The sequence below is a fragment of the Paenibacillus mesophilus genome (assembly GCF_005938385.1).
GTDB lineage: Bacteria > Bacillota > Bacilli > Paenibacillales > NBRC-103111 > Paenibacillus_AB > Paenibacillus_AB mesophilus.
Genome location: NZ_VCRA01000017.1, coordinates 1 through 115,343 on the forward strand (window position 1 = coordinate 1; position 115,343 = coordinate 115,343).

Annotated in this window: 112 protein-coding genes, 3 tRNA genes, 1 pseudogene and 1 other annotated feature (1 of these 117 running past the window's edge); of the genes and pseudogenes, 18 read left to right on the forward strand and 98 right to left on the reverse strand. The window is 54.5% G+C overall.

Annotation, left to right across the window (positions count from 1 at the left end; all coding sequences use genetic code 11):
* Positions 1 to 186 precede the first annotated feature (186 nt).
* On the reverse strand, positions 187 to 1,941 hold the full coding sequence (locus tag FE783_RS25050) for a sensor histidine kinase (RefSeq protein WP_138882127.1): 1,755 nt from the start codon (positions 1,939 to 1,941) through the stop codon (positions 187 to 189).
* Entirely contained in the window at positions 1,938 to 2,618 is a 681-nt protein-coding gene (locus tag FE783_RS25055; protein ID WP_138882128.1) for a response regulator transcription factor, read from the reverse strand. Before FE783_RS25055 ends, FE783_RS25050 begins: the two co-directional genes overlap by 4 nt.
* Positions 2,619 to 2,809: 191 nt before the next feature.
* Between FE783_RS25055 and FE783_RS25060 the strand changes: the two genes are divergently transcribed.
* From FE783_RS25060 to FE783_RS25070, 3 genes are all read left to right on the forward strand, one after another.
* The gene (locus FE783_RS25060) at positions 2,810 to 3,847 is read left to right on the forward strand and encodes an AI-2E family transporter (protein ID WP_138882129.1); all 1,038 of its coding nucleotides are present in this window, start codon (positions 2,810 to 2,812) and stop codon (positions 3,845 to 3,847) included.
* Between the two features lie 54 nt (positions 3,848 to 3,901).
* On the forward strand, positions 3,902 to 4,399 hold the full coding sequence (locus FE783_RS25065; protein WP_138882130.1) for a DedA family protein: 498 nt from the start codon (positions 3,902 to 3,904) through the stop codon (positions 4,397 to 4,399).
* Between the two features lie 317 nt (positions 4,400 to 4,716).
* Complete coding sequence (locus FE783_RS25070; protein ID WP_138882131.1) at positions 4,717 to 4,914, forward strand: hypothetical protein; 198 nt, start codon at positions 4,717 to 4,719, stop codon at positions 4,912 to 4,914.
* 55 nt (positions 4,915 to 4,969) lie between these two features.
* Here the strand turns inward: FE783_RS25070 and FE783_RS25075 are convergent, their stop codons facing one another.
* Together FE783_RS25075 and FE783_RS25080 are read right to left on the reverse strand one after the other, a co-directional pair.
* The gene (locus FE783_RS25075; protein WP_138882132.1) at positions 4,970 to 5,365 is read right to left on the reverse strand and encodes a hypothetical protein; all 396 of its coding nucleotides are present in this window, start codon (positions 5,363 to 5,365) and stop codon (positions 4,970 to 4,972) included.
* A gap of 60 nt (positions 5,366 to 5,425) precedes the next feature.
* Complete coding sequence (locus FE783_RS25080) at positions 5,426 to 5,674, reverse strand: YolD-like family protein (protein WP_138882133.1); 249 nt, start codon at positions 5,672 to 5,674, stop codon at positions 5,426 to 5,428.
* Positions 5,675 to 5,840: 166 nt separating this feature from the next.
* Between FE783_RS25080 and FE783_RS25085 the strand changes: the two genes are divergently transcribed.
* Positions 5,841 to 6,023 (forward strand): hypothetical protein, encoded by a 183-nt coding sequence (locus FE783_RS25085; RefSeq protein ID WP_138882134.1) that lies wholly within the window; start codon positions 5,841 to 5,843, stop codon positions 6,021 to 6,023.
* 212 nt (positions 6,024 to 6,235) lie between these two features.
* Entirely contained in the window at positions 6,236 to 7,147 is a 912-nt protein-coding gene (locus tag FE783_RS25090) for an S-layer homology domain-containing protein (protein WP_138882135.1), read from the forward strand.
* 66 nt (positions 7,148 to 7,213) lie between these two features.
* Here FE783_RS25090 and FE783_RS25095 read toward each other — a convergent pair whose 3' ends face one another.
* The 6 genes and pseudogenes from FE783_RS25095 to FE783_RS25115 form a co-directional block, all read right to left on the reverse strand.
* Positions 7,214 to 8,005, reverse strand: coding sequence for an anti-sigma factor (locus FE783_RS25095; protein WP_158302019.1), 792 nt, complete (start codon positions 8,003 to 8,005; stop codon positions 7,214 to 7,216).
* Positions 8,002 to 8,571: an RNA polymerase sigma factor gene (locus tag FE783_RS25100; RefSeq protein WP_138882137.1), complete on the reverse strand. Its 570-nt coding sequence runs from the start codon at positions 8,569 to 8,571 to the stop codon at positions 8,002 to 8,004. Before FE783_RS25100 ends, FE783_RS25095 begins: the two co-directional genes overlap by 4 nt.
* A 258-nt stretch (positions 8,572 to 8,829) precedes the next feature.
* A complete protein-coding gene (locus tag FE783_RS25105) occupies positions 8,830 to 9,288 on the reverse strand; it encodes a GNAT family N-acetyltransferase (RefSeq protein ID WP_138882138.1) in 459 nt (152 codons plus the stop codon).
* 40 nt (positions 9,289 to 9,328) lie between these two features.
* Positions 9,329 to 9,522 (reverse strand): annotated as a pseudogene (locus FE783_RS38420) (GNAT family N-acetyltransferase); the annotation flags it as partial.
* Positions 9,523 to 9,539: 17 nt separating this feature from the next.
* A complete protein-coding gene (locus FE783_RS39030) occupies positions 9,540 to 10,088 on the reverse strand; it encodes an aminoglycoside phosphotransferase family protein (protein WP_420799767.1) in 549 nt (182 codons plus the stop codon).
* Positions 9,982 to 10,536 carry a GNAT family N-acetyltransferase gene (locus tag FE783_RS25115; protein WP_138882140.1) on the reverse strand — a complete coding sequence of 185 codons (555 nt, stop codon included), beginning with the start codon at positions 10,534 to 10,536 and terminating at the stop codon, positions 9,982 to 9,984. The genes FE783_RS39030 and FE783_RS25115 overlap by 107 nt, the downstream gene beginning before the upstream one ends.
* A 393-nt stretch (positions 10,537 to 10,929) precedes the next feature.
* On the opposite strand from FE783_RS25115, the gene FE783_RS25120 reads away from it, so the two are divergent.
* The gene (locus FE783_RS25120) at positions 10,930 to 11,265 is read left to right on the forward strand and encodes an antibiotic biosynthesis monooxygenase family protein (RefSeq protein WP_138882141.1); all 336 of its coding nucleotides are present in this window, start codon (positions 10,930 to 10,932) and stop codon (positions 11,263 to 11,265) included.
* A 432-nt stretch (positions 11,266 to 11,697) separates the two neighbouring features.
* Here the strand turns inward: FE783_RS25120 and FE783_RS25125 are convergent.
* The 10 genes from FE783_RS25125 to FE783_RS25170 all read right to left on the reverse strand — a co-directional run bounded on the left by FE783_RS25125 (position 11,698) and on the right by FE783_RS25170 (position 20,476).
* Positions 11,698 to 11,780, reverse strand: a tRNA-Leu gene (locus FE783_RS25125).
* Between the two features lie 40 nt (positions 11,781 to 11,820).
* A tRNA-Ile gene (locus tag FE783_RS25130) sits at positions 11,821 to 11,897 on the reverse strand.
* Between the two features lie 18 nt (positions 11,898 to 11,915).
* A tRNA-Met gene (locus FE783_RS25135) sits at positions 11,916 to 11,989 on the reverse strand.
* Between the two features lie 103 nt (positions 11,990 to 12,092).
* Positions 12,093 to 12,290 carry a hypothetical protein gene (locus FE783_RS38050; protein ID WP_138882142.1) on the reverse strand — a complete coding sequence of 66 codons (198 nt, stop codon included), beginning with the start codon at positions 12,288 to 12,290 and terminating at the stop codon, positions 12,093 to 12,095.
* A gap of 182 nt (positions 12,291 to 12,472) precedes the next feature.
* Positions 12,473 to 13,027, reverse strand: a complete 555-nt coding sequence (locus FE783_RS25145) for a phosphatidylglycerophosphatase A family protein (protein ID WP_138882143.1) — start codon at positions 13,025 to 13,027, stop codon at positions 12,473 to 12,475.
* A 142-nt stretch (positions 13,028 to 13,169) separates the two neighbouring features.
* Positions 13,170 to 14,696, reverse strand: coding sequence for an ABC transporter substrate-binding protein (locus FE783_RS25150; RefSeq protein ID WP_138882144.1), 1,527 nt, complete (start codon positions 14,694 to 14,696; stop codon positions 13,170 to 13,172).
* Positions 14,693 to 15,586, reverse strand: a complete 894-nt coding sequence (locus FE783_RS25155; protein ID WP_138882145.1) for an ABC transporter ATP-binding protein — start codon at positions 15,584 to 15,586, stop codon at positions 14,693 to 14,695. The genes FE783_RS25150 and FE783_RS25155 overlap by 4 nt, the downstream gene beginning before the upstream one ends.
* Before the next feature lie 3 nt (positions 15,587 to 15,589).
* A complete protein-coding gene (locus FE783_RS25160) occupies positions 15,590 to 18,526 on the reverse strand; it encodes an ABC transporter permease (protein ID WP_138882146.1) in 2,937 nt (978 codons plus the stop codon).
* A gap of 5 nt (positions 18,527 to 18,531) precedes the next feature.
* Positions 18,532 to 19,644 carry an efflux RND transporter periplasmic adaptor subunit gene (locus FE783_RS25165; protein ID WP_138882147.1) on the reverse strand — a complete coding sequence of 371 codons (1,113 nt, stop codon included), beginning with the start codon at positions 19,642 to 19,644 and terminating at the stop codon, positions 18,532 to 18,534.
* Entirely contained in the window at positions 19,604 to 20,476 is an 873-nt protein-coding gene (locus FE783_RS25170) for an ABC transporter ATP-binding protein (protein WP_238403251.1), read from the reverse strand. The genes FE783_RS25165 and FE783_RS25170 overlap by 41 nt, the downstream gene beginning before the upstream one ends.
* Before the next feature lie 225 nt (positions 20,477 to 20,701).
* Here FE783_RS25170 and FE783_RS25175 point away from each other — a divergent pair, with 225 nt between their 5' ends.
* Together FE783_RS25175 and FE783_RS37690 are read left to right on the forward strand one after the other, a co-directional pair.
* On the forward strand, positions 20,702 to 22,156 hold the full coding sequence (locus tag FE783_RS25175; RefSeq protein WP_158302020.1) for a stalk domain-containing protein: 1,455 nt from the start codon (positions 20,702 to 20,704) through the stop codon (positions 22,154 to 22,156).
* A gap of 149 nt (positions 22,157 to 22,305) precedes the next feature.
* Positions 22,306 to 22,482 carry a hypothetical protein gene (locus FE783_RS37690; protein ID WP_158302021.1) on the forward strand — a complete coding sequence of 59 codons (177 nt, stop codon included), beginning with the start codon at positions 22,306 to 22,308 and terminating at the stop codon, positions 22,480 to 22,482.
* A gap of 365 nt (positions 22,483 to 22,847) precedes the next feature.
* Here FE783_RS37690 and FE783_RS25180 read toward each other — a convergent pair whose 3' ends face one another.
* Together FE783_RS25180 and FE783_RS25185 are read right to left on the reverse strand one after the other, a co-directional pair.
* A complete protein-coding gene (locus tag FE783_RS25180) occupies positions 22,848 to 23,684 on the reverse strand; it encodes an amidohydrolase family protein (RefSeq protein ID WP_138882149.1) in 837 nt (278 codons plus the stop codon).
* Complete coding sequence (locus FE783_RS25185) at positions 23,681 to 25,549, reverse strand: ADP-ribosylglycohydrolase family protein (RefSeq protein WP_138882150.1); 1,869 nt, start codon at positions 25,547 to 25,549, stop codon at positions 23,681 to 23,683. Before FE783_RS25185 ends, FE783_RS25180 begins: the two co-directional genes overlap by 4 nt.
* 133 nt (positions 25,550 to 25,682) lie before the next feature.
* On the opposite strand from FE783_RS25185, the gene FE783_RS25190 reads away from it, so the two are divergent.
* Entirely contained in the window at positions 25,683 to 26,594 is a 912-nt protein-coding gene (locus FE783_RS25190; protein ID WP_138882151.1) for an AraC family transcriptional regulator, read from the forward strand.
* An 11-nt stretch (positions 26,595 to 26,605) separates the two neighbouring features.
* On the opposite strand, the gene FE783_RS25195 is transcribed toward FE783_RS25190, so the two are convergent.
* Entirely contained in the window at positions 26,606 to 27,178 is a 573-nt protein-coding gene (locus FE783_RS25195; RefSeq protein WP_138882152.1) for a helix-turn-helix domain-containing protein, read from the reverse strand.
* The gene (locus FE783_RS25200; RefSeq protein WP_138882153.1) at positions 27,175 to 27,666 is read right to left on the reverse strand and encodes a response regulator; all 492 of its coding nucleotides are present in this window, start codon (positions 27,664 to 27,666) and stop codon (positions 27,175 to 27,177) included. Before FE783_RS25200 ends, FE783_RS25195 begins: the two co-directional genes overlap by 4 nt.
* 221 nt (positions 27,667 to 27,887) lie before the next feature.
* Here FE783_RS25200 and FE783_RS25205 point away from each other — a divergent pair, with 221 nt between their 5' ends.
* Complete coding sequence (locus FE783_RS25205; RefSeq protein ID WP_138882154.1) at positions 27,888 to 30,077, forward strand: family 78 glycoside hydrolase catalytic domain; 2,190 nt, start codon at positions 27,888 to 27,890, stop codon at positions 30,075 to 30,077.
* Positions 30,078 to 30,127: 50 nt separating this feature from the next.
* Here the strand turns inward: FE783_RS25205 and FE783_RS25210 are convergent, their stop codons facing one another.
* The 27 genes from FE783_RS25210 to pyrR form a co-directional block, all read right to left on the reverse strand.
* Positions 30,128 to 30,490, reverse strand: coding sequence for a VOC family protein (locus tag FE783_RS25210; protein ID WP_138882155.1), 363 nt, complete (start codon positions 30,488 to 30,490; stop codon positions 30,128 to 30,130).
* Between the two features lie 13 nt (positions 30,491 to 30,503).
* The gene (locus FE783_RS25215) at positions 30,504 to 31,256 is read right to left on the reverse strand and encodes an RNA polymerase sigma factor (protein ID WP_138882156.1); all 753 of its coding nucleotides are present in this window, start codon (positions 31,254 to 31,256) and stop codon (positions 30,504 to 30,506) included.
* 6 nt (positions 31,257 to 31,262) lie between these two features.
* On the reverse strand, positions 31,263 to 31,685 hold the full coding sequence (locus FE783_RS25220; protein ID WP_138882157.1) for a VOC family protein: 423 nt from the start codon (positions 31,683 to 31,685) through the stop codon (positions 31,263 to 31,265).
* A gap of 135 nt (positions 31,686 to 31,820) precedes the next feature.
* The gene (locus FE783_RS37695) at positions 31,821 to 31,973 is read right to left on the reverse strand and encodes a hypothetical protein (RefSeq protein ID WP_158302022.1); all 153 of its coding nucleotides are present in this window, start codon (positions 31,971 to 31,973) and stop codon (positions 31,821 to 31,823) included.
* Positions 31,954 to 32,973: an RNA polymerase sigma factor gene (locus FE783_RS25225; protein ID WP_138882158.1), complete on the reverse strand. Its 1,020-nt coding sequence runs from the start codon at positions 32,971 to 32,973 to the stop codon at positions 31,954 to 31,956. Before FE783_RS25225 ends, FE783_RS37695 begins: the two co-directional genes overlap by 20 nt.
* A 208-nt stretch (positions 32,974 to 33,181) precedes the next feature.
* Positions 33,182 to 34,792, reverse strand: a complete 1,611-nt coding sequence (locus FE783_RS25230; RefSeq protein ID WP_158302023.1) for an AraC family transcriptional regulator — start codon at positions 34,790 to 34,792, stop codon at positions 33,182 to 33,184.
* A 122-nt stretch (positions 34,793 to 34,914) separates the two neighbouring features.
* Positions 34,915 to 35,910, reverse strand: coding sequence for an ABC transporter substrate-binding protein (locus tag FE783_RS25235; RefSeq protein ID WP_238403257.1), 996 nt, complete (start codon positions 35,908 to 35,910; stop codon positions 34,915 to 34,917).
* A gap of 175 nt (positions 35,911 to 36,085) precedes the next feature.
* Positions 36,086 to 38,422 carry an OmpL47-type beta-barrel domain-containing protein gene (locus FE783_RS25240; protein ID WP_138882161.1) on the reverse strand — a complete coding sequence of 779 codons (2,337 nt, stop codon included), beginning with the start codon at positions 38,420 to 38,422 and terminating at the stop codon, positions 36,086 to 36,088.
* Between the two features lie 157 nt (positions 38,423 to 38,579).
* A complete protein-coding gene (locus FE783_RS25245) occupies positions 38,580 to 39,269 on the reverse strand; it encodes a hypothetical protein (protein WP_138882162.1) in 690 nt (229 codons plus the stop codon).
* A complete protein-coding gene (locus tag FE783_RS25250) occupies positions 39,266 to 40,162 on the reverse strand; it encodes an ABC transporter ATP-binding protein (RefSeq protein WP_138882163.1) in 897 nt (298 codons plus the stop codon). Before FE783_RS25250 ends, FE783_RS25245 begins: the two co-directional genes overlap by 4 nt.
* Positions 40,159 to 40,530, reverse strand: a complete 372-nt coding sequence (locus FE783_RS25255; protein ID WP_138882164.1) for a GntR family transcriptional regulator — start codon at positions 40,528 to 40,530, stop codon at positions 40,159 to 40,161. The genes FE783_RS25250 and FE783_RS25255 overlap by 4 nt, the downstream gene beginning before the upstream one ends.
* 188 nt (positions 40,531 to 40,718) lie before the next feature.
* Complete coding sequence (locus tag FE783_RS38725) at positions 40,719 to 40,841, reverse strand: hypothetical protein (protein ID WP_274381460.1); 123 nt, start codon at positions 40,839 to 40,841, stop codon at positions 40,719 to 40,721.
* A gap of 27 nt (positions 40,842 to 40,868) precedes the next feature.
* Positions 40,869 to 41,522: an ABC-2 transporter permease gene (locus FE783_RS25260; protein WP_138882165.1), complete on the reverse strand. Its 654-nt coding sequence runs from the start codon at positions 41,520 to 41,522 to the stop codon at positions 40,869 to 40,871.
* Positions 41,503 to 42,378, reverse strand: coding sequence for an ABC transporter ATP-binding protein (locus tag FE783_RS25265; RefSeq protein ID WP_338015902.1), 876 nt, complete (start codon positions 42,376 to 42,378; stop codon positions 41,503 to 41,505). The genes FE783_RS25260 and FE783_RS25265 overlap by 20 nt, the downstream gene beginning before the upstream one ends.
* On the reverse strand, positions 42,375 to 42,755 hold the full coding sequence (locus tag FE783_RS25270) for a GntR family transcriptional regulator (RefSeq protein WP_138882166.1): 381 nt from the start codon (positions 42,753 to 42,755) through the stop codon (positions 42,375 to 42,377). Before FE783_RS25270 ends, FE783_RS25265 begins: the two co-directional genes overlap by 4 nt.
* 174 nt (positions 42,756 to 42,929) lie before the next feature.
* Complete coding sequence (locus tag FE783_RS25275; protein WP_138882167.1) at positions 42,930 to 43,715, reverse strand: arylamine N-acetyltransferase family protein; 786 nt, start codon at positions 43,713 to 43,715, stop codon at positions 42,930 to 42,932.
* A gap of 246 nt (positions 43,716 to 43,961) precedes the next feature.
* Complete coding sequence (locus tag FE783_RS25280; RefSeq protein WP_238403252.1) at positions 43,962 to 44,867, reverse strand: sugar phosphate isomerase/epimerase family protein; 906 nt, start codon at positions 44,865 to 44,867, stop codon at positions 43,962 to 43,964.
* Entirely contained in the window at positions 44,864 to 45,928 is a 1,065-nt protein-coding gene (locus FE783_RS25285; protein WP_138882168.1) for a zinc-binding dehydrogenase, read from the reverse strand. Before FE783_RS25285 ends, FE783_RS25280 begins: the two co-directional genes overlap by 4 nt.
* On the reverse strand, positions 45,925 to 46,620 hold the full coding sequence (locus FE783_RS25290) for an orotidine 5'-phosphate decarboxylase / HUMPS family protein (protein ID WP_138882169.1): 696 nt from the start codon (positions 46,618 to 46,620) through the stop codon (positions 45,925 to 45,927). The genes FE783_RS25285 and FE783_RS25290 overlap by 4 nt, the downstream gene beginning before the upstream one ends.
* A 40-nt stretch (positions 46,621 to 46,660) precedes the next feature.
* Positions 46,661 to 47,512, reverse strand: a complete 852-nt coding sequence (locus tag FE783_RS25295; RefSeq protein WP_238403253.1) for a sugar phosphate isomerase/epimerase family protein — start codon at positions 47,510 to 47,512, stop codon at positions 46,661 to 46,663.
* Positions 47,513 to 48,088: 576 nt separating this feature from the next.
* Complete coding sequence (gene pyrE, locus FE783_RS25300; RefSeq protein ID WP_138882171.1) at positions 48,089 to 48,727, reverse strand: orotate phosphoribosyltransferase; 639 nt, start codon at positions 48,725 to 48,727, stop codon at positions 48,089 to 48,091.
* 15 nt (positions 48,728 to 48,742) lie between these two features.
* Positions 48,743 to 49,474, reverse strand: coding sequence for an orotidine-5'-phosphate decarboxylase (pyrF, locus tag FE783_RS25305; RefSeq protein WP_138882172.1), 732 nt, complete (start codon positions 49,472 to 49,474; stop codon positions 48,743 to 48,745).
* 108 nt (positions 49,475 to 49,582) lie between these two features.
* Positions 49,583 to 52,804 carry a carbamoyl-phosphate synthase large subunit gene (gene carB, locus FE783_RS25310; RefSeq protein WP_138882173.1) on the reverse strand — a complete coding sequence of 1,074 codons (3,222 nt, stop codon included), beginning with the start codon at positions 52,802 to 52,804 and terminating at the stop codon, positions 49,583 to 49,585.
* Entirely contained in the window at positions 52,791 to 53,960 is a 1,170-nt protein-coding gene (locus FE783_RS25315) for a carbamoyl phosphate synthase small subunit (RefSeq protein ID WP_138882174.1), read from the reverse strand. Before FE783_RS25315 ends, carB begins: the two co-directional genes overlap by 14 nt.
* Before the next feature lie 90 nt (positions 53,961 to 54,050).
* Positions 54,051 to 55,340, reverse strand: coding sequence for a dihydroorotase (locus FE783_RS25320; RefSeq protein WP_138882175.1), 1,290 nt, complete (start codon positions 55,338 to 55,340; stop codon positions 54,051 to 54,053).
* Positions 55,341 to 55,371: 31 nt separating this feature from the next.
* Entirely contained in the window at positions 55,372 to 56,280 is a 909-nt protein-coding gene (locus FE783_RS25325) for an aspartate carbamoyltransferase catalytic subunit (protein ID WP_138882176.1), read from the reverse strand.
* A gap of 5 nt (positions 56,281 to 56,285) precedes the next feature.
* On the reverse strand, positions 56,286 to 56,828 hold the full coding sequence (gene pyrR / locus FE783_RS25330; RefSeq protein ID WP_138882177.1) for a bifunctional pyr operon transcriptional regulator/uracil phosphoribosyltransferase PyrR: 543 nt from the start codon (positions 56,826 to 56,828) through the stop codon (positions 56,286 to 56,288).
* Positions 56,829 to 57,789: 961 nt separating this feature from the next.
* Between pyrR and dapD the strand changes: the two genes are divergently transcribed.
* The 3 genes from dapD to FE783_RS25345 all read left to right on the forward strand — a co-directional run bounded on the left by dapD (position 57,790) and on the right by FE783_RS25345 (position 60,514).
* Positions 57,790 to 58,500 carry a 2,3,4,5-tetrahydropyridine-2,6-dicarboxylate N-acetyltransferase gene (gene dapD, locus FE783_RS25335; RefSeq protein ID WP_138882178.1) on the forward strand — a complete coding sequence of 237 codons (711 nt, stop codon included), beginning with the start codon at positions 57,790 to 57,792 and terminating at the stop codon, positions 58,498 to 58,500.
* A 95-nt stretch (positions 58,501 to 58,595) separates the two neighbouring features.
* Positions 58,596 to 59,753, forward strand: a complete 1,158-nt coding sequence (locus tag FE783_RS25340; RefSeq protein WP_138882179.1) for an N-acetyldiaminopimelate deacetylase — start codon at positions 58,596 to 58,598, stop codon at positions 59,751 to 59,753.
* Positions 59,750 to 60,514 (forward strand): WecB/TagA/CpsF family glycosyltransferase, encoded by a 765-nt coding sequence (locus tag FE783_RS25345; protein ID WP_138882180.1) that lies wholly within the window; start codon positions 59,750 to 59,752, stop codon positions 60,512 to 60,514. The genes FE783_RS25340 and FE783_RS25345 overlap by 4 nt, the downstream gene beginning before the upstream one ends.
* A 58-nt stretch (positions 60,515 to 60,572) precedes the next feature.
* Here the strand turns inward: FE783_RS25345 and FE783_RS25350 are convergent, their stop codons facing one another.
* The 5 genes from FE783_RS25350 to lspA form a co-directional block, all read right to left on the reverse strand.
* Entirely contained in the window at positions 60,573 to 61,364 is a 792-nt protein-coding gene (locus FE783_RS25350) for a peptidylprolyl isomerase (RefSeq protein ID WP_138882181.1), read from the reverse strand.
* Between the two features lie 154 nt (positions 61,365 to 61,518).
* Positions 61,519 to 62,295: an SIMPL domain-containing protein gene (locus FE783_RS25355; protein WP_138882182.1), complete on the reverse strand. Its 777-nt coding sequence runs from the start codon at positions 62,293 to 62,295 to the stop codon at positions 61,519 to 61,521.
* 95 nt (positions 62,296 to 62,390) lie between these two features.
* On the reverse strand, positions 62,391 to 63,548 hold the full coding sequence (locus tag FE783_RS25360) for an aminotransferase A (protein WP_138882183.1): 1,158 nt from the start codon (positions 63,546 to 63,548) through the stop codon (positions 62,391 to 62,393).
* Positions 63,549 to 63,566: 18 nt separating this feature from the next.
* Positions 63,567 to 64,529 (reverse strand): RluA family pseudouridine synthase, encoded by a 963-nt coding sequence (locus tag FE783_RS25365; protein ID WP_138882184.1) that lies wholly within the window; start codon positions 64,527 to 64,529, stop codon positions 63,567 to 63,569.
* Positions 64,510 to 65,025 carry a signal peptidase II gene (gene lspA, locus FE783_RS25370; protein ID WP_138882185.1) on the reverse strand — a complete coding sequence of 172 codons (516 nt, stop codon included), beginning with the start codon at positions 65,023 to 65,025 and terminating at the stop codon, positions 64,510 to 64,512. Before lspA ends, FE783_RS25365 begins: the two co-directional genes overlap by 20 nt.
* Positions 65,026 to 65,228: 203 nt before the next feature.
* On the opposite strand from lspA, the gene FE783_RS25375 reads away from it, so the two are divergent.
* A complete protein-coding gene (locus tag FE783_RS25375; protein WP_138882186.1) occupies positions 65,229 to 65,960 on the forward strand; it encodes a TraR/DksA C4-type zinc finger protein in 732 nt (243 codons plus the stop codon).
* A 26-nt stretch (positions 65,961 to 65,986) separates the two neighbouring features.
* On the opposite strand, the gene FE783_RS25380 is transcribed toward FE783_RS25375, so the two are convergent.
* The 28 genes from FE783_RS25380 to mraZ form a co-directional block, all read right to left on the reverse strand.
* The gene (locus FE783_RS25380) at positions 65,987 to 66,271 is read right to left on the reverse strand and encodes a DUF5665 domain-containing protein (RefSeq protein ID WP_420799768.1); all 285 of its coding nucleotides are present in this window, start codon (positions 66,269 to 66,271) and stop codon (positions 65,987 to 65,989) included.
* A 123-nt stretch (positions 66,272 to 66,394) separates the two neighbouring features.
* A complete protein-coding gene (ileS, locus tag FE783_RS25385) occupies positions 66,395 to 69,145 on the reverse strand; it encodes an isoleucine--tRNA ligase (RefSeq protein WP_138882188.1) in 2,751 nt (916 codons plus the stop codon).
* A gap of 115 nt (positions 69,146 to 69,260) precedes the next feature.
* Positions 69,261 to 69,520 (reverse strand) — a binding site (T-box leader).
* A gap of 102 nt (positions 69,521 to 69,622) precedes the next feature.
* Positions 69,623 to 70,117 carry a DivIVA domain-containing protein gene (locus FE783_RS25390; RefSeq protein WP_138882189.1) on the reverse strand — a complete coding sequence of 165 codons (495 nt, stop codon included), beginning with the start codon at positions 70,115 to 70,117 and terminating at the stop codon, positions 69,623 to 69,625.
* Between the two features lie 92 nt (positions 70,118 to 70,209).
* The gene (locus FE783_RS25395) at positions 70,210 to 70,992 is read right to left on the reverse strand and encodes a YlmH family RNA-binding protein (protein WP_138882190.1); all 783 of its coding nucleotides are present in this window, start codon (positions 70,990 to 70,992) and stop codon (positions 70,210 to 70,212) included.
* Positions 70,993 to 70,998: 6 nt separating this feature from the next.
* Positions 70,999 to 71,292, reverse strand: coding sequence for a YggT family protein (locus tag FE783_RS25400; protein ID WP_238403254.1), 294 nt, complete (start codon positions 71,290 to 71,292; stop codon positions 70,999 to 71,001).
* A gap of 17 nt (positions 71,293 to 71,309) precedes the next feature.
* A complete protein-coding gene (locus FE783_RS25405; protein ID WP_138882191.1) occupies positions 71,310 to 71,750 on the reverse strand; it encodes a cell division protein SepF in 441 nt (146 codons plus the stop codon).
* A gap of 93 nt (positions 71,751 to 71,843) precedes the next feature.
* Complete coding sequence (locus FE783_RS25410) at positions 71,844 to 72,530, reverse strand: YggS family pyridoxal phosphate-dependent enzyme (RefSeq protein WP_138882192.1); 687 nt, start codon at positions 72,528 to 72,530, stop codon at positions 71,844 to 71,846.
* A gap of 99 nt (positions 72,531 to 72,629) precedes the next feature.
* Positions 72,630 to 73,481 carry a peptidoglycan editing factor PgeF gene (pgeF, locus tag FE783_RS25415; RefSeq protein ID WP_138882193.1) on the reverse strand — a complete coding sequence of 284 codons (852 nt, stop codon included), beginning with the start codon at positions 73,479 to 73,481 and terminating at the stop codon, positions 72,630 to 72,632.
* Positions 73,482 to 73,587: 106 nt separating this feature from the next.
* Positions 73,588 to 73,884, reverse strand: a complete 297-nt coding sequence (locus FE783_RS25420) for a YlmC/YmxH family sporulation protein (RefSeq protein WP_138882194.1) — start codon at positions 73,882 to 73,884, stop codon at positions 73,588 to 73,590.
* 232 nt (positions 73,885 to 74,116) lie between these two features.
* A complete protein-coding gene (gene sigG / locus FE783_RS25425; RefSeq protein ID WP_138882195.1) occupies positions 74,117 to 74,899 on the reverse strand; it encodes an RNA polymerase sporulation sigma factor SigG in 783 nt (260 codons plus the stop codon).
* Between the two features lie 172 nt (positions 74,900 to 75,071).
* Positions 75,072 to 75,794, reverse strand: a complete 723-nt coding sequence (gene sigE, locus FE783_RS25430; RefSeq protein WP_138882196.1) for an RNA polymerase sporulation sigma factor SigE — start codon at positions 75,792 to 75,794, stop codon at positions 75,072 to 75,074.
* Positions 75,795 to 75,972: 178 nt separating this feature from the next.
* On the reverse strand, positions 75,973 to 76,896 hold the full coding sequence (spoIIGA, locus tag FE783_RS25435) for a sigma-E processing peptidase SpoIIGA (protein WP_138882197.1): 924 nt from the start codon (positions 76,894 to 76,896) through the stop codon (positions 75,973 to 75,975).
* 348 nt (positions 76,897 to 77,244) lie between these two features.
* On the reverse strand, positions 77,245 to 78,363 hold the full coding sequence (gene ftsZ, locus FE783_RS25440; RefSeq protein WP_138882198.1) for a cell division protein FtsZ: 1,119 nt from the start codon (positions 78,361 to 78,363) through the stop codon (positions 77,245 to 77,247).
* A gap of 85 nt (positions 78,364 to 78,448) precedes the next feature.
* Positions 78,449 to 79,693, reverse strand: coding sequence for a cell division protein FtsA (gene ftsA, locus FE783_RS25445; protein ID WP_138882199.1), 1,245 nt, complete (start codon positions 79,691 to 79,693; stop codon positions 78,449 to 78,451).
* Positions 79,694 to 79,990: 297 nt separating this feature from the next.
* A complete protein-coding gene (locus tag FE783_RS25450) occupies positions 79,991 to 80,836 on the reverse strand; it encodes a cell division protein FtsQ/DivIB (protein ID WP_158302025.1) in 846 nt (281 codons plus the stop codon).
* Between the two features lie 94 nt (positions 80,837 to 80,930).
* Positions 80,931 to 82,208: a UDP-N-acetylglucosamine 1-carboxyvinyltransferase gene (murA, locus tag FE783_RS25455; protein ID WP_138882201.1), complete on the reverse strand. Its 1,278-nt coding sequence runs from the start codon at positions 82,206 to 82,208 to the stop codon at positions 80,931 to 80,933.
* A 139-nt stretch (positions 82,209 to 82,347) separates the two neighbouring features.
* Positions 82,348 to 83,253, reverse strand: a complete 906-nt coding sequence (gene murB, locus FE783_RS25460; protein WP_138882202.1) for a UDP-N-acetylmuramate dehydrogenase — start codon at positions 83,251 to 83,253, stop codon at positions 82,348 to 82,350.
* Between the two features lie 247 nt (positions 83,254 to 83,500).
* A complete protein-coding gene (locus tag FE783_RS25465; protein ID WP_138882203.1) occupies positions 83,501 to 84,571 on the reverse strand; it encodes an undecaprenyldiphospho-muramoylpentapeptide beta-N-acetylglucosaminyltransferase in 1,071 nt (356 codons plus the stop codon).
* 5 nt (positions 84,572 to 84,576) lie between these two features.
* Entirely contained in the window at positions 84,577 to 85,674 is a 1,098-nt protein-coding gene (spoVE, locus tag FE783_RS25470) for a stage V sporulation protein E (protein WP_138882204.1), read from the reverse strand.
* A 384-nt stretch (positions 85,675 to 86,058) separates the two neighbouring features.
* The gene (gene murD, locus FE783_RS25475; RefSeq protein ID WP_138882205.1) at positions 86,059 to 87,483 is read right to left on the reverse strand and encodes a UDP-N-acetylmuramoyl-L-alanine--D-glutamate ligase; all 1,425 of its coding nucleotides are present in this window, start codon (positions 87,481 to 87,483) and stop codon (positions 86,059 to 86,061) included.
* Positions 87,484 to 87,501: 18 nt separating this feature from the next.
* Complete coding sequence (mraY, locus tag FE783_RS25480) at positions 87,502 to 88,458, reverse strand: phospho-N-acetylmuramoyl-pentapeptide-transferase (RefSeq protein ID WP_138882206.1); 957 nt, start codon at positions 88,456 to 88,458, stop codon at positions 87,502 to 87,504.
* 22 nt (positions 88,459 to 88,480) lie between these two features.
* A complete protein-coding gene (locus tag FE783_RS25485) occupies positions 88,481 to 89,872 on the reverse strand; it encodes a UDP-N-acetylmuramoyl-tripeptide--D-alanyl-D-alanine ligase (RefSeq protein ID WP_138882207.1) in 1,392 nt (463 codons plus the stop codon).
* On the reverse strand, positions 89,869 to 91,356 hold the full coding sequence (locus tag FE783_RS25490; RefSeq protein WP_138882208.1) for a UDP-N-acetylmuramoyl-L-alanyl-D-glutamate--2,6-diaminopimelate ligase: 1,488 nt from the start codon (positions 91,354 to 91,356) through the stop codon (positions 89,869 to 89,871). Before FE783_RS25490 ends, FE783_RS25485 begins: the two co-directional genes overlap by 4 nt.
* A gap of 74 nt (positions 91,357 to 91,430) precedes the next feature.
* Entirely contained in the window at positions 91,431 to 93,359 is a 1,929-nt protein-coding gene (locus FE783_RS25495; RefSeq protein ID WP_138882209.1) for a stage V sporulation protein D, read from the reverse strand.
* A gap of 233 nt (positions 93,360 to 93,592) precedes the next feature.
* Entirely contained in the window at positions 93,593 to 95,866 is a 2,274-nt protein-coding gene (locus FE783_RS25500; RefSeq protein WP_138882210.1) for a penicillin-binding transpeptidase domain-containing protein, read from the reverse strand.
* An 18-nt stretch (positions 95,867 to 95,884) separates the two neighbouring features.
* Positions 95,885 to 96,295: a cell division protein FtsL gene (gene ftsL / locus FE783_RS25505; RefSeq protein ID WP_138882211.1), complete on the reverse strand. Its 411-nt coding sequence runs from the start codon at positions 96,293 to 96,295 to the stop codon at positions 95,885 to 95,887.
* A gap of 45 nt (positions 96,296 to 96,340) precedes the next feature.
* Positions 96,341 to 97,300 carry a 16S rRNA (cytosine(1402)-N(4))-methyltransferase RsmH gene (gene rsmH, locus FE783_RS25510; RefSeq protein WP_138882212.1) on the reverse strand — a complete coding sequence of 320 codons (960 nt, stop codon included), beginning with the start codon at positions 97,298 to 97,300 and terminating at the stop codon, positions 96,341 to 96,343.
* A 32-nt stretch (positions 97,301 to 97,332) separates the two neighbouring features.
* A complete protein-coding gene (gene mraZ / locus FE783_RS25515; protein WP_138882213.1) occupies positions 97,333 to 97,770 on the reverse strand; it encodes a division/cell wall cluster transcriptional repressor MraZ in 438 nt (145 codons plus the stop codon).
* A 271-nt stretch (positions 97,771 to 98,041) separates the two neighbouring features.
* Between mraZ and FE783_RS25520 the strand changes: the two genes are divergently transcribed.
* Together FE783_RS25520 and FE783_RS25525 are read left to right on the forward strand one after the other, a co-directional pair.
* Positions 98,042 to 99,997, forward strand: coding sequence for an alpha-amylase family protein (locus FE783_RS25520; protein WP_138882214.1), 1,956 nt, complete (start codon positions 98,042 to 98,044; stop codon positions 99,995 to 99,997).
* Between the two features lie 40 nt (positions 99,998 to 100,037).
* Positions 100,038 to 100,736, forward strand: coding sequence for a GntR family transcriptional regulator (locus tag FE783_RS25525; RefSeq protein WP_138882215.1), 699 nt, complete (start codon positions 100,038 to 100,040; stop codon positions 100,734 to 100,736).
* A 180-nt stretch (positions 100,737 to 100,916) separates the two neighbouring features.
* Here the strand turns inward: FE783_RS25525 and FE783_RS25530 are convergent, their stop codons facing one another.
* Positions 100,917 to 101,984, reverse strand: coding sequence for a DUF4349 domain-containing protein (locus FE783_RS25530; protein ID WP_138882216.1), 1,068 nt, complete (start codon positions 101,982 to 101,984; stop codon positions 100,917 to 100,919).
* Between the two features lie 235 nt (positions 101,985 to 102,219).
* Between FE783_RS25530 and FE783_RS25535 the strand changes: the two genes are divergently transcribed.
* Together FE783_RS25535 and FE783_RS25540 are read left to right on the forward strand one after the other, a co-directional pair.
* Positions 102,220 to 102,438 (forward strand): hypothetical protein, encoded by a 219-nt coding sequence (locus FE783_RS25535; protein ID WP_138882217.1) that lies wholly within the window; start codon positions 102,220 to 102,222, stop codon positions 102,436 to 102,438.
* A gap of 18 nt (positions 102,439 to 102,456) precedes the next feature.
* Positions 102,457 to 102,786, forward strand: coding sequence for a hypothetical protein (locus tag FE783_RS25540; RefSeq protein WP_138882218.1), 330 nt, complete (start codon positions 102,457 to 102,459; stop codon positions 102,784 to 102,786).
* Positions 102,787 to 102,847: 61 nt separating this feature from the next.
* On the opposite strand, the gene FE783_RS25545 is transcribed toward FE783_RS25540, so the two are convergent.
* From FE783_RS25545 to FE783_RS25605, 13 genes are all read right to left on the reverse strand, one after another.
* Positions 102,848 to 103,945 carry a sialidase family protein gene (locus FE783_RS25545; RefSeq protein WP_138882219.1) on the reverse strand — a complete coding sequence of 366 codons (1,098 nt, stop codon included), beginning with the start codon at positions 103,943 to 103,945 and terminating at the stop codon, positions 102,848 to 102,850.
* Between the two features lie 221 nt (positions 103,946 to 104,166).
* The gene (locus FE783_RS25550) at positions 104,167 to 105,435 is read right to left on the reverse strand and encodes an adenosylhomocysteinase (protein WP_138882250.1); all 1,269 of its coding nucleotides are present in this window, start codon (positions 105,433 to 105,435) and stop codon (positions 104,167 to 104,169) included.
* A 29-nt stretch (positions 105,436 to 105,464) separates the two neighbouring features.
* Positions 105,465 to 107,096 (reverse strand): bacillithiol biosynthesis cysteine-adding enzyme BshC, encoded by a 1,632-nt coding sequence (gene bshC / locus FE783_RS25555; protein ID WP_138882220.1) that lies wholly within the window; start codon positions 107,094 to 107,096, stop codon positions 105,465 to 105,467.
* Between the two features lie 143 nt (positions 107,097 to 107,239).
* On the reverse strand, positions 107,240 to 107,632 hold the full coding sequence (locus FE783_RS25560) for a DMT family transporter (RefSeq protein ID WP_138882221.1): 393 nt from the start codon (positions 107,630 to 107,632) through the stop codon (positions 107,240 to 107,242).
* Positions 107,629 to 107,850, reverse strand: coding sequence for a hypothetical protein (locus FE783_RS25565; protein WP_138882222.1), 222 nt, complete (start codon positions 107,848 to 107,850; stop codon positions 107,629 to 107,631). The genes FE783_RS25560 and FE783_RS25565 overlap by 4 nt, the downstream gene beginning before the upstream one ends.
* 72 nt (positions 107,851 to 107,922) lie before the next feature.
* Positions 107,923 to 108,879: an ABC transporter ATP-binding protein gene (locus FE783_RS25570; RefSeq protein WP_138882223.1), complete on the reverse strand. Its 957-nt coding sequence runs from the start codon at positions 108,877 to 108,879 to the stop codon at positions 107,923 to 107,925.
* Positions 108,876 to 109,868 carry an ABC transporter ATP-binding protein gene (locus FE783_RS25575; RefSeq protein WP_138882224.1) on the reverse strand — a complete coding sequence of 331 codons (993 nt, stop codon included), beginning with the start codon at positions 109,866 to 109,868 and terminating at the stop codon, positions 108,876 to 108,878. Before FE783_RS25575 ends, FE783_RS25570 begins: the two co-directional genes overlap by 4 nt.
* Before the next feature lie 51 nt (positions 109,869 to 109,919).
* Entirely contained in the window at positions 109,920 to 110,840 is a 921-nt protein-coding gene (locus FE783_RS25580) for an ABC transporter permease (RefSeq protein WP_238403258.1), read from the reverse strand.
* A gap of 23 nt (positions 110,841 to 110,863) precedes the next feature.
* On the reverse strand, positions 110,864 to 111,799 hold the full coding sequence (locus tag FE783_RS25585) for an ABC transporter permease (RefSeq protein ID WP_138882226.1): 936 nt from the start codon (positions 111,797 to 111,799) through the stop codon (positions 110,864 to 110,866).
* 188 nt (positions 111,800 to 111,987) lie between these two features.
* The gene (locus FE783_RS25590) at positions 111,988 to 113,646 is read right to left on the reverse strand and encodes a peptide ABC transporter substrate-binding protein (protein ID WP_338015903.1); all 1,659 of its coding nucleotides are present in this window, start codon (positions 113,644 to 113,646) and stop codon (positions 111,988 to 111,990) included.
* Between the two features lie 262 nt (positions 113,647 to 113,908).
* On the reverse strand, positions 113,909 to 114,166 hold the full coding sequence (locus FE783_RS25595; protein WP_202916257.1) for a late competence development ComFB family protein: 258 nt from the start codon (positions 114,164 to 114,166) through the stop codon (positions 113,909 to 113,911).
* 30 nt (positions 114,167 to 114,196) lie between these two features.
* Positions 114,197 to 114,592, reverse strand: a complete 396-nt coding sequence (locus FE783_RS25600; RefSeq protein WP_238403255.1) for a DUF3397 domain-containing protein — start codon at positions 114,590 to 114,592, stop codon at positions 114,197 to 114,199.
* Positions 114,593 to 114,637: 45 nt separating this feature from the next.
* Positions 114,638 to 115,343, reverse strand: the 3' portion of a protein-coding gene (locus FE783_RS25605) for a ketopantoate reductase family protein (RefSeq protein WP_138882227.1). It continues 275 nt past the right edge of the window; 706 of the gene's 981 nt are visible here — the last part of the coding sequence; its start codon lies off the right edge, out of view; it ends in the stop codon at positions 114,638 to 114,640.

Sequence of the window (115,343 nt, forward strand, 5' to 3'; positions counted from 1 at the left end):
GTAACCTCCTCGTTTTTCAAGGGGCTTCGCCACACATACCAACTGTTTGTCAAGTTCTATTTTTTATTTTCGTGCAAAAAAAGAGCGGGCTATCTTTTCGATAACCTGCTCTTGTTCTTAATTTTGGCTCTTCGCCTTAACTTAATGACATTGGACATCCGTCCCGCCTTTTTGCCATATTCCGACTTACAAGACAAAGTAAAACGACACCCCGCGCCCGGTGTTCATTACCCCGTACCGGCTTTCATGCAGCTCCAGAATAAGCTTGACGATGGCGAGCCCGAGCCCTGTCCCCCCTGTCTTGCGGTTGCGGGATCGTTCCGTGCGATAAAACCGTTCCCATATATGATCGATCTGGTCGTCCGGTATAGGCTCCCCATCGTTCTCGATCGCAACGCGCACCCTGTCGTGCTCGCTATCGATCCGGACCGTGATCTCGCTGCCGGGAACGGCATGCCGGATCGCGTTCATCATAATATTGAACAGCACTTGCTCGATTTTGACCGGATCTGCGATAACCGATTGCTCATTGGCCGTGACGGTGACGACCTTCAACTGTTTCACGTTCAAATGATGCGACAGCTTGTCGACGATATCCTCCATCAGCTCGCTGACGGAAAACGTGGTTTTTTTCAGCTTGATCGACTTGGATTCCAGCTTCGTCAGCTCGAGCAAATCTTTGACCAGCTCTTCCATTTTTTCGGTCTCGTCCAAAATGACTTCCATATAGCGTTCTCGCTTGCTTTCGCCCACGCCGTCCTTCAGCCCTTCGGCAAAGCCTCTGACGATGCTAAGCGGCGTCTTCAGCTCGTGGGACACGTTGGATACGAACTCTTTCTGCATATGCTCGATTTGCCGCTTATTTTCCATGTCTTCCCGCAGCTGATCGTTGGCTTGCTGCAGCTCCTTCAAGGTGAGATCGAGCGACTCGGACAAGCTGTTCAAGCTGTCGGACAAGCTGCCGATCTCATCGTTGCGGCGCATCGGCGATTTTGCCGAGAAGTCCAGCTTCGCCATGCGCAAGGCGACGCTGTTCAGCGACAAAATAGGCTTCGACACGATTCTCGAGAACACGAGCGACAGCAATAAGATCAGGGCGAACCCGCCGATCCCGATATATACGTAGAATAGCTGCAGCGCATCGTAAGCTTCGCTGATTTGCTGAAGCGACGCGAAGGCGAATACGAGCTCGGTAAGACGCCCGTCTCTGATTACAGGCTGGATGGCGATGTAGCTGCGTACGCCGCTCCACGAATCCGCCCACTCTTCCTTCACCATATTTCCTTTTTGCAGCTCGGCGGCAAGCTCTTCCTTAAGCGGGAACCATTCCTCGAGCGCGAGCGAAAGCATCCCTTGCCGCATGTTCCACTGCTTCAGTCCGGGGAGCAGCAGCTCGGTAATTTCTCCGCTTAACCGCGTTTTTGGAAAAGGAGTCTCAAGTCCTTCCGGACCGCGAATTTCTTTCACGCCGGCTTTCTTGATCATGACAGGGTACAGCCAGTCACGGAGCGTCTCGTCCTCGAAAAAGCCTTCGACTTCGACCCGGTCCCCCCGCTTCAGCTTGGCCGCCTGCAATTCGCGCCCTTTGGCGGACCCAAACGGCGACAACGATATTTTGACCTCGTGCCCGTCCTCCTCGCGGATTACGATGCGAAACGGATTATCGTGCAATACTTTCCCTTGCGGCGTCAGTATCGCCAATTGCGACTTGTTCCGGTTTATGAACAGCGCGATTTCGCGGGATATGCGGGTATCGTCGCCCTTCATCTGCTCGTACTGCTCCCCGAACGATTTCAGTTTTTTCTCCAGCGCACTCAGCTTATGATGCTCGTAGAACCGTTCGAAGAATAGCAGCTGGCCTAGGAGGACGATCGCATACAGCGCCAGAAAAAAAGTCGCCGTAATCGCGAACAGCTTTACGATAATGCCGCGCCTCTTCATCGGTCTTCCTCGAATTTATAGCCGGCGCGGATGACCGTGCGAATATGGCGGGCTTCGTCACCGAGCTTGCCGCGCAATTTTTTGATATGCGTATCGACAACCCTCAAATCTCCGAAGTAATCGAAGCCCCACACGTGATCCAGTATCGTTTCCCTCGACAGCACGATACCGTCATTTCGGTGCAAGTAGAGCAGCAGCTCATATTCCTTCGGCGACAGGTCAATCCCGTTACCGTCTATGTCCACCCGGCGAGCGCGCTTGTTAATGACGACCCGTCCGAATCGGACATAGTGATCGTCTTTGCCGATCGTGCCCTCGACCCGTTTGATAAGCGTCTTCGCCCGGGCGATCAGCAGTCTCGGGCTGAACGGCTTCGTGACGTAATCGTCGGCGCCGAGCTCGAACCCCATCAGCTTGTCATCGTCCTCGGACTTGGCCGTCAGCAAGATGATCGGTACGTCGGATTTCGCGCGTATGCGCGTGCAGACGGTCCAGCCGTCCAGTTCCGGCAGAAGAATATCCAGTATGACGAGATCGGGCTTCATCGTTTCCAGCATATCCAGCGCCTGCTTGCCGTTCTCCGCTTCGTATACGTTCCACTGCTCCCGCTCGCAGTAGTCCGCCACAATTTCGCGGATCCGGCTCTCGTCTTCAATGAGCAGGATGTTTCGCTTCATTTCTCTGCACCCCGATTCCCGGTATTTCTACTCGTTGATCGAGCGTCGAAGCTCCAGCTCCAGTATAACCGATGTTTGTGTTTTTTGTATGTCCTGAGCGGAAATCGGGTCTAAAGAACACATGAAATACACACCTTTCTGCTAAAATGAGGGCACTCCAATGACGCGTCCCCGGTAGAAAGGATGTTTCCATGAACTTCATCATCACCTTCCTGCAAAAAAAAGATGTGCGGCGCTTCGCCATACTCGGCCTGTTTTGCCTGCTGCTCGTGCTGCTTCGCAGTATGCTCAACGTCATTTTATTGACCTTCCTGCTCACCTTCCTGATGGACAAACTGTGTTTCCATACATCCCGATTAATGAACAAGATCGTCCCGGTAAATTCCAAGGTGATTTTATCGTTGCAATATTTCATCCTTACGGCTCTGCTGATCGCAGGGGGCTTCAAGCTCTTTCCGGCGATGATTAACCAGACCGGCCAGCTGATCGATCTCGTCAAGCGTGTCAACACCCTGCCGCAGGAGAACGAATTGGCGGGTTATCTCGTTTCGTTTCTGAACTCGATCGATATTCAAGGTACGGTAAAGCACGGACTCGAATTTGTAATGAAGGTAAGCAACTGGGGCTTTCATTTGTTTCTCGCCTTGCTGCTGAGCTTCTTCCTGTTGCTCGGCAAAGAAAACGTAGTCCGTTTTACGAGGCAGTTCCGCACGAGCAAACTGGCCTGGCTGTTTAACGAGGTGGAATTTTTCGGCCGAAAGTTCATTCTCACCTTCGGCAAAGTGATCGAAACCCAGCTGCTCATCGCTTTTATCAATTGTGTTGCAACGACGCTGGCGTTATGGCTCATGGGCTTTCCGAACTTGTTCGTATTGGCGCTGCTTATTTTCGTGCTCGGGCTTGTACCGGTCGCGGGCGTGTTCCTGTCCCTTATTCCGCTATGCGCAATCGCCTACAGCATCGGCGGCATCCTGTATATCGTCTATCTGCTCGTCATCATTACGGTCGTTCACGCCGTGGAAGCCTATGTGCTCAACCCGCGTTTGATGGCGTCCAAGACGAAATTGCCGATGTTCTACACATTCGTCGTACTGCTGTTCTCGGAGCACTTCTTCGGCGTCTGGGGGCTGATCGTCGGAATTCCGACCTTCGTCTTCCTGCTCGACATTCTGGACGTTCAAGCGATCGGAAAACCGATTGCCCGTCAAGCGGAGCCGTCGGACAAGTAGCGTTTGAACCTGCAAAACGGATCCGGTTGAAAGCATACATGTTGGAGTGAAGTCATGAGTTTTGTCCAAGAAATGATTGCCCAATACGGATATACCGCGCTGTATGTTTTGCTGGCCCTTGGCATCGTAGGCATACCGATTCCGGATGAGCTGCTGATGACGTTCGTCGGCTACTTGACGTCCTTGGACCTGCTCGATTACCCGATTGCCTTGACGGTCAGCTTTATGGGGGCTATGACCGGAATGACGTGCAGCTACTGGGCGGGAAGGCACTTCGGCAAGCCGCTGCTGTGGAAATACGGCAAATGGGTCAAGCTGACGCCAAAGCGTCTCGGCAAAGCCGAGAAATGGTTTAACCGTTACGGACTATGGACCGTAAGCTTCGGTTATTTCATCCCGGGCATTCGGCATTTGATTTGCTACTTGTCCGGCGTCAGCGGAATGAACCAACGCAAATATTTATTATACGCCGGATTCGGCGCTCTTTTCTGGTGCTTGTGCTTTATTACGCTCGGTTATTTCGTAGGCTCGCAATTCGATTTCTCCGACTGAAGCGCTTAACGACCTGCGGCAACGAAAAAAGCCACTCTCACGAGTGACTCCACAGCCAAGCAAGCAAGGCCCAAACCGGTGCTACGAGCATGACTGCAAACAGTAAACCTCTAACGGCCGAGCCGTTCCGTTCCATATCGCATCACCTCTGTATCCGGGTGATACCAGTATATGCGCACCGCCGATCGAACATGATAAGCAATTCCCCTCGCGGGCAAGCCTAATATTGGGCATAAGCAAGCATCACGAGCGCCCAGACGGCATATGCTGTTGGTACTTACAGGTAGGATTGAACCATGTAGCGCAGGAGGTTGACAATGCTGAGACTACTGTATGAATACATCTACGTAAACATGTGGCTGCTCATGTTTCTTGCATTCATGTGGGCAAACGACGGTTATATCTCGTTTCTCGAAAGCTGTCTGCTTATTGTCGTCTCGATCACCGGAATTGTCATCACGGCCAAAAAGCAGCTGCGCCACCCCGAGCACCGCAGGTTCCGGGACTTGCATTGACGTTCGTCGCATGAACGGACAAAAACCCCGGATCTCCGGGGCTTTTTCGTTATGATCAAGTACGGAGCAAATATACAAGCAGCCCGTACACCATTTCCAGTTCCTTCTGGGTAATCCCCATTGCTTCCGCCTGTTCCTTGTAGGTGGCGTTCGGCATATCCGAAAGAATAGCCGCTAGCTTCGTTACCGCACCGTACGAAGTGCGTTCCAAGTCGGAATGTATCATTTTATACGAATTCGAACCGATCTTCTCGACCAGCCCGAGTCCGATCAGCTTGTCGATCCTTCCTTTGGCTGCATCGACGGAAGTATGTAATACTGTCGCCATTTCTTTCACGGATAAAGTACTGATCCCATCCTGATTTTGTTTGGCCCTCAGCAAAAAAATCAAGTCTTGGGCTTGCTCCGCAAATTGATTCAACTTTCCCGATATGTTTTCCGTTGCGATCATCCGACTCACTCTGCTCCACTATATTTTTGCTTTAAGCATACCATATCGGGGTATCTTCGTTCAATCGAGCACCAATTCGATGCCTGCGACGTCCGGGAAGTCGACCCAACAATATTCTTCGGCGTTCTCGATCTTGATTCGCTTCCGTTCCTTGTCCAGCTTCGTTATCCGGCCTTGGATCGTCTGGTGCTCCGAATCGCCCCGCACCGTAACGATGGCCACCTTCTCCGTAAACATGGCGACGGCCAATGAACGTATATTTTCTTCATACTGCCGGTCGGCCGTACTATCGATTGCGAATTTATTCATAAGAACAACCCTCCAAATAAGAACGTTTGTTCTTATATTATACGTAACACCTGCCGGATACGTCAACTCCGGATAAAGCACAAAAAACATTCCCCCCGGATTTGAATAGTACCGGGCCATTCCGGTGAATCTAGTCATTAGCGACTAAACGGAATGGGGAGTTCACATGACCACACGAGACGAGTATACGTACACCGACTTTCACGATAATCCGTCCCTCATCAGCGAAATCGTACGCCTGGAAGAACGATTGCAGCGGGAAACCGGACAGGACGTAACTTTAATCGCTTATTCGCCGGCCGACGCTTCCCCCGGCACTGGAACGTGCAGAGCCGGATTGAACGACTGATTCATGAGTAAAACGCCAGTCTGCCGGACATTCAGCGTCCGATAGCGCTGGCGTTTGTGCTTTTGCGCCATGCATATCACCTCAGATCGTAGTATGCACTTCGACCGCCGCAAAAAAATGACGGAGACATGCAACTTTTTCCTAGCCGGCATCGTTTGTAAGGTTGGAACGATCGATCGCATTCCTAATCCCAATGAGGCGGGTGATACTTAATGAAGAAACGTTTAACAATAGCGACAGCGGCCCTATTGGCGCTGCTCCTGATGCTCGGAGGAACGGTATATGCTTTCTCCGACACGCAAGGCGATCCTAACGAGGCGCAAATCGCCGCTCTGCAGAGAGAGGGCGTCGTGAATGGGGTAACGGAACAACTTTTCGCACCGAAAGGCAAAGTGACGATGGCTCAGGCAGTAGTCATGCTTGTCAAGGCATTCGATTTGAATATCGCGCATATCCAATTCATTAAAGAGCCCAAGGCCAGCGACATCTTTACGAAAATACCCGACGACGCGTGGTATGCTCAGGCTTTCCTCTATGCTTCTTTAAACGGAGTACCGATTCCGAAAGATGCGGATCCGATGCAAAACTTGACCAAAGAGCAGTACGCCGATCTGTTATTCCACGCTTTAACGGCTAAAGGCGATTACGCTTTCGTCAAAATGTACGTCGTCATGAAGGACGAGAAGGACGTAACTAAAGCGTATATGAACAGCATTCAGCATTTGCTGCTCGGCAAAATGACCGAGCTCGATAACGGATATTTTTATCCGAAGAATGAAATCACCCGCAGCGAAGCGGCCCGAATGCTGCATGCGGCCATCCAATTTTCCAAGGAGCATACTCCTTTGCCGAAGCAGCCTCCGATACAAGCGGATATTAAGCTGAACGTGACGAAAGTTAACGAAGAAGTGAACAAAGTGACGCTTGTCTGGGGCGAGAAGCCGAACCCAGGGTACCGGATCACCGTAACGGCCATCGAATTTAGAGAAGACGGCAACGCCGTGATCTCTTATGCCTTGCATGAGCCGGAGCCCGGCAAGTTTTACCCTCAGGTCATTACCGAAGCGAAGGTGGATACGTTCGTCGCCTCTTCTTATACGCCGGTGCTGAATAATCCGAAATGACTCGCATGCACAAGAAAAAGGACTCCCGGTTTCATGCCGGAGGTCCTTTTTTTCGCATTCGCTTCGTTAATTGCCCAACACTTTTTTGCCCCGGGGTTGATTGCCCCGCGAATCCGGCTCAAGCGTGATCCCGATCGTATCGAATTCCGCATCTCTCCGCGGCAAATCGTAGACGAGCACCCCGTTGCCTTTCGGATCGACCCAGAACGTCCCCGCGTTTTGTCGTTTGCCTTCATGGATCAGCCATACTTGATACGCTTCGTCGTTGCTCGTTGCGGCTAGACCGCTTGTATTCAGCACTAGCTTCTTCTTGTTGCCTTGACAGACGACCCAGCCGGTTCCCTGCGCATCCGCTCCCGAGCTTTCGGATGCGTTCAGCACATACGTCTGCTCGACGTAAAGCGGCTGCTCGATCGCATTGACAACGAACGAATCGTCGCTGTGCGCCGAATAAAACCATATGCAAGCAGCCAGGAGGATAGCCGCAACCGCAGCACCTAGTGCATATTTACGCCGAGGGCGGGGCGAGGCGGACGGCGCGGAGACAGTCTCCGGCACCCGAAGCGGGGACGGTTCGTCTTGCTCGGCGGTTGATGCTCGTTGGACGTGACTATTAATCTTCTCTACCCCGAAGATGGATTGCATCACTTCTTCCTTCAACCCTGCAGGAGGGTCCGAGCTGTCCGCAGCGCCGGGCAAGCTGTTCCACACTTCCAACATCTCTTTCCATTGTCTGGAGCAGGAAGGACAATCGGGCAGATGGCGCTCAAACGCCTTGCGCTCGGCTGCGGTAGCCTCGCCAATCAAGCAATCGATCAAATATTCGCAAGGAAGTCCGTTTCTCGTCTCCATCGTCATGTCTCCTCCTCCTGCAAGGTCAAATGCTTGCGCAACACTTTCAAACATTGATGAAGCCGGCTCTTGATCGTACCGAGCGGCTCGTTATTCATTTGCGCTATTTCGCTTAATGTGTAGCCTTCCCAGTATACCCGTTCGATCAGCTTGATCTGGTTGTCGGATAACAAACGGTATGCGTCGCGTATTTGCTCGCGCATCCCTATCCGGTTGAGGTTCGCCTCCGGCGTATTCAAACTGTCGTCCGGTATTTTCACCCATTGGTCCGGTTCGATCGCTATAGTCGCCTCATGCTTGCGCTGATTGCGGGTGTAATCGATACTCATGTTGCGAGTCACGGTGATGAGCCAGTTCACGAATTGCCCTTTATCCGGATTGTATCCTTTCTCCGTCGTCCATAAACGCATGAAAACAAGCTGTACGATTTCTCTCGCGGCTTGTTCGCTTCGAACCGACTTCAGGGCAAACGAATAGACCAGCTTCACATAACGGTCATACAACTGCTCGAAAGCATCGCGATCCCGTCCGCGAATGAGCCGCATCAGTTCTCCATCCGTTGCTTTATGCATGTTTTCCGGCACTCCCCGGCCGTTCTCATAACGACCTTACCCTAGTAAACGTAACCGTTCCAAAAACAGTTCAATCTTATCATGCTATATCCCGAGTTTTTTGGCAAGAAAAAAGCCCCGGGGCGGGGATGAGGGCGAATCGAAAGTACGCTAAGCAAGAACCTCCTCAGAAGCTGCCCGACTCTCATCGGGTAGTCTGAAGAGGTTTTCGTTCACTGTACTGCCGAGGAACGGACTCGAACCGGTACGGGGTTCAATTCAATCCAATGCAAGCTCCATTGGTTCGGTACAATGCTTGTAGTCGTTATTTGAATAAAAGGGAACGGCTTCTTCACTCGGCCAAACGATTATGAACTCAAGTTTCTTGTCCCTTCCCCATTGCCTGATTTGTTTCAATAGCTGGCTGCCTATCCCCCTCGAGCGAAACTCGGGAACCGTGTAAACGTTAGTCATGTAGGCAAATGGATTAGTGATACGTCCTGGCCGCGGCACCTTATTGATCAGGTCAATGTAGATATGGGCTACGATTCGGGAATCCACCTCAGCTACCCAAATGAACCATTTTCCACCGTCAATAACATCCTTAAGAAATAACTTGCACTCTTCATAGAAATCTTCATAGGACGCGACGATGCCTGGTGCATGCTCGTAAGTAAAATCCCAGCGCATTCGGATCAGTTGATCGATGTCCGTCTCGGTTGCCAATCGAATATTCATCGCTGTCCCCCTTGGTTCAAGTACTAACATTTAGACATAATCAATGCTTTTCGACGATTCGGGCTATAAACTCATCCTTGGTCATGCCAAATTGAATCTCATCATAGTACTTCCCATTCGTATAGATCATGTTACGGAGTTGACCTTTCCGCCAAAGCCTAACGCCCGATGCAGTCGGATCGATCGTTCATTGTAGCTATATACGTGCGTATTCACCTTCTGGTAACCCACTTCTCCTAATGCATGCACGGCTAAATAAACAAAGACAGCCTCTTGGGAATCAAGCTATCCTGAAGCAGGAAATCGTGTATGCGGCTATCTGTATCAACATTCTTCGGAACATTCGCTATACGGTTGAGCAAAAGCCACCTCAAGCACGCTATAGATTCAAAACGAGCCATATCATCTCCGGAAGTCGGAATCTCGAGTAAATATGTACGGATAAATTGCTGATACACTACCTCTTCGTTGTATATTCGAATCAGGAAACTGGCCCAAGAAAAATCATATCTGCGATCCCCAAGCTGCACATTCGTCCAATCTATGATCGTGTATTGAGTTGGACCAACGAGGACATTTCCCAGATTGTAATCGCCATGGATGATCGTGTTGCAATTCATGTTTACTGCTTTCAATTGGACAAACAACGCTTCTTCTATATCGGGATGCTCGTCGATGCGGGGAAAGAAGGTGTCAGACCCTTTTACTCGTGAGTGCGAGTTCTGCGTATTCGTCCTCCAGTATGGAATACTGAAAGGAATCGTGCCACTTTCCTTTGTGCCGCATATGTCCGCGCAAATGTCCCTCGTACTTCATGCCGATCTTCTCCATCACTTTGGCAGAGCCGATATTTTCAGGACGGCATGTCGCATAAATGCGGTGCAGTCCAAGATTTTCGAATCCGAACTGAAGCAGCGCTTTGGCTGATTCGGAAGCATATCCCCGCCCCCATCTATATGGATGAAAACAATAACCGATCTCGCCCTGTAAAGGTTCTGAAAGATGAATCCCGCAGACACCAATCAGTTGACCCTCTTCTTTTAACTCGACCGCAAACTCATAATCAAGTCGTGGCTGTCTGCGTTGCATTTCAATAGCACGATCAATAAACGACGCCGTCTCTTCTTCCGTATTCGGCCCCCAGATCATGTATTTGGCTACCTCGGTATTCGAAGCATAATCATGAACGGCAAGCGTGTCTTCAACCGTAAATTCTCTAATGATCAACTGCCTCGTTTCGAGTTGCATGATAACACGCTCCGCTCCAATAGACTGATAAATTTTCTAGTTTCCCTCTACCTTAAACCCATAAATAATCGGTAACTACTCCACCGCCATACCGTCACGAACTCCATCTGCTGGATTATATAGTCAAATTAAATTACATTATATTTCCAATTGAAGGATTCCACAATGGAAAGTTTGCCTATACTCATTACAAAGAGAATTACATGACCGTCAGAACATACATTATTTGGCTTGGTTCCGTTATTTAGAAAGCAAGGAATTTGGGAACACAACGTCGAATAAGAAAAAAAGTAGATGACAACCATCAATCTTCTACAAACGTCCTTTTCTTCCTAAGTTTATAGTGAGAAAGGCTTAAAACGACTTTGCAATCATTATAAACGGAGGAATTATATGAGCGGTATTGCCCGAACACCACAGCCACCTTATTATGCGGTAATATTTACTTCTGAACGAACAGAAGGAGATAATGGTTATGCTGAAATGGCGGATGAAATGGTGAAGCTTGCATCAATCCAACCTGGATTTTTGAGTGTGGAAAGCGTCCGAGAAGGTTTAGGCATCACTGTGTCGTATTGGGATTCTCTTGAATCTATCCAAAAATGGAAACAAAACGAGAGACATCTAATGGCACAACGTAAAGGAATGTCAGATTGGTATCTCCAATATAAAACGAGGGTTTGCAAGGTCGAGCGTGACTACGGATATGAAGCAACAAGTACGAATTGAATTTTTATTTAGCCTTAACAAAAAAAATGCCCCATTAAGGGACCCGCTTCTTATCAGGCACTAAACGATTGATCGGAGATGCTAACTCATGCTGATCTTTCCCGTCATCACTGGTTCAAGCCACATATCGTTTTGTCATAGTTAAATCGGTATGACGAGCATCTTTTGCAGTTCACCAACTCGGCTATTATCAAGACGAGCCTGTTATTGCATGTTGTTACTGCTTAATAATATCTTGCCCCAAATGATCGAGTACACTCGGCTCAATTTCATCGAACGACTCCTGACCGCTGGATAGCCTTTGTCCAGATGATCATCCCACGTACATGCAACTATTTCTTCACTTTGGCTATCTTTACGAACAAAATAAAACCTCCCCAGACACTGCCCGACTCTCATCGGGTAATCTGAAGAGGTTTTCGTTCGCTGTACTGCCGAGGACCGGACTCGAACCGGTACGGGGTCGCCCCCGCAGGATTTTAAGTCCTGTGCGTCTGCCATTCCGCCACCCCGGCGTAGCTTGTACAATCTATCAATCTAGTTAAAGATTGAATATGGTGGGCCCTGAGGGACTCGAACCCCCGACCAATCGGTTATGAGCCGACCGCTCTAACCAACTGAGCTAAGGGCCCTTCTTTGTGAAGATACAATTGCGGGGGCAGGATTTGAACCTGCGGCCTTCGGGTTATGAGCCCGACGAGCTACCGGGCTGCTCCACCCCGCGTCGTTGGAAAAAGCCGTCCTTCTTGAACAGCGACAAAAATAAATATACACCATAACCGAATAGTATGTCAACAAAAAAATATTGTATAATCAGCTCAAGCAGGTTATAGTTGATACCTCACTCCGAAGCGGCCTTTTTTGGAGCGGTACACTTCGACGGACTGCGGACATTCGTAACCGTAAATCCACCAATCCTCCTCCATCCGTTTAGCCAGACAGCCCGCTTGGAATTTGCTTTCGTACAATTTGACCCAATATACCCATCTCATGATGTGCGATCGTTCCTTTCCCTTATTGTTCATCTTCTAATAGCATATCCCATCTCCCCGTTTTTTTTACGGACTTCCGCCCAAAATGATATAAAAAAAACGTTCAGAAACTCGCACTTCGCTTTAACGCCTAGGCAAAGTTAAATTTTCTGAATCGTTAAAAAAATCCCCGGACGGCTCCGGGGATTGATGAAGGAGCGCATGTACCGCTCCGATTAGCCTGCGTTTTCCTCCGGCAGTGCGGAGGCTCTCCCCGCTTGCTCGGACCGTTCTTCGTCATCGCGCAGCCGATGTGCGATCCGGCTCGCCGCGGATGCGGCAATGCTCGCGACCAAATCGTCCAGAAATGTATGGACGCCTTTGCCGGCTTTCGTATCGAGTCGTTTGATGATGCCGATCTTATGCTTGTCCAGATGGCCGAACGTCGTAACCGCGATGCTTCCGTAACCGAAGACGGAACCGAGCGCCAGCGTCTCGTCGCAGCCGAACAAGCCTTCGTCCGCCTCTACGATCGATTGCAGCGGCTCGGAGAGCATCTTCTTCTCCGCGAGCTGGTCCAGCTCGATCCCGACGAGGATGGCATGCTGCAGCTCTCGTTTCTCCAGCACCGCTTTTACGCTGTCCAGACACATCTCGAGCTTCAAACCGGTATTGTAGGGAGATTGCATCTCATAAACGATTAGAGCGATATCCTCCAGTTGCACGCCGCGTTCGGCAAGCTTGCGCAGTGCGGCTTCTTTGACCTCTTTACTATGAACCCGATTAGGCATCGTAATCTCCCCTTTCCTGTCATGTACATCCCATTATAGCACGTAATCGCTTACCCGAACGCAGGAATTCGTCCATGCAGATATGCGTCTATAGGTGAAAAACCGGACCGCATGGAAGCGATCCGGTTTACTTGCGTTGCAGTTAACCTGCAGGCATCATCATTGGTTTGCCACCGCCAGGCATTACGTTGATCGGGGCGTTCGGATTTTCTTTCAATTGTTTCAGCGCGGCGTCCCCGGCTGTTTGCCATTCCTTCAGCGCCTCGCGCACCGTAGTCGTGCCTTCGATCGCTTTCTTGAAATATTGCATGCCCATCGAGTTGACTTGCCCGATGTTCTGATATTGACGGTACAGCTTGCTCATTTCATTCTCCGCCGGAATCGGCTTCAGCGAATAAAATGCTTTGACATTGTACTGCAAGCCTTCGCGCGGTTGAATATATTTCGCACGCGATACGAGCTGGTTGACGCTCTTCGACTTCAGTCTCGCCCAATCTTCGCCGTTAATGAACTTGATGAATTTCCAAGCGTCAGTAGGATTTTGCGCTTTGGCGTTAATGCCCATCAAGCCGTTCAGGAATACGTTGCCGCCTACATCTTTCGCTTGAGGATGCGTCGGAACCGTAACGATATCCCAATCGATCGGGGTGTAGCCTTTAATGTTTTGTGCGCTTTTATTGGCGCGAATGAGTTCGTTGATCGAATATTGCTGTCCGATCGTCATCGCCAGCTTGCCGCTCATGAACGTGTTGTTCTGGAACGGGTTATACGCGCCGTCCATCGAGGAAGCCCGTCTTACCGCATCCATCTTGCTGTAGTCGACCGGTTCCGGGAATATTTTTTCTTTGCTCAGCTGGATCATCGTCGTCCATACTTTCTCCCAGCCGTCGGAATCGACCGTCATTTTCTCCGCATTGTCGCTGAACATGCGCAGTTGCAGCGGCGCCGAATAAGTCCCCATCTCGTAGAACAGATTTTCCTTCGAACCGTAGCTGTATTGATTGAAGGAGAAGCCGTACACCCGGTTCTCGCCTTCGCCCTTCGAAACGCGGCGCGCCAGATCGAACATTTCATCCCAGGTCATGCCGTCCTTCGGATACGGTACACCCGCATCGTCGAACGGTTTCTTGTTGTACAGCAGCACCTGAGACGAGAACGTCGGAGCGAGCGCGAACAATTTGCCGTCGCCCACCGACTTGATCCCGTCCAGTACGGCCGGCACGATGTCCGTCATATCGAATTTATCTTTCGTAATATCCGTGTCCAGCTGCTTGAGCATATTATTCGAGATCAAGTCGGGCAGCTGATCGAAGTTCATCAAGATCACATCGGGCGGATTCGCGCTGTTGATGAGCTCCTTCATCTTCTCGTTCGGGTCTTCCCGCTTCTCTCCTTCGGGCCTTCCACCGTACCGGTATTGATCCGGGTTCATCGCGGATACGATCTCGATTTTAATGTTCGGATTGTTGTATTCGAAAATTTCCGTGAACTGCTGGCGGAAATACTCGTCTTCCTCGCCGTAATACTGCGTCGCGATGCGGAGCACCCGCTCCGTCTTGTCGTCCGCGCTTCCCGCCTTGTTGCACGCTGCCAAGATCGGCACGGTCAATGTAGCTACCATCGTAATGCTGGCTGCCGTTTTGAGCCATTTCGGTTTCGATTGTTTCATTCGGTCGTTCCCCCCAATTGATTCGGCGATTTGATCGTAATCGTCTTGCCGTCGAACTCCATCGATGCCTTGTTCGTAATGTTCAGCGCCTGCAAAAACTCCTTCGGAATTTGCAGCCGTCCCGCCCGGTCCAACACGACGTATTCCTCATGGCCTTCCTTGATGCTTTGGCGGGCTTCGGCTTCGTCTGCTCCGTCCCCGCCCAAGTTCGGATTCCGCTTCACGAACTCGGTGCTGGTCAATCCGTCCCGTATGGCCACTACCCTGTCGACCTTGCTGGCAAGCGTCAGGTCATGCGTGACGATGACGATCGTTACCCCGAGCTCCTTCGTCAGCCGACGGAAGATGTTCATGATCATATCCGACGTCTGCGTATCGACGGAGCCGGTCGGTTCGTCGGCCAGCAGCAGCGATGGCCTGTTGGATAACGATATGGCGATGGCGACGCGCTGCTGCTCCCCGCCGGACAGCTGGTACAGCTTATTGTTCAGGCGATCCTTCAATCCGACCCACTCCAGCAGCTGCTTGGCGTAGGCGCGGTCAATTTTTCCGTTCAGCATCATCGGCATTTCCACGTTTTCCAGCGCGGTCAAGTAAGGAAGCAGGTTGCGCGCGTTATTTTGCCAAATGAAGCCGACCGTCTTGCGTTTGTACTCGACCAGCTGGTCGTCGGTAATTTTCAGCAAATCCCATTCCCCGACGCGCACCTGGCCCGCGGAAGGACGGTCGAGGCCGCCCAAAATATTGAGCAGCGTCGACTTCCCGCTTCCGCTGTTGCCGATAATCGCCATCATCTCGCCGGCTTCGACCGATATGTTCAGTCCTTGGAGCGCGACGACTTCGATTTCGTCGGTTTTGTAAATTTTGACGAGCCCTTCGCAATAAATCATCGGTTACCGCTCCTCCCCCAGCTTGACCGCTTGATGCACTCTCAGCCGGCGGATATGCAGCAAGAGCAGTGTAGCTCCCGTCACCATCATGAAGGCGACGACGCCGTAAAGCTGATACATGTCCTTCGATTCGAATACGACCCTAAACGGCGGCACCTGCATCTTCGCGTTTTCCGCCGTTTGCAGAAACGGCAGGAACAGCACGCTGGTGAGCTTCCCGATAGCAAAACCGAGAGCAATGGATAAGCCTGCGGTGAACGCTTGCTCGAGCAGCAGCATCCCCGTCAACTGCTTACGCGACAGCCCCATCGCCCGAAGCACCCCGAACTGGACGACCCTGCTGGACAAATTGAAAAACCAGTAAAGTACATAACCGATCAGGGATACGAGCACCGAAACGAGGAACCCGAGGCTCAAAATGCCGAATACGCCGCCGCGTGACGGGTGTTTGCTCTGCGTAATCAGTTCGTTTCGTACATCTTTGTAGCTGACGAGCTGAATCCCTTTCGCCTGCATCGATTCGATAATCGGCGCGAGCTTGGCGCCGGGTTTCATTTTGAGCCAGACTTCGTATGGAGTTATAGGCGCCTGGTCGAATATGTAATCCAGATTGGCGATGAAAAACGGCGATTGGTCTGGGAATTGCGACGGCCAGTAAGGGACGATGCCAACCACGACAAATTCGACCATCTGCTGCTGGATCGCGATCGAGATCAAGTCGCCTGCTTTCAGCTGATGCTTCTTCGCGAACGACTCCGGTATGATGACCGCTTGCTCGTATGCGCCGAGTAGGTTCAAATATTGCCTTGGGTTTGCAGGAAACAAGTCGTTGCGGAACCAAGCCACTTCGGCGTAATCGACATTGTCTATGCCCATGACCGTACCTTGGCCGAGCGATTTGCCGGACACGACGATATTGCCTTTCGTCTGCAAAACTCTTGCGGCATGCTCTACGCCTTCCATCGTCCGGTACATCTCGAACGGCGGCTCCACGTACAGCACTTTCGAATTTTGCTCGCCTCCGCCGGAGCCTCCTTGACCGCCTTGGCCTCCTTGACCCCCTTGACCCCCTTGACCCCCTTGTCCTCCTTGACCTCCCTGGCCTCCGCCTTGACTTCCGCCTCCTTGACCTTGGCCTTGCCCCTGTCCTCCGCCGCTTTGCGAAGGGGCAGGCGATTCCGAGTACCCTTCCCATACCGTTTGCAGGATGACATCGGTGCCATATTGGTACAACGTACGTTCGGTCGAGTTGAGGTCGATCGTCCGTGCTGCGGATGAGTTGTATACACCCAGTCCGAGCGTCAGAATGAGCAGCAGCATGAGCGGATAATACGCTTTGGACGATCGGGACAGCTGCGTCAGCGTCAGGTAGATCGGCACGGGCAAAAAGGTTTTGCCGAGCCAGTTGGCAAGCCGCAGCAGCCAAGGGAACAGCCTCAGGAAAAACAGCCCGAGTGCGAAGATGGACAGCGCGGGAACGAAGAACAACAGCGGATGCACCTGCAGCTGGTCGTTCGTCAGTCCGGTTCTCGCCGATAAAATCTGATAGTTCTGAAACGAATAATAGCCGTAGCCCGCCAATGCGACGAGCGCGATATCGAGAAACCACCTCTGCCATATCGGCTTCCGGTCCGAACGTGCCAGCTGCTGCTTGTAGCTGACGATAGACGACCTTGCGAACGAGACGGCAGGCACGACGCTGGCCAGAATGGCAAGCGCAACGGCCGCGGCGCCGTACAACAGCGCCTCTTTCGTCACCCCGACGGGTACCGATTTCCGGTCCACGAAGGCCAGGAATCCATTGGACGAGCCGATGCCTTTGGCCATCATCCAGCCGAGCATAGGCCCGATCACGAGCGCGATGCCGCCAAGCAGAAGCCCTTCCAGCAAATAAACCCAAATGATTTGGCGGGTGCTTCCCCCCCGGCTGCGCAGCACGGCGATATCGCTCCGCTGGCGGTCGAGCGACTGACGCGCGTTCATCACGATATAGTAGAACACCATCGCGATCATCGGCGCGGCCAATGTGAACAGCATCATCTGCATTTGCAAGCTCTGCTTCTTGAATTCGGAAAGCATTTCTTTAAAGGAGAAATCGATCTTCGTTTCCTTCAGCTTCTGATACAGCGTAATGTCGAGCCGGTCCAGCTTGCGCGACAGATCGGACAGCTGGCTCGTCTTGATCTCTCTCAAGTCGAAGGCGTAATACCAGTTCGCCAAGTTGAGCGGAATTTTTTTCTGCTGCAGCAATTCTTTCTGGAAAACTTCTTCGCTGACGATAAAGCTATTCAGAAGACCTTCGAAGCCTTGATACCAATACGGATCGTTCTCCTGCTTCGGCTTGAACGTTCCGACGACTTTCACCTTCAGCGGCGCGATCCCGAGTCCGCCCGTCAACGGGTAGTTGAACTCGTCTCCGACGCGGAAATCGCCCCGGTACATCGCTTCTTCAAATACTACGGCTTCGATGACCCCGTTCTTCACCTGATCGGAAAACGGATTGCCGTTCGACATCTCAATATGGTCTGCCAAGCCGCTCCACGACGATATCGTCATCTGCCGCCGCTTGCTCGGGTCCGTCTTGGACGGATCGACCGGGGTTACCTGCGAGCCTCTGATCGAGTAAGTCTTCACATAAGTGGTTACCGGAAAACCGATTTGGCCAGGAATATCTTCCTTTATATATGTGTCGACATCCTGCAGCGATTCCAGGTCCGCTTTGTCCGAACCGACCGCCTGATACCGGATCAGCGTCGAGCCGGGCGGCAAGCCGTCCGTATTGTCGAGCAGCGTTTTGGCGACGACCCGCTTCAGGGAGCCGTCGGAGTACATCGGAATGCTGGTCGTGAACGAAACCGCGACAATGAGCCCGAGCAGCGTGCTCAGCGTCATCCAGCGGTTGTTCCACATTTTTCGGTACAAAAATCGGAGCATCGGCATCGGCGTTATCTCCCCACCACTTTTTGCCCCGGCTGCAGGCCTTTGAGGATCTCCACTTCGGTGGACGTTTGCTGGCCGATCTCGACGTCAACCTCCCGTTTGTTTCCTTTCTCGTCGACAACCTGAACGTAATTTCGTCCGGAATACGTACGGAGCGCGGCGGCGGGAATGACGACTGCGTTCTCCTTGCGCTGCGTTATGACCGAGATGCTGAGCGGCGTCCCGCGGTTCAGTCCTTTCGGGAACTGCTCGAGCTCGACGAGCAAATAATTGTCGATCGAATCTTTCGGTTTATTCTGGCCTTGTCCCGGCTGCTGCCCTTGTCCGCTGTCCTGCTTCGGAAGCGGCAGCTGCTTCACCTTGCCCTTGTGCTGCCCCGCCGAGTTGATGTCGACGACAACCTCCATGCCGACAGCCGCTTTCTTCAGATCGTCCGCGGTCAGCTCCGCAGCCACGGTCAGTTCGTTCAGGTCGGCGATGACAGCAATATCGTCGTAGGCTTGAATATTGTCGCCCTTCTTGACCGCAACCGAGACGATCGTTCCGTCAAACGGAGCGGTCAGCTTCGCCTTGACGATCGATTCCTCGAGCTTGGCGAGCTCTTCCTTTTTCAGCTCGAACTGGATTTTGGCCTGCTCCAGCTCCTCAACCGATTTGGATCCGTCATTTTTGCGCATGATCTCGATCATTTTCAGCTCTTCGCTGCGCTGCTGCAGCTTCTTCTGCCGCAGATCGCTCTCCAGCGTCGCAACGTCGAGCTCGGCGATCAACTGGCCGGCCTTGACGGCGTCGCCGGTTTTTACATAAATCTCTTTCAAACGCCTGTTCACATCCTGGGTGAAATAAAGCGTCTCTTCCTTCGTCGACATCAGCCTGCCGACGCCGCGCAGCTTCGTCTCGAGCGTCGTCGTCTTGACGGCGTATTCGGGCTTAGCGGACAGCTTGGGCGGCGTGATCGCGGGAAGCGTCTCTTCCTCGGCTTCCTTCGGAAGCAGCGAGCACCCGGAAACGGTCAGCAGCGATGCGGCTAGTACGATCGATACGACCACTCTGGATCGAATCGGCTTGAGCGGCTTGTTATGTATGAATGAATTTTCCGTCAACCATTTGATAGACATGGTCGGCTACCTCCAAAATCGTAGGGTCATGGGTCGTCATGCAAATGGTTACCTGCTCGGTCCGGATAATATCGCGGAACACCGCCATAACTTGCGCCCCCATCTGTGAATCCAGCTCGGCGGTCGGTTCGTCCGCGAGCAGCAGCGTAGGCCGGTGAGCAATCGCCTTCGCGATGGCGACGCGCTGCTGTTCGCCGCCGGACAGCTCGAACGGCCGATGATGCATTCGTTTGCCCAACCCGACCAGCTCCAGGCAATGCTGCACTCTCGGCTTCCATTGGGAACGGGGCACTCCCGCCATCCGCAGCGACAGCTCGACGTTTTCCCAGGCGGACAATAGCGGCATGAGCGCAAACGATTGAAAGATGAATCCGATTTTTTTCCTTCTGACTTCCGTCCGCTTATCGTCGTTCCACTCATGAAACGGGTTGCCCATAAAATAAATTTCGCCCTTGTTCGGCTGGTCCAGTCCTCCGATCATATTGAGCAGCGTCGTCTTGCCGGAGCCCGATCGGCCTCGCAGCATCACGAGCCGGTTCGGCAAAAGCTCCATATCGATACCTTTCAATACGTGAAGCTGCTGACCCCCGACTTGAAACGATCTCTCCACTCGGCTGACGGTCAATATCGGCTCTCGTGCGAGCGGTTCTCTCCCACCCGTCGGCACGAACTGCGGTTGCGAATCGTCGCGGGCATGCGCTTCGGTAGCGGCCGCACTTTCCTGCAGCGCCTCCCGGCCTATGACCGGCAAGTCCGCGGCGTCTCCAGGCAGCGGTTTGGTCGGCGTCGTTTCCCTATTTTTATTTGCGGTGACACGCTTTAGCCAGCCCATCCCCTGACTCTCCCTCCTATCCTTCGTTCATATAAGGTTCATACAAAGGAATAGACGTCGGCAAACCGAAAAAAGTTACATCGATTTCAATATTTTTGCAAAATATACCTACTCATTTTTCGGATTCGTCACGAAAAGCCGACGCTTTGCGATTTGTAAGTTTTTTGTAATGTACTTCTTCTAGAATGATGACAGAACATGCTAAGAGCAGGAGGAGTCCATCCGATGAAAATCAAGCAGGCGGCACGAACCGCGGCGGCGATCTTGGCCTTCAGTTGCTGGTCGACCGTCGTGCACGCCGATATACAGCCGTATATGGCCGAAACCGTCAAGCCTTATACAGCGGAATCGGTTGCGCCAAGAAATGCGGATTCGGTTGCACCGAGAAATGCGGATTCGGTCAAAGTGGAGACGATCACATACAGTGACGGCTCCAAGTATACAGGAGAGACGCTGAACGGGAAGATGCATGGCAAAGGAATATTATATTACGCGGATGGAACGGTTTATGACGGAATGTTCCGAGCGGGAGTTCCCGAAGGCAATGGCGTAACGGTTTGGAAGGATGGGACAAAGTATACGGGTTCCTTCAAGCAAGGATTGCCTGAAGGCGAAGGCGTTCAAACTTGGCCGGACGGATCGAAGTATTCGGGACAAATCAAGGGCGGCAAATTCGAAGGAAACGGGACGCTCGTGACGAAGGACGTATCTTATACCGGACCGTTCAAAGCCGGAGCGATGCACGGAAAAGGAATCGCAACAGTCAACGGAAAACGATACGAAGTTACGTACGACAATGGCAAGCCGGTATCTGCGGTACCGCTGGATGCTTCGCCGTCTCCGTCCCAGCCTTCCCAGCCGAATGCGGTTCAGCCATACAAAGCCGAGGAGGTTAAACCGTACAAGGCCGAGGAAGTTAAGCCGTTCAAGGCTGAGGAAGTTAAGCCGTTCAAAGCCGAAGAAGTCAAGCCGTTCAAGGCCGAGGAAGTTAAGCCATTCAAGGCCGAGGAAGTTAAGCCTTTCAAAGCTGAAGATGTCAAGCCGTTCAAAGCTGAAGATGTCAAGCCGTTCAAGGCCGAGGAGGTTAAGCCATATACCGCTGAGGAAGTCAAGCCACACCCATACCGGTTGGACGTCGTCCTTCAATTGGACAGTGTAAAAGCATACTATCGGCACAATCAAATCGATCTCCCCGCCCCTCCGATGCTCATCGGCGATGCGGTCATGATACCGCTCGACCTGGTGGTCGATCAATTAAACGCAACGGTCCAATGGAAGGACACTTGGGACGAAGTTACGATAACGTTCTACAATAAGCAATCAGCCGTTCTGACGATCGGTGACTCTTCGGCCGTCGTTAACGGCAATCGTACAGCAATGGCCGCCGCTCCCGCCATAATCGACAACAATACCTATATACCGCTTCATCTCTTGAGCGATATTGCTGATCAAGAAATCTACTACGTATGGGAAACCGGGCAAATCAGTCTCAATATCCCGCCCGGAGATATTCCGGACTTCATTGGGAACAGTACGCCAGAGAAATATGATAATACCGAAGGAGACGGCACTTCTGCGAACAAACCGCTCTTCGACTTGAGGGATGGACTCCAATGGCAGGAAGGCTTTTGGAATTACAGCAACATGTTCCCGAACTGGGGTGCGTTATTGAATCCGTAAATACCGTTTCAGACCGTCATCGCAGGATGGCGGTTCTTTTATTATTCCGACGCTGTTTCCGGTGCCCGGAAAAATCCCTAGTATTTCGGTCAGAAATGAGGTACAATATCCATACATAGTTTCGTGCAGCGGAAGGAGCTCGATGTCCCATGTTGAAGAAAAAGTGGATTACGATACCCGCAATCGCCATCGCAGCGGTTGTTATAGCTATTTACGGACAAAAGGACCGGGCGAACGTTGCGGAAGCAAAGCCGTATGTGCCTCAGCCGCTCATCGTTCTGAACGGCGACAGCATTATTTATAATGATGCCCCGGATTGCCATTAAGCAACATATAGAAGCCTCCATCCCACTTTCGTCGTGGTTTGGAGGCTTCTTTTTCAAGAGCATTAGATTCGCATTTCAGAACTTACCTGCAAAAGTGCATGTTGTTTAAGCTAATATCGGTTGTTGGAGCATTCTGCATGCAGAAATGCATCTAGATTCCCGAAAGCAACCAATATTATCCATTTACGCATCTTCTACCTGCACTTATGCACGTTTTAAGAGAAAAATCACTGAAAACGGACGAACAAGATTCACTTTTACATTTAGACTTGTACACGGAGGAAGTTATCAGCAAACCAAAGGGTAACAAACCAGGAACCCGTTACCGGTCGACCTGCAGCTAACATGCCCCACGGCACCTCCGCTTATTCCTCTACCTGCAGCCGGTAAAATTTCGCCGCGTTTCTGCCCCATATACCCTCCCGCACGACTTCATCCCAATTCGCCGGCAGCAAGGCCGCAAGCGCTTCGTATACCTGCTCATACGTTGCCGACAACAGGCATACCGGCCAATCGCTTCCGAACATGACCCGATCCGGTCCGAAGGAGTCGAGAACGAGCTCTACGTACGGCTTCCATTCCTCGATGTCCCATGCCGCCCCCTCAGTCTCCGGTACCAAACCCGACAGCTTGCACATCATATTCGGATAGGCGGCCAGACGCCGAATACTTTCTTTCCATTCCTCGAATGCCCGGCCATATACCGGTTTGGCGATATGATCGATTACGGCATGGAGCCCGGGAACAAGCTCCATAAGTCGGACGGCGCTGCCTAGAAGGTGAGGACGCAGCTGGAGGTCGATCGGAAACCGCTCCTCTTCGAGTCGACGCAAATGCCCGATTACCGCAGGCCGAAGCAGCCAATCGGCCGGCAAATCCTGTATCATCGGCCGTATGCCGACAAATCGCGGATGCCCGCGCAATTCGGCCAGCTGCTCTTGGAATGTCGGCGACTCGAAATCGAGCCATCCGACGACACCGGCAATGGTCGGGTATGCATCGCTCAAGGCGAGAAGATAACGCGTCTCCTCCACGGTGGGCGCGGCTTGCACGGCAACCGAAAATTGCATTCGATGATGCCGGATAATCGGCTCCAGCTGCGGCGGTAAATAGTCTTTGTACAAAATGCCTTTATCCGGCTGCAGCCAGCCGTAGTCGCCTCGCGCGGGCTCCCAGTAATGCTGGTGGGCGTCGATTCTCATCGTACTCCCCACAGTACGTCTGTATGAAAGTAGTTCGGGCCGGGCGAAGTCGTATTGCGAACGGAAATCGGCAGCACGTATACTTCGAGCGGCTTGCCGCCTCGGACGGCCTCCACTTCGATCTCATGGTTGCCGGCGGTTAATACAAGCTCCACGTACTGCTTGCGCGGCGCACGGTGATAGGCCGGCATGAACCCTAACGTTTCGCCGCATTCGATCACGAACTGATCGTCCAACTTCATCGAGATCGGACCGTTGGCTGCCGCAATCAACCGGATTTCTCTCTCGACCGGATTGTACATGCTCGTTCTCGCCCGGTAAACCCCGTCCCGCTCTTCTCCGACAGCGCTTCTCCAGTCCAAACGGTTACCCGGGATATACGCTTCTGCCTCGACTCCGTCCGGTCCGGTCAACGTCCATCGCGAAGCTCTTACCAGCGTGAACGCAACTCGCTGCTCGGCCCACGGGGAACGATCGTGGCTCCGTTTCCATACGAACTGCAGTCGGTTGACCGCCGCCACGGCTTCCGATGCGCGCACCTCCGCGTTCCAGCTGAAAGACTCGCCGGGCGCAAGCGAAATTCCGCATTCGGCGGGTCCTGCCCAGCCGTCGGGAAGCTCCAGCGCGACGCTGCCTTCCACAGTTACACCCGAGCGGTTCGTAAAGTCGAGCCGCAGCGCAGCCGTTTGCCCGGCACCGATCGAAGGACCGCTCGGACCGTAGTCGATAACGAGCTCGGCATCCGGACTTTGAATCGTGCCTTCCGGCAGCAAATAACGGTTGGCCGTCACTTTGCCGTCCAGCAGCCCCTGCAGCGTTTCCGCTCCGGCGACGTTTCGATTCCACGATGTTGGCAATTCCGAATGCACCACAATATCCGTGTCCCATGCGGCCAAAATTTGCTTGCCCACACGGATCGTACGCCGCGTCAGCTCGTCCAGATTTTTCGGCGCGGGGAATCCTTTGATCGGCGGACTGACGACAACCCGGTCACCGACCGGCGCGATCCATTTCTCCGGAAGTCCTTCCGGTCCGAGCAGCATGCCGAGTATCGCTCCGAGCGTAGCCGCGGTGCAGTCCGTATCGTAGCCGCAATTGACCGATTTCAGAATGGCGTCCTCGAAATTTTCGCCGTACAGCCACCCAAGCATCGTGAAGGCGATATTTTGCGGAGCGTCGGTAAAATTGTCGTTTCCGTGGTGCTTCAGGACAAGCTCGCGGGCTTCCGTCCAGCTATGGCCTTCCTTATGCCAGCGGATCAAATCTTTCAAGGCGAGCGCGGTACGGCAGTCGGCCGGAATATAGTTCAAGCCGATTTGGATCAGACGGTCTCTGTCCTTCTCCATGAAGATAGCGCTTTCGAGTGCCGCGAAAAACATTTCACCGTAAACCCCTTCGCCTCCGGCATGGTCCACGATCGCATCCTCATAAGCGTAACGGGCCGCAATCTCGGGAGCTCCCGGCGCCGCCATCGCCCATATCTCGGAGCGGATCGGAGAGCCCATGCAGTTCGTGAACGGGTTGTTGAACCAGCCCGCTACCGGAGGCACCATCCCTCTGCGCAGATTGGAGAGCGCGTAGCCGTATTCGTCGAACGGGAAAAAAACATGCTCCACCCACTCTTGCCCGAGCTCGCGCGAGGTGAGTCCCGGCCCGTATTGCTCCAAGGCGTGCAGCCATACGAGCTGCAGGTCGAGATCGTCGTTCTCGAGCGGTCCGTCCGGCAGCTTCGGATAGAAGGTCAGCTGCAGCAGCTCCTTCCTGCCCTCGACGGGCGCTCCGAGCGTTCCTCCGATATTTTTGCCGAGCCATCCGCCGTATACGACCCGGTAATACTCTTGTTCGTTCAATACGCTTGTCTTCACGCGTAAACCTCCTGCAACCGAATTGGAGATGATATAATGATTCCATTACGACTTCATTATAGAAACGGCCGCTCGGGCGATCCATGAACAAGGTTATGTTTTTACGAGAAAAAACATCGGAGGAAGTCATTCCATGTACTATTCCATGTCCCGCTTATCGATTCTGGACGTCAGATGGGCCGATCTGCTCGACACGCAAAAGAACGTTTCTTTCTACCGGGATCATTACAATCCTTATTACGAGTTGATCGTCGTAGCGGAAGGCACGGTCAATTTGCGGGCGGGCGATGAGCGCATGACGCTCTGCATGGGGGATTCGTATTTATTGAAGCCATGGGAGTCTCACGGAGGATGGGGGAACGACGGGACGAACGGCAAGTTTTTCTGGGTGCAATTTTCATGCTCGCCGGGCATGAACGAATTCATCCTGAATCGCGCTCCCGATCTTAATATTGTCCATGCCGAACGGACGGAATTAAGAACGGTGGAAGTAAGCCACGAGGATCTGCTTATTATCCCCCGCCTATACCGTAACCGGCACCGCTACAAGCTGCTCGACCTGTTCGAGCAGCTGCTCGAGACGATGAAGCGTCCGGAGGGCTACTTCCGATTTCAGGCCACTTTGCTGCTCGCCGAAATGTTCCGCGGAATCGCTACCGATTTTTTGGAGCAGAGCCATCTGGATACCGCTTTTCCGATCTCGTATATTACGTTCCGCAAGCTGGTCAACCAGCTGAACAACTCTTACGAGAGTGAGCTGACCAAGCAAATTCTTGAGCGGTGGATGGACCGGAAATACGAATATTTGTGTCAGGTGTTCAAAAAATATGCCGGCACGACGATCAACCACTATATCCAGCAGCTTCGCGTACAGCGTGCCAAACATTTGCTGCGGAATACGGACAAAAGCGTCAAAACGATCGCCATGGAAGTCGGGTATCAGGAGCCGTTCTACTTCAGCCGTTTGTTCAAAAAAATCGAAGGCGTCTCGCCCCAGCATTACCGGGAACAAGACGCCGCACCAGGGAAGCGTACGGTTAAATGAAGCAATCGGATTTAAGAGGAGCCGTCGCGGAACTGATTGATGTATTCGGTAGGAGTAACCCCCGTCATCCTCTTGAAGCACAAGCTAAAGTGGGGTTTGCTCGCGAAGCCCGCGTGACGGGCAACCGAATGCAGCTCTCGTTCTCCGCTCCTCAGAAGCGATTTCGCCTTCTCTATCCGGTATTCGGTCAAATAATCCCATATAGTCCGACCTGACTTGTATTTAAATATATGGTTGGCGTGCAGCATGCTCAAGTGAACCCCGTCGGTTATGCTGCGGATCGTAATCGGTTCCATGTAACGTTTCATAATGACCCGCTTAATATCCTTCGCTACTTGCTCGTATAAAGGCTTCTGCTCCTCGAAAAGCTGATTCCGGGCGAGTCTGATCAGCGACTCGGCGGAAGCGACGACATCCGCGCGTGCCGTCTCCGATTGCAGCTTATTCCACAAGCTCAGGAAGAATAGAGTCAGGCCGTTCACCGATATGCCCGCTTCCACATACAGCCGCTGAAGCGTACCGGACAACAGCACCATGAACTCCCGCACGTCACGGTCGGCCCATGGCGACTCCCGGCCGTTCATGCAGCGGTCGAACAGACGAGCAGCAGCTCGCGCATGAACAGTTCCTGATGGTGCGGCAGCGAGTCCCGGATTTGTCTCCGCTGGTAGTCCCGTTCCTGAATGAAGGATCGTTCCCGTGCCGCATTCCGGGCCGCGCGGACGACCGCCGCATACAGCATTGACTTGCTGACAGGCGTAAACACCTCATCGTCCGGCTCCCGTGGTAAGGCCTTGTTCGCAGCAGCGAAATCGTCGTCACCGCCTATAAAGATGAGCTGTACTTCGGAATATCTTTCTCTCATTCTCCGTCCGAGCATGAGGCCGTCCATCGCCGGCAGTAAGGTATCGATCAGCACGATGTCGGGACACGTCCGCTCCGCTTCTTGAAGCGCTTCCAACCCGTTGGAGAACACGCCGGCTACAAGTAAGCCCATGGAGCTCCAGTCCACCGAATACGCCCATTCCGTACGATCGCGCTCGTTACCGGCTACGATGAATACTTTGTACATGGCGCAGCTCCTCCCGGCAATATGACTGCTGTATTAACGATTCGACGATCGTCGTCCTATTTCCTTCGAGACCGCAGCTTACGTATTGACGTCCATCGGTCGCTCGTCATTTCCCCCTGATTTGTTGGCATATTGTCCGAGATTTCGATGCAGCGGCATCGTACAATGAGGGACAGTTACTGCCGATGCATCGGCAAGACGCGCGAAAGGGGAATTGACAAGTGGATAAACGATGGTCTGCCAAATGGATCATGGACGAGGCGTTCTACGGACTGAAGCCGATCGATTTATACCGCAAAGAGCTGGAGACGGCCGGCAATCGGGAGCACCGGGACGATCTGAGAAACATCCATATGCTGGCACGCAAGCGGTTCGAGCTGAAGGACGGCTTCGATAAAGCGGTTCTGGACATAACCGCGGACGATTACTACAAATTATACATAAACGGTCGAATCGTCGGTCAAGGACCCGCGCAAGGAAATCACTACCATTATTTTTATAACCGGCATGACGTCACTCCTTATTTGCGTCAAGGCGATAACGTCATTGCGGTGCATGTCTATTATCAAGGCCTTGTTTGCCGGGCGTACAATAGCGGAGACTATCGGCAAGGGCTGATCGCGGAGCTCGATGTGGATGGCCGCCTTGCGGTTAAGACGGACTGTTCCTGGAAAGTGGAGCGCGCCCGCGAATACGTGGACGGCGGGATTATCGGGTACAAAACGCAGTACTTGGAAAATATCGACAACCGGCTCAAGCTTACCGACTGGAAGGAACCACGCTTCGACGATTACGCCTGGCCGGAAGCCGTAGAGCATCTCGCCGACGACCACCGTTTGTTTGCCCAGCCTACACCGCCTTTATCGGTATACGAGGTCAAACCGGTCCGGATCACCCCTCTTCCCGGAAATGAAGGCTTCTGGCTCGACTTCGGAGAGGAGCGCACCGGTCAGTTCAAGATGACAGCGCACGGCGACCCCGGTCAGACGGTCGAAATCCGCTGCGGCGAGGAGCTCCAGGAGGACGGACGCGTCCGGTTCGCCATGCGCTGCAACTGCACTTACCGGGAAACGTGGACGTTATCCGGATCGGCCGATGACGAGCTGGATTTCTACGACTATAAGGCTTTCCGTTATGTCGAAGTGCTGCCCGCTCCCGGCGTTCGCCTCGACACGGAAAGCTTCGGAGCGGTCGTCCGCCATTACCCGCTTGACGACGGGGTTTGCCGGTTCGATTCGTCCGATGAGATGCTGAATGCGATTTGGTCCATTTGCAAAAACGGAGTGAAGTACGGCTCGCAGGAAAACTATGTCGACTGCCCGTCCCGTGAGAAAGGACAATATTTGGGCGACAACACGATCATCACGCACGCCCATGCGTACTTGTCGGGAGATCTGCGCTTGTTCCGCAAATCGCTGCTCGACTTCGTGCTGCTGTCGTCCCGCGTCTGTCCGGGCTTGATGGCGGTCGCTCCCGGACACTTCATGCAGGAGTTTATCGACTATTCCTTGCAATGGCCGTTACAGCTGCTGGAATATTACCGGCAAAGCGCGGATGAGCCGTTCCTACGGGAAATGCTCCCCCATGCCGAACGGCTGCTGCATTACTTCCGCCAATTCCGTCGGGAGGACGGTATTCTCGTCAACGTGAAAGACAAGCCGAATCTGGTCGACTGGCCGTTCAATATGCGCGACGGCTACGACTTCCAGCTCGCAAATCCGATCGGGGACGGATGCCATAATGTCATTAACGCCTACTACTACGGTGCAATGCTTGCGGTTCGCGACATTCGCCGAATTTTGCAGCTGCCGGACAATCTGTCCCATGAGCTGACGAGCTTCAAAGAGGCATTCCGGCAATCCTTTCTTGACGCCGAAGCAAAACGGTTTACCGATTCGGAAGTATCGAAGCACACGTCGCTGCACGCCAATGTGCTCCCTCTCCTGTTCGGCCTGACGGAGCCGGACGACCAGCCGGCGGTCGTCGGATTGATCCGGGAGAAACGGCTCGGCTGCGGCGTCTACATGGCTTATTTCGTACTGAAGGCGCTCGCTCGGGCGGGCGAGCACGAGCTTGTTTACGAGCTGATCCGTTCGGAAGATTTGCATTCCTGGAGCACGATGGTGAAAGAAGGCGCCACGACATGCTTCGAAGTGTGGGCGAAGGACTTGAAGCCGAATACGAGCCTGTGCCATCCGTGGGCCAGCGCCCCGATCCCGCTGTTCATCGAAGAAATCGCCGGCATTAAACCGGCCGCGCCCGGTTGGAAGTCGGTTTCGTTCTCTCCCCGCATTCCGGCTTCGCTGGGTAAGGTCGAGCTGGAATTCCGGGTGCCTGCGGGTACGATCCGGTTCCGGTATTCGGATGGGAAGCCCGAGCTTACCGTGCCGGAAGGCGTAGAGATCGTTTGATATGGAAAACGGACGGAGGAGCTGCCGCCGGGCAAGCTCCTCCACCATTGTTATCGTACAACATACTGACAGATCATGAGTGCATTTCCTTCGCAATCCTGGAAAGTAAAGCCGGAATGATCCCCGTAATGGCGGATCGGATCGACCGGTACGGCTTGATCGCTTAAGGCTCGATGAGCGCGTACGATATCGTCGGTATCGAATGTAAAGGCCGCTTTGCTTACCGGCACGCAGTCATCCGCTTTAAACAAATGCATCACGTACTTCCCCTCGACGGTCATCTCCGCGAAATGGTCATCGTTCGCCCCCAAGTCCATCCCGAGACGGCTGCAATACCAGTTCACGGCCTGCTCCAAGTTTCGTACATAAACCATAACCCCGATAATGTCTTTTTTGACTAACGGCTCCGTCATTCCATGTCCTCTCCTATTCCACGGATTTCATCCCGCTCCCGCTCGTGATCATCAGCATGTTGCCTTCCGCGTCCCTGAAATAAAACCAGACCTTATTCCGAAAACGGACCGCGCTTTCAACGCTTACGCCGCATGCAATCAGTCCCCGGTATGCATGAATAATTGCCGTTGCGTCCGTTTCGCGAAACGCCTTTACGAACGTATCCAGCAGCTCGGGATTCGCGCCTCCGCGATTGTCCCGCGGACCGGTTGCCGCAACATCTCCGAATTGATGAATAGATCGGTCTGCTGCTTTTTTCAATCGGATCCTCGCCCGATGCAGAGCCGCTTTTACCGCCGTCAAAGGCTGTTTGAGCATTTCGCTTGTTTCCCCCACAGTGAAGCGAAACACGTCGACGAGCAATATTAGAGCCGCCTGCCGCGGCTCCAAAGCGTCCATTAGCGATTCCAGCGAATCCCGCGCGTCGAACCGGCTCCATTCCGAGTAGCTTGGAGCGCTTTCCTCCGCAAGCCGCTCATGTCGTACAACCGATTGTCGGCTTCGGCAAATGTCGTACCAGGCATGAACGGCAACGCGGTACAAATAAGGCCTGGTTATATCCCGGTCCGGCCACCGCTTATACCGCTTGTACATGTTCAGCATCGCTTCTTGGAACAAATCGTCGCTATCCCAATCCGCAGCGGCAAGCTTTCTGCAGTAGCGGAGCAGATCGGACCGGAACGGGGCAATCAACTTCTCGAACTGGTCGCGGGTATCGGTTTCCATACTGTGTCAGCCTTGCCGGTACTTTTGCTTGTGAGCGAAATAGACCGAGTCTGGCGACTCTTCGACAATCCCGATCAAGTTGCCGTCCGGGTCGATACAATCGAAATATTTGACGACCCCGTCATCTACGATCGGGTGGACTTCGACGTTTAGCTCCTTAAGCATCGAGTGCGAGTATTGGATGTCGAACGATTCGAAGTTGTAATACGGAATTCTTGTCCCTTTGCCGTCATCGAATTGAGTCGGCTGCGGACGCTCCACCTTCCACAAGTTCAGGATCGTCGCCTCACCGGGAAAGGCGAGTCCCGTGCAGCAGTCCGATCGGTCGATTACCGTCAATCCGAAAACGCGTATGTACCATTCCGCAGAACGCCGCATATCCGTCACAGGAATGAAAATGCCGCTAACTTTGTCCACAATTTTGCTCATAGCGCCCCTCCTTCTTGAAATTTTCCCTTTCTACAATATAACTGGAAATTTGGCTGAACAGATACGGGGCATTCTTTTTTATCGCAAAAAAAGAGGCGGGCAGCAACCTCGCCTCAACCGGCAAAAGCCTGGCGTTTATTTCATCATTCTGATCTTGACGGCATTACCGCCGCACTCCCGGACTTGAAGGTTCAAAAACATGGACTGCAGCCGCAGCAAATCCATTCTCGCCTCATATTCCGTACCCGGCTTCGTAAGCCTCTTCTTGTCATAATATACTGCGAACAATCGCATCCTTCCTTCCATTATCGTATCGTTCACCGACCTTCTCCAAGCGTTTAATGGGCATATCCTTTTGAGCCGTTTCCTTAATCGGCTTCCCCGGCCGTTGCCGCTCGCAGTATGTACTGAATAACGGCCTTTGCGGCTTCACGACCGAATATTGCGGCGGACTTTCCAGCGTGTATAGCGGTGCGCGCGCAGCTTCGATACGATTCCGCGCGTATGACTCGCCGTGCCGTTTCGGGCTGCCGTACAGGTCGACCCTTTCGCGGAGGGTAGGGGGATTCGGATTCCGCCACCTTTTTTGCTTATCATTACGGGTATCGGATTCTCCGGTTTCATCATCAGCCGTTCGGCCGGACAAATCGTATTGAGGGAAATACGCCGCCAGCGTCTCTGCTAAAGTTTGTCTGGCCCGGTACACCCATTGGTCGACCTGATTGCCGGAGCAGTTCAAATGCACCGCCGTCTCCTTAGACGAATATCCTCTCCAATATCTCAGTATGATCGCTTTTCGCTGATTATGCGGAAGACGGTTCACCGCTTCTTCGATTTTTTCCAGCTGCACATCGCTCAAACCGCTGCGGGCGTCACCCTTCACCTTATTCAGCAAAGTTTCGACCATCGTCATATCGATCGGAATCGGATTTTCCCGGCGAAGCTTGTTTTTGCTTACATACGCGATCGTCTGGCATATCCAGGCCCGATAAGCATCCCCTTCCTTGTCGGGAGGGGTTTTACGCAGGACGATCTCGAACACGCGATGCGTAATGTCTTCGTAATCGCCGAATTTCAATCGCCGTCCTATCCGACCCTCCTCTTGCCTGGCTATGCGAAGCACCGCTCTCGGGAGCCACATGGTTCTGAAATGCTTCATGCTTTCGTTATCGAATCGTTGTTGCCGGATACTTTCGAGCAAGTCGTCAAAATCGATATACCTCATCCTTTCCTTGCCGGCTTCCGCGGCATAATTTCCCCTCACCTTTATAAATGTGTTGAAAAGCACGAAATCTTATCGCTTCCTTGCTATTTTTCAAAAAATAATATTTAAACCGCTTCTTGCTCTTACATTCGATAGTACCATATTGCGAACGAATGTTCTATCATCCGATGTGAATTCTGTGTGCAGATTGCGGGAATCGATCGTTTTCTCCAACAAAATGAAGATGAGCCCGTCCGAATACCGGAGGACTCATCGTTTTTGTCAATTTCGATCACGTGCCCAGCAGCCTGACCATTTCATCCAAGTGGCTTTCGAGCGTAATCGGATCGTATAATCCCCACTTGTGCTCGACAATATAGGCGCGTCCGTTCCGCACCGCCGGAAGTTTACGCCAATGCTCGCTCGTCACGAAGGCGCGCGCCCACTGTATCGCCGTCTCGTCTTCGGTCACCGCCAAAAAAATCCGGTCGGCGGCATAGTCCGCCACCGATTCGGGGTCGATAGCGGTCCACCGGAACGATTTATGCTGCCCCATCAACATCTTGACTTTATCCGGCGCATCGAAATGAAGCGCACGATATAACGTATGTCCGAAGTTATGCGCTCCGTATACGAACAGCTTGCGATGGACACCGTCATAGATGAAAGCCGCCACCGTCTCTCCGGCGTGTACGTAAGGCGCCAGCAGTTGCCTCGTCCGCTTCGCCTTCGCAGCGTATCGGCTGATCCAATTTCTAGCTTCTTTCCGTCTGCCCAGAAGCTCACCTATTTTCGTAAGCCGGGCAAATACATCGTCATGCCAATTGACTTCCACGGCGGGAGCGACCTTGGCGAACTGTTCGACCAACGGTTTCGGCGCAAAGCTCGGGAATAGGATCAGATCGGGCTTCAGTTTGAGCATCGACTCCGCATCGGGCGGCTCTTCGATGCCGTGCACGCCTCCCGCTTCGCGATGAAACGGCTTCAGCAAAGATCGGTTCGTTCCGACCGGCTTGATGCCGAGCGATAATAGTTCGCCCAAGTACTGCAACGAAACGATCCGCGGCGGACGGGCATTCGCTTGCGTATATTGCTTGGGAGAAATCCCGACCGTCTGCTTGAACCGGCGGCTGAAATAATATTCGTCCCGAAACCCGGCTCCGGCGGATACGTCCCTTAGCTGAAGGCCGGGCAGCAGCAGCAGCGACTTGGCCCGATTGATCCTCAGCTCGGTCAAGTAGTCGATCGGAGTCGTGCCTGTCAGCGATTTGAACAAAGCATTATACTGCCAGCGGCTGATGCCCGCTTCCTGGACAAGCTGCTCGATCGATATATTCTCGTGATAACAACGGTGCATGTAAGCAATCGTCCGTTCCACCGCTTGAAGCGCATCCGCCTTCGGTTCGACCGCACGGTTCTGCTCCACCAGGCTCGCTATCAGTTCTTGGAAACGGACGTTCCTTCTGAATGACTCCAATGCGCAATCGCTATAGCGATTGCAGTATATATCCTCGAGAAATTCGGTAAGACGCCAGAATGGCTGAAACGTTAGTTCGCCGGTAGAGAGCAATTCCCCGACTGTCTCTCGGGAACAAGACGACTGGCTCGGCGCCCCGGCTTCGAAATAAACCCGGTAAACGTCCAAATCGATCGGCTCGACCGCTTCCAATTCCATAATCGTGCAGGGGGCAAGTACGTAGCACTTACCTGAAAAGAGCGGTTGACGGATTCCGTCAACCGTGATCATGCCTTGACCTTTCATGGCTGCAAGCAGGCAGTACGTATTCTGCAATATTTTGTCCGTGCGCGATCCGGACGAGAGGTTCACGGCCTGAACGGCATACAGATGGAAGGAAGGCGGCCGGTACGGAAACGGCGCCGGTTCCTGCTCATTCGGATTCATCGGAAAGCCCACCCCGTAATTGAAAATCATTCTCAATACATTATAAAGCAAAGCAACGAAAAAAAGAAGCCTGTCTTGGATAGACAAGCCTCTTCCCTGTGATGCGGAATCACGTCGATTCATTATTTCATAAGCAGCTTGGGCATTTCGTCCAATAGCCAGTCGAGCGTAATCGGATCGTAGAACGACCATTTGTTTCCGACTACGTAAGCTTTGCCGTTTTTGACCGCCGGCAGATTTTTCCAAACCGGAGAATTCAAGAGCTCGTCCGCCGCTTTTTGGACGTCGGGATTGCTGTCATTCACAACGATGAAGATCCGGTCGCCCGCGTAGTCGGACAACGTTTCCGCCGATATCGTTTGCCAGAGCGCATCCTTGTTGCTCTCGAACAGCTTCGTCGCCTTCTCCGGTCGGACGAACCCGAGCGCATCATACATCGTGGACCCGAGCCGCTGATTGCCGTATACGTACAGCTTTTTGTCCTGGAACAGGACGAACGCCGTTGCCGTCTCCCCGGGCTTCACATAAGACTTCAACTGATCCCGCTTCTCCTGCGCTTTCTTGTTGTACTTGGCGATCCATTCCTCCGCTTCTTTCGTTTTCCCCATAATGTCGCCCAGCGTCTTCAGCCGGGTGAACACGTCGATCGTGTAGCTGACGACTACGGTTGGGGCGATTTTGGCCAAAGCTTCGACGCCGTTCGGCTCCAGAAAATCCGGCACGAGTATGAGATCCGGATTCAGCGACAATACTTTCTCCAGATTCGGGTTGACGCCTTGTCCCCCGATATCCTCTACGCCCTGCAGCTGTTCCTTGCTTAAAATCTGGGTGGCCGTCGCATAGTTTGTTCCGACCGCCTTGACCCCGAGTGCCGCCGTCTCGGCGGGAAAATAGTGCGAGATGATGCGCTGCGGCTTCGCGGGAACGGTGACCTCCCGGCCTTTCGCATCCTTGATTACCCGTGTCGCAGGCTGAGCGGGAGCCGTCTCCTTCGGCGCGTTCGCCGCCGTTTTATTTTCGCCCGCTTCGCCTTTCGGCGGTTCGGACTTCGCTCCGCAGGCCAGCAGCAGCGATACCATCATTACGATAGCGCATGCGAGAGATAAAGTTTTTACCATTCGTTGCAAGCAAGTCCCCTCCGTCATGATACTGATTCTCATTTTCAATACTTCTCCATAGTAAGCTACCGGGACTGCCGAGACAATGGATTATTTATTGAGTTTTTAGTATTATTTCTCGATTTGCGCCGGTTCTTATCGGAAAAAGAAAAACCGGAGCAACGGCGGCTCCGGTTCAGTACTCTATGCTCATGGGCTGGAATGTCGTTACGGATTGCAAAACCAGACTGACGTCTTCACGGGTGAACAGACCGTCTCCGTTCGCGTCAAGCTTGGCATTCACCGCCATGACGACATCGACTATATCGCTCCTCCCGTTCCCATCGATATCGAGGTATACGATCTTATTCGGGCTCTCGCTGTTGCCCGCATCGTCCTCGCTCCAATAGGATATCGTGTGGAAGCCGGACATATTCAGCGAAACGGTGTCGCCGAACTGCTTATTTCCGTTGTCCAGCCGGTAGTACGTTGCAACCTGTACCGACAAGTTATCTTGACCCTGAAGGCGCAGCACGGCACCGTCCGGCGTTACACGGGCCGTCGTTATAGGCGGCGTCTTGTCGATGATGACGATAATCGTGTTCGCCCCTTCGATGTTCCCTGCCTGATCCTCACTCCAGTATTCGACGGCATGTATGCCATCCACGGAGAGTGTCACGACATTCCCGCTCTGCTGAGACCCTCCGTCGACTTTATAGTAGGTAGCAGCGATTGCGGTCAAGCTATCCGACGGCGTGAGCGTTACAGTAACATTCCGGGAAACCGGTCCCGCAGGGGCATTATGCGCCGTTGCCGGCGGCGTTTTGTCGATGACCACTGCGGCGCTGCGCTGCGGCTCGACATTGCCTGCCGAGTCTTTGCTCCAGTATACGATACTGTACGCCCCTTCCGCGGTCAGCTCGAAACTATTTCCCGTCCTAATTTCCGAGCCGTTTACTTGATAATAGGTCGCATTGATCACCGAAACGTTATCGCTAGCCGTCAACGTGACCGTAACATCGTGTTGAACCGCTCTTGTCGGCGCATCGTCCGTCGTTAATGGCGGCGTCATGTCGATTGTAACGATAATCGTGTTCGCCACTTCGATGTTCCCTGCCTGATCCACGCTCCAATATTCGACGGCATGTACTCCTGCCGTAGTGATCGTCACGGTATTTCCGCTTTGCTGAGACCCTCCGTCAACTTTATAGTAGGTGGCCGCGATTGCGGTCAAATTATCCGACGGCGTGAGCGTTACGGTAACATTCCGGGAAACCGGTCCCGCAGGGGCATTATGCACCGTTACCGGCGGCGTTCTGTCGATGACCACTGCGGCGCTGCGCTGCGGCTCGACATTGCCTGCCGAGTCTTTGCTCCAGTATATGATACTGTACGCCCCTTCCGAGGTCAGCCCGATACTATTCCCCGTCTTCGCCTCCGAGCCGTTTATTCTATAATAGGTCGCATTGACGACCGAAACGTTATCCACTGCCGTCAACGCTACCGAAACATCGTGCTGGACCGCTCTTGTCGGCGCATTGTCCGTCGTGGCCGGCGGCGTCCAGTCTGCATAAATACCCGTTACCGTCGTACTCACCGAATTGCCCGCGTAATCGACCGCAGTGCCTGTGACGCTTTGATTTGCACCTTCCGTCATGACGACCGTGCCGGGGGTACAGCTCGATACATTCGACATTGCATCCGAACAATGGAACTGCACGGTGACCGGCGACGTGTACCAGCCCGCATCGTTCGGAGGGACTGCGGTTGTACCGGTAATCGCGGGAGCGGTAGCGTCCCTTTTCAATGTAACGGAGTTGGTTGTCGTTCCTGCGGCCGATGTTGCCGTACATGTAAATACCGAGCCTGGAGTATCGGCATTAATCGTTACGGGGCCGCATCCCGTCTGGCTTAGTATCGGAAAAGCCGGATTCGTCGTAACATTCCAGACTAGCTGCACATCCGAACGGTACCACCCTCCCGTCCCTTGCGTTCCGGAGACGACGGGTACGATTTGGGGCGGATTTTGGTTAGTCACGATAGCAAGGTTTCCGCTCAAAATCGTATTGGAGTCAAAATTTTTGCCGTAAATTTTGAATCCGTAAGCGTAACCCGCATGCACTTGAAGCTTTGATTGTCCGGAATAGGTGAAATAGTGCCAAACGTCGCCGTCGAAAAGGGTAACTTCGCGGTAATCGTTGTCCGGTCCGTAAGCGAATGCGTCAACTTTGGCGGAGGCCTGAAACCAAGCGTGGAGCCCTGTATAGATCCAGTTATAGTAGACCGACTCCGTTACGGTGGCGGTGGATGTATAATTCCAGCTTAGTCCGCTATGAACTTGAGATCCGGTAAACTGATAAGAAAAGTTCATGTCGCCTGTCGCAGCCTCAACGACTGCGGCCCGCATTCCAGGTCCGGATGCCGTCCAAGCTTGTTCGGTAATTGGGGACGCTTGCGCCGCGAATCCTAGCCATACCGCTCCCAACAGGAGCAGACCAAGAAACGATGCGCCCCTGCCTATCCATAATCGCAAACGCACCACCTCCTTTTTCAATGTTTTTCCATACAGTATAGTTCTACACATGATACGAAAGTCCTACATAACATCAAAAAAAATTAAGCCAATTTTGAATTGACATAACAAAAAAGCTGCCCGAGTTTCCGGACAGCATCCCGCCAATTCCTATCGTTCAAACCGTTGCTTTACGAAGCAGCAAATACGAAATCAGGGCATACAAGACTGCGCCTGCAAACATCCACAAGGCGAGTTCGAAGGCGGTGTACCCGATCAACCATCCGAAGATGCCGCCCCACCACCCGTAATACGTACAAACGAGCGTTCCTGCGGAGAAGAGCAAAATCGAGACGATGGAGCCGACCCACATGCCCGCTTTGCCGAACCTGCGGTACACGCTGGAGATGAGGAAGCCGAGAAAGTACATGTTCAGAAGGATCGAGAAAAATATCCATATTTGCGCGGCAGCCGATCCGTCATTCAAATAAGGCAGGTGGAAAAAGTGCACGTCGACGCCCCATCCGTTCGTGAGATTGCTTTCCACGAAAGCGAACAGGAACAAGGCGATCGCAGATAGCACGCTGACCCCGGCCACGACAGCCGTCGTCCCCCAGAAGAAGTCCGTTCTCCTCACGCTTAGACCTAGCGCAAACGGGAACGTTTGAACCAATATCAAAATACCGGCGACAAACATATAGCAATAGATGGACATAATGCCTCCCGTATAAATCGTCGTTTTGCCGTCCAGCAGAACACCCACAAAAATATTGACGAGAAAGCTGGAAAGCATAACGATCCAGGGCATGTAGATCAAAAAGAATTTGTCCCGCAGCTGCATTCTCATAACTCCATAGATCCGGTTCATTGCAACCCCTCCTCTTTATGGCCGGATGCGCCCTTCGTCAAATGAACGATCAGCTGCTGCAGCGATACGGGGGCGATCTCGAGTCCCAGCTCTTCGGCCTGCTTGCGGTCCGTGCCGTACAAATTGCCCATGACGGTGGCCGACACGAAGCCTCCGAACGGTTCCCGGTGAATCGTTTCTTTGCCTGCCGTGAACGAATCGACCTTCGCCGCCGGACCGACCACGTTAAACGCCCTTCCGCGTAAAGCGTCTGCATCCTCATCAATAATCAGCCTGCCGTTATCGATGACGATAATATGCTCCAATATGCGGCTCACCTCGTCGATCAAATGCGTGGATAATACGATCGTACGAGGGTTCGCGGCATAATCCTCGATCAATCGGTCGTAAAATAAGCTTCTCGCTACGGCGTCGAGCCCCAAGTATGGTTCGTCGAATATGGTGAGCGGTGCTCGGCTGGCCAGACCGACCACGATGCCGACAGCCGAAAGCATTCCTCTCGACAGCTTCTTCACTTTCCGTTTCAGTGGAAGGCGGAAATCTCCGATCAACGAGTAGGCGTAGTCCCGGTCCCAATTGACGAAGAAAGACTCCGCTACCTCCAGCACGTCGACGACGCGGAAATTGTCGGGGTACTTCTGACTTTCCTTGACGAAGCAAATACGGCTGAGCACATTGTTATTCTCATAGGGAGCTTCCCCGAATACTTTCAGCTCGCCGTCCGTGGCGAACAGCTGAGCGGTGAGCATGTGCATAATCGTCGTTTTCCCCGCTCCGTTTCTGCCGAGCAGTCCGTAAATTTTGTCCGGCTCCATCGAGAAGCTGATCTCGTTAACCGCCGTAACGTTCCCGTATGATTTCGTCACCCGATTCAATTCCACCGCATAGCTCATTTCGATTGCTCCCCTCTCCGTATCATGTCCGTCAATTGCTCCGCCGTAATGCCGAGCTTCTCCGCCTCGCGGACCATCGCTACGACGTACTGCTCGTAGAACTGTTCTCTGCGCTTCTCCATCAATACCCCGCGGGCACCCGTCGCCACGAACATGCCGATCCCTCTCTTCTTGTATAAAATGCCTTGATCCACTAGCAGGTTGACGCCTTTCGCCGCCGTCGCGGGATTGATCTGATAAAAGGATGCAAACTGATTGGTCGAAGGTACCTGCGACTCCTCCGGCAATCCGCCTGCAATAATGTCGTCCTCGATCCTCTCGGCGATTTGCACGAATATCGGGCGGCTGTCGTCGATTATCGAACCCATATGTCCACCACCAAACTGGTTAGTTACTTATGTAATTAACCATACAAGAAACGAACATACATGTCAACATTGGTTCGCCTAATTTCGATAAATAATCTATAACGCAAACAAAAAAAGCCCGAGCATCCCGTGCTCGAGCGTTCTTGCCATGTGCAGTTATGACGGCGAATATGCGTCGTTTTCCTCTCCTACAGTATCAAACGGACGACCCCTGCAACGAGCATCCCCGTCAAAAGAAGCACGATCAGCACTCCCGTCGTATTGAGCCGGCCGTGCGTTTTGCCAAACCTGTGGAACATACGCAGCCACATGCGCATTCCTCCCCCGTGGTCGTTATCTCACACATTTTTGCGTTCGAACAAGAAGACCGACATCGTCCACGATACGATCAACAGCGCCAAACCGCCGCCGACCGTCCATAGCGACAAAGTCGGCAAATCCGCATCGAGTAAGCCTCCGATAAACACACCCGCATTCACTCCCGCCCATTCCATCACTCTGAGAGCGAGCACGCCGGCACCGCCAACCGCGAAGATTACGATAAAATCGAGCATTTGTACGATCCGCGTGCCGAAGGCGAAAAACATCGGGAAATAGATGGAGTAGAACAACAACAGTACCGCGATCGCAACCACCATTGACTTCAGGTCGAACCACGGCAATTCCCCGGCCGGAAGCACGAAGCCGGCGAGCAGGCGCCATAGCGTGGTCAGGAAAAAGGCTAGCGCCATGAACATGAAAATGCCGACATACTTCGATGTGACGATATCTTTTCTTCGTACAGGGAACGATACGAGCATGCGTCCGTTATTGTTTTTCTCGTCCATCTTGCTTGCCATTACGATCAGAAAATGGCTGAATATGGCGGCGGGGATCGCCAGCGGCAATCCTTCGAAAGCGCCGAGCAGGAAGAAGAAAAATCCGACGAACAAAAAGCCGAGACCGATAAACCGCTTCTGGATGCGGAGATCTTTAATCAGCAGCTGCACCATGTAGGCTTCCCTCCTGCGTATAGACCAAAATATCGTCCAAGGTAGGCTTCTCCACGAGAAACGGACTGTCGAACGTATCCGCCTCGACGTGCCGCTTGGCCAGCAGCCCTTCGAAGCCGAGCGCCGTTTGCCGCAAGCCCCGGAATGGGAAACGGTCTGGCTGCAGCAGGCCGACGGGACCTTTCACGAGCACATAGGAATCGAGCAGCTCTTCCTTCGTCCCGCAAAACTTCAGCTCTCCGCGGCCCATATGGATAATATAATCGGCGATTCGCTCCAGGTCCGTGCTGATATGGGTCGAGAATAACACCGATTTGCTGCCGTCGCGGATATAGGCGCTCATCATCGTTAAAATCTCCCTGCGGAACACGGGATCGAGCCCAGAAGTCGGCTCATCCATGATCAGAAGCTCCGGTTCATGCGACAAAGCCGCGGCCAGCGCGAACTTCGTCTTCATTCCTTTGGACAAATCGCGTACTTTCCTTCGCTCCGGCAGTCCGAACTGCTGCAAATATTGTTGGAATGCGGTTTCGTTCCAGGTCGGGTAAAAGGAGGCGATAATCTTCTTCATTTCCCGGATGGAGAGATGGTTGTAAAAGAAGTCTTCATCGTACACGAATCCGATCCGACGCTTAATATCGCACTCGTACTCCCGGTAAGACCGGCCGAAGAGGAGCACCTCCCCTTTCTCGGGCCGGATCATGTTCATGATCGACCGGATGAGCGTCGTTTTCCCCGCACCATTAGGTCCGATCAGACCGGTAATATAGCCGCCTTCCACATGGAAATTCAGCTCCTGCAAAGCAAAATCTCCGTTTCTTATGTTGCAATTCCGGAATTCGATCGCTTTCATCATCCCTGCTCCTCTCCGTAGAAAAGATCGATTAAACCGATTACGTCCGCCTTCTTCAAGCCGAGCGCCTTGCTCTCCGCGGCGATTTGCCGGATACGCTCCTCCAGCTGCCGGTATTTCGCCTCCCGGATCGATTCCTTGTTCTTCTCCGAAACGAAGGTGCCTTTGCCCGCAACGGACATGACGAGACCTTCCTGCTCCAGCTCGTCATATGCTCTCTTCGTCGTGATGACGCTGATCTGCAAGTCGTGCGCCAAATTGCGGATCGATGGCAGCGGCTCTCCTTCCACGAGCTGACCGGACAAGATTTGCTTCTTGATCTGTTCTTTGATCTGTTGATAAATCGGTTCTCCCGATGCAAGCGATACAGAAAGGTTCATGGTGACCGCCTCTTTCAAATCCGTTTATAACTGTACATATCCGTATATATCGTATATGTACAGTATATATTATCGTTTCTTTTTGTCAACCTCTAACAACAAAAAAACCACATGAAGACGTCAGTTCGAACGTCATCCATGTGGATTATAAAAGCTCTCAGCCGGGCTGCGCCATTAGTCAAGCACAATACCGAAATAAGTTTTCAACGCTTCGTCGTACTCTTCTTTCGTCTGAGGGGTGAACGCCCGCACTCCTTCCGCCGTGAAAATACGGAACTCCTCTCCGGCAATCGTGTTGCGCCCCTCCTTCGTACGGATAGCCGCCATCGCGCCTCTTGTGAAAATCGAGTCCGGGGCATTCTCGCACCAATAGCTGGCCATCACATAATCATACGGCAACTGCGGCTCTTCGGTGAACGAGTACAGCCGGCACCATTGTCCATGCTTCCGCTCGCACAGCATCCAGCCAAAGTAAGAATCGCGTTCCAGCCGGTAAAGCTCGTCGCCCTGCGCATGCTCCAGCCTCTCGACCATCCGGATCGGCCGCCGTGGCACGATGCCGCCTACGCCTACATCGCACAAATAGCTCCCGTCTCCGGCTTCGACCTTCAACACATGATGGCGCCGCTTCGGAGGCGGATTCGGCTCGTCGCGCCAAAACCGGGCGAAATAGTCGGTGACCGTATATCCCAGCTCCCGCAGCAGCCAGCCGAACAAGGCGTTCAGCTCGAAGCAGTAGCCGCCGCGGCGGCGAACGACGATTTTGTCGTACAAGCTGCCGGTTTCCAGCGAAAGCGGGGTACGTTGCAAAATATCCAAATTTTCGTACGGCACCGTATGCAGGTGGCATTCCTGCAGGCCGGCGAGAGCTTCCGCGCCGCCGTCCAGCGGACCGTTGTAGTCGATCCGGTCCAAGTAGGCCCGTACTTCGGGTTTCAAGCTATCGCGATTGTCGGTCATTAGTCGACTCCTTCCCGGTACGTTCGTGACACCATCATAGCAAGCCGCCGCCGATTGAACAAGACTGTTTGTCCGGAAGGAGACGGTCTTTCGGCTTCTAAACCAATCCCCCAGAAGTGAAGATCCGCTTCGTAGCTTATTCCTATTACTTCTGGGGGAGCCCCCGTTATCCACAGAAATTGGCTTCGCATAATTTCCTAAACAAAAATAAAACCGGTCCCCCATTACGGAGAGACCGATTCCTCATCACGACAAATACTCGCCGACCTTCCTCCGTAAAAAACGGACCGATTCCGCCATCTCCTCCAACCCGTTCACCCCGTCTTCGACGGAAATCCAGTTACGGAAGACCGTATGGCGCAGCACGCCGAAAATACGGTCGTAGTCGTTCATCCCCTTGCCGATAACCCCGTGAGCAAGCGCTTCGGAATAGCCCTTAAGCGAGTAATGCTTCAGCGACTCCAGCGTATAGCCTTCCTTCAAATACCGGTCGCTCGCGTGCATCGTCAGCAGACGATCCTTCACCCTGTCCAGCAGCTCCAATGGGTCTTCTCCGGCCACGATCGCATTGGACGGATCGTAATTGACTCCGAACCAAGGGGACGATATTTGCCCGATGATTTCCATATAGAGGTCGGAAGCTTGCGCGAACTCCGGATATTGCCACAAGCCGTCCTTGTAATGGTTTTCCATGACGAGGTGGACGCTCCTGCGCTCCGCGTACGGAAGCAATGCTTCGATTCCTTGCACCGTCCACCGGATACCGTCCTCCCTGCTTACACCTGGGCGGTTCTGTCCGGACAATACCCGGCAGCTGCGGAATTCCGGCGGTCCTAGATACGCCATCACCTCGATCATTTCCTTCATCCTGCTCAGTTCGTTGTCGCGATAGGCTGGATCCGGATGAGTGAAATCGGGGGACGAGCACATCATCGAAATTTCCAGGCATTGTCGGGACGCCGCATCCTTGATTTGACGCAAATACGACTCATCCGTCCGTTCCAGAAACAACGGGTACAGCTCCAGACCGTCCGCCCCCAGCGTCCCCGCCTGCTCGATCCATTCGAACAGGCTCATCGAGCCGTCGACGAGCTCGTTCATGAATCCTTTCGGAAAAACCGCTATTTTCGCCGTGCCGCTCCCCCGCTTCAAGCCGGCTCCCCCTTTGCCGCCCCGGCATGGGGCAGCACGATCGATTTGGCATGGGCGAGAGAGTCCATCTCGTCGAACGCCCGCTTCCAATCGTCGATCGGATACGATTTCGTCATCGGCAGCGGATCTAGCTCGCCTCTCGCCATAAGCAGCAGCACTTTTTCCCACATCGGCCAATTGTGGCTGAACGAGCCTTGCAGACGGGCCGCCTTCTGAATGAGCGGATCCAGCGAGAAGCCAACCGGTGCCGGCCCCCAGCCGATTTTCGTAATTTGTCCGCCGGGCCTTACGAGGTCGATGCTCTGCTTCAGCGTAACGGAAATACCGACCGCATCGAGCACTAGGTCAGGGCCCAGACCGTCACCGTATTGGCGGATTTCGGCTGCAACATCGGTCTCCTCCGCTACGAGAACTTGATCGGCCCCGAATCGGCAGGCGACTTCCAGCCGGCTTTTGTCCCTGTTTGTTCCTACGACGGTAATTCTTCCGGGGGAATACAGCTTCGCCACCTGAACGGCCATCAGACCGATCGGACCGGGACCGAATACGACGACATCATCGCCAGGACGAATGTGCGAATGGTAAGCGACTGCATTGTAAGCCACGCATGCGGGCTCTGTCATCGCCGCCGCTTCGAAGGAGACGTTGTCGGGAATGGCATGGCAGATCGCCTCCCGGGAACGCAAATATTCGGCCATCGCGCCATCTTCCAGCACGCCGTACCCTCTCCTATCCGGACATAAATTATAGAGTCCGGTACGGCAGTAGACGCAGCTGTCGCATACATAAGCCGGCGTCTCGCTGACTACGCGATCCCCTACTCGGAACAGCGTAACGCCGGGTCCGGTTTCCACGACGATGCCGGAGTATTCATGCCCCAGTGTCACAGGGCGGTTGACCGGGAATCCTTGCGAATTATGGTACATATGCAGATCGCTGCCGCATACGCCTGCCGCCATCACTCGGATAATGATATCTTTCGGACCTTCGATCCGCGGCGCGGCGACGTCGCGCAGCTCTACTTTACCGGGTCCGTCCGCATAATTGACTACCGCCTTCAACCCGCTTCCCCCGCTTTCCGCCCGCTTTTCACTTCCGCCACGACCTGCCGCAAAATGCGGAACAGCTCATCGCGGTTCGTACTCGGCTTGAACACCTTCTTGTCGATCACGAGAGGGGCTCCCAGCACGACGAGCGGAGCGCCGTGCTTCGGCATTTCGGCCGCCTGCGCGATCGATAATCCCCCGACCGCCTGAACGGGTACCCGGACGGCACTGACCACCCGATGAAGATGATCGAACGGGGTTCTCGCCGGATCTTCCCCTCTCTCATCGAACCCGGTATGGACGATAATGTAGTCCGCGCCGTTCTCCTCAAGCATTAATGCGCAGGCGACCGGATCGGGGGCGGCCATAATATCTCCCATGACGGCGATGCCGTACTGTTTCGCCGCCCGGACGACCGCCCGAATCGTCGCGGGATGCGCCACGCCCATCACGACAACATGCGTGGCACCCGCTTTCGCCATCATCTCCGCTTCCAAATAACCGCCGTCCATCGTCTTCAAATCGGCCACGATCGGATGATGCGGGAACGCCTTGCGCAAAGCCGCGACGGCATGAAGTCCTTCGCCGAGCAGCAGCGGCGTTCCGGCTTCCAGCCAGTCGACGCCCGCTTCTACGGCAATCTCCGCTATTTCGAGCGCTTCTCTTATGGTTGTAACGTCCAGCGATATTTGCACGATCGGTTCCATCGGAACTCTCCTTTTCGGTTGTCCTATCAAATTAGGAGCTTTAACGGAAGTAGCGAACAAGATGCTCATATGCTTTCTGAATACCGAGCTGCTCTTTCTCGAGACTGCCTTTGAAGTGGTGATCCTCCAATTCAATACAGATGGCGCCTTTGTAGCCGGCACGGTCCAGCCCCTCCGCTACTTGATCCCAACGGATCACGCCGTCTCCGGGTATCGTATATCTCCAGAAACCGCCCGAATAGCTGTACTTGACGCCAAATGTCGGAGAGAGGATGCCGGAGGCGAACCGCTCCTCTGCAAGCATTTGCGTATCTTTGCCATGACAATGGTTCACCCTGTCGCCGAATTCGGACAAAGCGCGCAAATAATCGATGCCGAGCCATACGAGATGCGAAGGATCGTAATTGAGACCGAAATGCCGGGACGGGACCGCTTCGAACATGGCGCGCCACATCTCGGGCGTGCATCCGATCGTCGGGTAGTACGGAGCCGGTCCCGGCCAGCCTTCGATTGCGATATAAACTCCTCTCTGCTCCGCATGCTTCACAAGCTCGGGAAACGTGTCCTTCCACAGCTCGAACGTTTCGCGGCGGGGCATGGAAAGGTCTTCGGACACGAGGCACATGAACAAAAGGCTCGCTCCGATGGAAGCGATCTCATCAATCTGCCGCTTGATCGCGATCGACGCCTCCTCCCGTTTCCGGTCGTCCTTGCTAAGCAGCTCCTTGACTCCTCTGGCATCGACCGAGCCGATCTGCAGTCCGCTGCCGTCGCACAACTGTTTCATTTCCGGCGTCAACGCTCCGACATCCAGTACTTCAAGTCCGACTTTCGCAGCCCACTGTACCGTATGAGGGAAGCCTTGCGCAGCAAGCTGTCCGGGTATGCGCATTCCGATTTTCCGGCTGATTCGAATCCCATCCTCTCATCGTATCATTCCGGCGTATTCGTCTCCGCTCGCTCGCGTAAGCGTCTGTTTGCCCATTGCATATGCGGATCCCGCCGAACGTTTGCAGTGTTACCCCTTAAGGGTACGTCTCGATCGTATGCGGAAGTATTATTTTAATGATAAAGTTAATTTGGTATGTTGTAAAGCGTTTTCTTGGTAGTCACACATGGTATACGGAAGGATTAGTTCCGTTATTAGCGAAAAGGATACATAAAACCGACGTTTAAGGAACTTCCAGTTCCTCTATTGGCTCTAGAACACACCCTATTCGTGACCATTCGCCTATTTAGCGGAACTGGTTGTTCCCTTCTGCCAGTCAAAATGCCACGTTCGCCACAATAGCGGAACCGACCCTTCCCCTCAGGAAAAATAGCGGAAACCAAACTTCAGTTAGCAATCTGAACCGCCCGATTTCGCCTTTGACCAATGTTCAGGCCGGCCCGTTTGCATGATTACAAACAGAAAGACACCAAGAATAACTCCTGGTGTCCCGCCGCTTTCTCCTGATTACCGTTTCGATTAAATTCCGTAACCGTCCGGATTCGTCCGCCACGATTTCAGCAGCTCCACGTCTTCTTGAGGGATTTTGCCAAGCTTCAAGGCGACGTCTACAAGCGCCGTGTAGTTGGAGAGCGAGTCGTACTCGATGTTCGCTTGTCCGAAATTTTGCGCCGCTTTCTCAAGCTGGTAGCTGAAGATAGCGATGACGCCTTGAACGTCGGCGCCCGAATCGCGTACGGCCAACGCCGCTTTAACCGAACTGCCGCCCGTGGAGATCAAATCCTCGATCATGACGACCTTTTGCCCCGGCTTCACGACGCCTTCGATTACGTTTTCCTTGCCGTGGCCTTTCGCTTTGTCACGCACGTAAATCATCGGCAGGTTCAGCTTCTGGGCGACGAAGGCCGCATGAGGGATACCCCCGGTCGCTATGCCTGCAAGAACTTCCGCGTCGGGATACCGCTCGCGAATCATCTCGGCAAAGCCCAGTGCGATCAGATCGCGCACGGAAGGATGGGAGATCGTGATCCGGTTGTCGCAGTAAATCGGCGATTTCATGCCGGATGTCCACGTAAACGGCTGTCTCGGGCGCAAGCTGACGGCGCCGATCTCAAGCAAAGCTTCGGAAATTTGTTCGTCCAAGTATCGCAAAGTCATAGGTTGATCCTCTCCTTAACCGGTTATCGATTCGACGATTTGCTCAAGCGCCTGCCGCGGATCGGCGGCAGCCGTAACCGGACGTCCGATTACGATGTAGTCTGTCCCCTGCGCGAACGCTTCTTGCGGAGTCATGATTCGCGACTGATCGCCGACTGCCGAGCCTGCCGGGCGTATGCCGGGCGTCACCGTGGCGAACGATTCGCCGCACCGTTCCTTGATCCGCGTCACTTCGAGCGGCGAAGCGACTACGCCGTCCAGGCCGGATTGCTTCGCAAGCGCGGCATAACGAAGCACCGCCTCATCGATCGGACCGGCTATACCAATCTCGTCGTTCAGCGTCTGCTGGCTCGTGCTGGTCAGATGCGTTACGCCGATCAGCAGCGGCTTGGCTGCGCCCGGCCTTCCCGACATCGCCTGCTCGACGCCTTCGCGCGCCGCTTCCATCATCGCCCGTCCGCCTGCGGCGTGTACGTTGAACATGTCTACGCCGAGACGGGTTACGCTGGCCGATCCGCCTTTTACCGTGTTCGGAATGTCATGAAGCTTCAAGTCGAGAAATACGTTATAGCCCGCTTCCTTCAGCTTGAGGACGAACTGCGGCCCCGCCGCGTAGAACAGCTCCATTCCTACCTTCATGTAGCAAGGAATGCCTTCCAGCTGCTTGAGCAGACGTTCCGCCCCAACCGAATCGGGAAAATCGAGAGCGACGATGATCCGCTCCACCGGACTGCTTGTCGTTTTCATAGGCTGAAGCCCTCCTAAACGGGTTTATGGTCATATGACAGCCGGTCTCCGACATGCATGCTTTGTCGGAAAACCGGCTTCATGAAGTTCACACTATTCTTTTGCGAGTTACTTCCCGGCCGCAGTGAGCCCGGACGGCATCGCGCGCGACGAGAAGTTGATCGTATTGAGTACATGCAGCAAGGCGCGTACCGTATCGAGCGATGTCATACAGACGACGCCGTTCTCGACCGCTTCGCGGCGGATGCGGAAGCCGTCGCGCTCCGGCGTTTTGCCCTTCGTCAGCGTGTTGACGACGAAGTGCGCCTCGCCGTTGCGGATCAGGTCGAGAATGTTCGGCGAGCCTTCGCTCAGCTTGTTGACGCGTTCCACGCGCAAGCCGGCTTTCTCCAGCGCGTCGGCCGTACCGCCTGTAGCGACGATTTTGTAGCCCAGATCGTAAAACCCGCGGAACAGCTCGATCGCTTCTTCTTTATCTTTGTCGGCAATCGTCGCGATCAACGCGCCGGTCGGCGGAATTTTCATGCCGGAGCCGATAAAGCCTTTGTATAGCGCCTTGGCGAAATTCAGATCCCGGCCCATGACTTCGCCGGTGGATTTCATTTCCGGACCGAGCGTAGGCTCTACGCGGCGCAGCTTGGCGAAGGAGAATACCGGAACTTTGACGGAAACATGGTCGTCTTCCGGCCACAGCCCGTTCTCGTAGCCCATATCCGCCAGCTTCTGGCCCATAATGACGCGAGTCGCGACATTCGCCATCGGAACGTTCGTCACTTTGCTCAAGAACGGAACGGTCCGGGACGAACGCGGGTTGACTTCGATTACGTACACTTCGTCTTTGTAGATGACGAATTGGATGTTGACAAGACCGACCACTTCGAGCGCGCGGGCGATTTTGATCGTAATGTCGACGATTTTCTGCTTCAGCTCTTCGGAGATCGTCTGCGGCGGGTACACCGAGATCGAGTCACCGGAGTGGACGCCGGCGCGTTCCACATGTTCCATAATACCTGGAATGAGGACCGTTTCCTTGTCGCAGATTGCGTCGACTTCCACTTCTTTACCGAGCATATAACGGTCGATCAGAACCGGATGCTCCGGATTGATTTTGACCGCGTACTCCATGTAGCTGAGCAGCTCGGAATCGGAATAGACGATTTCCATGGCGCGTCCGCCGAGCACGTAAGAAGGCCGGACGAGAACCGGATAACCGAATTGCGAAGCCGTGCCGACCGCTTGGTCCACCGAGGTGACCGTACCGCCCGGAGGCTGGGCCACGTTCAGCTCGCGCAGCAGCGCTTCGAATTTTTTGCGGTCTTCGGCCGTGTCGATGCTTTCCAAGCTGCTGCCGAGAATGCGGACGCCCGCTTTGGTCAGCGGAGCCGCCAGGTTGATTGCCGTCTGGCCGCCGAATTGGACGATAACTCCGATCGGCTTCTCCCGCTCGATGACGTTCATGACGTCTTCGAAGAACAGCGGTTCGAAGTACAGTCGATCGGATGTGCTGAAGTCGGTCGAAACCGTCTCCGGGTTATTGTTAATGATGACCGCTTCATAACCGGCCGCTTGGATTGCCCATACCGCATGAACCGTCGAATAATCGAATTCGATCCCTTGTCCGATCCGGATCGGTCCGGAGCCGAGAACGACGACCTTCTCCTTGCTCGTTTCCAGTACCTCGTCTTCGGTTTCGTAGGTCGAGTAGTAGTAAGGCGTGGTCGCTTCGAACTCGGCCGCGCACGTATCTACCATTTTGTATACCGGTTTAATATTTTGCTGCAAACGGTAGGTGCGGACGTCCGCTTCCATCGTAAAGGAGTCGGCTCCGGCCAGCGTGCGGATTTCGGCGATAGCGCGGTCGGTGAAGCCTTTGCGCTTCGCTTCGAGCAGCAATTCATTCGTCAGCTCGCCCTCAAGCTCGGATTCGAACTGAAGCAGTCCTTCCAGCTTGCCGAGGAACCACCAGTCGATGTTGGTCAAGTCCTGGATTTGCTGAAGCGTGTAGCCTCTGCGATACGCTTCGGCGATCAGGAACAGCCGTTCGTCGTCCGGCTTGCGCAGACGCGTTTCCAGCGTTTCCGTATCGAGCAGGTCGGTGCCTTTCAAGAACAGGCGGTGTACGCCGATTTCGAGCGAGCGGATCGCTTTATGAATCGATTCCTCGAACGTGCGGCCGATAGCCATAACTTCGCCGGTCGCTTTCATTTGAGTGCCGAGCTTGCGGTTGGCGCTCGTGAATTTGTCGAACGGCCAGCGCGGTATTTTCGATACGATATAGTCGAGAGTAGGCTCGAAGCAAGCGTAGGTTTGTCCGGTAACCGGGTTTACGAGCTCGTCGAGCGTGTAGCCGATGGCGATTTTGGCCGCCATCTTGGCGATCGGATAACCGGTCGCTTTCGAAGCGAGCGCCGAAGAGCGGCTTACGCGCGGATTTACTTCGATTACGTAATATTGGAAGCTGTGCGGGTCCAGCGCGAACTGCACGTTGCAGCCGCCCTCGATGTTCAGTGCACGGATAATTTTCAGCGATGCCGAACGAAGCATTTGGTATTCGCGGTCGGAGAGCGTCTGGCTAGGCGCTACGACGATACTGTCGCCCGTATGAACGCCTACCGGATCGAAGTTTTCCATGTTGCAGACGACGATACAGTTGTCGTTCGCGTCGCGCATGACTTCGTATTCGACTTCCTTCATGCCCGCGATGCTGCGCTCTACTAGACATTGGCCGATCGGGCTATAGCGAAGACCGGAAGCAACGATATCGACGAGTTCCTCTTCGGTGTTGCAAATGCCGCCGCCCGTACCGCCAAGCGTGTAAGCCGGACGTACGATAATCGGGTAGCCGATCTCGTTGGCGAAATCTACCGCTTGCGGAACCGTCGTAACGATAACGCTCGCCGGTACCGGCTGCTCGAGCTCGCGCATCAGGTCGCGGAACAGGTCGCGGTCTTCCGCTTTCTCGATCGATGTGAGCTGCGTACCGAGCAGCTTGACGTTTTCTTTCTCGAGCACTCCCGCCTTCGCCAAAGCGACCGCCATGTTCAAGCCGGTTTGCCCGCCGAGCGTCGGCAGCAAGCCGTCCGGCTTCTCTTGGCGAATGATTTGCGAGACGAATTCCAGCGTAATCGGTTCGATGTATACTTTGTCGGCCATGTTCGTGTCGGTCATGATCGTGGCCGGGTTGCTGTTGATGAGGACAACTTCCATGCCTTCTTCTTTCAATGCTTCGCACGCTTGCGTTCCGGCATAGTCGAACTCTGCGGCCTGACCGATGACGATCGGTCCGGAGCCGATGACGAGTATTTTTTTCAACGCTTTATTTTTTGGCATATGCGAGTTCCCCTTTCCGTTGCGATGCGGCCGAACCTCCGCGCGCAGCTACGATTTCGGCTTGTCTCGGCGCGCGGGGATTTTGTTCCTTGAAGCTGTGGATCATCGTGATGAAGTCGTCGAACAAGTAGCTCGAGTCGAACGGTCCCGGGGCCGCTTCGGGATGGTACTGCACCGAGAAAGCCGGGTGTGTTTTATGCTTCAAGCCTTCAATCGTTTTGTCGTTGTTGTTGATATGCGTCACGATCAAATCGGTTCCGGCGATCGATTCTTCCTTTACCGTATACCCGTGGTTTTGCGATGTAATGTAGCAGCGGTTGGAGATCAAGTCCTTGACCGGGTGGTTGCCTCCGCGGTGACCGAACTTCAGCTTCTCCGTATCGGCGCCGCAAGCGAGCGCGAACAGCTGGTGGCCGAGGCAAATGCCGAAGATCGGATATTCGCCGAGCAGCTCGGCGATCATGGCCGCTGCATGCGGAACGTCCTTCGGATCCCCAGGGCCGTTCGAGAGCAGAATGCCGTCCGGATTCAGGCGGCGGATCTGATCGGCGGTCGCATCTTGAGGGACGACGACGACGTCGCAGCCGCGTTTCGTCAAATCGCGGATAATGCCGCTCTTCGCACCGTAGTCAACGAGCACGACGCGTTCCTTCGTTCCCGGGCAGCCAAATACGCTCTTGGTGGAGACGCGGGATACTTGGTCGGTAATAAGGCGGGTTGCTTTCAATTGCTCCAGCATCTCTTCCACCGGCCGGTTCGAAGTGGTGATCATCCCTTTCATGACGCCGTGATGGCGGATGATCCGGGTCAGCATGCGGGTGTCGATGCCGCTGATGCCGACGATGCCGTATTCTTTCAGCAGGCTGTCGATCGTGTACTGGGTGCGCCAGTTGCTCGGCACCTCTTCATGCTCGCGTACGACGAAGCCGTGGATGAACGGGCGGATCGATTCGAAATCGTCTCTCGTAATCCCGTAGTTGCCAATGAGCGGATACGTCATCGTAACGATTTGTCCGCAGTAGGACGGATCGGACAACACTTCCTGATAACCGGTCATTCCGGTATTGAACACCACTTCGCCGGTCGATTCGCCTTCGCTGCCGAATGCCTTGCCCGTGAAAAGCGTGCCGTCTTCCAATAACAATCTTGCTTGCATCCTTTTCATTCCTCCAATCGATTTGCTGCCAGTGGCGTTACTTCGGTGTCTAAAACGCTTCTCATGCTCTGTCATCTATTCTATCGGAGGTTATTCGCTCCATACCGTCTTGCCGGCCACCATCGTGAGCGACGGCCAGCCGAACAGCTTCCAGCCCGTGAAAGGCGTATTGCGTCCTTTGCTCAAAAACTGCGCCGGATCGACCGCTTTTTCCGTCTCCAGATCGACTAGCGTCAAGTCCGCTTCCCGTCCGACCTCGAGAACGCCCCAAGGCAGTCCGAACAGCTCGGCCGGCTTCGACGTCATCCGGTCCAGCAGGAATTCGAGCGTCCAGCGTCCGGTACGTACGAATTTGGTATACAGCAGCGGGAACGCCGTCTCGAAGCCGACGATGCCGAACGGTGCCATCTGTACGCCGCGCGCCTTCTCTTCCTCGCTGTGCGGCGCATGGTCGGTCACGATAATGTCGATCGTGCCGTCCTCTAGACCGGCGATTACCGCCTCGACATCTTTCGGCGTTCGGAGCGGCGGGTTCATTTTCCAGTTCGCGTCCATCCCCGGAATGTCTTCATCGGACAGCAGCAGATGGTGCGGGCAAACCTCGGAAGTCACTTTGATGCCGAACTGCTTGCCGTGCCGGATCAGCCTCACCGACTGCTCGGCGCTGACATGGCATACGTGGTAGTGGACGCCGGTCGCTTCCGCGAGCAGAATATCCCGGCCGACGTGGATCGCTTCCGACTCGTTCGGAATTCCTTTCAGACCGTTCTTGCGGGCGAACTCGCCGTCCGTGAACGCTCCGCCCTCGACAAGCGTATTATCTTCGCAGTGGGCGATAACCGTCATATTCATCGATGCCGCCAGCGCCATCGCGTCTTTCATCATCTGCGCGCTCTGCACGCCGACTCCGTCGTCCGTGAATCCGACGACGCCCGCTTCCTTCAGCGCGGAGAAATCGGTCAGCTCGCGGCCGAGCTGGTTTTTCGTAATGCACCCGTAAGGGAGCACCCGTACGATACCTTCGGTCTCCGCCTTGTCCAGCACGTAGTTGACCGTTTCAACCTTGTCGATGACCGGTCTCGTGTTCGGCATGCAGGCGATCGTCGTATACCCGCCGCGGGCTGCCGAACGCGTTCCCGTCGCGATCGTTTCCTTATATTCGAAGCCCGGCTCGCGCAAATGGACGTGCATATCGATAAACCCGGCCGAGACCAGCTTGCCGGCGGCATCGATCGTCTCATGGCCGCTCGTGTCCGGCGCTCCTTCGGCTGCGTCGTCGCGAATCGCCGCGATTTTGCCGTCTTCGATCAGCAGATGCTTTTTCTCCAGCCGGTTTTGGCCCCGCACCGGTACGCTTCCGTTTATAATCCAAGTTCCCATGGTTCGCCTCCTGCAATTGATCGGTTTGTCCTTAAGCCAGCGCCCGTTCGATAACCGCCATGCGGATCGGCACTCCATGGCTCATTTGCGTAAAAATTTTCGATTTCTCGTGCTCGACCAGCTCATCGTCGATTTCGACGCCCCGGTTTACCGGAGCCGGATGCATAATGATCGCATGCGGCTTCATCATGCCGGCACGCTCTACCGTTAGCCCGTAATGCTCCCGGTAATCCTCGGCCGATCGGATAAATCCTTTGTCATGCCGCTCCAGCTGCACCCTCAGCATCATGACAACGTCCGCCTGCAGCGCTTCGTCTATCGATACGTAAGGCGCATGCTCGCCGAGCTCCGGAGATTGCATATTGTCGGGCGCGCAAAATTTCACGTTCGCTCCGAGCTTTTGCAGTCCCCACAAGTTCGATCTTGCTACCCGGCTGTGCATGATGTCTCCGATGATCGAAACGGTCAGTCCTTTGATTTCCCCGAACGTTTTGCGCATCGTATATAGATCGAGCAGAGCCTGGGTCGGATGCTCGTTGTTGCCGTCCCCCGCATTGATCAGCGGCACTTTGATTTTCTCCGCGAGCTCGGCCAGCAGGCCGATCGGCTTCATTCGAATGACACCCGCGTCGATCCCCATCGATTCCAGGGTGCGGACCGTGTCGTAAATCGATTCGCCCTTCTCCACGCTCGAAGCCGCGGCCGAGAAGTTGAGCACTTGCGCACCGAGCCGTTTCTCCGCCACTTCGAAAGAGAAGCGGGTGCGCGTACTGTTCTCGAAAAACATGTTCGCGACGAATTTGCCTTCGAGCAGATGCGTCACTTTATTCGGCTGCCGCTCCCAGTGGGCGGCACGGTCGAGAATGCTTACGATTTCTTCCTTATCGAGCTGCTTCAGTCCGAGCAAGTGCCGTTCGAATGTCACGTTCGTTTGCGTCATTTTCGTTATCCCCTTTGCTGAATGATGACGACTTCGTCTTTGCGGTCCACTTCGTTCAGTCTGACCTCGATCTGCTCCAGCCTGGAGGTCGGCACGTTCTTGCCTACGTAATCCGGCCGGATCGGCAGCTCCCGGTGTCCTCTGTCCACGAGCACGGCCAATTGGATCATCCTCGGCCGTCCCAGATCGATCAGCGCGTCCATCGCGGCTCTGACCGTCCGTCCCGTAAACAGCACATCGTCACACAAAATAACCCGTTTGTCCTGAATGTCCGGAGCCTTTAGCGTTTGGGCGCCGCCGACCGCGTTCACGCGCACCCGGTCGTCCCGGTATGAGGTGATATCGAGCTCGCCTACCGGCAGCGGAACGCCTTCGATTTCGCGGATCCGCTCCGCGATCCGGTTCGCAAAGTAAATGCCCCGCGTACGTATCCCGATCATGATGCTGTCGCCTACGCCTTTATTTTTTTCAAGTATTTCGTGCGCGATGCGCGTCAAGGCGCGGCGAATTGCCGTTTCATCCATGATGACGAGTCTATCCGGATTCATTCTTTTCACCCCAAAAAGTGAAGTCGATGCTTCGTTGCTTATTCCGAGTACTTTTCGGGGACCCCGGATTATTACCCCAAAAAGTGAAGTTGATGCTTCGTTGCTTATTCCGGGTACTTTTCGGGGACCCCGGATCTGACCTCCCCAAAAAGTGAAGCTGATGCTTTGTTGCTTATTCCGGGTACTTTCGCTCCTTAAAGACGGGCACAAAAAAACTCCTTGCCCGTTGGCAAGGAGTTGGTTCCCGAATCGGAGCGCACGAAACTACATCCACGGAACCGGGACACACCCGTCTTCCGCGCATGACAAGCTTCGTGAAACGCATGTCCGTCACGATCACGCGACTTTCTCGTCGACCACCTTGCCAGCCTCACGGGACCAGCTTAAAGGTACTATTTAGTTCCTGATGATTATCTCACGTTCGACAAATGATGTCAATTGCGATTTGGATCAAATGTCGATTCACGCATATTAATTCTACTATTCGCTTAGATACGGCAAACTATGTTAGTAAAATGATAATTCTGGGTTGGAAATTCCCCCCATACCCGACCTTACCCCCGTTCGCCTCATTAGCCAGCATTTGAAGCCCATTCCCCAGCAACTAAGGTACATTTGAGCTCTATTTGGCCCAAGGTGCAGTGTATTGGCGAGAATAAGGCACATTTGAACCTTATCCCTTTTATTTCGCCCCACAAACCCTCGTTCGAAGCCGATTCCCCGACATATAAGGCACATTTGAACACTATCTGGCCAGTGGAGCAGGGTTTTGGAGAAAATAAGGTATATTTGTACCTTATCTGTCCTTCCCTTCCTTCCGCCTCGCCAGCCAGCCGCCAATTATCGCGCCGCGAGCTCCCGCCGACCGCGTTCCCCTTAGCATGCCGCCGCTCAGGATTGCTTGACCCATCCATTTATGCTATAAAAGGTTTATACGTTATTCGCAAAGGAGAACAGCCTCATGTCCGAAATGAACACGATGGAAGTTATCAATTTTATTAAAAACAGCACGAAAAAAACGCCAGTGAAAGTATATGTGAAAGGAAACCTCGATCAAGCCGCATTCGGCTCCGACATCCGCGCCTTCGTATCCGGTACGAGCGGCGTCATCTTCGGCGAATGGCCAGCCATCGCCCAAGCGCTCGAGGCGAACAAAGCGGTAATCGAAGATTACGAAATTGATAACGACCGCCGCAACTCGGCCATTCCGCTTCTTGATCTGAAGAATATCAATGCGCGCATCGAGCCGGGCGCGATTATCCGCGATAAAGTAACGATCGGCGACAATGCCGTCATCATGATGAACTCCACGATCAACATCGGCGCTTCGATCGGCGACGGCACGATGATCGACATGAACGTAGTCGTAGGCGGCCGCGCGCAAATCGGCAAAATGTGCCACATCGGCGCAGGCTCCGTCGTAGCGGGCGTAATCGAGCCTCCTTCGGCACAGCCGGTCGTCATCGAGGATGACGTGCTCGTAGGCGCGAACGCCGTTATTCTCGAAGGCGTCCGCATCGGCAAAGGCTCCGTCGTTGCCGCAGGCGCCGTCGTTACCCAAGACGTTCCGGAATATACCGTCGTAGCCGGAACGCCTGCACGCGAAATCAAGAAAGTCGACGCGAAGACGAAATCGAAAACGGAAATTATGCAGGAGCTTCGCCAGCTGTAATTACGATGCATCGATCCAAGAGCCAGGGGCCTCCCCTGGCTTCAATTTACGATTGGGACGTTTTCGGGCGTCGACACGATCATGAAGGAGGACCTATGAGTACGGCGATTCAAACGTTTATCGAGTACCGCCGCCAGCTTCACCTCATTCCGGAGCCCGGCTACCAGGAATTCAAGACGCAGCGCTTCCTGCTTGACCGCATCTCCGAGCTGCCGCAGCACCGGATCGAGATCCGCACTTGGCGAACCGGCATACTCGTAAAAGTGAAAGGCTCCGCTCCGGAACGCACATTCGGTTATCGCGCCGACATGGACGGGCTGCCGATCCAGGAAGACACCTCCTACGATTTTCGTTCGACCCATCCCGGCTACATGCATGCATGCGGTCACGACATGCATATGGCCATCGGCCTCGGCATACTTACCCATTTCGTCGAACGCGAAATGAAAGACGATCTGATCGTTATATTCCAGCCTGCCGAAGAAGGTCCGGGAGGGGCGAAGCCGATGCTCGAAAGCGAGGAGCTTCGCGACTGGATGCCGGATCAGATCGTCGCCCTGCATATCGCTCCCGAATACGAGGTCGGCACGATCGCCACGCGGCCGGGCATTTTGTTCGCCAACACGTCGGAGCTTTTCATCGATCTGACCGGCAAAGGCGGTCATGCGGCATACCCGCACCGGGCCAACGATATGGTCGTCGCAGCCGCCCATCTGCTCGTTCAGCTTCAGTCGATCGTCTCCCGCAACATTAACCCGCTCGATTCGGCCGTCGTCACCGTAGGCAAAATCGAAGGCGGGACGAAACAAAACATTATCGCCGAGAAAGCCCGTCTCGAGGGCACGATCCGCACGTTGTCCGCAGATACGATGCAGATCGTCAAAAGACGGATCGAGGCGCTGGTCGGCGGTACGGAAACGGCGTTCGAATGCACCGCGAGCATCGATTACGGCTCGAATTACCGGCAAGTGTACAACGACGAGACAATTACCCGCGAGTTCATGGAGTGGCTGGACCAATCCGCAAGCGCCAAGCTGATCGAATGCCCGGAAGCGATGACCGGAGAAGATTTCGGTTACTTCCTCGAACGAATTCCCGGGTTCATGTTCTGGCTCGGCGTAGATACGCCATTCGGGCTCCATCATGCCAAGCTCGAGCCGGACGAGCGGGCGATCCCGGTCGCGATCGATACGGTTACCTGTTATTTTCGCTGGAAATCGGAGCAGCCGCCGTTCGGAGGGAAATCGTCATGAGCAAAGCGGCGCAAGCACAAGCTTCGGCCGGCAAAGTAAGCATTATGGGCGTCCCTTTCTCGAAAATGACGCACGACGAGACGATTCGTCACTTGAGCGTAATTGCAAACCGCAAGGAACGCGGCATGTATCATGTCGTGACGGCGAATCCGGAAATCGTCATGTCCGCGGGCAAAGACGAGCAGCTGATGCGAATTTTGCAAGAAGCCGGAATCATTACCGCCGACGGGATCGGAATCGTACTCGCCGCCAAATGGAAAGGCGAGCCGATTTCCGGACGCGTTACCGGCTACGATATGCTGATCGATTTGTTGGTACAGGGCGACCGGGACGGCTGGTCGTTCTACTTCCTCGGTACGGACGAAGAAACGAACCGCAAAGCGGTGGAATCGATAGCGGAGCGTTTCCCGAACGTCCGGATCGCCGGACGCCATAACGGCTTTTTCGGAACGGACCGCGAGCCTGCGATACTGGAAGAAATTCGTGCGGCAAGCCCCGACTTCCTTATCGTTGCCATGGGAGCACCCCATGCCGAACGCTGGATTTACCGCAACAAGACGAAGCTGAACGCCACAATCGTCATGGGCGTAGGCGGAAGCCTCGATGTCATAGCCGGCAAGGTGAAACGGGCTCCGCAATTTTGGATCAAGCTGAACATCGAATGGCTGTACCGGCTGTTGTCCAATCCGACGCGCTGGCGCCGGCAGCTCGTTTTGCCGGTATTCGCGGCCAAAGCGTTTTTCGGCAGAAAACGACTTTGAGAAAATCGTTGCACAACGCAAAAAGGCGCTCCCGGATCTAGGAGCGCCTTTCCTATGCTTATTGCACAATAATGTCGATTCGTTCGATGATTACTTCTTCCTTCGGCTTGCTCATTTCTCCATATTGGCTTGCTTCTACGGGCGTAGATGCAATTGCTTTGACCACATCCATCCCCTCGATGACTTTCCCGAAGATCGTATAATCATTCTCAAGCCCTTCGCTATCCGCTCCGGTGCAAATGAAAAATTGACTGCCGTTCGTATTCGGCCCGGCATTGGCCATTGCGATAATGCCCGGCTCATACTTATGACCGTTGTTCAGCTCGTCCGCAAATACGTAACCGGGACCTCCTCTGCCGGTGCCCGTCGGGTCTCCGGTTTGCGCTACGAAGCTTTCGATGATCCGGTGAAACACGACGCCGTCGTAGAACCGGTCGTTCGCCAAAAAGACGAAATTGTTGACCGTTTTCGGCGCGTCTTTCGCAAACAGCTCGATCGTGAAGCTCCCTTTGTTCGTCGTCACCTTCGCCTGATACGCCTTCTCTTTATCGATCGTCATGGCCGGTGCCGCCGCGTAGGCCGCCCCGATCGAGATCGTGCTCGTCTCGCCGTTGTATTTGACCGGCACCCCCAACGCTTCGCTGACGAACCGGATCGGCACATAGGTCGTGCCGTTGTATATAAAGCTGCCCTGATTCGGCGTTTTCTCCACGCCGTCAAACTTGAAGATCAAATCTTTGAAGAACACTTCGATTTGCTGCGTACCCACCCCTGTAGCTTGAGCGGCCGATACGGACAGCAGCACACCGATGATCAATCCCATTACCAATCCCTGCAATTTGTTTTTCATTGCTTCCACCTTTTTCTGAATAGTAAGTACTGTAAATCAGCACTATCCATTATTCTGCTTTTGTGCGTAAAACCCTTCTTTCTGGACGATCGCATCGCACAAATAAAGCCTTGGCCCGCAGCATGCGGATCAAGGCTCTTCCTTAATCGACCGATTAAAACTCGTACTGCACCGTAACGTTAGTCGTAACTTTCAGCTCGCCCGTCGAGATGCTCGTCGGCGATGCGGCGTCCATGGCGGCACCTTTCGCTTCCGAGAACGCGATGTTGCTGTACTGCATCGGAACGGCTACGCCGCCGCCCTGATTGACTGCAACGATTCCTTTCAGCTCTTTGCCCGCATATTTGGCGATCGTTTCGGCTTTCGCCTTCGCGTTGTCCATCGCCTTCTGGATCACTTGCAGCTCGTATTCCTGACCTTTTTCCGTGCTGAACCGCACGCCTTCGATCTGGTTCGCCCCGGCTGCCGAAGCCGCATCGAGGAACGTGCCGAGATTATCGAGATCGCGGTAAGTCACCTGCAGCATTTGAGTAGCGCTGTAGCCTTTGATTTTCGGATCGCGCTCCGTGTACGTATATTCCGGTTGAACGCGGAAGCCGTTCGTTTGCACGTCTTTGGCCGCCAGCTTGTACTGGTTGAACAGCACCTCGCGCAGCTTCGCGTAAGCGGCGGCGTTTGCAGCTTGCGCATCTTTCGCCGTTTCGGCTTCGGTACGGATGCCGAGCGTCACGTAAGCTACGTCCGGTGTAATCGTCATCTCGCCTTGTCCCGTTACGGTCACGACGTTCCTCTGTGCCGCCGCCGCTTGTTCGGCCGCATATACTTTACCCGGACCGATACTCGGCACACTCTGCGCGTATAGCGCGGTCGTCAAAGCCATAGCCGCTATTCCTGCAATCAACCACTTCTTGTTCTTCGCGATACCCATCATTCCACTTCCCCTTCTTTCCCCAAAATGTTGTTCAACCTCTCGAACGAAGCATTCCGGGAAAATGTTGCAGGTAGAGGAAACATTTCGAAAAAAATTTAGCCAAGCCGCCCGACGAACGATTCCAGCTTGTCCATCGCTTTCTCCAGCACTTCCATCGAGTACGCGTACGAAATTCGGATGTACCCTTCCCCGTATACGGAGAAAGCGTCGCCCGGAACGACCGCGACCCGCTCCTCCTCGAGCAGCTTCATCGTAAAATCCATCGAGCTTAATCCGAAGCGGCCTATCGAAGGAAACAAATAAAACGCGCCTTCCGGCTTCTCGCCCGTAAGGCCGATCCGCTGCAATCGATCATACACGAAATCTCTTCTCGCCTTATACTCCCGTTTCATCGGCTCCGCGTCGTCCATACCCGCCGTCAACGCTTCAACCGCCGCATACTGGCTGATGGAGCTGGCGCACGTCACATTGTACTGGTGCACTTTGACCATATGTTTGGAAATGTCCGCGGGAGCAAACGTGAAGCCGATGCGCCATCCGGTCATGGAATGCGACTTGGATAAACCGTTAATGACGATCGTCTGCTCCTTCATGCCGGGCAACGCCGCGATGGAACGGTGCGGCGCGTCGTAGACCAACTCGCTGTATATTTCGTCCGAGATGATGAAAATCGGCTTGCCGCGCAGCAAATCGGCGACCGCCTTCAGCTCTTCCGCGGTCATTACCCTTCCCGTCGGATTCGACGGATAACATAAAATAACCGCACGGGTTCGTTCCGATAGCACCGGCTTGAGCACTTCGGCGGTCAGCTTGAAGCCGCTCTTCCGCGTATCGGCGTACACCGGTGTCCCCCCGCACAACCGGACAATCGGCTCATACCCGGGATATATGGGGCCGGGGATGACCACTTCGCTTCCCGGTCCGATAATGGTGCGAAGCGAGATATCCAGCGCCTGGCTCGCTCCGGCCGTGACGATGACTTCCTGCTCGGAATCGTAAGACAACCCGTATTTGTTACCGACAAAGTGCGAGGCCGCCTTGCGCAGCTCAAGCAGCCCCGGATTTTGCGTATATAGCGTCTTGTTCTGATCCAACGCCCTTTTTCCGGCTTCGACGATATGGGCCGGCGTCGGAAAATCCGGTTGGCCGATCGTCAGCGTAATCGCGTCTTTATACGTCGCCACAAGGTTCGAAATTTTGCGAATGCCGGATATTTGAATATTTTGGACCGCGGAATTGACCAAATGCTCCACAGTTGACTCCTCCCCGAATTACAACGTTCTCAGCACGTCGAGCAAATGATTCATATCGTCCGGGAGCGCCGCTTCGAACTCCATATAGTCCCCGCTCGACGGATGGACGAAACCGAGCACCTGAGCATGAAGCGCCTGTCCTTCGATCGGATTCCCCTTGCTTCTGCCGTACATCGGATCCCCGACAAGCGGGTGATCGATATACTTCATATGAACGCGGATTTGATGCGTCCGTCCGGTCTCCAGCTTCAGCTGAAGCACCGTATATTCAGCCAGGCGGTCCAGAACGATAAAATGGGTTACCGCATGCTTGCTGTTTTTGTCCGTAACCATATATTTTTTCCGGTCGCTCGGGTCCCTTCCGATCGGCGCGTCTATCGTCCCTTGATCGTGAGCGACATTACCGTGCACGACGGCCGTATATTTCCGCGTTACGCTGTGAGCTTTCAACTGCGCCGCGAGGGAAAGGTGGGCTTTGTCGTTTTTGGCTGCCATAAGCAGTCCGGAAGTGTCCTTGTCGATCCGGTGTACGATGCCGGGCCTCAGTATGCCGTTAATACCGGACAAATCTTTGCATTGATGAAGCAAGGCGTTGACAAGCGTCCCGGAATAATGTCCGGGGGCCGGGTGAACGACCATGCCGCGCGGCTTGTTCACGACGATGACATCGGAGTCTTCGTACACGATATCGAGCGGAATCGGCTCGGGCATAATGCTTACCTCGACCGGCTCGGGAATCGTCAGCACCACTTTATCGTCTGCCGCAAGCTTATGATTCGGTTTAACGGCCGCTCCGTTTACGGTGACATCGCCATTCTTGATCCATAACTGAATCTGGGAACGGGAAATTTGCTCCTCTATAGACTCGGTTACGTATTTGTCGATCCGCTCTCCGGCTTCTCCCGGCTGGACGATCCATTCCTGTATGCCGTCTTGCTCCTGCTCTTCATAGCCGTTCTCGTTATGCATGATCTTGCTCATGGGTCAGCCCTCTTCTTTCTTTGCGCCAAGTAAGCAGCGAATCCAGGAAAATAAGCGATACCCCGATTACGATGGCGGAATCGGCCAAATTGAATATCGCAAAATCGTAGTCGACATCCCATCCGAATATCGAGAAGACGAAACGAAAATGCAGGAAGTCTACCACTTCGCCGAACAGCGCCCTGTCGAGAAAATTGCCGCACGCACCGCCGAGCAGCAGGCTAAGCGCTACTTTCAGCAGCGTCTTGGACCGGTCTTTGCGCAGCTTCTGGATGTACCAGATAATCCCGACTACAATGACTGAAGTAACAGCAATGAAAAACCACCGCTGGTCTTGCAAAATGCCGAAAGCCGCCCCGCGGTTCCGATGGGACGTCAACTGAAAAAATTCGCCGATAATCGACCGGGACTCATACTCTTCCATATTGACGACAATGAGCCTTTTCGTAACCTGGTCGAGGATGAACACGATAAGCGAGTATACGTAATAAATCAATTGCAAACCTCCCTGACAATTGGTTCCGACAACTCGCATTGTAGCACAGCGGCCATATGCCCGTCCAATGCGGAAACAGGCTTCCAAAGCAAACTCGCTCCGGCTAATTAAGAAATAATGGCTCTCATATTTTAACCCGGATGGCAAACGATATGGTTACGGACTTTAGACGACATTGTTGACGGAAAGGGGATTGCAGTCGCATGAATGTACTCACCAACGAACAACGGGCGGCGCTAACGGAATTGCTGGAGCAGGAGCGGGATTCCCTGGAGCGGCGAATCCGGCAAAACGATCACTTCGGCTCTGCCGATCCGCTAAGCGCTACGACCGGAGAGCTGTCCTCCTACGACAACCATCCTGCCGATCTCGGATCGGAAGTGTTCGAGCGCGGCAAAGACATCGCCCTGAACGAGCATGAGGAGCATCATTTATCCGAGGTCATGGACGCGCTCGAACGCATGAAGGAAGGTACGTACGGAAAATGCGCCATATGCGGGACAGCGATCCCTTACGAACGTCTTCAGGCCGTTCCCGATACCGAATATTGCTTCGAGCATGTTCCCGACCGGGAAATATCCCAGCGCAGACCGGCAGAGGAAAAGCTTCTGGAGCCTCCATTCGGCCGGACAAGCATGGATGAGCTTACCGAAGAAACCGAGTTCGACGGAGAAGACGCCTGGCAAATCGTGGAGAGCTGGGGCAACTCCGACAGTCCGGCTATGGCGGAAGACGCGGAAGTGCACGACTACAACTCGATGTATGTGGAAGCCGACGAGAACGAAGGCTTCGTCGAGCCATACGAAAGCTTTGTCGCTACCGATTTGTACGGACAGCACGTTACCGTCGTCCGAAACCGCCAATACCGCGAGTATATGGAGCATAACGAAGGGGATCCGCTGCTGGAGCCTGATCCTTATCGCGATGTGGATTAACGGGCTTCATTAGAAGCCTAGCAGCTTTAGAAAGCCCGGCCTTCCAGCTGCACTTGTACGATTTTGACGATATCGGCGATAAAGTCCCCGATGATGGGCAAGTTCAAAGCGCCGAGCATACGCAATACGTATAGGATCGTTGCAGCGAAAACGGTAAATCCGATAGCGATGCCGACGCCGCGGGCAATTCCGGCGTACAGATTGGTGAATATGATTTTTCTGGGGCGATTGAGCAGCATCACATAATCGGCGATTTGCGTTTTTTCCATCTGATCGGCGATTTTGATCAATCTTTCGTTCATCGCCGTCATGACATCCGGTTCCGGCTTCTTCTGTTCAGGCATGACGATTGCCCCCTTTCTTTATCGGCGCGAATGCAAGTCATGGAGAGCCGGAATTCGGCTCTCCATGAGCATTGCTGAACCGCCTTCCATTTACACGACCGAAGCGCAGCGGGCGCACAGAGTAGGGTGGGCTTCGTCTTGTCCTACTTCGGGTGTGACGATCCAGCACCTCTCGCATTTTTCCCCTTCCGCCACTTCAACCGATACGGATAATCCTTTCAGCTTCATGGCCGATTCCGGAACAGGATCTCCGGGAGCGGCTACCGTTACCGCCGAGACGATAAACAGCTGGTCCAGATCGGACAATTCGCCGAGCAGCTTCGCCGTCTCCGCTTCCGGGAACAGACGGAGACCGGCCCCGAGCGAGTTGCCGATAACTTTATCTTTGCGGGCGGCTTCGAGCGCCTTCAACACTTCGTCCCGCACTTCCGTAAACCGGTCCCATTTGCGTTCCAGCTCCGCCTCATAGACGGACGAATCCGCCTCCGGCATTTCAGTCAGTTGGACGCTGATCTCGTTTGCCGCCGGCGTATATTTCCATACTTCGTCAGCCGTATGCGGCAATATCGGCGCAATCAGTTTAGTTATGACCGTAAGCGCCTCGTATAATACGGTCTGACACGCTTTTCGGTCCGGATCATTGGCGGCGCTGGCATATAGGCGGTCTTTGACGATGTCGAGGTAGAATGCGCTCATCTCGACAGCGCAGAAATGATGCACCGCTTGGTAAACGAGATGAAATTCGTAGTTTTCGTATGCCTTCAGCACTTTCTCCGTCATGCGGTTCAGCCGGATTAGCGCGAAGCGGTCAAGCTCGTTCATTACGTTTGCCGGCACGCGGTCGGCAGCAGGATCGAACCCGGATAAGTTGCCGAGCAAAAACCGCAGCGTATTGCGGATTTTACGGTATACTTCGGTAATTTGCGTCAATATATTGTCCGAGATGCGCACATCCGACTGATAGTCTACGGAAGCGACCCACAGTCTGAGAATGTCCGCCCCCAGCTTGCCGCACACTTGATTCGGATCGACCGTATTGCCGAGCGATTTGGACATTTTGCGGCCTTCCCCGTCGAGCGTGAAGCCATGGCTCAATATTCCTTTATATGGCGCTTGGCCTCTTACCGCAACCCCGGTAATAAGCGAAGAATTGTACCAGCCGCGGTACTGGTCCGAGCCTTCGAGGTATAGATCGGCCGGCCATTGCAGCTCGGAACGCGTCTCGAGAACGGCGGCGTGGCTGGACCCGGAATCGAACCAAACATCCATAATATCCGTTTCCTTGCGGAATTCGCCATGGCCGCATTGCGGGCAAACCGTTCCTTCCGGCAGCAGCTCGTGCGCTTCTTTCGCAAACCAGGCATTGGATCCTTCCTTCTCGAAAATACCGGCAATCGTCCCGATCGTTGCGTCATTCACGAGCGGATGGCTGCAACTGCGGCAATATACGATCGGAATCGGCACGCCCCATACGCGCTGACGGGATATGCACCAGTCTCCGCGGTCCGCAATCATGTTATGCAGCCGAATTTCGCCCCACTCCGGCGTCCAATCGATTCGCTTGATCTCATCCAGCATCGCTTGGCGGAACTTGTCTACGGAAGCGAACCATTGCTCCGTGGCCCGGTAAATGACCGGCTTCTTCGTTCGCCAGTCGTGCGCGTACTGGTGCTGGATGAAGCCCAGCTTGAGCAAATGGCCGGATTGCTCCAGCTTCTCGGTAATGAGCTTGTTCGCCTTGTCGTAGAAAATGCCTTCAAAGCCGGGAGCTTCGCTCGTCATGCAGCCCTGATCGTCGACCGGACACAGCACACCCAGATTATAGCGCTGGCCTACGGCAAAGTCGTCCTCGCCGTGTCCGGGAGCCGTATGAACACAGCCCGTGCCGGCATCCAGTGTCACATGCTCGCCGAGAATGACGACGGAGTCCCGGTCGTAGAACGGGTGAGCGCATGTCACATACTCGAGCTCGGCGCCTTTAAACGAAGCCTTCTTGGATACATTACCCCAGCCGATTTCTTTCGAAACGGCATCCAGCAGCCCTTCCGCGACGACATACTGCTTGCCGTCCGTCTCAACGAGCGTATAGTCGAATTCGGGATGCAGGCTGATCGCCAGATTGGCCGGAAGCGTCCACGGCGTCGTCGTCCAGATGACGACGGAACTGCCGTCCGGAAGCTTGCCTTTACCGTCCTTGACGGGAAATGCCACATAGATCGAAGCGGACGTCTTCTCGCGGTATTCGATCTCCGCTTCCGCCAGTGCGCTCTCCGAAGACGGGGACCAGTACACCGGCTTCAGCCCTTTGTAAATGTACCCTTTCTTCACCATATCTCCGAAAACGCGGATTTGCTGCGCTTCATACTGCGGGTGAAGCGTAATATAAGGGTCATCCCAAGCGCCTAATATGCCGAGCCGCCTGAACTGCCCTTTTTGCTTCTCCACCCAGTTCAGCGCATACTGCTTGCAATACTCGCGGAACTCGGGCACGCTCATTTTTTTGCGATCGACTTTGCCGCTGTTCGCGATCGCCTGCTCGATCGGCAGTCCATGCGTATCCCACCCGGGAACGTATGGGGCGTCGAAGCCGCGCATCGATTTGTAGCGGACGATGAAATCCTTCAATACTTTGTTCAGCGCATGCCCGATATGGATGTCCCCGTTGGCATACGGAGGACCGTCGTGCAAGATGAACTTCGGACGTCCTCGACGGCTTTCCCTCACCTTGCCGTATAAATCGATCTCGTCCCACCACTGCTGCATGTTCGGCTCGGCCTGAGGCAGGTTTCCCCTCATCGGGAACTCCGTCTGCAGCAAATTCAGCGTTTTGCCGTAATCCATTGTTATACCATCTCCTATACTTCACTTTTTGGGTGTTCGGGGCTCCACGAAAAGGAATCGGAATCCATTTCGAAGGCCTGCTTCACTTTTTGGGGAAACAAAAAACTCCCGTCCACAAAGGGACGAGAGACTGTTCTCGCGGTACCACCCTCATAAGCGGAGACTCCCGCGTCTGCCAGGCAGACGAAAAGACGCTCGCGCTCACTCGTACGATCTGTAACGGGATCTCCCGTTCTCTTTACTTGCCGGCGGAGCCGCACGTTCGAGAGACGCTCCCGGGTGATATTCGATTCGGCTCGGATATCGGGCTTGCACCGTTCCCCGACTCGCTGATTCCTCGTACCCGAATGTACTTGTCCCGGTCATCGCTTTATTCGCAATAAGAAAAACAACCGCCAATCAGCGGTTTATTTGTTCAACAGTATACCGGAACGGACTCGTCCGAGTCAACCTTGCGCCGATTGAGCCGATTGACCGTTAGGAACGCTCCAAACGATTCTCTTGCGTCTCTTTTATTTCGAGCGAATCCCACTGATCGGTGCCGAGCAGCTCCAGCTGAGCCTCGACAAGCGTCTTGAACCGGGTCCGGTAAATCGAAGCCTGCTTCTTCAACTCCTCGATCTCGAGCGCGATTTTGCGGGATTTGGCGAGCGACTCGTTAATGATCCGGTCCGCATTCTTCTCCGCTTCCTTCACGATTAGCTGAGCTTCTTTCTTCGAGTTGTTGCGCACCTCGTCGGCCGCTTCCTGGGCGACGATAATCGTCTTGCTTAACGTCTCCTCGATGTTGGCGAAGTGATCCAGCCGCTCCTGCAGCGCCGCAACCTGATTTTGAAGCTCCTTATTTTCACGAATGTACATTTCGTAATCTTTAATGATCTGATCGAGAAACTCGTTCACATCGTCTTCGTCGTATCCGCGCAGACGCCGACCGAATTCCTTGTTATGTATGTCCAATGGCGTTAAGGGCATTGGCGCACCTCCTGTGTATATTAACGGCGAAATATCGTTTCAGAACCCCGGTATACAACTTTCGACGGGAACGACGAAATTCCTGCAACGTCCTACACGAATTTGCCAATTTTAAGCCGGATTCTTCCTTTTTTCGTTTCGCCTTCAACCTCGATCAGCTTAAACCGGCCGAATCCTTGAAAGGATACGACATCCCCTTCCCTCAGCGGCTTGGAAGGATCCTCCTCGGGCTTCCAGTTCACTTTGCACCGGCCGGATTTGATCGGCTGAAGCACCTTGGCCCTGCTGAGCCGGTATACGTCGCTGACAATTCCGTCAAGACGAAGCGACGCCACGGATAAATTCATTTCTTCGAGCGTCTGGGACACCGCTTGCAGATGGTGAAGCGGAAGCGTCTCGGTCAGCACATGCACCCGGTGAACTTGCTGAAGATTCAAGTGAACATAGTCGATGATTTCGCTTGCAATCAGGCAATGGCAGCCGCTGTCGCCGACGTGAATATCACCGATCTTCTCGCGCTTGATCCCGACGCCTAGCAGCGCCCCAAGAAAATCGCCATGTTCCAGCTGCTCAAATCTGGAGTCTTCCGACGTGACGGAGAGCAGCCCGATTCCGGCATCGTCAGACCCGATGTCCCGGTACAGCGGGGCGATGATGGCGCGCTTGCGCTCGGCCCGCTCATACCCGCCGTCGAATCGGATCTGGACATCGCCGTACCGATTGGCAAGAGACTGTACGATAAAACCTTGCCTCGGATCGAGAAAATCGGTTTGTTTGACCGCATGATGACGGGCTGCCCGCTCGATCCATTCTTGGGCTTTATCGACGAACCGGTGCTCGTCGGGGTGAAAGTGGGAATAAAGGTCCGTCGCCACTACCGATCACCCGAACGCGCCAAGAACGTAAGCGACGACCGTTTGCAAACCATAAATGACAAAACGAAGCGCGATCAAGGCTACGATCGGAGAAATGTCGATCATCCCGCCGATAGGCGGAATAAACCGGCGAAACAGCGATAAATAAGGCTCCACCAGCTTGCCCAATATTTCGCCGATAAAGCTGTCGCGGGCGTTGGGCAGCCAGGACAGCAGCACATAAGCGATGACTAAATACGTGTAGACTGTCCCGAGCTGTCCGATATACCCGATAATGGAATCGATCGTTGCCGAACTCAATACATATTCACCTCTAGTTATCGATTAAATTCGTCGTGTTCGTGCAGCATTTCCGAGATTGCGCCTTGAATTTCGACCGAATCGGGCGTGCACAGGAATATGTTCGGCCCGATCTTCGTAATGCCGCCGTTCAAAGCATATACCGTACCGCTCAAAAAGTCGACGATGCGGATCGCCTGTTCGGTCCGCACGCGCTGCAGATTGACCACAACCGGCCTCCGCGCCCGCAAATGATCGGCGATCTCCTGCGTTTCTTCATAGGAGCGGGGTTCGTTCAATACAACCCGGACGTTTCGCTGGGAATGAATGCTGACGATATTTCCCTTATTAGATTTACGTGCGTCGGACGGAACGGTTTCATGTTCTTCCGTATCTTCCACGGTGCGCGTCTCGCGCTCGATCACTTCCTCTTCGTCCTGCAGCCCGACAAAGTTCAAAAACTTGTTCATTACTCCCATCACGATATCCTCCTTCATGCTCGATTTCGTTCGTACCGTTATTCATCCGCACCGCTTCAAGAACAGGATCGTTCGTGAATGCATGCTGACCGCTTACCCTTCCTTGCCGACCAACACGGTGCCGAGTCTGACCCATGTGGCCCCTTCTTCGATCGCTACCTCGAAGTCGCCGGACATTCCCATCGACAAATGTTCGACGGAATAACCGAGCGTTCCCGATTCGTTAAGCCGGTCTCTTAACTCCCTTAAACCCCGGAACACCGGTCTCGTCGCTTCCGCTTCGGCTTCGTATGGAGCCATGGTCATGAGGCCCGCGATGCGAATATTCGGATAAGCCGACAGCTGCTCCGCGAATGGAATTAGCTGCTCCGGCGGCAGTCCGTACTTCGTCTCCTCTCCAGATACATTCACCTGAATAAAGCAGTCGACCGAAATACCGAGCTTCGCGGCGTGCCGGTCCAACTCTTTTGCCAGAGACAGCCGGTCAAGCGAATGTATGTATGCGAACTTTCCGACGACATCCTTTACTTTGTTCGACTGCAAATGCCCGATAAAGTGCCAAACGGCGTCCGGCCCTATCGCTTCCCATTTGGCTTGCGCATCCTGCCACCTGTTTTCCCCTACGTGCTGCAGACCGCATTCAACGGCTTCACGGGCGGTTTCGGTCGATACGTATTTCGTGACCGCGATGACGTTCACGTCTTCGCGCTTCCGGCCGCTGCGTAAGCAAGCTTGCCCAATCCGCGCTTCGACCTGGCGAATTCGATCCTGCATACTCAACCTTGTCCAATCCTTTCCGTCAGCTTACCGCCTGCGAGTCGACGGTAAGAATATATCGCGTGCCCGACTTAGATCCGGACGCGCCGCCCTCGGTCATCCCTATAGGTTGAGCCCGATCCACGACGCCATCCTTCCGGTCGATCCGTTCTCCTTCCGATGGGAGAAGAACAAATCGGTACGGCAGCCGGTGCACATCCCACATATTTCGATATGCATCGGCATTATTCCTGCTTTTATCATAATTTGTCTGTTCAATTCTTGCAAGCCGAGCATATATTTGCCTTGCTGCGCTCCCGGCCGGTACGCCTTTCTCCGATCATCCTCGCTTGCACCAAGCTCCGTCAAACATTCGTCGATTCGTTCGATGACGTTTCCGTCCACCTCATAGCAGCATGACCCGATCGAAGGACCGATCGCCGCCATTACATCACGGGCCTCGGAGCCGTATGTCTCGGACATCGCCACAAGTGTCGCTTGCGCGATTCGCAGCACCGTTCCTTTCCAGCCGGCGTGCGCCAAACCGACAACCCGTCGGACGGGATCGAAGAAATATAGCGGCACGCAATCCGCGTAAAAGGAAGTAAGCCAAATGCCGGTTTCGTTCGTGATGAGCGCGTCCGTATCCTGGAACGCGTCTTCTCTCGCCGCTCTTCCCTTCCCCCGGTCCGTCCGCTGAACGACGGCCACTTTCCTGCCATGAACCTGTTCCCCGCAAGTCCAAGCTTCAAAAGGGACATTCAACGTTTCCGAGATCCTTCTCCGGTTCTCGAGCACATGGCCGATGTCGTCCTGGATGTGCAGCGCACAATTCAAAGACGAATACCTGCCCTCGCTCACTCCTCCCATACGGGTCGTAAACCCCGCGCTCAGCCCCGGATGGCTGCACTCCCAACGATCTATATGCAGCAAAGCCGGCCGACCCGGCGAACTCGTCAGTTGAAATGGTTCCATGCTTGTCCTCTCCCTTCGGATACCAGTATACCATATGTTGGACGGCTGCCCGAAAAGTGCCGACACATCCGTATCGGCACCAAGTACAAACCGGACCCGGCGATCGTCAGCGGTACGTAACCCTTTGATCGCCGGCTTGGTCCCCTTCCCCTTCAACACGATAAGCCTTTGCATCCTCCAGCTTTACCAGCACGACATCCATACCGATTTTCACAATATTCCGCCAAGGAATGACCACATCGGTCCCCCCGCCAAACATGCCGAAAAATTTGCTCTGGTTCGGCACTACGATCGATTCGATCCGGCCCTGGCGCAAATCGAGCTCCAAATCGCTAATTTGCCCCAGCTTTTTGCCGTCGACGATGTTGATCACGTCTTTCGATTGAAAATCCGATATTTTCAAGGCGAATCACCACATGTCGCAGAAGTTGGGAGCTCATTCGCTCTTCTTCATTATATGTGGCTGCCGGTCAAAATGTCCTGCAACTTCCTGCTGACAAGCCCGATATTTCGCAAACTCCCCCAAATGTGAAGTTATCCTTCACAGCTTATTCCTATTACAATACAAAAAAGCCGTTGATTTCGTTACCGTTCAACGACTTTCTTCCATCTATCAGCCGGATACGGCAAGACCGTTACGTCTTGACGTGCTTCTGCATTTGCGAGATCGCCGACTTCTCGAGACGAGATACTTGCGCTTGGGAGATGCCGATTTCATCGGCCACTTCCATCTGGGTCTTCCCTTCGAAAAACCGCATCGACAATATCATTTTTTCGCGGTCGTTCAGCTTCCGCATCGCCTCGCGCAGGGCGATCCCTTCGATCCACGAGACGTCCTTGTTGCGGTCGTCGCTTATTTGATCCATGACGTAGATCGGGTCCCCGCCGTCGTGGTAGATCGGCTCGAACAGCGAGACCGGATCCTGGATCGCATCGAGAGCGAAGACGACATCTTCCTTCGGCACGTTGAGCGCTTCGGATATTTCGTACACGGTCGGCTCGCGCGAGTTGGAATTCGTCAGCTGGTCGCGGATTTGCAGCGCTTTATAAGCGATATCGCGGAGCGAGCGGGATACCCGGATCGGGTTGTTGTCGCGCAGGTAGCGCCGGATTTCCCCGATGATCATCGGTACCGCATAGGTGGAAAACTTCACGTTCTGGCTCAAATCGAAATTGTCGATCGCCTTCATAAGGCCGATGCAGCCTACCTGAAACAAATCGTCAACGAATTCGCCGCGATTGTTGAACCGCTGAATGACGCTCAATACGAGTCTCAAATTGCCATTTACCAATTTCTCTCTTGCTGCTCGTTCGTTTCTCGTCTGAAGTTGTACGAACAATTCCCGCATTTCCGCGTTGGACAGAACAGGCAGTTTCGAAGTATCAACACCACAGATCTCGACTTTGTTTCGGGTCAACGTGAATACCTCCCAAGGAGAAACATTACTGTTAATTATCTCCCTGGAAGTTTTTTTTATGCGCTCCCGGACGGGAACGAATGTTCCGGAGAGAAGCATGGAAATCGCTTACAGCTTACTCTCCGTAAAGCAAACAACACAAAAAAAAGAGAAGCCGGAATCGCGCCTCTCCCTACACCATTTTATTGAATTCCTTGCGCAGCCGCTTAATGATCCGCTTCTCCAGCCGGGAGATGTACGATTGGGAAATACCGAGCAAATCGGCCACATCCTTTTGCGTCTTTTCCTCCCCGTCCTGCAAGCCGAACCTCAGCTCCATAATGATCCGTTCACGTTCCGTCAGCTTGTCGAGCGCTTTATGCAGCAGCTTCCGGTCGACTTGCTCTTCGATATTGCGGTATATCGTATCGTTCTCCGTGCCGAGTACGTCCGATAACAGCAGCTCATTGCCGTCCCAGTCGATATTGAGAGGTTCGTCGAACGACACCTCCGTGCGGACCTTGCTGTTGCGCCGCAAATACATCAGGATTTCGTTCTCGATACAGCGGGAAGCGTATGTAGCCAGCTTAATTTTTTTCTCCGGATCGAACGTATTGACCGCCTTGATCAATCCGATTGCCCCGATCGAAACTAAATCTTCGATGTTGATGCCGGTGTTCTCGAATTTCCGGGCAATGTATACGACAAGCCGCAAGTTTCGTTCGATCAGCATCGCGCGGATAGCCGAATCGCCCGAGGGCAGCTTCTCCAGCAAATATTCTTCCTCTTCGCGCGTCAGCGGCGGAGGCAACGCTTCGCTGCCGCCGATGTAATAAATTTCGTCGCTTTTCAGACCGAGCAGGAATAGAAGCCGGTAGTAGAGTAGTTGAGCCATCAGTTTCCATTTGAGCAGCATCTTGGTTACCTCCTGAGGGCTTTCGGAGAAAGCCAGCTTCGTAAGAGTATACTTGGGCTTTTCGAAGAAAAGCCGGCATCGTAAGCGTATTTAGTCCCCAAAAGTGAAGCTAGTCTTCGAAGCGTTTTCCGGGTACTTTTGGGGGAGCCCCCGGAAAAAGACTACGTTATAGACGAACTCATGCCTCCATCTGCACGAGCGTCGGGTGTATGATCGCCTGATAAGATCCATCGGCGCACAGCTTGCCGCCGTCTAGTCCGACCAGTACTTTGTCGTTTACGATTTCCGTTTCGTTATGGACAATCACCACCTTGTCGGGCTTTAGAGCAAGCATGAACTGCGTTCCTCGGTTCACCCCCCGATACGGAATAAGACGCAGACGGTCCTGCCAGACGAAAGATTCCGTGCCGATAGCCGCCACCAGCTGATCGACCTCGCATTGCCGGATCCGATTCAGCCATGAATCGGGCAGCACCTCGTTCCATTGCGCCGCTTCCACAACCATAACCGGAGTGCGCGTCAGCGGATCGTACAATTGGTTGCCCGTATCGATCAACCCGGTGCAGACCGCTACGAAATCCTCGATATGGACGCGTACCTCGGCCAAATATTCGGTCATCTCCCTTCTTCGCTTCGCGCTGACGAATACGGATTTGAACATCCACACGAGCGGCACGAACGTCAGCACGATAAACACAAGCCCGACCTGGAGCTGAAAGGCCAGTCCTCCGGATCTTGTCACCATAATGCCGTTCATGACTTCCCCCGGCGACTGCATAAAGTAATGAATGCCGAACATCCCGCCCGCTACGGCAAAGCTGACCAGATAAAAGGTTCCCAAATTCCGCAGAAACGTCTGCAATCCGCCGAAGCCGAAAGCGATTGCGATCATAGCCAGCGAAAATAAGCATTTCACAACGAATGTAAACATAAATGATAAGGAGGGCACCAGCATCATAAGAACATAGGAAGCGCCGAGCAGTGCGGATGCGCCTAAACGCCACAAGCTTGGCCGCAGATGCCGGATGCGGGCCGTAACGGACAAAATCGCCCCGTCGATCAACAAATTGGCTAGGAAGATCAGATCCAAATAAACGACCACCGGTTCCCCCTGCAGCGAAAGACGACGAAACACCGTAGCATGGAGAAGCCTGTACGCTCCGTGAAGCTGCGGCGGTCTCGAACCGTTTTCGAATCGTGAAATCGATTTAAGTATATAGTAAGCATATTTCAAAGTCTGTCTAAACTTGTCACCCTCGATCGTTTTTTTTAGCGAAAATTTGCCCGGACAAGCGTGTCTTTTCCCCCTTTTTTTCAGCGGGAAAAGAACAATTCCTTCGCCAATCCCGAACCGTTTCGTCTTCCGCTCGCAGAGCTTCGAAGTAATTCCCTGAACAGCAAAAAAAAGCAACCCGAATACCGGGATGCTTTTTCATTCGTATTTATTATATTACCTGCCTGTCGGGTTGTTTTTGCCGCGATTGCGCAAAAAGGTCGGGATGTCGAGCTGGTCGCCGGAAGGCTGGCTGCCGAACGGACGTACACCGGACGATTTGTCCGCGGATTCCCCCGGAACTCCGGACGAGCGGCGCTGCGGCTGGCTTGAAGCTGCGGACCTTTGCTCGAAGCCGGTGGCGATAACCGTGACGATGATTTCATCGGTCAGCTTGTCGTCGATGCCGGCGCCGAAAATCATGTTCACCTCGGGGTCGGATGCCGTGAAGACGATGTCGGCCGCCTCGTTTACTTCGTACAGGCTCAAATTCGTCCCGCCCGTAATGTTCATCAGTACGCCGCGGGCGCCGTCGATCGACGTCTCCAGCAGCGGGCTCATAATCGCTTTCTTGGCCGCTTCCGCTGCGCGGCTCTCGCCCGTCGCAACGCCGATGCCCATCAGAGCGGAACCGCGCTCGGTCATGATCGTCTTCACGTCGGCGAAGTCGAGGTTGATCAGGCCCGGAACGGCGATCAGGTCGGAAATTCCTTTGACGCCTTGACGAAGCACGTTGTCCGCCTCGCGGAACGCTTCGAGCATCGGCGTCTTCTTATCGATAATTTCGAGCAGCCGATCGTTCGGAATGACGATCAGCGTATCCACTTTTTCCTTCAAGGCCATAATGCCTTGGTCCGCTTGTCCGGCCCGCTTGCGGCCTTCGAACGTAAACGGCCGCGTGACGACGCCTACCGTCAAGGCGCCGCACTCTTTGGCGATTTCCGCGATCACGGGCGCCGCGCCGGTTCCCGTGCCTCCGCCCATGCCGGCGGTGACGAACACCATATCCGCTCCGCGAAGCGCGTTAATAATCAAATCGCGGGATTCCTCCGCCGCCTTTTTGCCGACTTCGGGGTTGGCGCCCGCGCCGAGTCCCCGGGTCAATTTCTCGCCGAGCTGCAGCTTGATCTCGGACTTAGCCGTTTGCAGCGCTTGCGCGTCTGTATTAGCCGTAATGAATTCGACGCCCTTCAGGCCGAATTCGATCATTCGGTTTACCGCGTTGCTCCCGCCGCCGCCTACGCCGATTACCTTGATTTTGGCCAGCGATTCCATTTCCACATCGATTTCAAACATACAAATATTATCCTCCCTCAAGTGCTCGTGTCGTTATCGCGAGAGACTAGGGAGCCGATTGCGCACTTGCGCCGCGCAACCGCTCCTAAATGAATTCGCTCAAGTAATTTTTGATCCGCTCGAACAATCCCGTTTTGTTTTCTTTGGAAGACGGTTTTTTGTTCGCGACCGGAAGCTTCTTAACTGCGGTGCTGGTGCGTTGGCGAGCAAATTTGGATACATAGTGGATAATGCCAACGCCGCTCGTATACGCAGGGTCGCGAACGCCGATAAAATCGGGAACGGCCATGCGCACCGAATTCTCCAACTCCGCTTGAGCGATTTCGAGCATGCCCGGCATCGACACGGCACCGCCGGTCAGCACATACCCTCCCGGAATGTCGGTAAAACCTAGCCGCAGCACTTCGGATCGGATCAGCTGGAAAATCTCTTGCACTCTCGGCTCGATGATTTGGGCCAATTCCACTTGGGAAAACTGCTTGTCCACGTTGCTGCCGATCCGGTTCACCTTGAATACTTGATCGGGCGCTGCATCCTCGATGACGGCACAGCCGAATTTGAGCTTGATCTTCTCCGCAATATCGAGCTGGGTTCGCAGCCCGATCGAAATGTCGTTCGTAATATACTCTCCGCCGATCGGCAGTGTCGAGGTTGCGGTCAGGCTGCCTTCCTCATATACGGCGATCGTGATCGCTCCCGCACCGATATCCACGAGCACGGTGCCGACCGTCTTCTCGTCCTTGGACAAGCAGAGCTGGCCTGCGGCAAGGGACATCAGAACGACGCCGGTTACGCGCACTCCCGACTTCTCCACGCAGCGCAGCAAGTTATGTATCGATGTCTTGGCGCCGGTAATGATCGTCGCTTCCACTTCCAGACGTACGCCTATCATGCCTCTCGGATCTTGAATTCCCTCCAGACCGTCAACTACGTACTGCTTCGGTACGACGCCGATAATTTCCCTTTCCGGCGGAAGAGCGATCACTCTGGATGCCTGCAGCACCCGTTCGATATCCTCCTCGCCGATTTCCCGGTCTTCGTTCGATACGGCCACCACGCCGTGGCTCGACTGTAAAGCGATATGATTACCGGCAATGCCGACGTACACTTCCGCTATTTGAATGCCTACCATCCGTTCGGCATGATCGATCGCATTACGTATCGATTGTACGGTTTGATCGATGTCTACGATAGCTCCCTTGCGAATGCCTTCCGAGTCGGCAGAACCGACCCCGATTATATTAATGGCGCCGTTGTTCAATTCGCCGATAATCGCTCGCACTTTGGACGTACCGATGTCCAGACTCACAATGATGTCATTGCTGCTCAACCCTTGGCACCTCCCAGTAATTCATATTGATTGGCAGACTTGCAAAAAACACCTTTGTACATATTCCACACGGCTAATGGTTTCCCTCTTTTTCAAACAATTTTTTATGTATTTTAGCCCTTGCAAATATTTCCAGCCGGGAAATGCAATTCCGGGAGCGTACACGATCCCATAATTACAATTCTACCATTATTTAAAAAGATTGAGTAGCTTTTTTTCATAGGCTGCAAGTCCCACCAAGCCGTCTCCGAAGAAAAAAAAGAGGCTTAGCGACGCCTCCTTTTCAACCTATTCGGATCAATTTCCTTTTTTCTGGGTATCTTTGGCATCTGTTTTTTGCCCGTTTGAAGACGTGCCGTTTTTCTTCGCGTCGGCGTCTTTGCCCGCTTCCTGTTTGCCGTAATATTGGTCGAAAGGAATGTGGGTATTCGCCTCCAGCAGCTCGAACACGCCGGAGTTTACATCCTTGTCCGCCATTTGCTCGATCATCTCGTCCAAATACAAGATTTTGTCGGGCAAATAAGTAACCGTCGTGTACACCTCGAATTGCGAACGGGTATACATTTTAATTTTGTCTTCGTACGTTTTCGTAGGCGCCGGCTTGATTTCCGATATTTCCGCCAGCGTCTTGTCCGATATTTTGCGGAGCGTCTCGCAAAGCTTCAATTTCCACGGGTTGCCTTCGTCCCATCCGGACAAAATCGGCTTGTCCACGACAATGCTTTTGTCCTTGACGGGGATCGCCATCCCGTTGGACAGCAGCATTTCCTTATCCCCGTTCGGATGGATTTGGAAGGCGACGCGAGGGTACTCGGCAACCGTGATCCGGATGGAACCTGGAAACTTCTTGCGAACCTCCACCCGTTCGACAGCCTGCAGCTGCTCGATACGCTTCTCGACCGTCGAGGTACGGAATCCGAAAAAGTTGTGTCCGTTCGCGATTCCGGAAGCTTGTCCGATTTCCTCTGCGGACAGCGCCGCATTTCCGACAATTTCGATCTGCGCGATTTTGCTTAATGACGAACGAAAAAAGAGGACGGCAAGCAACGTTACGAAAAGCAGCAGCAGGAAGAACAGCAGCTTGCGGCTGCCGCGGCGGCTTCTCTTCCTTTCCTCCCGGAGCACGGGCATTCTTTCCTGCAAAGCGAAAACCTCCGATCGCGGAAATGCGAAACCGTTAACGCCGTACATCCCCTCCTGGATCAGAAGGGGACTTGCGGTCGATTATTTTCACAGGTTAAGGAACTTTCAATTGACGGACGGGGCTGAAGCGCTCGATCTTGGCGCCCAGTCGCCCGAACATGTTCTCGATCCGGTCGTAACCGCGATCGATATGATGAACTTGCTCGACAATGGTCGTTCCGCTCGCGGCAAGACCGGCAATGACGAGTGCGGCTCCCGCGCGCAAATCCGTCGCTTCGACCGTAGCCCCGTACAATCGCGGCACTCCGCGTATAAACGCGCTGCTCAGATCGACCCGGATATCCGCACCCATGCGCGTCAGTTCGTCGACGTGCTTGAACCGGCCTTCGAATACGGTTTCCTTCATGACGCTGATCCCGTCCGCCAGCGACAGGAGAACCATCATCTGGGCTTGCAGATCGGTCGGAAACGACGGATGGGGCGAGGTGATGATTCGTTCCACGGATTTCGGCCGTGCAGAGCAGTTTACGATCATTATATCATCGCGCGTCGCGATTTGAACACCCGCGCGCTTCAAGACATGGATCACCGACGTCAGGTGAGGGGGACATACGTTCTCGAGCGTGACATTGCCTCTTGTAACAGCTGCGGCCACCATAAGCGTTCCGGTAACGATCCGGTCCGGGATGACCCGGTAAGCCTGCGGCGTGAGGCTCTCCACCCCTTCGATCGTGATCGTATCCGTACCGGCACCGATCATGTTCGCGCCCATCGAGTTCAAAAAGTTTTGCAAATCCTGGATCTCCGGCTCGCGGGCGGCGCCCGAAATCGTCGTGACACCTTCGGCCAAAGCGGCGGCCATCATTATATTTTCCGTTGCCCCGACGCTCGGGTAATCCAGCGAAACATCGGTTCCCTTCAACCGCTCCGCTCGGCAAGTAATCGTATTGCCCGATTCTTCGATCGTCGCGCCAAGCGCTTGAAGGCCTTTCAAATGCAAATCGATTTTGCGTTCCCCGATCGCGCAGCCGCCCGGCTGATACACCTGCACATGCCCGAATCTGGACAGCAGCGGTCCCATCAGGAAAATCGACGATCGCATCTGCGTCATCAATTCCTCGGGAACATGAGAGGAATTGGCCGAGGACGTCTCCAACGTGACAACGTCGTCCTTAAGCTCCGCCTTGCAGCCGAGAGCGCGCAAAATGTCCAGCATGACATGAATATCGAGCAAATCCGGCACGTTCCCGATCCGGTGAACGCCTGCCGCCATCATGCTGGCCGCCAGGACCGGCAGTGCGGCGTTTTTGGCGCCATGAATCCGGACGCTGCCGGACAATGGTTTTCCGCCTTCGATAACCAGCTTCTCCAATGTTATACCCTCCCGAAAGCCTGCCTTGCAAGCCGGGAACCGGAATAAGGGGCTGCCGCATACTGAAAAATTCCGTTAGTGCCGCAACAAATATCATGTTCTCCTAGTGCAAATCAATACTCCGCAGCGTCCAACCGCTTCATCGTTCGCCTACGACCAACACTTCGGGCGTGAGCGAGATGCCGAACGTGGTATATACGGTGCTGTGAATGTGGTCCATCAAGTGGAGGACGTCGTTCGCTGTCGCTCCGCCGGTATTGATAATGAAGTTGGCGTGCTGCCGCGATACTTCCGCTCCGCCGACGCGATACCCCTTCAGGCCGGCTTCCTCGATCAGTTTCGCCGCATAGTGATTGTCGGGGTTGCGGAACGTACTTCCGGCGCATGCCGCGGACAGCGGCTGCGTCAGAATCCGGCGTTCCTTGTTCGCGGCCGACGTCGCGGCGATTTTTTTCCGGTCGCCGTGCTCGAGCGCAAGCACCGCTTCCGTCACGATAGCGGCGCGGCCGTGCAGCCAAGAATGCCGGTAACGAAACTCCAGCTCTTCATTCCGCAAGCGTACCGTTTCTCCGGTTTCCAGCACAATCTCGGCTTCTTTGAGAATACGTGACATATCCGAACCGTGAGCCCCCGCGTTCATGTAGACGGCTCCCCCCACCGTGCCGGGAATGCCCCCGGCGAATTCCAGCCCGGTCAGCCCTTCTTTGGCCGCCTTGACGGACAGCGTAATGAGCGATACCGCTCCACCCGCCGTCACGGTGCCGCCGTCGAACCGGATGTGGCCCATGTCTTTGCCCAGCTTCACCACGACGCCTCGCACGCCTTTGTCGGTAACGAGCATATTCGAGCCCCGGCCGATCGTCGTAAACGACTGGCCATGACGATGCAAAATCCGGATCGTCTCCGCCAGCTCCCGCGTTCCGTCGGGAATGACCATAACGTCGGCGGGACCGCCTATTTTCCATGTCGTGTGCTCGGCGAGCATTTCGTCAAGCAGAACCTCACCCACCCGGGCAGAAACCAATTCCTGTATAACCTGTTGCATGGGGAAACCTCCTTCACGAAAATCGGGGACTGTAGTCGACGCCAGACGCCTGCAGACGCTGATTGGCGCAAACATATGTCCGAACACTTGAGAAAAACGGCCATTTTCCGCAGAGTGCTTTCCGCGGTATCCCGGTGTCTGTCACGGTTATAGTGTATAGTATGTAAGAGGGCCGGATGTGTGACAAACGCCTAGATAGACTGGTTCTCGCTTTGCGGCGCACAGCGGAAACGGCATGCTTGCCGACTTATTTGAAGCGGGCGGTACGGCCGATCAGGGCGATAATGCTCGATATGCTGTCCTGATTCGAGTGGTCCTTCATTTTATCGACATATTCCGATCGATGGTCGTATAGTTGGAAAACCTGCTCCGCAAGAACGTCCGCCGTCATCCGCTCTTCTTCCAGCACTTCGCAATAGCCCTGGGCGCGAAACGATTCGGCGTTGAGGATTTGGTCCCCGCGGGAAGCGTTCTTCGAGAGCGGAACGAGCAGCATAGGCTTGCGCATATATAGAAACTCGAAAATCGAAGTCGAGCCGGAGCGGGAAACGACAACGTCGGCCATCGCCAGCAGGTCGGGCAGCTCGGTCGTCACATATTCGAATTGACGGTAACCGCGAATGCCGGACAATGCCGGATCGACGTTGCCTTTGCCGCACAGATGGACGATCTGGAAACGCTCCAGCAGCCGTTCGAGGCCGCCCCGGACCGCTCCGTTAATGACGCGCGAGCCCAAGCTGCCGCCCATGATGAACAGCACCGGCTTCTGCTTGTGGAAATCGCACATGCTTATTCCTTTGGCGGCGTTTCCGCGCAGCATCTCGTCCCGGATCGGCAAGCCCGTCAATTCCGCCTTCCCTCCGGAAAATCGGCGGACCGTCTCGGGGAAAGTGACGCATACTTTGGAGGCGAACGGAATCGACAGCTTGTTCGCGAGGCCCGGCGTCATGTCCGATTCGTGGATGAGCACCGGCACCCGGTTCATCCAGCCCGCAAGCACGACCGGAACGGACACGAAGCCGCCTTTGGAAAAGACGGCGTTCGGCTTCAGCTTGCGTATGATCCGGTAAGCGTCCGCGACGCCTTTCATCACCTTGAACGGATCCTTGAAGTTTTGCAAATCGAAGTAACGGCGGAGCTTGCCCGATGATATCGAATGGAAGCGGATTCCCGCTTCCTCGATAATGCCGCGCTCGATGCCGTCGGCCGAGCCGATATAATCGACGCTCCAGCCTTGCTCCTTCAGCCTGGCGATCAGCGCCAGGTTCGGGGTCACGTGCCCCGCCGAGCCGCCGCCGGTGAATACGATCGATTTCATGAAGTTCACCTCGCATAGCGGGAAATATTCAACAGTACGCCGATGGCGGTCAGCATAAGCGTCAGGGACGATCCTCCCGCGCTAATGAGCGGAAGCGTAATGCCTGTGACGGGAAACATCCCGATGACGACACCGATATTGATAACGACCTGTACGGCGATCATCCCGACGATGCCTACCGCAAGCAGGCTGCCGAACGTATCGGGAGCCGTTATGGCGGTCCTCATCCCTCTCCAGACGAGAAGGGAGAACAGCAGCAGGACCGTGGCTCCGCCGATAAAGCCGAGCTCCTCGGCAATAATGGAGAAAATGAAGTCGGTTTGCGGCTCCGGCAAATAGCTGTACTTTTGTCGGCTCATGCCGAGACCCAGTCCGGCCAACCCTCCGGGGCCGATCGCATATAGCGACTGAATCGCCTGATACCCCGCTCCGAGCGGGTCCTGCCAAGGATCGAGAAAGGCGGTTATCCGCTTCAGCCGGTAGGGAGCGGCGGCGATCAGTCCGACGAATCCCGCTACTCCGATCAAGCCCAAGTATGCCAGATGGGAAATGCGGGCTCCCGCCGTATAAATGATAAGGAGCGAAGCCCCGACGAGAACGGCGCCCGTCCCCAAATCCGGCTGAAGCATAATCATTCCGAATGCAAGTCCCATTATGCCGAGCGGGGGCAGCAGTCCGCGCGTAAACCCAGTTATTTTCGACTGCTCCTCGGACAGCAGCTTGGACAGGAAGACGATCATGCCGAGCTTCATGAACTCCGACGGCTGAATGCCGAGCGAGCCGATCCCGAGCCAGCTGCGCGCGCCGCCTCGTACGACCCCTATGCCGGGGATCAGCACGATGACGAGCAGCGCGAAGCAGACGATAAGTCCGACCTTCGCATACTTTTTCCATACCCAGTAATCGACGTTCATCGTCACGAACATGGCCGCGATGCCGAGCACCGCAAAAACAAGCTGGCGTTTCAAATAGTAGTAATAGTCGCCGAATTCGTGAAAAGCGAGTACCGCGCTGGCGCTGTATACCATTACAACGCCGATCGATAAAATGAGCAGCGTGGACAGTAGGATCCACGGATCGGGGAACGAACGCATCTTCGACATCGCCGCATAACCTCCATAGACGGGGGAGGTTGTACCTCTCGTACAACTCCCTCTCTTGGGCTTGTTTGCAGCGACTATACCGCCGGGAATGGCGTATTGGGTGCTGCTGCGGTTTGCGGAGCATTCGGTGTGAACATGGGAAACGGAAGAAGTAGGTAGGCCAGAAGTGACAGACACACTCCACCCGCTGTTGAAATCGTGTTCTCTTGGATAGAAGAGTCGGTAAGAACACGATTTCAAAGGCGGGCCGTAAACTTTCCGTTGTGTCTGTTCACTTCTTTGGAGTTTCAAATTCCGTTTCATGTTCACCACGGCAGCTTGATAGCAAACCGCGGCCGCAGCCGATGCCATCCCCGGCGGCAGGTCGATGTAAACAAGCCTCTATTACAATTTATGCACCGACTCTTTAAACATGCGTCCCCGAATCTCGTAAGACTCGAACATATCCCAGCTTGCGCACGCCGGCGAGAGCAGCACGACGTCGCCCGGCTCGGCAAACGACCTGGCCGCGAGAACCGCTTCATTCAGCGTGTCGGCTGCGCTGTTCCCAGTATCGACCGTTTTTACCGCGCTAATCCCCGCTTTCTCCGCCAGCTCCGCAAATTTATGCCGCGTCTCGCCCAAGGAGACGACCGCCTTGACGTTTCGCTCCATATAAGGCAGCAGGTCCGAAAATTCCGACTTGCGGTCCTGGCCTCCGGCTATGAGCACGATCGGCTCGGCGAAAGACTCGAGCGCCTTGATCGTGGCCAGCGAATTCGTAGATTTCGAATTGTTGTAATAGACGATGCCGTCGCGGTCGAGCACGAATTCGAGACGGTGCTCCACGCCGCGAAACTCGCGCAGCGCCCGGACGACCGAGTCCAGGTCCGCTCCCGCCGACAAAGCGACCGCAACCGCCGCCATGGCGTTCTCGGCATTGTGCTTGCCGGGTATGCCGAGCTGTTTTGCCGGCAATATAACAATTTCCCGTCCCGTATGGTCTCTATAGACGATATGATGGGCATCCGTTAACGGTTCTCCGGGAGAGGTGAGCTGCGGCTCCATAAATACCCCCTGATCCAGCCGCTCCTTCATAGAGAAACGAACTAACCGGGCTTTCACGGTGCCCGCGATACGCCGGCATTCGGCGTCGTCCCAATTGAGCACGGCGACATCGTCCGCCTGCTGGTTGGCGAACAGCTTTTCCTTGGAAGCGATATAGTCTTCCATCGTCCCGTGATAATCGAGATGCGTCTCGCATAAATTCAATAGACAAGCGATTCGCGGACGGAAATGTACCGTTCCTTTTAACTGAAAGCTGCTCAGCTCCACGACCATCCGGTTCGCTTCGGTCGCTTCCGCCGCCGCTTCGCACAGCGCCCGGCCGATGTTCCCGGCTATGATCGGCCGAAGCCCCGCATGCTCCAGCATGTGGCCGATCCACGTAGTCGTCGTCGTCTTGCCGTTCGAACCGGTGATGCCGATAATCGGCGCTTTGCATATGTAGTTCGCCACCTCCACCTCGGTGACGATTTCGATGCCGAGCTGCTCCGCTTCGCGTACGGGCTGGATCGTATAAGGGATTCCCGGATTTTTGACGACTAGCGCCACATTCGGATGAATGAGCGTATCCGGATGACTTCCGCATAGAACAGAAATACCCAGAGCCGCAAGTTCATCGGCCTCAGGGCATAAAGATCGGTCTTTTTTATCGTTGACGGTGACGAGGGCGCCGTGCTCGTGAAACAGCTTCGCCACCGCCACTCCGCTTCTCGCGAGGCCCAGAACTACTACTTCCTTGCCCCGGTATAGCTCGGGATGATTCATAGTTTTGCAATCCCACCTTTACAGATTAAACAAGGCCAACCCCGCACAGACGAGACCGGCGAACCAGAACGTAACGACGATCCGCCATTCCGACCAGCCGACCAGCTCGTAGTGATGATGGATCGGACTCATCCGAAACACGCGTTTGCCGCGCGTCTTGAACGAGACGACTTGAATGACGACGGACAGCATTTCTATGACGAATACGGCGCCGACGATTAAGATAAGCAGCTCCGATTTGGTCAGCATGGCCACGGCCGCAAGCCCTCCGCCGATACCGAGAGAACCGGTATCCCCCATGAACACTTTGGCCGGATGGGCGTTGAACACGAGAAAGCCGAGTACCGCCCCTACCATCGAAGCCGAGAAGACGGCCGTCTCCATTTCCGAATGGACAAGCGCGATAATCGTATAGGCGCCGAAGGCGATGGCGCTCGTGCCGGCGAGCAAGCCGTCCAGACCGTCGGTAAAATTGACCGCGTTGGACATGCCGAGCATCATGATCAAAACGAACGGCACATACAGCCACCAGCCCAGCTCGATCGTATAGTCGGTGAACGGTACGGTCAGATCGGTGCTGTGTCCGCTCCGGTATAAAAGATAGCAGATGACCCCGGAGAAAAACAACTGCCCGAACAGCTTCTGTCGCGCCGTAAGCCCGAGCGACCGCTTGAACAAAATTTTGATATAGTCGTCCAGGAAGCCGACGAGACCGTATCCGAGCGACGCTACGAGCAAAATAACGGCATCGGCCGTATTGTCGGAAAACCGCAAAAACGCGATCGATAATGCGAGCAAAATGATGGTGCCGCCCATGGTGGGGGTTCCCGCTTTTTTCAGATGCCCTTGCGGACCGTCGGTACGTATTTGCTGGCCGAATTTGAGACGCCGCAAGATCGGGATACAGATCGGCCCCAAAATGATCGCAAGCAGAAAGGCGGCTCCCATTGTAAACAAAATCACTTTCATATCCATGACGGTCGGTTCCCCCTCCCTTCTACAGTTGTACGGCCACGAGACGTTGGACGGCTTCCTCCAGCCGCATTCCCCTGGAGCCCTTCACCAATACGATGTCCTGCGGCGCGGCGACGGACGCGATGTCCCGCACCATGTCCTCTTTGTTATCGTACCAACGGACCCGCCCCTGCGGAAAAGCTTGCGCGGCCGATTCCGCGATATGCTTGGAAAGCGGACCGTACGCGAACACATAATCGAACCGGTCCGGCAACAGCGCCGAGCCGATATCGCGATGAAATCGCTCCTTCTCGTCGCCCAGCTCAAGCATGTCGCCGAGCACGACGATTTTCCGCCGGTAGCCCGTAAGCTCCCGGAGCAGTTCGAGCGAGGCGAGCGTCGATGCGGGGCTTGCATTATAAGCGTCATTCAAGACGGTCAAGCCGGATACGCCCCTCATCCGTTCAATGCGCATCCCGGTCGGCTTCATCGAACGAAGTCCGGCGGCGATCTCCTCGTCGGCCAGACCGAAGTGCCGGCCGATAGCGACCGCCGCCATCGCGTTGACCGCATTGTGCCGGCCAAGCAGAGGGATCGATAGCTCGATTCCATTCTCTTCGTTAAGCGTGAACCGGGCTCCATCGTCTTCCATCGATACCCGTTCGGGCCGCAGCTCGTTATCCGGCCCTGCGCCGAATCGGACGCTGGTCATATGCGCCGGCTTGCGGACTTGCGGCAGCAGCTCCGATAGCAGCGGCTCATCTCCGTTATACGCGAACAGCCCGCCGTCCTTCAGACCGGACAATATTTCCAGCTTTGCCCGAGCGATGCCTTCGCGCGAGCCGAGACGCTCCATGTGCGCTTCCCCGATCATCGTAATGACGGCCGCTTCCGGCCTTGCGATCAGGGTGAGCAATTCGATCTCGCCGAAGCCTCGCATGCCCATCTCGAGCACAGCCAGTTCCGTACGTTCGTCCATCTGCAGGATCATGAGCGGCAAACCAATGTCGCCGTTCAAATTCCCTTCCGTCTTATGAACGTTGTATTTGACGGCCAATACGGCCGCGATCATATCCTTTGTCGTCGTCTTGCCGTTGCTGCCCGTGACGCCCACCATCCGGACCGGCAGCTGCTCGCGGTAGCGGGCGGCAAGCGTCTGGAGAGCGGCCAGAGCATCGTCCACCACAATCGCCGGAACGCCTTCGGGCGGCTCGCCGCGATCCTTCTGCCACAATGTCGCGCAAGCTCCGAGACGGAACGCTTCCTTCGCGTAATCGTGACCGTCGAACCGTTCCCCGATAATCGGGATATATAAATTTCCGCTGCGGATCGTCCGCGTATCTTTGGATACGCCGCGGACGACAATCGAATCGTCGCCGTGCCGCGGCGTTCCGGATACCATTGCGGCGACTTCGCCGAATGTGCGAATTATCACTTCGATCTACCCCTTATCGCTTCCTGGGCGACAAGCCGGTCGTCGAAATGATGCTGGACGCCGCCCACGATTTGGTATGGTTCATGCCCTTTACCCGCAATTAATACTACATCGTTCGGGCTTGCCATTTCAACTGCTTTATAGATCGCCTCTCGCCGGTCCGCCACGAGCTCGTAGCGGTCCCGCCCGATGCCCTCCGATTCGATTCCCGGCTCGATTTCACGCAGGATCGCTTCCGGATTTTCCGATCTCGGGTTGTCGGAGGTCGCAATCACATAGTCGCTTGCCCGGGCGGCGATCGCGCCCATCAGCGGCCGTTTCGACCGGTCGCGGTCTCCTCCGCAGCCGAATACCGTAATGATCCGGCCCAGGCAAAATTCGCGTATCGTCGCGAGCGCGTTCTCCAATCCGTCCGGTGTGTGCGCATAGTCGACAATGACAAGATAGTCGTCGCTGCCGTCCACGGTCTCCATTCGTCCCGGGACGACGCTCATCCTCTCTAAACTATTCGCGATGTCCGAAAGTGGAATCCGCTCGATCAAAGTTGATGAAATGGCCCCAAGCGCGTTGTAAACGTTGAATTTCCCGACCAGCTTCATCGTGAATTCCGCTTCTTCGCCGAATGCGGTTACGGTAAAGCGGGTGCCTTTCGACGACATGCGGATATCGGTGGCGCGTACGTCCGCATCGGGACCTAATCCGTATCGGACTACTTGCGCGCTCGTCAGCTTGGCGAAATAAGAGGACGCTTCGTCGTCCGCGTTGAGCACGGCATAGGAGACCGCATCGGGATCGTCGGTAAATTCGTTGCCGAGCCGCGAGAAGAACAGCCCTTTGGCCGCTCGGTATTGATCCATCGTCTTGTGAAAGTCGAGGTGATCCTGCGTCAAATTCGTAAACAGCGCCGTCCGGAACCGGCATCCCTTCACCCGGCCAAGCTCCAGCGCATGACTCGACACTTCCATAACCGCGTATTCCGCTCCGACATCGCGCATTTTGCGCAAGTTCATTTGCAGATCGGACGCTTCCTGCGTCGTCCGTTCGGCTTCGAACCATTCGTCGCCGATCTTCATGCTGATCGTACCCATCAGCCCGGTCCGGTAATTCCGGTCCCGCAGTATGTGCTCGATGAGCGTCGTGGTCGTCGTCTTGCCGTTCGTTCCGGTAACGCCGATCAGCTTCATTTCCCGGCTCGGGTAACCGTAGAAGCGGCAGGCGATGACGGCCATCGCGTACCTTGCATCCTTCACGAACAGCTTCGGGAGCGATACGGGAACATCCCGCTCCGCAACGAGCGCCGCAGCCCCCGCCTCGGCGGCTTTCTCGGCAAAATCGTGGCCGTCGCTGACAAGTCCGGGTATGCACAGGAATAGATCGCCCGGACGTACTTTACGGGAATCCGTCTGTATGCCGGTAACGACCGTTTGCCCGTCCCCGGTTATCCGGGACGAAACGAAGAGCGAAGCAAGCTGCTCTAGCCGCATGGAGCACCCTCCTTAGCCGATAGTTGTATTATTATAAGCCTTATCTATTATAGACCAATTCGAATGGAGCGCAATCAGGAATCCGGATGTTTTCCCATATAAATGCGGATCGTGGAGCCTTGTTCCACCCGATCTCCGGCTTTCGGCGCCTGGCTGATCACCTCGTCGCCGCTGCCGAACTTCTCGAGACGGAAATTCATGTTCATATCCTCGTAAATATCGCTGACCGTGTGCCCGATCAAGTCAGGCACTTCAACTAGCCGGGTTTCACCATAACGGTACTCCCGTTCCAGCTGATCTTTGCGCGGCTCGACCCCCATGTACCGGAGCGCATCGGACATGACGTTCTTGACGATCGGAGCCGCGACAACTCCTCCGAACTGAATGCCGGCCGGATTGTCCACCGCCACATATACGACGATTTTCGGATCGTCCGCGGGCGCGAACCCGATAAACGACACGATATGCTCATCGGGCGAATAACGGCCGCCTATTACTTTTTGCGCCGTACCCGTTTTCCCGCCTACCCGGTAACCGTCTATGAACGCGGGACGCCCGGTTCCTTTCGCCACGACGCTCTCGAGCGCCTCCCGCACCTGCTTCGAGGTCGATTCCGAGATGACTTGCCTTACGAGCTTAGGCTCGACAGACTTCACTTTCTCGCCGGTTTCGGGATTGTACCACGCCTTGGCCACATGCGGCTCGAACAGCTTCCCGCCGTTTACGGCAGCGGAGACGGCCGTAATTTGCTGGATCGGCGTTACCGATACGCCTTGGCCGAATGCGGTCGTCGCAAGCTCGACCGGTCCGACCCTCGACAATTTGAACATAATGCCGTTCTCCTCGCCGCCCAGATCGATACCCGTCTTCTGGCCGAAGCCGAATCTGCGGATATAATCGAACAAGCTTTCTTTCCCGAGCCGCTGACCTAATGCGACAAAGCCCGGGTTGCATGAATTTTCCACGACCTGCAAAAACGTTTGGCTGCCGTGTCCGCCCCTCTTCCAGCAGCGGAGTCTCGCGCCGCCGACTTCGATGAAGCCCGGATCGAAAAACGAATCCCGCTTCAGATCGACTTTCTTTTCTTCCAGCGCGGCGGCAAGCGTTATGATTTTGAACGTCGATCCGGGTTCGTACGTCATCCAGATCGGCAAATTGCGGTTGTACACTTCGCTTGGATATTCGCGGAAATTGGTCGGGTCGTAGGTCGGCCTTGCCGACATGGCCAATATTTCCCCGGTGTTCGGGTCCATCGCGATGCCGATCGCGCTTTTCGCCTGATGCTGCACCATCGCTTGATCGAGCTCCCGCTCCAAGTACGACTGGATATTTTTGTCGATCGTCAGTTGCAGATTAAGCCCGTCCTTCGGCGGCTGGTACTGCTCGGACGTGTTCGGCATCTCGCGGCCGGCGGCGTCGCTCAAGTAAGAGACGCTGCCGTTGATGCCCCGCAACTCGCTGTTATAAGAAGCTTCCACCCCGGTCAAGCCTTGATTGTCGATGCCGGTAAAACCCAATATGTGCGATGCGAACGAGCCGAAAGGATAGTACCGCTTGTTGTCTTCCGCAACTTCGATTCCGGGCAAATTCAAGTTTCGGACTTCCGCCGCTTTTTCCTCGGTAATTTTGCGGCCGCCCGGCCGGATATAGACGCTGGACTCCCGCTTCGTCAGCGATTTATAAATGTCCTCTTCGCTCATCTGGAGCACTCGGGCAAGCTCGGCGGCCGTTGCACGGGCATCCTTGACTTGCGCCGGTATGGCCATGATGGAGGGCGAGCTGACGTTATAGGTGAGACGAACGCCGCTACGATCCCATATTTCGCCTCTTTTGGCGGCGAACGGGATGTTGCGGCGCCATAAATCTTCGGCCTTCTGCGCCAGCTCGCCGCCGATCCACAGCTGAACATAGGCAAGGCGGATCGCTAGGGCGGCGAATAATATTCCGCTTGCGACAAGTGCGACAAACAACCTTCTTCTGACCGTTACGCTGGATACTTTCATGATGGGCCCCCTCCCCAAGAGCTTTCGATGAAAGCTCGCTTCGTAAGCATAGGCTGAGCTTTCGAAGAAAGCTGGCTTCGTAAGCTTAGGCTGAGCTTTCGAAGAAAGCTCGCTTCGTAAGCATTGGCTGTGCTTTCGAAGAAAGCTGGCTTCGTAAGCAGACGATAGCTAGTACGTTTCATATCATAGCTATTCGGGTACGGGAGGGGTTAGAACAAGCTTTCCAATAAGGATTAAGGTTTCGCTTTGGATGGGGAGCCCGACTGCGAGCGCGCATTCGACGTCTGCGGCGGTTTGCCCGCCGATGCCGTCTGCGCCGCGGCGGTCTGCTTGGCCGCATCGGCGATCGCTTTCTCCAGATCGTTCCACGGCACCAGCTGTAGCGTTACGGCTTGCTGCTCGCCGCTCGGGGCAACCGTTTGCGAAGCGACGTAGCCTTCGCCGCTCACCTGGCATTCCACCTTCATGAACGAGCAGACCGCAAGCGCATCGCGGAGCGACTTGCCTTGCAGATTCGGCAGCTCGACGCCGCCGGTTTCTTCCGTCAACAAATAGATTCGTTGGTTCGGGCCGATTTCCGTACCGCCCGGAGGGAATTGGGCGATTACACCGGCGCCTTTACCCAACACATCGTACTTGATCTTGCCGTCTCCCAATTGCTTTTTCGCATCGGCAATCGGCTTTCCGGCCACATCCGGCGTCGCGACCTTCTTCTCGACTCCCGACAATTCCTGGGTGACGTGAGCCGTTACATTCATATATCTCAAGCTTTGCGACATAATTTCCTTAAAGACGACCGGCGCTACGAGACCTCCGTTGTGATAATTCCCATGCAGATCGGGCTGATCGGCCAGCACGAGGACGACGATCTTCGGATCTTCGACCGGGGCATACCCTACAAAGGTAATAACCCACTTATCGTCGGAATATTTGCCGTTAATAACGATGTTGGCCGTTCCCGTCTTGCCGGCTACGCGGTATCCGTCGATGTAGGCGTTCCTGCCGGTCCCCATCTCCTTGTCCGAGACAACTTGCTCCAAATATTCGGTCACTTTGCTCGCCGTCTCCGGTGAAACGACTTGTCGAACGGCTTTGGGATCGACTTTCTGGATCGTTTCGTTCGTCTTCGGATCCAGCACCGCTTTCACGACATGAGGCTGCATCATCATCCCGCCGTTCGCGATGGCGCCGTAGGCGGCGATCTGCTGGATGGCCGTTACCGACACCCCGCCTTGCCCGTACGTTGCCGTCGCATAATCGACCGGGTACCGGAACCGGTCGCCCCAGCCGGTAATTTCTCCCGGCAAGTCGATGCCCGTTTTTTGGCCGAAGCCGAATTTTCCGATATATTGCTTGAACTTCTCTTCCTTCAGCTTCTCGTAGCCGAGCTTGACGAACGCCACGTTGCTCGAACGTTTGAGGCCTTCCAAATAAGTAATCGTGCCCCAGCCTTTCAAATTATGGTCGTTCAACGTCCGGTCATAAATTTTGATCGATCCCGACTTGAACTTCTCGTTCGGATCGAACAGCCCTTCCTCCACCGTTCCCGCCAATGTCACGAGCTTGAACGTGGACCCCGGCTCGAACTGCGAGGAGATCGCGTTGTTTCGGAAATCTTCGGGCTTTGCCTCCCAATATTTGGCCGGGTTGAAAGTAGGCAGGTTGGCGAGCCCCAATATTTCGCCCGTCTTCGGGTCCATGGCGATCGCCGTCATGCTTTTCGGCTTAAATTCGGCATACGATCTCTCAAGCGCCGTCTCTATGTACGATTGGATATTGCGGTCGATCGTAAGCTGCAGCGTTTTGCCGTCTTCCGCGGGTTCATAGCTCGCTTTGGCGTCCGGCAGCTCATACCCCATACGATCTCTCGCGGTGATGATATGGCCGGGCTTTCCTTTCAGCATATCGTTGTATGTCGCTTCCAGCCCCATGACCGCTTTGCCGTTTTTGTCGAAGTAACCGAGCACATGGGCGGCGAGGCTGCCGCCGGGATAATAGCGTTTCGGCGTTTCCTCCAGATACACGCCATGCGTATACAAGTTGCTCTGACTGTTGACGGGCTGCTCGAGCTTGAGCGCCGCGGCGATTTTGTCGGCGGTTTCCACGTCGATCTTCCAGCCCTCGCTCCGGACCTCCACCCACGTAAGCAGCGTGCCGTCCTCTTTCTTCTTAGTCACCTGCTCCATAAGCTCGGATTCCGGCTTGCCCAGAATGGCGGATAGCTGCTTGACGACTTCGCTTCCGTTCTTGAGCGTATCTATGATTTTCGGATTGACGATGACCGTGTAGGAAGGTCCGTCCTCGGCCAGCACCTGCTTATTGCGGTCGACGATCGAGCCGCGAACCGGCTGGATCGTCTTGTTGCGCTCCCACATTTCCTGCGCCTTCTTCAGCAATTCGGAAGCGTCCACGACTTGAACCCAATAAATTTTACCGATCAGGACAATAAAAAATAGGGTGAACAATCCCCCTATCAGTATCGTGCGCAATTTAACTTTCTTGTTCATAGTCCGGCCCTCTCTTGTCTACTCTTTCTTCATAGCGACCGAGTCTCCGCCCGCGGCACCCTTCTTGTCCGTCACCTGATTCAGATCCTCGTTCGGGACGAGCCCGAGCTGTTTGGCCTGATCCAGCAACCGTTTCGGGTCCTGGTATTTCGTGATTTCCAGCTTCAGCTTGTTGTTCTCGATTTGGAGCGCCTTGATCTGGCTCTCGATTTGCTGCATTCTCGTGTTCAGCTCATAGATTTGCGCATAACGCCATATAATCGCACCCGCAACCAAGACGCATACGATGACGGTAAACAAATACAACAGCTTCTCCTGTACCGGAATCGTTCTCCGTTTGACGACGACCTTCTTCTGTTCTTGAACTTTTTGTTTTTTGGGTGGCTCTTTTTTTTCGATCGCCAGGTTTCCGTTGATGTATGCCGACACTCGATGTCATCCTCCTCCGGGTGATTTCCCCATAACATTTGTCTGTTACCCTTCCAGCTTCTCCGCCACCCGCAGCTTGGCCGAGCGCGCTCTCGGATTCCGCTCCAATTCCTCTTCGGAAGGCACGATCGGCTTCCGGTGAACGAGGCGGACAATTCCCTTCTTGCCGCATACGCACATCGGAAAATCGGGCGGACACGTACACTTCTCCACGAGCTTGGCAAACGTATGCTTGCATATCCGGTCTTCCAGCGAATGGAACGTGATGACCGCCACCCGCCCTCCCGGCGCCAAACATTGGATCGCTTGCTCCAAAGCGTCCTCGAACGCGCCCAATTCGTCGTTGACGGCGATTCGGAGCGCCTGGAAGCTTCTCTTGGCCGGATGCGGCCCGGTGCGCCTCGCGGCGGCCGGAATCGATTCCTTGATCAGCTCGACCAATTGGCCGGTCGTTTCGATTTTGCCTCCGGCACGCGCCTCGACAATCGTCTTGGCGATTTTTCGCGAAAATTTCTCCTCGCCGTACTCGAATAAAATTCGGGCGATCTCCTCCGCACTCCATTCGTTCACGATGTCGGACGCCGTCAAGTCCGTATCGCGGTCCATCCGCATATCCAGCTCCGCGTCATGGTTGTAGCTGAATCCCCGCTCCGCTTCATCCAGCTGCGGCGACGATACGCCCAAATCGAACAAGATTCCGTCGACCTGTGGCAACCCGCCCCGTCTCGGTACAAAATCGAAGCCGGCAAGCTCGCTCTGCAAATAACGGAAGTTGCTCTTCACGAGAATAACCCGATCTCCGAAAGGCGCCATCTTCACCCGTCCGTTCGCAAGGGCGACATCATCCTGATCGAACGCGATCAGCCGGCCTTTCGGGCCGAGCTTCGAGGCGATGAGCGAGCTATGGCCCGCCCCGCCCATCGTACAATCCACATATATCCCGCCAGGCCGTATATCCAAAGCGTCAACGGACTCTTCCTTCAAAACCGTCACATGCTCGAACAAGTCTCGTCCTCCTGTAGTGGCTCATAATAGTGCTATAGATCAAAGTTGAAGTCGACGAGTTTCTCGGCAATTTCATTGAACGACTCTTCCGACTGCTGGAAATAGTTTTCCCAAACTTGCTTGCTCCAAATCTCCACCCGGTTGGAAACGCCCAGTACGACGCAATCTTTGTCCAGCTTGGCATACTCGCACAGCGTATTCGGAATATTGATCCGGCCCTGCTTGTCCAGCTCGCATTCGGTCGCTCCGGAGAAGAAGAAGCGGGTGAATGCGCGGGCGTCGGCTTTCATGAGCGGCAAGCTTTTCAGCTTCTGCTCCAGAACCGCCCATTCCTCCTTCGGATAGACGAACAAGCAGTTATCGAGACCGCGGGTGACGATAAATTGGGCTCCCAGGGCGTCGCGGAACTTGGCGGGAACGATCATCCGACCTTTATCGTCGATCGTGTGCTGATATTCCCCCATGAACATGCTCCGGTCTCCCCCTTTCCACCACTTTCACCCACTTTTCACCACTCGATAGTTTGTTATTCGTTGCCGGCAATGAAAATCCTGCCTCGGCAACTTAACTTTTTTTATAAGCGGACGATTGTTCCGTAAATATTCACAGTTTCTGAAAGTTTTCCTTCACGATTGAGACGACTCCATCGCAATCCGGTCCTTTTCCACTATTGCCAGATGTAATATTTTATATATAATAATGGTTAATTATATATAATAACATGCGAAGGGATCTGATCCGATGAGATTGATCAAACGCGCCGTTCATATCGATTTCCACACAATGCCCGCTATTCCCGATTTCGGAGCGAATTTCGACGCCAAGCAGTTTGCCCGCACGCTGAAGGAAGCGCGTGTCGAGTACATTAATGCTTTTGCCAAATGCAATATCGGGTTCGCTTATTATCCGACGAAAATCGGCGTCATGCATCCGCACCTGAAGTTCGATATGTTCGGCCAAATCGTCGAGGAGTGCGGCAAGCTCGGGATCGGCGTCACCGCTTACTTCAATGTCGGCTTGGATCATGAAATGGCACGCAAGCATCGCGAATGGACGATCGTGAACAAGAACGGACAAGTGATTTACGGCGACAGAACGGCCAATTTTTTCCGCAATATGTGCTTTCATTCCGGCTATCGCGATTATATGCTCGGCATGATTCGCGAAGTCGCCGAACAATATCCGGTCGAAGGCTATTTCCTCGATTGCATGGTCGTGAATCCATGCTATGGCAACGAGTGTCTGGAGGGCGTGCGCGAGCGCGGCATGGACCCGTTGAACGATGAGGACGTGCTGGCGTTCGCCAAAGAACGGCTGCTCGATTTCAGCCGGGAAGTCAAGCAGATCGTCGGTCCCGACAAGTTTCTGTACTTGAACGGCTTGCCTCATTCGGATACGGAGGGGCTGCGGACGCACGTCGAGATCGAATGCCTGCCGAGCGGCTGGAGCTACGATTTCTTCCCCGCTCAGGTTGCCTATTCGCGTAATTTGGGACAGCAAACGTTCTATATGACCGGGCGGTTCAACGTAAACTGGGGCGATTTCGGAGGGCTGAAGAGCAAGGAGTCGCTGCTTAACGACTGCTGGGATGCGATCGGCAATGCGGTTCCGACATCGATCGGCGATCATATGCACCCTCGCGACGGCCTTGATCCGGCGGTCTATCGGGTGATCGGAGACATCTACAAGGAGCTGGAGAAGCTCGAGCCGTGGACCGATCATGCGCGCGCCGCGGCCGATATCGGGATATTGACATGGGAAGGCGGCAAGCTCGGCGGCGCCCATAACGGCGCGGTGCGCATGCTCGGCGAGCTGCATTATACGTACGATATTATCGACGAGACGCACGACTTGTCGAAATACAAGGTGATTATTTTGCCGGACAATGTGCGGGTTACGCCGGTGCTGCAGCCTAAGCTGGAGGCATATATTGCGGCAGGCGGCGGTGTGATCAGCTCCGGGCACTCCGGATTGAATGTCGAAGGGACGGCTTTCGCGCTGGACGAATGGAATATGTCCTACGACGGCGAGGACCCGTGGAACAGTTCCTATTACCGTATGCTGGAGCATACCGACGGCGCGGTGCCAGACATGCCGTGCGGCATATACAAGCAAGGAATTTTACTGAAGGAGAAGGACGGGACGCAGCCGGTCGCGGACTATTACCAGCCTTATTTCAACCGGCAGTGGGACGGGTTTCACGGGACGTTCTATACTCCCCCGGAACGAAGCGCGGGCAGACCTGCGGTAGCCAGATCGGGACGCATCTATCAGTTCTGCTTCCGGGTGTTCACGGCTTACATCGAATATGCGGCCAACGCTCATAAATATACAGTCGCGCATTGCCTGCGGCAGCTGCTGCCGGAGCCGTTGATCAAAAGCGAGGGTATCCCTACGACCGCAAGGGTAACGATGACGACAAAGGATCATATGGACATGATTCACGTCAAGCTTACCCATCCCGAGCCGCGCGGCAAATATAACGTGATCGAGGACCGGCAAACGCTGCACGAAGCAGTCGTCTATGTCCGGGGCGGCGATGACGCGGCGGCGGTATACTCGGCGCCCGATCGGGAGGCGCTGGCCTATGAGCGGCAAGAAAACTATATTCGGATTCCGCTGCCCAAAATCGACGGATATGCGATGATCGTGGTCGAGCGCAAACAGGAATTGACATCCTCCGCAAAACAAATATAATGGAACAGAATTGTATATGATCCGACAAAGGTGACGATTGATGGTTCAATCTTTTAACAAAGACGCTTCCGACAAACAACATTTGAGCTCGAATATCGCTTCTTACATCAAACAAAAAATTATAGACGGCGAATGGAATCCGGGCGACCGGATCGTCGAAACGAAGCTGGCGCGCGAGCTGGAAATGAGTCAGACGCCGATCCGCGAGGCGGTGCGCCAGCTGGCGGGAGAAGGCGTCGTGACGATCGTCCCGAACAAGGGACCGTTCGTACGCACCTTCAGCGCCAAAGATATTTTTGAAATCTACTCGTACCGGGCCGTGCTCGAAGGAATGGCGATCCGGCTTGCCGTCGGAAACGCCTCGATTACCGACATCCGCCATCTGGAGCAGTTTTACGAGGAGATGAAGAAGAAGCTGCTCGACAGCTCCGTCGTGTCTTTATCCGAAGATTCGGGGTACATTCACAATTATATTTTCAAGCTGGCGAAGCACGCCGTCTTGCTGGAAATGTTCCAATTCATTTCATTCCGCGTTCGTCTCGTCAACCGGATCGTAGGCAGGAAGTACAGCAAGGAGCGAGAAGTGTCGGAGCATCTGGAGCTGATCGAAGCGCTCAAGAAAGGCGATCCGGACGATGCCGAGCGGGTGATGCGGGCCCACATTCACCGCGCCTACATGGAGTTCGTCGATATCGGCAAGTTCGACCATTCCGAGCTCGCCCAGAACGAATGGATCTAATAACAATCCCCCAGAAGTGAAGATCTGCTTCGTAGCTTGTTCCTGTTACTTCTGGGGGAGCCCCCCCCTCCCACCGTTTTCCGCAGAAATTGGCTGCGCATAATTCCGTAATCAAAAAAAGAAACCATGGTTCGCTTCATAGCGACGTCCATGGTTTTTTTGCTTGTGCCGCTTGACGCTTCATTCCTCACCCGGAGACGGACCGCTTTCGTCGGCGGACTTATTGAGACGTCTTATTTCCCGCGCTCTCTCCTCCATCTCCTTGCCGCGCTTTTTGCGCTTCCTGTAAATCCAATAAGCCGGTACGGCGATTACGGCCGCCACTACCAGAACGGGAAGCGCTGCAGCAAGTACGATCGCAAGTCCCTTGAAAAAGCCGAGCACGACTTTCGCGCTCCCGCTCATCGCGTTGGACAGCTTGGAGGCAAAACCGTCCTCTTCCTTTTCCTGCGCGCTATTCGTTTTCGCGATTTTCTGATAAAGTCGGATTTCTACGGTCGAGTATGCGACATTTTGCTCCAAATAGCGCATCCGGCCTTTGATTTGCTCGATCTGGGTTTGCACGTTCCCGATTTGGCTCGAGAATGCGACCAGTTCCTCGCTCTTCGTCGCTTTATTCATAAAGTCGAGCAGCCGCGCTTCTTCCGCCTGCTTCGATTTCAGCCGCGCTTCCAAATCGACGAATTCTTCGGTCACGTCTTGGCCTTGGACGCTGCGCTGGATCGATTTCGGCTTCATTTTCTCCAGATCGGCGATAAAGCCGGAGAAGCCTTTGGAGGGCACCTTCACCACCAGCGTGCCGCTCTGCTCGTAATCGGTGCGATTCTCGGAAAATTGGAGCAGGTACCCGCCGGACAGATGAATCAAGTTGTTGATATCCGTATTCGCACTGCCGTAATCGGCCACTTCCATCGTCACATTCGCTTTGTAAATAATTTTACGATCGACCGCCGCGTCCATTTGGGCCGCCACGGACGAACCCGGCTGCTGGGGAGGCGCTCCCGCGCCCACTTTCGGCTTCTCGGTCGAAGCCGCCGAATCCTGCTTCGTATTGTTCAGCGCGCTCGAGTCGGCGGTTGAGCTTGCCGAGCCGGTGAATGCAGCGGACTGAGGCGCGGATTCCGATGATTTCCCGACGCTCGCCTTGTCTTCGCCGGACGATCCGCAGCCTGCCATGACAGCCATCAGAAACAAGTACCCTGCGATCATGAGCGTCAAATACCCTTTTCGTTTCGCGCTCCGTTTCAAAACGATCCCCCCGTATTTTTATTTTGCAAAAGAGACAGCCGCTTGTTTGCGTAAACGCTGCCATTTCCTAAACGAAGCGAATACGGAAATAGTTGCAAGATTTTGGATTCGGACTGACTTATTTTCCAATTCCGCTGAGAGAAGACTGCCTTTTCTGCTAAATCGTGCATAAACCGCATGACGAAATGGGGATAACAACAAGGAGAACCAGTTCCGACCCGAAGGAGGTTTTGGCGTGACAACAAATTTGGTCTGGTTTATCGTGATCGTTTCCGCATTCGGCCTCGTTGCCTCCATAGTGCTGAACATGCGGCAGCAGCGGCATCAACATGACCGCGGCACGAATGATGCGACCGCCAAGCATCCGTTTATGGCCAATCCGATCATTATCGCTTATGTGCTCTTTCCCATAGTGATCGTTGTCGGGGCCGCCATACTGATGATGTATTCTTGACCGGAGGGGATCATGCCCATGGAGAAAAAAACATACTACGTGTCCGTACAGGCGGGGTCCGTGCTGGAAAATGAAGGCGATACGGCCTACGAGTTCGAAATCGTCGCCACCGAGCAAGATGTCGAAGATTTGATGGAACGGTTCGGGATGTTGAGCGATGCGGACAACTCATCGGCATTCCGCGCCCATCTGCCCGGGGTGCCGTATCATCAGGACTCCGTGCATGACAGCTACGACGAAACGTTGACGGACATATACCGCAAGCTGTACGATTTGGGCACCGAGGAAACGAAGAAGACGATCACCGGCATGGGTTCGATCGGCGAGCAGAAGCCGCCGGTCCATTAATCGCAGAAAGCCTCCGATCCGCATGTTTGGCGGTTCCGGAGGCTTTTTTCGATCTTATGGATTACTCGGGTGCTATATCGGCCAAACGGATTTTTCTGATTCGGAGTCTGGACAAGCAGGAGACGTCCTCCGCTTCGCCGGCGCAATAAGCGAGCAGCAGCGACTCGTCGCGTACAAAGTGGATCGCCGTGTAGCAGTAGCCCCCGCGGTCTTCCTCTTCGCGCTCCATCGCGAAATAATGGCCCCACGTTTTGCCTTCGTCCCGGCTGATGGCGCCGATCAGCGGCGTTCTTCCCGCCGTATGCTTCTCGATCGCGCGCGACGGATAATTCGGAATCGGGTTCCATACGGCCAGCAGCGGTCCTCCGGGCATTCTCTTCATCGACAACGGCGAGTCCGGCGAAGTGAAGAATGACGGCGCGGGGAGACTCCAGCTATCTCCGCCGTCCATAGAATACATCTCGTACTGGCAGCCCATATCCGTCCTCGCCCAGCCCCACAATACTCCTGACGCCAATTCCACTACTCCGGGCTCCAGCAGTCCCCTCTTGGACCTGGGAGCCGGAATGGCGCAATAATTTTGCGCTTCCTTCCACGTGGCGCCGTCGTCGTCCGACACGATGAAATGGACGACGCCCCGCGAATCGAATGCCCGCCAATGCTCGCCGTCGTCGGACCGCATCTTGTGATAAGCCGCCGGAATGATCAGTCTGCCGCTCGACAGCCGGACGACCCGGTCGTTGTTCGTTACATAATAGCCCGGGCCGGGGATACAGCAAACCGCTTCCCCCCAAGTTTTCCCTTCGTCCGACGAACGTCGCAGATGCAGCCGCATATCCTGGAATCCGTACCGGATCAAGTAAAACAAGCCGATGTCTCCGTTCTGCATCCGCAAGAGCGACACGCTCATGACGTTGCGGGCGCCATGATCATCGGGCTTGACGGCCCATTCGTCGTCCGACCAAGTTTCTCCGTCATCGGCGGAATAACGTGCCGCGAGTCCCGCCTTCGCCGTATCGGAGTAAGTCTCCCCATAAAACCGGCTGTAGATGAACAAAATCCGGCCGTCGCTCAAATCGAGAAATGCACCTTCGCTGTTGCGCGGGTACCCTTCCTTTGGCCGAATGTCACAAACGATTTTCCCCTTTTTCGAAAGCATGCTGAATCTCCTCTCGCCATTCGAATATTATGGTCCTACCATAATATATAAACCACTTTTTGGGCGCTGTCTACCCTCATTTTCCATTCAAAATAAAAACCGACGTGACAGGAGCCGTGACGAGTCGGCAGATACTTCTATCGCGGAAAGCATTGCCTCACAAAAAAACAACCCCCTACCGGTATCCGGTAAGGGGGCTCTTGCGAGTTGTTTCGAACGTATTAATGCTCGATCCAGCTCTCCAAATAAGCTTTTTGTTCGGCGCTGAGTGAATCGATGCCGAATCCGAGCGATTCGAGCTTGAAGCGGGCCACTTGCTCGTCGAGCTCGTAAGGCACGTTGACTACTTTATTGCCGATCGCCTTATATTGGTCGTTCACGTACTTGAGCGACATCGCTTGCAGGGCGAACGTCATATCCATAATTTCCGCAGGGTGTCCGTCGCCGGCAGCCAAATTGACGAGGCGGCCTTCGGCCAAAATGTACACCTTGCGGCCGTCCTTCAGCTCGTATTCCTCGATGTTGCGGCGTACGGTCCGCTTCGAAACGGACAATGCCTCGAGCTCCGGCTTGTTGACTTCGACGTCGAAGTGACCGGCATTGGACAAAATCGCTCCGTCCTTCATCACTTCGTAATGCTCGCCGCGGATGACGTCCCGGTTGCCCGTCACGGTAACGAAGAAGTCGCCGACTTTGGCCGCTTCGACCATCGGCATGACAGCGAAGCCGTCCATGTAGGCTTCGACTGCTTTGATCGCGTCGATTTCCGTTACGATAACGTTCGCGCCGAGCCCTTTGGCGCGCATGGCGACGCCTTTGCCGCACCAGCCGTAGCCGACGACGACGACCGTTTTGCCCGCTACGACGAGATTCGTAGTCCGGTTGATTCCGTCCCATACCGATTGACCGGTTCCGTAACGATTATCGAATAAATATTTGCAGAACGCGTCGTTAACGGCAACCATCGGGAACTTCAGCTGACCTTCCTTCTCCATCGCCTTCAGGCGAAGAATGCCGGTCGTCGTCTCTTCCGCTCCGCCCCGAACTTGTGCAAGCAAGTCTTGACGCTCGGAGTGCAGAATCGTCACCAGATCGCCGCCGTCGTCGATGATCAGATCGGGCTTCGTCTCGAGCGTATGAACAAGCAGCTGCTTGTATTCCTCCGGCGACGGATTGTACTTCGCGAATACGGTGATTCCGTCTTCAACCAAGGCCGCGCACACGTCGTCCTGCGTCGACAGCGGGTTGCTGCCCGTAATCGTCACGTCGGCGCCGCCGGCTTGTACGACTTTCGCCAAGTACGCCGTTTTCGCTTCCAGATGAAGCGAAATCGCCACTTTCAGCCCTTTGAACGGCTGCTCTTTCTCGAAACGATCGCGAATCCGGTTCAATACCGGCATATGGGCCCGTACCCAATCGATTTTCAAATGTCCGTCATGAGCCAATGACGGGTCGGCGATAATACTGTTTTGCTTGGCGTTTGTGCTCATTCTCAAAAAAAGCCTCCTCGACCGTATGATCAAAAATATACTATTCGGTGACTGCCGTCGCGGGATAGTGGCATATCCATCAATTCGCGAAGCCAGCCGCCGCCGTATTTCACCCAATATTGGAAAACGTTGTACACCCGTTCCTGCGGCTTGCCTAGCGGCATCACCGACATCCGGATACGCTCCCAATGCCTCAGCGCGGATTCGTGCTGCGAACGGAATGCATCGCCCGCCCGCGCTTCCAGAAAGTCGATCTGCTCGACGATTTTGAGCATGTTCGTCTCGCCCAGCTTGCGCAGTCCCGGGTTGATGCCCGATACCGCTTCGACTACCGGTCCGTACAGCTGCGCAAACTTCGCCTTCGCGTCCGTAAACAGCTCCTCCACTTGGAGCGAGCCTTGGGCTTCGAGCCATGCGTTCTGCTTCTCGTCGAGCCTGCGGATCACATCCTCGAATTCGAGACCGAACTTGGCCATCTGCTTCTGGATCGTACCTTCCAGCAGCGTGAATTCATAACGCGGCACGAGAATCGGCATTTGCAGGCCGAATAAAGCGAATGCATTCCGAAGGAGGCCCCAGTACGCCATCTCGGAAGGTCCGAGCACGACGGACAAAACCGGGAACAAATAGTCCTGCATGAGCGGACGCGTCATCACGTTGTTGCTCAGCCTCTCCGGCGAATGTGCGGCGAGTTCGAGCAGCTCGCCCTCCGTGAACGACACGGTTCCTTTCCGGTCGGTAAACTTTTCGCCTTGTCTGGTGAGCAGCAGCCTTTCCCCTTCGTGAAACACGAACAGATGAGCTTGCCCTTCGTTCAGCTCTACCTGCGCCGTGTAGCCGAGTCCTTCAAGGCCGCTTTTCGCCTCCAGCAGCGATCGGTTCAGTTCGCTTTGGCGGGACACGATGGAGCGGAACATGTCCGCTTCCAGCTTCCGCAAGCCCGGATCGTCGGAATCGACGAGAACGAGTCCGTATTCGCGGAACAGCCACGCCAGCGTCCTCGCAAACTGATCGGTCAATGTGTCCGAAGCGGCGCAAATCGATTTCAACCGGTCGATCAGCTCCGGCTTGAACTCCGTATTCATGAGCGTCTGTTCCAATTGGGCGACAGCGTCCTCCCAGCTTTCCGGATCGATGCTCCACCGGCTGACGGACGTTTTTTTGTCGGAGCTTTCGTTCAGCTTGATCTTCTGCACCGTAAGCGTTTCGGATAGCACGAACGTATGGTTCGCCTCTTCGAGATCGTGGTCTTCGCCGGCAATCCAGAACACCGGCACCACCTTCCTGCCCAGCCGTTCCGCCGACTTCCTCGCTTCCGTGATGACGGTAATCGCCTTGTACAACACGAGAAGCGGGCCCGTGAACAGTCCGGCCTGCTGGCCGCCGGTGACGACGAGCGTTTCCGGATCCCGAAGCTCCTCGATCGACCGGAGTGCCCGATCGGTATTTCCGATCTTCTCGTTATAGGCGATAAGCGTACGAACGAGACCTTCCCGGTCCGCCTGCGGTCTCGCTTCGAGATCCAGCCAAGCCGCCCGTTCCCGGTCGCTCGATTCGTTCCACGGATTGTGCTCGTAAAGGGAAGCCACGGAAGCAAAATCGTATATATAGTCCCGCGTGATCGGCTGCGCGGGTTCCCACCGGTAACGCTCCATTCGCATACGGCAACCCCTTTTCGTTGTCATGGCTTCTTATTTGCTTGGGTCAAAGCGACAAAACTACTTCGATTGTACACGTAAGGACAAGATTCGTCAAAGAGCGATCAGCCGCTCGTATGAATCATGCCCGCTTGACATCGATCGACTCATCCCTTGCCGCCTCCCCGGTCCGGAAAGCCGGCCCGCGGTCGCTCCGCTTCCCCGGAGGAAGCACCATGAGCTTCTCCGCTCATGTTCAGTCCGATGACCCCGGCGACGATCAGCAGAATGAAAAATAGTTTGCGCCAGTTGAAGCTCTCCTGAAACCAGTAAATGCCGATAATCGAAATGGCGGCGATTCCGACGCCCGACCAGATCGCATAAGCGGTACTGATTTCGATCTTCTTCAGCGCCATCATAAGCGAGGAAAAGCTTGCGACATAAAAGACGATCAGCAGCACCGACGGAACCGCCCGCGTAAATCCTTGCGACAGCTTCATCGACACCGTACCGGATACTTCAAGGACGATCGCCGCAATCAAATATATCCACGCGTTCATTTCGCTCCTCCTTGCCCTCCGGGCCGCTGTCCATCCCGGCGGACTAAGCCGTACATGAAGAGATCGACCGCGGTCATGATCGAGTCATATAAATTCAAGTTGCTGCGGACCAAATAAGACATCTCGAACAAGGCGTTAAACGCGCCGCGCATCGCTTGTACGGCTGCCGCCGTATCGACCTTTGCCGGTCTGTCTACTGAATGGTTATCGGCGCTCAAGACCCGTAAGGCAGAAAAAAGACCGCCTGATAAGCGGTCTCATCGCTCGGCCCCGTTAATGGAGCCATATAGTCAAGCATAGTGACAGGCCGCCCAATGGCCGGGTCTCGTCTCGACAAGAGGCGGTTCGATTTTCGCGCATTTCTCGGACGCCATCGGACAGCGTGTACGGAAATGACAGCCGCTCGGCGGATTGATCGGACTCGGCAAATCGCCGCTCAGCACGATTCTTTCCCGCTTGGCCTCGACGTCCGGGTCCGGGATCGGGATCGCCGACAGCAGCGCCTTCGTGTACGGATGCGTCGGATTGGCGTAAAGCTCCTCGCTCGGGGCGATTTCCACGACTTTGCCCAAATACATGACCGCGACGCGGTCGCTGATATGCTTCACCATGGACAAGTCATGGGCGATGAACAAATAAGTGAGGCCCATCTTCCGCTGCAGCTCCTGCAGCAGGTTGACGACTTGAGCCTGTATCGATACGTCGAGCGCGGATATCGGCTCGTCGCATATGATGAACTTCGGGTTGACCGCCAGCGCCCGCGCGATCCCGATTCTTTGGCGCTGTCCGCCGGAAAATTCGTGCGGGTAGCGCGTAGCGTGGTCGGGATTCAACCCGACCAAATCCAGCAGCTCCTCCACCCGTTTTTTCCGTTCGGCACGGCTTCCTGCCAAATGGTGAATATCGAGCGCTTCGCCGATAATATCGGTGATCGTCATTCTCGGGTTGAGCGAGGCATACGGATCTTGGAAGATCATCTGCATGTCCCGCCGCAGCGCCTTCATCTTCGAGCCGGACAGCGAGTAAATGTTCGTGCCGTTAAAAGCAACGCTTCCGTCCGTCGGCTCATACAACCGTAAAATCGTCCGTCCCGCGGTCGATTTCCCGCAGCCGGACTCTCCGACTACGCCGAGCGTCTCCCCTTGCTTAATATCGAAGCTGATGCCGCTCACGGCTTTCAACGTTTGGCCTTTCCCTACGTTGAAATGCTTTCTCAGATTGCGAATTTCCACCAACGGTCCGCTCATCTCGCCACCTCCTCGGCCAACGGGTGTCTCAACCAGCATCGGACCAGCTGCGTATCGCTGATCCTGAACATTTCATCGTCGTGATCGACGCAGATGCGCATCGCCTCGTCGCAGCGGTCGCAGAAGGCGCAGCCGGCGGGCGGCTTGATCAAGTCGGGAGGCGTGCCGTATATCGGAATAAGCGGCTCGTCCTTCTTCTGGTCAAGCCGCGGCAAAGAGCGAAGCAATCCGCGAGTGTACGGGTGTTTCGGGTTTTTGAAAATTTCGTGCTTCGTGCCGGTTTCCACCACTTTACCGGCATACATGACAATGACTTTGTCGCACATGTCGGCAACAACGCCCAAATCGTGCGTAATCAGCACGATCGACGTACCCAGATTTTTCTGCAAATCTTTCATCAGCTGCATGATCTGGGCTTGAATCGTCACATCGAGCGCCGTCGTCGGCTCATCCGCGATCAGAAGAGCCGGATTGCACGCGAGGGCGATGGCGATCATCGCGCGCTGCCTCATCCCTCCGGAAAATTCGTGGGGATACTGCTTGATGCGCGCTTCCGGGTTCGGAATACCGACCAGCTCCAGCATTTCCATCGCACGCCGGTTGGCCGCCTGCCCCGTCATGCTCTGGTGCTTGATCAGCCCTTCGGTAATTTGCCGGCCGACGGTCATCGTAGGATTCAGCGACGTCATCGGATCCTGGAAAATCATGCCGATATGCTTTCCCCGGATGCGCTGCATCTCCTTCTCCGACTTGGTCAGCAGCTCCTCTCCCATGAAACGGATCGATCCTCCCTTGATCATGCTCGGAGGAGACGGAATGAGCCGCATGATCGATTGCGCCGTGACGCTTTTCCCGCTGCCGGATTCGCCGACGATCGCCACCGCTTCCCCTTTATTTACTTGAAAGCTGACGCCGCGCACCGCCTGCACCTCTCCGCGGCGGACGCGGAACGACACGCGCAACTCGTTTACGTCCAAAATCGGTTCCATACACCCCTCATCCCCCACAAGTGAAGTTTCTCTTCGAAGCATATTCCGAAATTATTTTCTCATCTTCGGATCGAGCGCGTCCCTCAGCCCGTCCCCGAATACGTTAAAGGCGAACATGGTCAAGCTGATCAGTACGGCCGGAAAAAACAGCCGCCACGGCAAATACATCCACGACGACAACGAATCGGAAATCATCGTCCCCCAGGAAGCCGCCGGCGAATTGACGCCGAGACCGAGAAAGCTTAAGAAGGCTTCCGCGAATATGGCTTGAGGCACGGTGAGAGTCAGCGTAACGATGATCGGACCCGATGCGTTCGGTATGAGATGCCGGAACAAAATGCGGGAAAAGCCCGCGCCAAGAGACCGGGAGGCCAAAGCGTACTCGTGGTTTTTCAGAAGCATGATCTGTCCCCTGACGATCCATGCCATCTTGATCCACCCGGTAACGACAAGCGCCAGTATGATCGTGTACATGCTCGGCTCGAAAACGACGACGAACAGGATGACGATGAGCAAATACGGGATCGAATCGAGCACCTCGGAGAAACGGTTCATGACCTCATCGACTTTGCCGCCGAAGTACCCCATAATCCCGCCGTAAATGACGCCGATCAGCAGATCGATCGCCGCGGCGAACAAGCCGACCCGGAGCGAGATCGAAGCCCCCATCCAAGTGCGCGCGAACATGTCGCGGCCGAGGTCGTCGGTACCGAACCAATGCTCGGCGGACGGCGGCTGATTCGTATTTTGCAAATCGTTCGCATAGTAGTTGTATGGAGTCATCATCTGACCGAAAATGGCCATGAAAGCAAGCAAAATCAAAATGACGAGACCGGTCATCGCAAGCTTGTTGGAGCGGAGCCTAAGCCACGAATCTTTCCACGAGGACAAGCTTTCCCGGACGATCAGCTCGCTTTGCCGGCTTTCTTTGTCCAGCTTCCGAAACTGGTCCGGCGTGAATGTATCGGGCATGCCCGGGACCGAACGTTCCTTCATCATGCCTTCTCCTTTCCACCGGTCAATTTAATGCGCGGATCGACGAAGCCGTACGCGATGTCGGTCAAAAACCGCGAGCACATGAGCAGAGCTCCGTAAAACAGCGTCAACCCCATAATGAGCGTATAATCGCGATTTTCCACGCTTTCGACGAAATATTTGCCTAAGCCCGGTATCCCGAATATTTTCTCGATCACGACGGAGCCGGTAATAACGCCGGTGGCGAGCGGACCAAGATACGTAACGACGGGCAGTATGGCGTTGCGGAGAGCGTGCCGGACCGTAATGGTCATGCCGGACAGTCCCTTCGCCTTCGCCGTCTTGATAAAGTCGGATTGCAGCACCTCCAGCATGCTGGAGCGCGTTAACCTTGCAATAAAGGCTATCGGCATAAAGGCGAGCGCGAATGTCGGCAGCACATAATCGAGCGGCTCGTTCAAGCCCGCCACATTAAACAGCGGCAGCTTCACGCCGAACACATATTGAAGCAGCGTTGCCATGACGAAGCTTGGCACCGCTACCCCGAGTACCGCCACGATCATGGCGATGTTGTCGAGCAGCCTGCGATGGCGAAGCGCCGCAATCGTTCCGAGCAGCACTCCGACGGCTACGGCCGTAACGACCGCACATAAGCCGAGCCGGAACGAATAGCCGAACGCCCCTTCGATAATCTGGTTAACCGAGCGGTTTTGCCATTTCATCGACATGCCCAGATCGAGCGAAGCGACGTGCTTGATATAGTCCGTGTATTGGAAAAACACGGGCTTGTCCAGACCGTAATAAGCCATCAGGTTCGCCTTGATTTCGGGCGGGACCGCTTTTTCCGACAAGAAGGGGTCGCCCGGGATCGCCTTCATCAAAAAAAACGTAACCGTAGCCAATACGAATAAGGAGATGATCACAAATACGAATTTTCGCAGCAAATAGCGAGCCAACAAGGCGCACCTCCCGAGCAAAATGCGAAGCGTTACAGAAAGCTTCGTCAGCTTTTTTATTGGTTTACATAATACGAATATTATTGTAAACAACATTCGTTCCGGCTGTCCAACAGAAGCATTTTCCAGCAACGGTCGAAAGAAAAAAATCGGGATATAGTGGATGCCCTATATATCCCGATTGCAGCCTATTTCTCGATATAGCCGTTTATGAAGTTGACATCGCCCTTGTAGTCGACGAATACGTCTTTCACGTAATTTTTTTGCGCCCATATGCCCGTATAGTAATAAATCGGGGCGACCGGCATGTCGGCGATCATCATTTTCTCCGCCTGAGCCATTGCTTTCATCCGTTTGGCCTGATCGGACGTGGCGTAAGCTTCCCGGATCAGCTTGTCATATTCCGGATTGTTATATTTGGAGTTGTTGTTGCCGCCGCCGGTTTGCAGCAAATCGATGTACGTCATCGGATCGTTGTAGTCGGCGCCCCAGCCCGCCCGGGCAATTTGGAAGTTGCCGCTTTGGCGGTTTTTGATATAAACGCCGAATTCCTGAACTTCGAGCTTCACGTCGACGCCGAGATTTTGACGCCACATGTCCACGATCGCCTCAGCAATTTTTTTGTGGGCTTCGCTTTTATTGTAGATCAGCGTTACGGCCGGCATCTTGGAATAGCCTTTCTCCTTCATGCCTTCTTCCAGCATTTTTTTCGCTTCGGCCACATCGTCCTTGAAATAGTCGTCCTTCACTTCCTCGCGGAACGTTTTGCTTTCGCCACGGATGCCCGGAGGCACGAGCCCGTGGGCGGGCGTTTGGTCGCCGAGCGTTATTTTCTCGACGATCGATTTCCGGTCGATCGCGAGCGAGAAAGCTTTGCGCAGCTTGACGTTGTCGAACGGCTCGGCCTTCGTGTTGAACTCGTAATAGTAAGTGGAGGCAATCCCTTTGATTTGCAGATTTACCGCCTTGTCCTGCTTCAGCTTCGGCAGCTGGTCGACGGGAAACTCGTTCGTCGGACGGCCGGCCCAGTCGATCTGGTTCGTATTGTACATGTTCAGCATCGTACCGGCGTCATTCAATATTTTCATGCTTACCTGAGTCAGCTTGATATCTTTGGCCGAATGGTAGCCCGCGTTTTTCTCGAGCGTAAGCGAGTCGTTGTGCCGCCATTCCTTCAGAATGAACGGACCGTTCGTCACCATCGTGTTCGCTTCGGCGGCGAACGCCGGATTTGCTTTGACCGCCTTCTCGTTCAGAGGGAAATACGTATAGAACGAGACTAGACTAAGAAAATAGGGCGTCGGCGATTTCAGCTCGACCTCCAGCGTATAATCGTCCTTCGCTCTGACTCCGATCTGGGCGGCGTCGGATATTTTCTTCGTGTTGTACTCTTCCGCATTCTTGATATAGTACAGCTGGTACGAGTAGGGGGCCGGCGGCGTCATGGCCGGATTAAGCACTCGTTTCCAGGCGAATTCGAAATCGCTCGCCTTGACCGGATCGCCGTTCGTCCATTTCGCGTCTTTGCGCAAATGGAACGTATACTTCAAGCCGTCCTGGGACACGTCCCATTTCTCGGCGGCCGCCGGCTGAACTTCCCCTTTGCTGTCCATGCGCGTCAACGCATCGTAGATCGGCCGCAGCACCGTGGAAGAGTTATTGTCCTGCGCCAAGCCCGGATCGAGCGACGGAGGCTCGGATGCGAGCAGCATGCGGAACTTTTGCTCGGCGGCGCCCCCCGCACCTCCCGTGTCCGGCTTCTTGGTACAGGCAACCGCCATTGTGGCCATAAGCAGAACGGCGCTCATGAAAACGATTGCGCTTTTATTGAACCCCTTCATCATCATTCCTTCTCCTCCTTATTGCTTTCTATCGCCCGTTTACCGATAGGATTCCCGACAATTTCCGGATTATGTATCCTATTAACCCCACTATAGTGGAGCCCTGCTTCGAATTTTACTCCAAGTACTTTGTGTGGGACCCCGAAATTCATAAACTCTATGTATGCAAAAAAAGCCGCCTGTACAATCCTCAAGGATTGCAAGACGGCTTCGGGCGTTATGACAAGCAGATTATGCTTCTTACAGATCTGTATTACATGACGATTCCTCAGTCGTAAGCCAGCACTCTTTCAATGGCATGGGTCAGCTCGCGGTACACATCGGTTTCGACTTGCGAGCGGAGCTGCGTTTTGGCGAACATTTCGCCTTTCATGGTGGACACGTACTTGGGCGGAAGCTTGTTCAACGCAAGCGCCATAATGTCGCTTTGCTCCTTCTCGCCCAGAGCGGCCAGCTTCGGCTGGTGCATCATCAAATCTTTCAGGCAGTTACGCACAATTTCTTCCATCATGTTATGTACGTTCATGGTCCAGCACTTCCCCCGGTTTCTCATTAGTCATACCGACAGTATCGATTTGCCAAGCCCTATGATCATAAACAGCAAGTAAACCGCGCTTAACGTCAAAAATCCGATTCTCCACAGCAAACGAACGATCCGGGCATGATTGATTTTCCCTTTGACCCTGTATTGGAAATTGCCCAGCAATCCGTAACCGATCAAAAAAAAGAGCAAAATGAGGAAGAAGCCGAAGCCGCTGCCGAATAGATCTTGAAATAAGACCGACACGCAGCCGATCAGCAGAAGCGTCGTAACATCCATCGCCAGCTTCGTCGCCCGCTTGCCGTCTCTATGCCAGAAATAGCCCCCGATCCACAGTACGAAAAACCATAGAAACGGAACAGCTGCCGTAAATGCATAAATATGGATCAAAAAAGTAACGAGTCCGTTCAACCTGCACCACCCGGAATTCAGCATCTTCCAGAACAATAACCGCCGTTACCGCCCGGCTTCTTCGGCCGGCTGCGCGGCTTTCACCAGCTTGTAGATCGTATCGTGAGTCGGGGCCGGAATATTGCCCTTGCGCGCCGCGTCCAATATCGCCCCGTTGATCCATTCGATCTCGGTCGCCCGGCCTGCGGATACGTCCTGAAGCATCGACGATTCGTTGCGGGCCGTCTTGGCGCAAACTTCGAGCACTTGCTCCCATAAATCATCCCGGGTTCGCACCCCGCTGCCTTCCGCCGCGGCGATCCCTTCCCTCAGCAGCTCTTTCATCAGCTGTCTGCGTTGTCCGGTGGCGGGAAGCTCCCCGTTGCGGATTCGCAGCAGCGCCGTCAAAGGATTGATTACGGCATTAATAAGCAGCTTGTTCCATACGATCTCTTTCATTTGGTTCGACAGGAAAGTCGGGAATCCTGCTTCATTCATCGCTTTCTCCATCAATTTTTGCGCTATTTCCGCCTCCGGACGCGAATCGCCGCTTCCGTCTTTCCGATCCGCACAACCGATCCATGTCGTACCCGATCCGGTATGGACGACACGGCTAGCGGACTCCCTTCTCGCCCCCTCCGTCGTAACCGCCAAGTCTATGCACGCCGGCGGCACGTATCGCCCGATTTTGTCCACGTGGCCGATACCGTTCTGAAAGCAGAGCAGCCTCCCCTGTTCTCTCAGCAGCTTGCTTATGGTCAACAGCAGAGGT

What these genes read in the sequence shown, in the direction of transcription:
- FE783_RS25175 (WP_158302020.1), top strand. Translation starts at nt 20,702, where the DNA reads ATGAAAATCAAGCAGGCGGCACGAACCGCGGCGGCGATCTTGGCCTTC.
- FE783_RS25190 (WP_138882151.1), top strand. Translation starts at nt 25,683, where the DNA reads ATGTACTATTCCATGTCCCGCTTATCGATTCTGGACGTCAGATGGGCC.
- FE783_RS25255 (WP_138882164.1), bottom strand. Translation starts at nt 40,530, where the DNA reads ATGGGTTCGATAATCGACGACAGCCGCCCGATATTCGTGCAAATCGCC.
- FE783_RS25375 (WP_138882186.1), top strand. Translation starts at nt 65,229, where the DNA reads ATGAATGTACTCACCAACGAACAACGGGCGGCGCTAACGGAATTGCTG.
- FE783_RS25315 (WP_138882174.1), bottom strand. Translation starts at nt 53,960, where the DNA reads ATGCAAGCAAGATTGTTATTGGAAGACGGCACGCTTTTCACGGGCAAG.
- FE783_RS25210 (WP_138882155.1), bottom strand. Translation starts at nt 30,490, where the DNA reads ATGACGGAGCCGTTAGTCAAAAAAGACATTATCGGGGTTATGGTTTAT.
- FE783_RS25215 (WP_138882156.1), bottom strand. Translation starts at nt 31,256, where the DNA reads ATGGAAACCGATACCCGCGACCAGTTCGAGAAGTTGATTGCCCCGTTC.
- FE783_RS25320 (WP_138882175.1), bottom strand. Translation starts at nt 55,340, where the DNA reads ATGGGAACTTGGATTATAAACGGAAGCGTACCGGTGCGGGGCCAAAAC.
- FE783_RS25120 (WP_138882141.1), top strand. Translation starts at nt 10,930, where the DNA reads ATGAGCGGTATTGCCCGAACACCACAGCCACCTTATTATGCGGTAATA.
- FE783_RS25590 (WP_338015903.1), bottom strand. Translation starts at nt 113,646, where the DNA reads ATGATGATGAAGGGGTTCAATAAAAGCGCAATCGTTTTCATGAGCGCC.
- carB (WP_138882173.1), bottom strand. Translation starts at nt 52,804, where the DNA reads ATGCCAAAAAATAAAGCGTTGAAAAAAATACTCGTCATCGGCTCCGGA.
- spoVE (WP_138882204.1), bottom strand. Translation starts at nt 85,674, where the DNA reads ATGTCGAAGATGCGTTCGTTCCCCGATCCGTGGATCCTACTGTCCACG.
- FE783_RS25575 (WP_138882224.1), bottom strand. Translation starts at nt 109,868, where the DNA reads ATGGAACCGATTTTGGACGTAAACGAGTTGCGCGTGTCGTTCCGCGTC.
- FE783_RS25290 (WP_138882169.1), bottom strand. Translation starts at nt 46,620, where the DNA reads ATGGAACCGATCGTGCAAATATCGCTGGACGTTACAACCATAAGAGAA.
- FE783_RS25150 (WP_138882144.1), bottom strand. Translation starts at nt 14,696, where the DNA reads ATGAAACAATCGAAACCGAAATGGCTCAAAACGGCAGCCAGCATTACG.
- FE783_RS25235 (WP_238403257.1), bottom strand. Translation starts at nt 35,910, where the DNA reads ATGGTAAAAACTTTATCTCTCGCATGCGCTATCGTAATGATGGTATCG.
- FE783_RS25595 (WP_202916257.1), bottom strand. Translation starts at nt 114,166, where the DNA reads ATGAACGTACATAACATGATGGAAGAAATTGTGCGTAACTGCCTGAAA.
- FE783_RS25355 (WP_138882182.1), bottom strand. Translation starts at nt 62,295, where the DNA reads ATGATGGGTATCGCGAAGAACAAGAAGTGGTTGATTGCAGGAATAGCG.
- FE783_RS25075 (WP_138882132.1), bottom strand. Translation starts at nt 5,365, where the DNA reads ATGATCGCAACGGAAAACATATCGGGAAAGTTGAATCAATTTGCGGAG.
- FE783_RS25165 (WP_138882147.1), bottom strand. Translation starts at nt 19,644, where the DNA reads ATGTCTATCAAATGGTTGACGGAAAATTCATTCATACATAACAAGCCG.
- FE783_RS25090 (WP_138882135.1), top strand. Translation starts at nt 6,236, where the DNA reads ATGAAGAAACGTTTAACAATAGCGACAGCGGCCCTATTGGCGCTGCTC.
- FE783_RS25275 (WP_138882167.1), bottom strand. Translation starts at nt 43,715, where the DNA reads ATGACCGACAATCGCGATAGCTTGAAACCCGAAGTACGGGCCTACTTG.
- FE783_RS25100 (WP_138882137.1), bottom strand. Translation starts at nt 8,571, where the DNA reads ATGCATAAAGCAACGGATGGAGAACTGATGCGGCTCATTCGCGGACGG.
- FE783_RS25390 (WP_138882189.1), bottom strand. Translation starts at nt 70,117, where the DNA reads ATGCCCTTAACGCCATTGGACATACATAACAAGGAATTCGGTCGGCGT.
- FE783_RS25250 (WP_138882163.1), bottom strand. Translation starts at nt 40,162, where the DNA reads ATGAGCTATGCGGTGGAATTGAATCGGGTGACGAAATCATACGGGAAC.
- FE783_RS25155 (WP_138882145.1), bottom strand. Translation starts at nt 15,586, where the DNA reads ATGATTTATTGCGAAGGGCTCGTCAAAATTTACAAAACCGACGAAATC.
- FE783_RS25080 (WP_138882133.1), bottom strand. Translation starts at nt 5,674, where the DNA reads ATGAATAAATTCGCAATCGATAGTACGGCCGACCGGCAGTATGAAGAA.
- FE783_RS38050 (WP_138882142.1), bottom strand. Translation starts at nt 12,290, where the DNA reads ATGAACAATAAGGGAAAGGAACGATCGCACATCATGAGATGGGTATAT.
- FE783_RS25550 (WP_138882250.1), bottom strand. Translation starts at nt 105,435, where the DNA reads ATGAGCACAAACGCCAAGCAAAACAGTATTATCGCCGACCCGTCATTG.
- sigE (WP_138882196.1), bottom strand. Translation starts at nt 75,794, where the DNA reads ATGCTGCTCAAATGGAAACTGATGGCTCAACTACTCTACTACCGGCTT.
- FE783_RS25220 (WP_138882157.1), bottom strand. Translation starts at nt 31,685, where the DNA reads ATGAGCAAAATTGTGGACAAAGTTAGCGGCATTTTCATTCCTGTGACG.
- FE783_RS25245 (WP_138882162.1), bottom strand. Translation starts at nt 39,269, where the DNA reads ATGAACCGGATCTATGGAGTTATGAGAATGCAGCTGCGGGACAAATTC.
- FE783_RS25260 (WP_138882165.1), bottom strand. Translation starts at nt 41,522, where the DNA reads ATGGTGCAGCTGCTGATTAAAGATCTCCGCATCCAGAAGCGGTTTATC.
- pyrF (WP_138882172.1), bottom strand. Translation starts at nt 49,474, where the DNA reads ATGAAAACGACAAGCAGTCCGGTGGAGCGGATCATCGTCGCTCTCGAT.
- FE783_RS25520 (WP_138882214.1), top strand. Translation starts at nt 98,042, where the DNA reads ATGAGATTGATCAAACGCGCCGTTCATATCGATTTCCACACAATGCCC.
- FE783_RS25560 (WP_138882221.1), bottom strand. Translation starts at nt 107,632, where the DNA reads ATGAACGCGTGGATATATTTGATTGCGGCGATCGTCCTTGAAGTATCC.
- FE783_RS25500 (WP_138882210.1), bottom strand. Translation starts at nt 95,866, where the DNA reads ATGAACAAGAAAGTTAAATTGCGCACGATACTGATAGGGGGATTGTTC.
- FE783_RS25270 (WP_138882166.1), bottom strand. Translation starts at nt 42,755, where the DNA reads ATGAACCTTTCTGTATCGCTTGCATCGGGAGAACCGATTTATCAACAG.
- FE783_RS25295 (WP_238403253.1), bottom strand. Translation starts at nt 47,512, where the DNA reads ATGCGCATACCCGGACAGCTTGCTGCGCAAGGCTTCCCTCATACGGTA.
- FE783_RS25545 (WP_138882219.1), bottom strand. Translation starts at nt 103,945, where the DNA reads ATGCTTTCGAAAAAGGGGAAAATCGTTTGTGACATTCGGCCAAAGGAA.
- FE783_RS25465 (WP_138882203.1), bottom strand. Translation starts at nt 84,571, where the DNA reads ATGAAATCGATCGTATTCACCGGCGGCGGCTCGGCGGGGCACGTGACC.
- FE783_RS25060 (WP_138882129.1), top strand. Translation starts at nt 2,810, where the DNA reads ATGAACTTCATCATCACCTTCCTGCAAAAAAAAGATGTGCGGCGCTTC.
- dapD (WP_138882178.1), top strand. Translation starts at nt 57,790, where the DNA reads ATGTCCGAAATGAACACGATGGAAGTTATCAATTTTATTAAAAACAGC.
- FE783_RS25050 (WP_138882127.1), bottom strand. Translation starts at nt 1,941, where the DNA reads ATGAAGAGGCGCGGCATTATCGTAAAGCTGTTCGCGATTACGGCGACT.
- FE783_RS25540 (WP_138882218.1), top strand. Translation starts at nt 102,457, where the DNA reads ATGGAGAAAAAAACATACTACGTGTCCGTACAGGCGGGGTCCGTGCTG.
- ftsZ (WP_138882198.1), bottom strand. Translation starts at nt 78,363, where the DNA reads ATGTTTGAAATCGATGTGGAAATGGAATCGCTGGCCAAAATCAAGGTA.
- murD (WP_138882205.1), bottom strand. Translation starts at nt 87,483, where the DNA reads ATGAATCATCCCGAGCTATACCGGGGCAAGGAAGTAGTAGTTCTGGGC.
- FE783_RS37690 (WP_158302021.1), top strand. Translation starts at nt 22,306, where the DNA reads ATGTTGAAGAAAAAGTGGATTACGATACCCGCAATCGCCATCGCAGCG.
- FE783_RS25195 (WP_138882152.1), bottom strand. Translation starts at nt 27,178, where the DNA reads ATGAACGGCCGGGAGTCGCCATGGGCCGACCGTGACGTGCGGGAGTTC.
- mraY (WP_138882206.1), bottom strand. Translation starts at nt 88,458, where the DNA reads ATGGATATGAAAGTGATTTTGTTTACAATGGGAGCCGCCTTTCTGCTT.
- FE783_RS25085 (WP_138882134.1), top strand. Translation starts at nt 5,841, where the DNA reads ATGACCACACGAGACGAGTATACGTACACCGACTTTCACGATAATCCG.
- pgeF (WP_138882193.1), bottom strand. Translation starts at nt 73,481, where the DNA reads ATGGAACCATTTCAACTGACGAGTTCGCCGGGTCGGCCGGCTTTGCTG.
- FE783_RS25345 (WP_138882180.1), top strand. Translation starts at nt 59,750, where the DNA reads ATGAGCAAAGCGGCGCAAGCACAAGCTTCGGCCGGCAAAGTAAGCATT.
- FE783_RS25055 (WP_138882128.1), bottom strand. Translation starts at nt 2,618, where the DNA reads ATGAAGCGAAACATCCTGCTCATTGAAGACGAGAGCCGGATCCGCGAA.
- FE783_RS25325 (WP_138882176.1), bottom strand. Translation starts at nt 56,280, where the DNA reads ATGACGCAAACGAACGTGACATTCGAACGGCACTTGCTCGGACTGAAG.
- FE783_RS25070 (WP_138882131.1), top strand. Translation starts at nt 4,717, where the DNA reads ATGCTGAGACTACTGTATGAATACATCTACGTAAACATGTGGCTGCTC.
- FE783_RS25265 (WP_338015902.1), bottom strand. Translation starts at nt 42,378, where the DNA reads ATGATGAAAGCGATCGAATTCCGGAATTGCAACATAAGAAACGGAGAT.
- FE783_RS25115 (WP_138882140.1), bottom strand. Translation starts at nt 10,536, where the DNA reads ATGCAACTCGAAACGAGGCAGTTGATCATTAGAGAATTTACGGTTGAA.
- pyrE (WP_138882171.1), bottom strand. Translation starts at nt 48,727, where the DNA reads ATGACTTTGCGATACTTGGACGAACAAATTTCCGAAGCTTTGCTTGAG.
- FE783_RS25380 (WP_420799768.1), bottom strand. Translation starts at nt 66,271, where the DNA reads ATGACGGCGATGAACGAAAGATTGATCAAAATCGCCGATCAGATGGAA.
- FE783_RS25365 (WP_138882184.1), bottom strand. Translation starts at nt 64,529, where the DNA reads ATGAGCAAGATCATGCATAACGAGAACGGCTATGAAGAGCAGGAGCAA.
- FE783_RS25340 (WP_138882179.1), top strand. Translation starts at nt 58,596, where the DNA reads ATGAGTACGGCGATTCAAACGTTTATCGAGTACCGCCGCCAGCTTCAC.
- pyrR (WP_138882177.1), bottom strand. Translation starts at nt 56,828, where the DNA reads ATGAATCCGGATAGACTCGTCATCATGGATGAAACGGCAATTCGCCGC.
- FE783_RS25095 (WP_158302019.1), bottom strand. Translation starts at nt 8,005, where the DNA reads ATGACGATGGAGACGAGAAACGGACTTCCTTGCGAATATTTGATCGAT.
- ileS (WP_138882188.1), bottom strand. Translation starts at nt 69,145, where the DNA reads ATGGATTACGGCAAAACGCTGAATTTGCTGCAGACGGAGTTCCCGATG.
- FE783_RS25200 (WP_138882153.1), bottom strand. Translation starts at nt 27,666, where the DNA reads ATGTACAAAGTATTCATCGTAGCCGGTAACGAGCGCGATCGTACGGAA.
- mraZ (WP_138882213.1), bottom strand. Translation starts at nt 97,770, where the DNA reads ATGTTCATGGGGGAATATCAGCACACGATCGACGATAAAGGTCGGATG.
- FE783_RS25145 (WP_138882143.1), bottom strand. Translation starts at nt 13,027, where the DNA reads ATGCCTAATCGGGTTCATAGTAAAGAGGTCAAAGAAGCCGCACTGCGC.
- FE783_RS25495 (WP_138882209.1), bottom strand. Translation starts at nt 93,359, where the DNA reads ATGAAAGTATCCAGCGTAACGGTCAGAAGAAGGTTGTTTGTCGCACTT.
- FE783_RS25180 (WP_138882149.1), bottom strand. Translation starts at nt 23,684, where the DNA reads ATGAGAATCGACGCCCACCAGCATTACTGGGAGCCCGCGCGAGGCGAC.
- FE783_RS38725 (WP_274381460.1), bottom strand. Translation starts at nt 40,841, where the DNA reads ATGTGGCTGCGTATGTTCCACAGGTTTGGCAAAACGCACGGCCGGCTC.
- bshC (WP_138882220.1), bottom strand. Translation starts at nt 107,096, where the DNA reads ATGCGAATGGAGCGTTACCGGTGGGAACCCGCGCAGCCGATCACGCGG.
- FE783_RS25350 (WP_138882181.1), bottom strand. Translation starts at nt 61,364, where the DNA reads ATGAAAAACAAATTGCAGGGATTGGTAATGGGATTGATCATCGGTGTG.
- FE783_RS25170 (WP_238403251.1), bottom strand. Translation starts at nt 20,476, where the DNA reads ATGGGCTGGCTAAAGCGTGTCACCGCAAATAAAAATAGGGAAACGACG.
- FE783_RS25490 (WP_138882208.1), bottom strand. Translation starts at nt 91,356, where the DNA reads ATGCGGCTAGAGCAGCTTGCTTCGCTCTTCGTTTCGTCCCGGATAACC.
- FE783_RS25580 (WP_238403258.1), bottom strand. Translation starts at nt 110,840, where the DNA reads ATGCCCGATACATTCACGCCGGACCAGTTTCGGAAGCTGGACAAAGAA.
- FE783_RS25230 (WP_158302023.1), bottom strand. Translation starts at nt 34,792, where the DNA reads ATGAATCCGAATGAGCAGGAACCGGCGCCGTTTCCGTACCGGCCGCCT.
- FE783_RS25105 (WP_138882138.1), bottom strand. Translation starts at nt 9,288, where the DNA reads ATGAATATTCGATTGGCAACCGAGACGGACATCGATCAACTGATCCGA.
- FE783_RS25405 (WP_138882191.1), bottom strand. Translation starts at nt 71,750, where the DNA reads ATGGGAGTAATGAACAAGTTTTTGAACTTTGTCGGGCTGCAGGACGAA.
- FE783_RS25065 (WP_138882130.1), top strand. Translation starts at nt 3,902, where the DNA reads ATGAGTTTTGTCCAAGAAATGATTGCCCAATACGGATATACCGCGCTG.
- FE783_RS25570 (WP_138882223.1), bottom strand. Translation starts at nt 108,879, where the DNA reads ATGAGCGGACCGTTGGTGGAAATTCGCAATCTGAGAAAGCATTTCAAC.
- FE783_RS25160 (WP_138882146.1), bottom strand. Translation starts at nt 18,526, where the DNA reads ATGCCGATGCTCCGATTTTTGTACCGAAAAATGTGGAACAACCGCTGG.
- FE783_RS25525 (WP_138882215.1), top strand. Translation starts at nt 100,038, where the DNA reads ATGGTTCAATCTTTTAACAAAGACGCTTCCGACAAACAACATTTGAGC.
- murB (WP_138882202.1), bottom strand. Translation starts at nt 83,253, where the DNA reads ATGCAACAGGTTATACAGGAATTGGTTTCTGCCCGGGTGGGTGAGGTT.